We start from the raw sequence: 112,352 nt of genomic DNA, 5'->3' as shown, positions 1-112,352 counted from the left end.
CTCGATTGTCACGACTACGTCGTTGTGGCGAGCCTCTACAAGGTCGGCGATTTCTCGCGATGACATCGTGCGCGCCACGTTTTGCGATTGTGCAATTTCGTGGTGCGGTAATGGCGGGTTGACGCTATGGTGAGAACTAGGCATTATTCGCTCCAGAACTTAGCTGTATGTGCTGCACTGAAAACCACCCTGGCCGGTGGTTTTTTTGTGCCTGCGGTTTGTGTTTCCCATTACAGGTGCTCATGAGTCCCTCAGGGACTTATCAGCCCTCTTCCCTAGTGAACGGACATTGCTCCTGCTGGGAGGCGGCCTTGTCATTCGGTCTAGCGCGGCATCGATGATCTGCGCTGCCAGTTGTTCAGGTGTTATCCCTTTGCGCTCTGCAAGAATCTGCAGATCGCTGGCACCCCTCCCGTCCAACTGGATTTCCAGCTCTTTCTTTTCAGGCACAGGGCCTCCTCGGCCACTTCAGGCGACGTCAGTCTTCGCGTTAAGCTCTTCCATCATCTGGTTCAGGCCGCGCTCGAGGATTTCACGAGCAAGGACGGCTTTCTGCGTGCGCTGGAAACGGGCCATGGCAGTGAGAAGGTCGTCGGCGGCTTCATCCAAGCGGACCTTTGTAGGTCTGTCATGCATGTGGCTCGGGTGAAAGTGCATTGCTTGCTCCTTGTGGCTGATGAAGTTGGTTAAGCGGCAGTTAAAGGTTGTTTTTCAGGCGGAAATACATCGTCAAGCACGCACTTCGCGCCAAGAGAGTTAAGGGCTACGACAATCAGCCGGGCCTCGCTCAGGCCGGGGCTGCGTAGGCCGGACTCGTAGTTGGCGAGGCGAGATTGATTCCAGTCGAGCGCCCGACGTAGCGCCGCCTGGGTTATCCCGGCCTTCTCTCGGATCGTTCGGACTTGGTTCATTTCGGTTCCTCCTCAATTGCACGAAGGATAAACACGCATCGTGTTAAAGGCAAACACAAAAAGTGAGAGATGGGTATTTCATAGCGTGATTAAAATCCCCTGCATGAATGAATCTCTAGGACAAAGGCTTCAGCGTCTTCGCTTGGCCGCAGGAAAATCCCAGGCAGCCTTCGCAAAGCTATGCGGGTGGGAGTCTCAATCTCGGATAGGCAACTACGAATCCGGGGCTAGAGAACCCACGCTTGGCGATATTGAGTTGATGGCAAAAGCTCTGGGCGTTCCATATGGCGTGCTGCTACTTGGCGATAGCTTTTTTGATGCTCAAGGGGGCTGGCGTGAACCTTCCAACGTGGCCGAGATTCCTCAGCCTGAGCGCATGTATCGCTATCCAATCGTGAGCTGGGTCACCGCTGGCAATTGGTCGGAAGCGGTTCAGCCTTTCCCGGATGGCTTTTCGGATCGGTATGACGTTTCCGACTACAAAGCTAAAGGCCCGGCTTTTTGGCTGGAGGTAAAAGGCGACTCTATGACGTCCCCGACCGCCCCCTCAATTCCTGAAGGCTCACAGATATTGGTGGACACCGAGGCCGAGGTGCGCCCTGGAAAGCTTGTAATTGCAAAGCTCGCCGACAGCGATAAGGCGACATTCAAGAAGTTGGTAGAGGACGGCGGCGTAAAGTATCTGAAGCCGTTGAACCCGGCGTATCCAACCATCCAGTGCGGCGAAGACTGCCGGATTATCGGCGTTGTAGTCAGGTCGTTGACGAAGTTTGCGTGACGGAAAGACAGCTACCAAGGAATGGATCATGAAAGTCAGAATGTTCGCAACTTTAGCAACGGTAGTCATGCCTGTGATTGCCGCTGAAGCCCCGCTGAATGTGCCATCAGACACGAAGGCCAGCTATTTCGTCCTGGAGCGCGACACCAAGGGCAATGAGCGCAAGATCATCACTAAGCGAGTCGGGCCAAGCGGCACCAGCTACTCGCAACGATTGGTCAACTGCCCTGCCCACACAGCAAAATATCTGGGCGATGGCGATACGCTGGATGCAATGAGAGCGTCCAAGCCGGACGCTAATATGGGGCCAATCGTTCAGGGTTCGATTACTTTTTACGTTGCTGAAGCAGCGTGCAGGTGAGCCAGGTCATCTGGCGTGGCGGGGATTTTTAGGCAGGCCTCAGTGATCTGAAATGCGCGAAAGACTTGAGGTCAGCCTTGACCAACACATGGGGGCTCAATGGCTGAAGGCAGGTCGACCAGTTTGCCTTCCCATGACAAAGCGTTCTTGATGTTTCTGGTGATCTCGTAGCGCCTGGCGTCCAGGCTCTCGCCAGAGTCCAGAATTTTTTCGATGTATTCGAGCGACTTGAAAACTCGCTCTTTAGGAGTGAGATCGCACATGGCTGAGCGTCCTGCTGTAAAGGTTGGAGACTGGATCTGGATCGGCCAGACGCCTTGCGTCGTGGCTATGGTGCACCAAGATACGACGATATGTGACCTGATGGTCGTTTCACACCCCGAGAAGCCAACGAACAGTGATGTGATCTGGGGTGGTAGCGCCTGGCAGTTCGCACCGGGGGATTTCGGCGGGTACGCCGACCGTAACCATCGCCTTTCAGAGTTCGTGGCCAAGCTCAAGCGCGGGCCGCACTGGAAGCCATAGCTCATGCAGCAGAACCTGCCGTATGACGGATACCAGAAGCGGCACAAGGCAATCATGGAGCAGTAAGGAGGCAAGGCATTCTATTTATTCAAGCTGATTTACCTTGCCGCTAGCCAGCAATACAGGTGCGCGCACCCCATAAAACTCAGTAAACATTAAGGGTTTAGCGATGTCCGAAGAAAATGAGAGCGAAGGCGAAAGCATAGTCCTAAGCCGAATGAAGTCGATAACTTTCAGCCAGCTTGATAGTTTTTATGATGAAAAAGGTACTAAAAACGCTTGCGGAAATTGTGGATCTCGCAGGTGGAGGCATGTAGGCGACGATGATGGTCCAGCCCTGCTTAAGTTGTTGGCCTATAACCGCGATGGGGCATTTTCTCTTGCGTTTGCAATTAACTGCGAGGAATGCGGAAACATGCGGCTCACAAATGGAGGAACTGTTTTCGATTCGATCTACCCCGAGGAAAGTGAATGAGCTCAAGAGACGGGAGGCCCTCATTATTTGGTATACCCGGGGGCAAAGGTGACAAGGGCGCCGGTTCGGGTAATACTGGGGGCGGCCCACCTCCGGGAGACGAGAAAATGGAAGCGCGAGTAGCTGCACTCGAAAAATCGAATCTGGAGATCCGCGAAAAGCTTGTTCGGGTAGAGAGCAAGCTCGAGGGAATTGAGAAAAGCATGGCCACCAAAACGGACATAGCGGATCTCAAAACTGCAATTGCGGAAGGCTTTACCAGCCAGACCAAATGGTTTATCAGCACTGCCATTGCGCTGGCAGTTATCGCCTTCACGGCGGCAAAATTCATACATTGATTATTTTTCCAGTCAAACACCCGGCCCCGCGCCGGGTTTTTCGTATCCGCCCCTCCCTCCTTTATCGACCTGCGCATTCTGCGTTGACCTGCTGATTCTCTAGCGGCCTGCATAGCTGACCTGGCCCGCCATTGAGCGGGCTTTTTTGTGGGTGCCAGAAAATAAATCACATTTTGTGTTGACCAAATAAACACAATACGTGATAGTTCACCCATCGAGACGCCACAGCGCCTCAGGCCCTCAAAAGCCCCGCTCTTTAAAAACCAAGACCGCCAAGCCTGCAGGCATAGCAGGCCACTATCCCAGCAGGGCTCTAGTGCGATCAGGTGTGCCGTGACAGAAGCGGCATTCAAGCGGCGCGCATGCCTCGACAGATGCAGGAAGCGCGATACCGGGTGAGCGACCGGGGCCTGAGAGAGAAAGATTTCACTGATGCATCTTGGCGACAGGATGCATTGGGAAATCACACAGGAGTCACAGCATGAACGAGACAAGCAAAACCCCGGCAACGGAATTTGATCATCGAAAGTACAAGTGAATCATCGCCCTGGAGGGCAAGACGATGCGACCAGTAATGACGATGAAGCCCATTCGCGACTCTCTGGGTCGACTGATGGATGAAAAGCAGGATGCCGGAGCGGGCAAGTTCCATGGCTGGGGCGTTGAGTACGAAGAGTTCGAGAATGGCCCCGGCAACTACACCGTGGCGATTGTCGAGATGCCAGACGGCTCGATTCAGACGCTGATGCCGTTCTTGATTCGCTTCCTGGACGGCGAGGGCGCCAAAGCGAACACCCCATCAATCAGAACTCTTTGAACAATCAGCGCCAGCGACAACCTGTCGTTAACTGCCCGATGCCCTGCTCCACATCGCAGGCCGTATCGGGGTGTGATCTGAATACGCAGGCTGATGCGTTGATAGCGGCTACAGCAGCCCCAGTTGCTTGGGAAACTCTTGAAAAGACGCCGTTTAAAAGTCTGCAAAGCAACCAGACTAAAAAGTCGGAGATCAGCGCCGGCTAGATCACACCACCGATGCGGATGATTTCAAGCCGTTAAGTCGGCCCCCTGCATCACCCCATTCAATAGGTGGCCACTGCCTTCCCAGTGAGCGATCAATGGAGGATGCAGCCATGCATAAGTAACCGATCGTCGCTGAGCGACAGCATGACCAGCCGCTACAGCGCTGGGCGCTTTGACCGACGACAGAATATCGGTCACGGAGTGCGCTGGTGTGCCGCCAGCCCCGTTAGCGGGAATCGACCCTACGGTCGGTCATTGGCATTGACGCCGGAGACGTAACCGGCAGCGCAGGCGAATCCGGGACCGCAAGGTCAGTCCAGATGCATCTCGGGAAGCGCCGAGCGCCTGCATCCCCCTTCCCTTCAATTTCAATTTAGACCGCATCGGCGGGCACCAGGCCTGCGCTAACGGCGCGCAGGCGGTTGGTCGCCCTCGCTGGTGTCCGGCCGATTCGGTCCAGAGGATCAAATCATCATGAGCGAGCTCGGATATTGCGAGGGAGATACCTGCGGCCGGAATGGCTGTAAGGGTCTTGTCGAATCGCACGAAGCTGAGAACTGTAGTTGCCACATAAGCGCGCCATGCAGTGCCTGCACCGCGCCGCGCGGTTACTGCGGCGCTTGCGGCTGGGAAGAGCCGGAAGATCCAGCACCTGAGCCTGGGCCAATGAGCCAGAAAGAGCAGGATTACTGGAAAGCGCAGCGCGAGGAATGGGATCGCCTTAGAAGCTTGCCACTCGATAACACAAAAGTCAGTTGGCGCGATGCGCCGCACACTAACTCCTCGATGATCAAGGAAGGCGTCTACCCGCTTCAACTGAGCAGTGCCGAAGTTGAGCGCGAAGTGCGCGGAACGTTCGGCGGCCGCTTCCTGCAATTCGGCGACGGCAAATTCAAATACGTCGCGTACACAGACTGAGCCCTGGAGGCGATCATGTCCCGCCATGCCACGGCAAAGCGCTTCATTGAGCGCGCAATTGCTGAATATCCCAATGCCCCCTGCCCCAACATGACTGCCGCCGCCTTTCAGATGGCCGTGGAGCTGTCATACGCCCAAGGCGATATCAGCGACTCAGAACATACAGCCTATACAGCTCAGTACCAAAACATGTTTGGCATACAGCCCATCCGGAGAAGCGCATGAGTGATCTTGAGCACTACCAAGATAGCTACCAGGGCATGCAGTCAGTTCGTCGGGCAGAACAGCGTTTTGACCAGCACGGGAACCCAGTCCGCCCCACTGAGGACTTTTGCCATAACTACGACACGCCAGCCGATATCCAGGCAAGGCACAAAAAGGAAGCGGCGTATCGAAAAGGCTTGGCGATTCGGATCGGCGCTGCAATCGCAAAGATGGAAAAAATCTGCCCGCCAAAAGAAACGGAGGTACAGCATGACCACGCCGCTCGTAGCGTCGATCATTGATGAACAGGTTGCCGAAGCGACCGAAGCTCTTCCATGTGATCGGATCCTGCTTCTCTTCAAGGGGGCGACCATGCAGGCGGCTCAGCAGGCCGCTGCCAGATCATTCATAGAAAACCCAGATGCATGGAGCTGCCGAGCCTGCATATGCGGCGAGTGGACTGTCGGTTACGAGGTGAGAGCATGACTCGCCACCAACGCGCCCGCCGAATCGCCTACTGGCGAGGATCGGCAATTGTCCTGCTCATCGCAGTCGTCTGGATGCTGGTCAGCGCCTACGCATCGCACCTTACTCAGTAACTCCCACTCTCATTAAATCGCAGCGCCCCGGCCCGGAGCGCGAGGAATTGTCATGCCCGCAAATACTAAGCAAGCACAGGTAGAAGAATCACTCAAGATCAACGAAGGAACCTTTGTGCAGGACTCGGCGGAACCTTCGGTAGCAATCACCGACATCGCCGAATACAGGCCGCACGAGGAGCAGATTGTTCGCTTGGAGACCACCTACGCAAAGCTGGTCGTTGACTGCTCTACCAGCGAAGGTTTGGCGAACGCAAAGGAAGTCCGCGTCGATATCCGAGACGTGCGCTACGCCTTGGCAAATACCACCAAGACGGCGCTGATTCCCTATCAGCAGAAGGTCAAGGACGCCCAGGCTCGCGTCAACCAGGTTAAGGAGTTCGGCGAAGCACTTAAGGAGCGAGTCTTAGCGATCGAGACGCCTGTCGATGAGGCTATTAAGGCTGAAGAGAAGCGTGTTGCGGACGCCAAAGCCGAACGTGAGCGAATTGAGGCTGAACGCATCGAGGCCATTCGAGCAAAGATTACCCGGTTCAGCTCTGTAGCTGCTGCGTACGCAAGTCGCAGCGCCACAGACGTTGCAACCATCCTGCAAAGCGTCAAGGAGTCGGTGATTCTGCCCGAAGAATATGCCGAGTTTGAAGCTGAAGGCACGATCGCTCGCGATAACGCCATTGAACAGCTGGAGACGCTACACAAATCCGCCATTGAGCGCGAAGAGGCCGCAGCCAAGCTGCAGGCCCAACAGAAGGAACTCGACCAACTGCGCGAGAAGCAACGTATCGCCGACGCTGAAGCTGAGGAGCTGCGCAGACAACGCGCTGAAGAAGACCGCAAGCGGCTGAAGCAGCAACAGGATGAGCTGGACCAGCAGCGTCGCGATATGGAGGCGCAGCAACGTCAGCAGCGCGAGCAGCAGGAAGAACAGCAGCGCATTCAGCGCGAACGAGACGCCCAGTATCAGCGGGACCAGGAAGAACTTGCTCGTCTGCGTGCGCAAGCTTCAGCGCCGGCAACAGTGACTGCAGCGCCTCCTGCTCCGGTGGCAGAGAAGGTCGATGTCGCAACTGTCGGTGGGCATGCGATCGCCGCCGAGCCCGACGATGTGACAACGACCGCGCCACCAGTTGAGGACATTGTGGAGGTAGTAGCCCTGGGCTTCGACGTGGACCTCGACACCGCTCGCGCCTGGCTCCGCGCCATCCGCTTCTAACTCCCTTTCCATCTGAAGGCCGACCGCCCCCGCGCCGGCCACGGAGAGCGCAATGAACGATACAGACCCCCCAACGCAATCCAGCGTTGCGACCTACCACGATCCATCGCATAACGCGGCAGCACTGATCCTTGACCCAGGAACTATGCGCTCGATGACGGATTTAGCCTTGATGATGTCAAAAGGCGCTACCACGGTCCCCAAGCATTTGAAGGGAAATCAGGCCGACTGCATGGCGGTGGTTCTGCAAGCAATGCAGTGGCAGATGAACCCCTTCGCCGTTGCGCAGAAGACGTTCATCGTAAACGGCGGAGCATTGAGCTACGAGGCGCAGTTGATCAACGCGGTGATCACCTCGAAGGCTCCGGTCAAAGGTCGATTGAACTTCGAGTGGTTCGGTGCCTGGGAAAACGTCATCGGGAAGATGCGTGAGGTCATCAGCAAAACCAAGAAGGACGAGGACACAGGCGAACCCAAGAAATACCGCGTCCCGGCCTGGAGCTTTGACGATGAGAAGGGTCTTGGGGTCAAGGTGTGGGCGACCTTCAAGGGCGAAGACGAGCCGCGCAGCTTGGAGCTATTGCTCTCTCAAGTACGCACGCGCAACTCCACACTCTGGGCGGAAGACCCCAAACAGCAAATTGCCTACCTGGTGACTAAAAAGTGGGCGCGTCTGTTTTGCCCTGACGTGATCCTCGGCGTTTACACGCCAGACGAGTTCGAGGACTCGTACGGAGGCGAAATCGACATCACCCCGGCTCAGCAGGCTGCAAACACAGCCGCCTCTGCGGGCGTGCCATTCGGACCCAAATCTCCATCACCAGAAATTGACGGTGTGTTCGCTGATCTTTTGATTGTCGCGAAACGGCAAGAGATCGACGCCTATGCAGCCGCGTGGGCTGCACTCAAGCCAAAGCAGCGAGCTGCGATCGGTCTGGAGTGCCACGAAGCACTGAAAAGTATGGCAGCGACTGTCGATGGAGACTTCATCGATATGACTGGCCCCAAAGATGACCAGGCTCAGGCCGAGGAAGCGACGCAGTGAGAACGGAACTCCAAGGTACCGAAAAATGGCATGCCGATCGCTCTGGCCGCGTGACGGCCAGTCGGTTCAAGGATGTCGTGGCGTGGGGTAAGCCTGACAAAAACGGGAAGCGCGAACCTCTTGGCGCGCGTACGTCCTATATGCGTGAGCTCTGCTTTGAAAGGCTCGCGAAAAAGTCCAAGCACCTCGTCAGCAGCGCTTCTATGAAGTGGGGGCACACGGAGGAACAAAAGGCGCAGGACGCCTACGAGATGCTGACAGGCAACATCGTCGTGCCTTCCGAATTCATTGTGCATCCAAAGTATGACTGGCTCGGTTGTTCGCCCGACGGCCTCATCAATGACGACGGCGGCACGGAATCAAAATGCCCTTTCAACGAGGCCATCCACGTCAAAACCTGGCTTGAGGGAATGCCCGAGGAGCATATGCCGCAAGTCCAAGGTTGCATGCTCGTTACGGGGCGGAAGTGGTGGGACTTCCTGTCATTCGATTCACGTCAGGATGAAGAGTGTCAGCTGTACGTTGAGACGATTTATCGAGACGAAAAATACATCGCCAACCTGCTTATCGAGCTGGTCCAGTTCAACCTTGAGCTAAATCGAATGGTTGATGAAGTCGCGGACAAGGCTCGGGCACAAGCACATCGACTGGGAGCAGCTTAATGATCAGCCTCGAACTCAGCAGCATCCAACACAACCGGGTCGAGTCGGCCCGCCTCGCCCAGGCCATGGCGGAATACGAGAGTCGTGGCGGCAACATCACCCAAGGCTCTTGCTTCACCGGCAAGCCAGTCCCGCCCAAGCGACGGGACTGGGTAGACCCTGAAACGGTGCTCAAGCGCAAACCTAGGCCGATGTCGCTCGCTGAACGCCAACGGCTCCGGCAAATGGCGGAGGCGATATGAGCAAGCGCAAACCCTGTAACCGTAGAGCTCAGATCGAGCGCAGTCTTCGCGCTCTGCTGGGCACCAATCATGCCTCCGTTATCAGCATCGAACCCAGTGACCTGCAGATCATGATCAACTGGAAGAGCGGTAAGCAGATCACGTCGCGGCAGGTAGCCAGCGCTCTCTGCGATATCTCGCACCGCTGGACGATGCACATCGCTGGGATCTGTGTTCAGAAAGACGGTGCCCATTACATCAAGATGACGGCCTTCACGCCTGACGGCATTCATCGGGTGGAAAAGCTGTCGGACGTCGTCGAGCACTTCTATGAGGAAGTGAAGGCCGAATGCAACGCGAACCACCTGGTGGGAATGGGCTGGCTGGCAGTGCCTGGCACAGTCGAGGTGAGCGAAAGGCAGGTCGCTGCCCTGCTCTCTTCAATTGGAGCCTGGAACCAAGTCAAGGTCGCAGCATGAAGCGCATCAACAACAGAGTGCGACAGCGCCGAAAGCAGTTGCACATCAAAATCCCTCCAAGCGGTTATGCGGAGTTGTGTAATGCCTGCGGATCAAAAAGCGAGGTCAGCCAAAGCTGCCGCCAAGCGCGCCAAATATGCAGAGAAGGAGTTGCGGCACCGGGTTCGACCAGGCATTGAGCAGGCCATCGGGCGAATCAGTGCTCGTGCTGACAAGATGGAGACCAGCGAAATGCTTCAGATCGCGGTCATGAAGATGGATCTGATGAGTGACGAGGAGCTTTCGGTGTTTCTGAAATATCCGCGCCACGAAATCATAGTTAGTGAATCTGTGGCGCGAATGATATGCGTCGCCGGACAGAAGAAAGCCGCGCAAATATATGATGATGAGTAGCCATCCGCCTCGGAATCGCTCCGACATCGTTTAGGCTATTTAGGTAGCATGCCACTGTCTTTCAGATAATCTAATTTTTCTCTATAAGGCATATCATCGAACAGTTTAAAAGAGTTCATGAGCACCCTCAACCCCCTGCCTTCATTACTTATTGCATATAGAGCAGCACACTCAATCTCTGCTGGGGTCAAGAGAGACTTCGTGATCATCAAGTAGCTCTGCTTCAGACTGGGACTATCCAAGTCAAAGGTATCAATATGCGATAGCAACTGAGAAAGAATTTTAAAGCATCTAGCCGGCCCGCCCTCCACTTTGGGTAAAAACTGGCTATTCAGATGATGTTCAACTGTTGGCTTGATTTGACTGGACCTAATACTCGGCGCACCTCTACTCAAAGCATCCCAATCTATCTGATCCACATTAGTGGACTCAGATATGTTCGCCAGAACCGAAACGCCAACAACTCGACCTCCATCTGGGCCTGTTACTTCTAGACCTTCCACGCTTTTAGAGTAAATTTGCAATAACCCAAAAAACACTGACTCAAAACTTTGCTGTTTAAATATCTTAGTTTGCTCTTGCTGTATACTCAAAGCAGATTGCGCCTCAGCCCGCGCAGACTTTAGCTCTTCAGACTGGAACCTGAGCCCTCTGACTACCGCGACCAACGCCAGAAAGCTTAAAATAGGATTCAGAACACCTCCAAAATAATCACCAAATTGTCCCCAGTGTTCTTGTCCACCCAGACCCTTCGCGTAAAAATTTGATGGATATGATGCGAGCACTAACGTGATCACAATTACCGCATACGCTACCAAGTATTTATTCAGAGAAGGAATCAGACTAACCCCCTTTTTAGCTCGTACCATCAGTACTTTGATCAAGTCCCACCCCCGTTAGGTTTTATTTCATCTTCCGTAATACCCCAACTCAAACCAAATAGCCACTATGTCGCATCCTGTCACGGAGGGCGGCGCATGCATGGAGGCACCCATGGCGAAGTTCTACTACCAGATAAAAGGGCGTCTACCAGCCAAAAGCGAGTACAGCACGTCGGAATGGACCTGGCCTCCGGTGTTCAGCGGCCAAGTTGAAGCCGAAGACAGGAAAGCGGCGCGGACAGCGGTTGAAGGTCTGTACGAGCGCAAGTTTCCGATGGCTGTAAAGCTCAAGGATATCGACGCGCACGATTATTTGCTGCACATCCAGCCGCTTGAGGATACCGACACTTACCTGCTGTCGCGCTTCGAGGATAAGGCCTGCAAGGAATGCGGTGCGGTGTTCAAGCTGATCGACAAGTACAACGACCCGTACACAGAGACGAAGAGCCACGACTACTGCACTGAAGCCTGCCTGGCTGCAGCGAAACACCGTGACCTTTCCGAATTCCGACTCGCCAGCGAAGGCCGGTCACCGCCGGTGATCTACCAGGTTCGCCAGAAGTCGACCGGCATGGTCTATGTAGGGCAAACCACTCAACCGTTCACACTTCGTTGGTGGCAGCACTTGAGCAATCCAACGGGATGCAAATTTCACGCAGCGCTTAAAAGCACTGAAATAACTGACTGGGATTTCGGTGTTCTTGAAGTGATCAATTATCCAGAGGGCTGCACCGATCGGGCGGCCTACATCACCCGGCGCGAAGGCCACTGGATTGAGGCTCTCTCAGCGGTAGACGCCGGATTCAACACGGTTCGTCCAGTGGCGACGGCCAACCCGGCACAGCCAGCATATCCCCTCACCTGAACACCATCCCTAATTCAACGATAACGCTCCCTCCGGCGAGGGCGGCGCTCACCTGAGGTAATTCAAATGCCCGTACTTCACAGCGTAATTCACAAGATCGACAAGAAGCCTGACGGCAGTCCGGCTGTTCTATTTCTCGGCAATGCTGAGCAGGTCGATAGCCAGGCGCGTGATGATCTGATGTATCAGTTCAACGAAAGCTACAACGCCACCGCTGGTAAGGGCTGGGGATTATTTCACCCCGAGTCAGGTGCCTATCCACTGAGCGGCTGGCTCGGCAAATACTTGGGTGACGGGATCAACTTTCTGGAGTTCAGCACTACCGCTGTAGAGCATCTGGTCAAGCTGATGGAAGAGTCGAACCTGACAACCGGCGGACACGTCCTCTTCTGCCACTACCTGCAAGGCATGACCGATTACCTGGTCATTGCTTTGGTGCAGGAAACGGAAGCAGTGACCATGACCGAAGAACTGGCTCTCATGACAGTCAAGCGCCTGGATCTGGACCACATTCGACTGGCTGCGCGAATCAACCTCAGCGAATGGAAGAACAACCCAGCATCCCGCCAGTACATCTCGTTTCTGAAAGGCAAGCAGGGTCGCAAGGTCAGCGATTATTTCCGCGACTTCATCGGTTGCCAGGAGGGTGTGGACGGACCCGGCGAAACCCGCACCCTGCTCAAGGCCTTCAGCGACTTCGTGGAAAGCGAAGACCTGCCGGAAGAGTCGGCCCGGGAGAAAACCAAGGCTCTGGTGGATTACGCCAGCAGTCAGGCCAAGCTGGGCGAGCCGATTGGCCTGGAAGAGTTGTCCGAGCTTATCGACGAAGACCGCCCGCGTGCGTTCTACGATCACATCCGCAACAAGGATTACGGCCTGTCGCCGGAGATCCCCGCCGACAAACGCACCCTGAACCAGTTCCGGCGCTTCACAGGTCGCGCAGAGGGCCTGTCGATCAGCTTCGAGGCGCACCTGCTGGGTGACAAGATCGAGTTCGACAAAGCCGGAAGCACGCTGACTCTGCGAGGCCTTCCGACCTCGCTCATTGATCAGCTAAAGCGCGCAACGGTCTGATAGAGAGGAGAAACGCCATGGACCTGTTTTACCTGCAGGACAGCCGCAACCATGCCTATGTCGGCGACGGCCTGTCGTTCTGGGCCAAGGACGGAAAAGGCTACACCACCAATCTTGACCAGGCCGAGCTGTACACCCAAGAGCAGGCAGCCAGTCACCGCGATACGGACATTCCGTGGCCGAAGAATTACATCGACCAACGGGCTCATATTGGCGTTGATCACCAGTACATCAGCGAGGAAGCTGCCCTGCCCAAGCTGGTCGAAGGCTGCCTGTGCGCGCTTCAGGTCCCGAAGAAGTGGAATGGCAACGACATTCTGTTTGCCCGGTGGCCGATTGGTGAAACTGACCGGTTTGAGCGAGCGCACCGCCTGACACTGGAAAATGCTCTGGCGATTGGTGATGACGATCTGGTGATCTGGCCTGTTGATTACCTCTTGATGCACGCCCGGCGCGTTGTTCATCGCCAAGATGTCGATCTGAAAGAGGCGCTGAGCGGCACTGGGGTCAATCTACCAAAGCCCAAGCGCCCGCGCATGATGATGTTCAACTGCCACGGATGCGGGCGCTTTGTCAGTGATGAAGGTCGGTTCATATCCGATTGCCGGAACTGCGGCGCCGACAATCGGCCATAGCAACTTAAGCTCGGGAGATCAATCGCATCAGACTGAGTGATCAAGCGACCCTGAAGTTGATGACACCGGATACGAAGGGCAAGAAACGCGCATGCAACAGCGGAAATATTAGCCCCCTATAGCAACAAGTGCTCGTACTTAGTGGGGAGCAATGAAACCTCGCCCCAGCCTAGGCTGGCCAATGCAAGTCCGATACCATTTTCTCTTACGGACCCATAGGCAATAACGATACGACCCACGCTTTCACGGGCAAGACCTCTTTCATTGCCTTCTGCAACAGTAAACTTCAGTACAAAGTCCTTGAAGCTACAGTTATTCGGAGTTTCCAAATAAACAAACCTGGCATTGTTTGGGCCGCCCCTCCCAAAATCAGTAACTCCGACTACTTTTCCGTACAAGAGCATTGGACCCGAGCCTTTCTTTAGCTCGGGGTGGATACCCACAAGCAGGTCCATTAATTGGACAGCATGCTGGCTGTTAGGTAGAAAGTAGTATTTGTAGTAATTTTCATCGAATTTTCTGCAAAGCCCTGCAACCGTAGATATCTTGCTCGGCAAGTTGAAGCTCTCGCCACGATGCCTGCTGATCGGAACGTCTGCTGGCTCGCCATTAATATCTTCTACGGGAGTTTCGTTGTAAACATCGGGATTCTTAGAGGGCGCTACTGGCCGTTCCTGCATGAAACCTTCAATAATTACCATGTCGCCATTCAAGATTGCTTGCTTCGCATCTTCCTCTGTGTCGTATCGTTTGCCTTGAGCGGGCTTGGTTCTCAAACCGCAATCTGTCTTTATATTTTTTCGATGACCATAAAATGCGCTCCTTCCGCGCTTGTTAGCGTCGTCGCGATCTGGAGATCTATATAAAGGGCAGCAGCACTCTGGGCAGAATATCTTTCCGCGATAATCTGGCTCGTACTCAGATACCAGTTTGCGCTGAGCGGTGCTTTTCAAAACAGATTTATCTCCATCTCCCCATGCCCAGGAGGGGCTATAGAGAGCATGTTTTATACGATTCGCTTCACCTTTAGCCGCCGACATTTTCACTCCTTCGAGACGGTTTGATACACGCCCAACTTCATACCCCACTTCCCCTCATCACGCCAGCCCGGCAATGCCGAAGGCTGCCTGGAGTTCTTATGCAATCGATCATCTATGCGGGAATGCGCAACGGTGAGCGCGACCAGAAAATTCTGGAAGCCCTCACGTTCAAGCATGTCAAAGAGGTAGCGATAGAGTTCAAGCTGGCACCCTCAACAATCAGATCCATCGCGAAGCGGATCGAAAGCGTTGCGGTTTATGACCTTAATCTGCTGGGGGGGGGGGGTAGCCCGATCCGTATCGGAAAGGTTGCCGCTGACTCGTTCCGGAAGGCCGCTCTCGGCGCGTACCGGAACTTTCATGGCACGTTTCGCAATCTCGAACTGAGCTGCTGGAAGATCACGGACGGAGAAAATTCAGTAGATGTTGCTGAGCTTCGCCTTATCGACATAGGAGAAAAATCGCTTTAGCTCGGCATGTCGAAGATGAAGAAGTCTTTCAATCTTGCGCGCAAGCGCTTGGGCGTTTCCGCTGCGAAATAGAACCTCCAGGTGCCGTCGGCAAGCAGCTCCGAATCAACAAGATAGGTCCCCACTTCGTTTTCAGTCATACCTACAGCGCCTGCTATCTCCTTGTTTGTAGGTCTGCTGCTCATCGGTAAGCCTCCGTTGCCCGGCATAGCGCCGCACTTCAACCAATAGCCCACTTCAACGAATCACGCCACAGGCGAGGATCACTCATGACCGCATTTCAACGCCAACTCGCCAGCCAGCAAACACAAACCTTGGCACTTCCCTTCGAGCAAGAGCTCATCGTCGACTTGTTCGCCGGTGGAGGCGGTGCAAGCTCTGGTATCGCCCGGGCGTGGCGCGAGCCAGATGTAGCGGTAAACCACAACGAAATCGCCATCGCCGTGCACCGTGCCAACCACCCACAGACCCAGCACTATGTCGCTGACGTGTTTGAGGTTGACCCGCTTGTTGCTACGCGCGGCCTGCCGGTTGCGCTGCTCTGGGCATCGCCGGACTGCAAGCACTTCAGCAAGGCCAAGGGCGGAGCGCCGCGTGATCGCAAGGTGCGCGGACTTGCCTGGGTGGTTATACGCTGGCTGCATGCAACCCGCCCCCGCCTCATGCATCTGGAGAACGTGGAAGAGTTCTGCGACTGGGGACCGGTTGACGATGAAGGCCAGCCAATCAAGGCAGAGAGAGGTCGCACCTTCCGTGCTTTCATCTCGGCCATGAGCTCCGGCCTCGCTGAAAATCACCCAGATATGCCCGAGATCATGGCTGCAATCGGCGAGTTCGTGCCGGTCGAGGCCTTGGTGCGCGGGCTGGGCTACACAGTCGATTGGCGGGAGCGTGTGGCGGCCAACGCCGGCGCGCCAACGATCAGGAAGCGGCTGTATCTGATCGCACGCCGCGACGGCAAGCCTATCGTCTGGCCCGGCCCCGTTCTTCATAAGCAGCCGTCGGCCAAGCAGGAAGGCTGGCGCACATCGGCAGAGTGCATCGATTGGTCGAATTTGGGGCGCACGATCTTCCGCGCCAAACCGATGGCAAAAAATACTCTGCGCCGAGTAGCTAAGGGCCTCTGGCGTCACGTCCTGACCAGCCCCAAGCCATTCATCGTGCCAATGCGTGGAACGTCGGCAGCGCACACGAGCACTCATGGCGTAGACGAACCCCTCTCGACCGTCAGTGCCGGCGGCAATCATCACGACTTAGTGCAGCCTGTAGTCACACCATTCCTCACGGAGTGCGCCAACGGCTCATCACAGCGAAACTTCGATATCCAAGAGCCGCTCCGCACCCAAGTAGCACAGGTTAAAGGCGGTCATTTCGCCGTCGTGGCTGGGCACCTGACTCATCTTACGCACCATGCCGTCTCGGCTGCATTCATCGAACAGGCCAACGGCGGATTTTACGACGGCGACGGACGGCCAGCCGACGCACCGCTTTCGACTATCTGCCAGTCCGGTGCGAACCAGCGACTGGTGAACGCCTACCTGGTCAAGTACTACGGCAACGAGAAGGATGGAGTATCGCTGCGTGAACCCATGCACACACTGCCTACAAAGGACCGGGTGGCCGTAATCGAGGTTGAGCGAGTGTTGAACACACTGACCTCGGAGCAGCTTGAAGGTGCCCAGCGTTGCGCAGCATTCATGCATGAGCACCTGCCGGAGCATTTCAAGGAGAAAGCTGATCTGGTGATGCTCGACGGCTACGTACTTGTCGACATAACCCTGCGCATGCTCAAGCCGCCAGAGCTGAAAAAGGCTCAGGGCTTCAGCCACGAATACATCATAGACCGAGGCTTCTTCGTTGATCCGGAAACGGGCATTGGCGAATGGAGGGATATCAACATCACCGACCAAGTGAAGCTGATCGGAAACAGCGTTTCACCATACGAAGCCTATGAGCTGGTAAAGGCCAACGCAGCAGACCTCATCGATCTCTATCGGCGACTTGCCGCCTAACCCCATTCAGCCGGGCACGCCCCGGCAAGGAACCCTCATGTCAAAAATCTACTTGTCAGGCCCAATGACAGGCCTGCCAGACCTTAACTTCCCGGCATTCAACGCTGAGTCCGCACGCCTTCGAGGCCTGGGTTTTGATGTCGCAAACCCTGCGGAGTTGAACCCTGAAGGTGCGTCGTGGGGCGACTGCATGCGCAAAGATATCGTTGCGCTCATGAGCTGCGACACTGTCGCGACGCTGCCCGGCTGGGAGCACTCGAAAGGCGCGAGGCTTGAAGTTCTGATCGGCGAGCGGCTGGAGATGACTGTCGTAAAGGCTCAGGACCTTGTTCCTCCGCCAGCAATTCTATCTGTAGGCCAAGCGCCAGCCGTCGGCGGTGAGCTTGAGCGCCTTTCGATCAATTGGGGCGAGCAGCACGTCGAGAAAGACCGCTTTGGCCTTTACGTGACCTTCCACAGCACATACCGACTCCAGGCCGATCTGCAATCCGAACGACAGTTACGCCGTGATCATGCCGCCCGTATTCACGAACTGAGCGATGAAGTCAAAGACCTCAAGGGCGAGGTCGAGAGGCTCAAAAATGAGCTTGGCGTAGCGAAAGGTGAGTACGACCGCTCAGTCAACCGTCGAACTCTGGCCGACGGCCGGAGCGCCGAGCTTGAGAGGCTATTGCGCATTTACAGCGCTCGCGGCCTTTCGCCTGTACTGACCGAAGGCGAGCTGGAGCACATCGACGCAGTACTGGGCGAGGGTAAAGAGCATGGGTAATCACGAACTGAAACCGTGCCCGTTTTGCGGGGAGATTCCGATCATCACTAAGCATTTCCGAGAAGAGGCTTATAATTTCATGCACCGCTGCGCTGTGCTCGGCCCTGTGAGCTGGGATTTCCGCATTGACAGGCAGAGTCATATCGATAAGTGGAACTCACGCGCCGCCCTCGCTGCGCCTGTGCAGAGCGAGCGGGAGCCTTTATACCAAATCAGCGATGGCGTGAACGGCTGGAGGGATGTTGAGCGCCTTCGGTATGAGGCGTGCTGTCTTGACCCAGAGCAGTACGAGTGCCGTATCGTTTATCCCGCCGAGCCTGTGCAGGTAGCGAGGATGCCGAATATTTCAAGGTTCGACCTTGAGACCCCTGACGGGCCGGAGCGCTTCCTGAAAAATCTGTTCAAGGTCTGCATCGGGCGAAGCGACTTCGATGCTTACATCCATGCCGACCTCGCAAGTGACTTCGCCTATGCGCTGTCGAAATGGATTGCCCAGATCTGCGCGCAGCAGGCAGAGGCGAAGTCATGAGCCTCCCTCCGGTCACTCTCCCCATGTGGGTCGTCGACCAGCTTCGCGAGTCGCTGGCTTTGACGCCTGGAACATGGACTGAGCTTGAAGCCTGCGTTACCCGCGCCATCGAGCAGTCGGCCGAGCAGCGCAGCGCCCAACAGGAAAAGCTGGAGGCTGCCCGGTACCGGCATCTGCGTGATGCCTGCGGCGATCTTAGGATCGTCAGTTTCTCCGCCGAATCCGAAGACAGCGCAATCAAGACCGGCGACGAAGCTGACGCTGCGATTGATGCAGAGCTGAAGTAACCCCTCTCCCCTCTATTGATGCTGCCGCGATTTGGCGGCAAGGATTCCCCATGACCGAACGTACACCGATCAAGACGGAGGCCGAACTGTGCGCGGCATTCATCCAGTCGATGAACAAGCTGGCTGGCTGGACCTGCTATCCCGAAGCAGCGGGCTTCGACATTCTCGCAGTCCACGAAAACGGCCGGCAGGTCGGCGTCGAGGCAAAGATGACCCTTAACGCCAAGGTGGCAGATCAGATCCTGCCGAGGGATTACGAGACCTTCTACGGCAAGCCAGGGCCTGACCACCGCATCGTGATCGCAGGGAAAAGCAGCGATGCCAGTTACGGCATTGCCAGAATGCTGAGCCTGTTGGGCGTGCAAGTTCTCCTGCCGCGCTGGATGCGTCACGACAAAGATCATTGGAGCTGGGGCTTTGAGCTGCGGTGCGAAGAGAGTCGCAGTGGGTGGGCATTCTTCGCCAACGATGAATACTTGCACCTGTTTGATTGGAATCCGGCTGAACGGTGCCGAGTGCCGCTCGCAGTGGGAACTCATCAAGCTGGGGTTCCATCACCCATCAGCCTTACCCCATGGAAAGAAGGTGCATTGCGGGTAATCGCACTGATGCGCAAGCAGGGGTACATCGCTGCAAAGCAGATCCAGGAACTGGGCATCAGCCCGACCGCCTGGACGCGCCCGAGTGGCGACAAGCCGGGATGGCTGGCCCGGGGCGAAGTGCGTGGTACCTGGATAGAGACTGAGCACATGCCGCCATTCGATAAGCAGCATCCTGAGGCATACGCCATCGTTGCCGCTGAGGCCGACGCCAAAACCGAACTGCAATCTCAATCTCAGTTGGAGCTCACAGCATGACCCGTATCGCCCTCTGTTTGATGCTGCTGGCCACCAGCGCCAGCGCAGCCCCTACCTCGGCACCGGCCCAGCGCGAAAACGTGATCGAAATCGAGCGCGACTCACAGCGCGGCGTGACGTGCTACATCCTGAACGGCGTCGGCATCAGTTGCGTGCCGGACAGCCAGCTCAAGCCCGAACCAAAGGCCAAACAGACCCAGGCGCAGGACATGCGCGTTGATGAGAGGTATTCGATGTGAGCGATATGATCGAAGTCCGGGCACGGGAACTGACCGGGCATGCGCTCGACTACTGCACTCTGGTAGTGAGCGGCAAGCAAGCCAGAATGACTGCTTCAGGGGTTCGCGTGGCGCTGGGCGGCAGCGTGTTTCAGCGATTCAGCCCAACCACGGACAGCCTGTTGGCCAGCGAGCAAATCGTAACCTATAAGGTGCGCTTCGATGTCGACGCTCGCGGCTCGGAGTTCGCGGCCCGGGTTGGTGACGTTGTTTGCAGCGGCTCCACTATCGATATCGCCGCGTGCCGGGCAATCGTGGCTTCAAGGCTCGGAGAATGCTTCGGCATTCCGCGAGAGCTTATGCCATGAGGCTGATCCCGCAAACCGGCTGGCTCCGCCGCCAGCTCGAATCCGCTTTAATCCTGCTCGCCGCCTGGATACTGGGCGGTCGCAATGTCGCCCGCTCCGGGGTCGTCTCCCGATCCGACAACAACGAAATGTTCGAGATGGACTTCGAGCTTCGCGAGATCGCCCGGCGCATCCGCAAGCAGTACCAGTAACCCACCCCTTTCAACTCAGCCTGCAGCAGCGGGCATGGAGAGCTATTGCCATGACGAAACACAGGTACACGCCCGGGCCTTGGATCCATAAAGGCCCAGACCACTTTCGTGACTACAACATCCTGCACCAGGGCGACGCACTAGCCGTCGCGGCAGTGGTATCGAACATGCGGCCGAGCTACGAAATCAAGGCCAACGCAAAGCTGATCGCTGCTGCGCCGGAGCTACTGGAAGCAGCCATTGCCGTTCTCGCCGATCTCAGCGAGCGAATTGATGCTGCAGTTGCCGAGCGCCGTCCAAGCCCGGTGTTCGCCGGTATCGCCGCCCTGCATGACGCAGTCAACAAGGCGACCGCATAACCCATCCCCATCTATGCCGCCGCGAGCGGATCACCAAATCAATCCAGAGGCAGCTATGGGCGCACAAAAACCGCAGCCTCGCTTTCTGCGCGCAGGCGAAGCACCAGAATATTTAAGTATGAGCCTTCCTCTTTTCAATGAAATTGTCAGACCTTTCGTGAACGAGTTTCCCATTGGGGAGCGTGGAATTGGCTTTGACAGGCATGAACTGGACGAATGGGCTTCGTCATACGTTGCTGCCAAGGCAATTGATAAAAAGGGCGCAAGGGCGCAACAATTGTCCCGCAGCGAGCGCCAGAATGGAGCAAAACAATGGCGCGAAAAACGATCACAGGTCTCTCCCAGAGGGGCGGCCTCTGGCATATCGACAAAAAAATCAACGGCGAAAGACTTTACGAATCTACTGGAACAGCTGTCAGACAGGAGGCAGAGCGCTACCTGATTCACAGGCTTGAGCAGATCCGGCAGCAGAAGGTATATGGCGTGCGCCAGGTTAGGACTTGGCGCGATGCGGCAATGAGGTTCCTGGTTGAAATCAAGGACCAGCCATCTTTCAAGCTGTCCGCGCACCATCTGTCTCAGCTTGATCCGTTCATAGGTGACATGCCACTGACGCATATTGATGACCAGGCGCTGGAGCCTTTCATCAAGGATCGCCAGGCTACCAAGCGACTTCCGAACGGAAAGATTCAAAAGGGGGTTAGCAACCGAACGGTTAACATCTCAATTGAGAGGGTGATCCGGGTTTTATCTTTGTGCGCAAGAAAGTGGCGCGATGATGAGCGACGGCCTTGGCTGGATAGCGTGCCGATGCTAACGAAGCTGGAAGAGAAGCGGTCGAGTCGAAAGCCATATCCTATGTCGTGGGAGGAACAATCGATTCTTTTCGGGGAGTTGCCAGCGCACCTGCAGACGATGGCTTTGTTCAAGGTGAACACAGGCTGCCGCGAGCAGGAGGTCTGCAAATTGAGGTGGGATTGGGAGATTTCGGTGCCGGAACTTGGTGCCAGCGTTTTCCTGATTCCTGCCGACTTCGGCGGGCGACATGAAAACTCTGGCGTGAAAAATGGCGATGACAGACTTGTGGTGCTGAATACCGTTGCGAAATCGATCATCGACAAGCAGCGTGGCGTCAGCAAGGAATGGGTTTTCCCTTACAACGGGACGGCCCTGCACCGGATGAACGACTCGGCCTGGAAGAAAGCGCGGGTGCGCGCGGCGAAACTCTGGCAGGAGGAATATCTTCGCCCCGCCCACCCTGGCTATCTGTCGATCAGGATTCACGACTTGAAACACACGTTTGGCCGTCGCCTTCGAGCGGCAAACGTCACAGAGGAAGACCGCAAGGCTTTGCTCGGGCACAAGAACGGCAGCATTACCAGTCATTACTCGGGCGCTGAGCTCGGACATCTGATTGAAGCTGCGAACATGGTATCAGCAACCGACTCACGCGGACCGGTTCTGACGATATTGAAGAGGAAGCAGGCGTGAAAAATCGACGAGTCACGCAAAAGTCACGCACATGAAAAAGGCCAATGCTGTGAACATTGGCCTAAGTCATTGAAAAATATGGTCGGGACGGAGTGATTCGAACACTCGACCCCTAGCACCCCATGCTAGTGCGCTACCGGACTGCGCTACGCCCCGACTAGGCGTGAAACTGTTTCGCAACTTGCGAAAGCGATGAGGAATATACCCTAAGCTTTTGAATTATGGAAGTATCTTGCTCATTCGTCATGCACGGAGAATGACCAGTACATCTTCCAGTTCGGCAATCATCTGCCGGATCATCTGCTTGTCAGGCTTGGTATCGTCCTTCGCTTCGCCACTTGAAAGACGCAACCGGGCTCCACCGATGGTGAAGCCCTGGTCGTAGAGCAGAGCGCGGATCTGACGGATCATCAGCACGTCCAGTCGCTGATAATACCGACGGTTTCCGCGTCGCTTGACGGGGTTGAGTTGAGGAAACTCCTGCTCCCAATAGCGCAGAACGTGCGGTTTTACCGCGCAGAGCTCGCTGACTTCACCAATGGTGAAGTAGCGTTTGCCCGGGATAGGCGGTAGCTCGTCGTTATGACTTGGTTCCAGCATAAGCCTCAACTCGGGCCTTCAACTTCTGCCCTGGACGAAAGGTGACCACACGGCGAGCAGTGATCGGAATCTCCTCGCCGGTCTTTGGATTTCTACCAGGCCGCTGGCGTTTGTCGCGCAGATCGAAATTGCCGAATCCTGACAATTTCACCTGCTCGTTGTCTTCCAGAGCGTGCCTGATTTCCTCAAAGAACAGCTCAACCAATTCCTTGGCTTCTCGTTTATTCAGGCCCAGCTCTTCGTACAGACGTTCGGCCATCTCAGCTTTCGTCAGAGCCCCCATACGCTACTTCCTTAACGTGACGTTTAACCGTTCCTCAAGTGAATTGAGGATAGCAAGTGTCGTTGCGTTTACCTCATCGTCATTAAGAGTGCGCGATGGATGCTGCCAGGTCAAGCCAACTGCAAGGCTTTTTCTATGCGGATCAATGCCTTTACCCTGATAAACGTCAAATAGCCTGAGGTCTGTGAGCCATTCGCCTGCATTTTCACGAATAACGTCAAGAACTGCGCTTGCATTGACGTCCCGATCAGCCAGCAGAGCCAGGTCGCGACGCACTTCCGGGAAGCGGGAAAGCTCGTGGAATTTCGGCAGACGACCTGTGGAAACTTCGCCCAGAACCAGTTCGAAGACGAACACTGGGCGATCAAGGCCCAGGGTTTTTGCCAGTTCCGGATGAATGGCACCCAGGAAACCGACTTCACGACCATCGCGCTCGATGCGAGCGGTCTGGCCAGGGTGCAAGGCTGGGTGCTGACCCGCAGAGAAGGTGAACTCACCCAATGCGCCGGCAAAACCAAGCACTGCTTCCACGTCCGCTTTCACGTCGAAGAAATCGACCGCATCACGACCTTGCGCCCAACCCTCAGGCAGACGGCTGCCGCAGACCACACCGGCAAGCATCGGCTCTTGCTTGAGGCCATCAAGCTGGCCGACGAAACGCAGACCGCTTTCGAACATGCGAACGCGATCCTGCTGACGATTGAGGTTGTGTTGCAGAGCCTTGACCAGGCCCGGCCACAGGGAAGAACGCATGGCCGCCATGTCATTGGAGATCGGGTTGGCCAGCAGCAGCGGTTCTACGCCCGGGCTGAACAGCTCGAAAGCCTTCGGATCGATGAAGCTGTAAGTGATGGCTTCCTGATAACCGCGAGCAACCAGCAGACGACGCAGCTCTGGCAGATCGCCACGCGCTTCGGCCTTGGCTTGAGGTGCCAGACGGGCTTGCGGGTAACGAACCGGCAGATGGTTGTAACCGTACAGACGCGCCAGCTCTTCGATCAGGTCGACTTCCAGACTGATGTCGAAGCGATGACTTGGCACTTCAACGCGCCACTGACCAGCGGACTCGTTGCTCAGTTTCAAGCCCAGAGCCGTCAGCAGACGCTCGATTTCGGCGTTTTCAATAACCAGACCGAGCATTTGCTCGACACGGCTTGCACGCAGGGTAACCGAAGCAATCGAAGGCAGGTGCTGTTCGCTGACTGCTTCAATGATCGAACCAGCTTCACCACCGGTAATTTCCAGCAGCAGGCCAGTGGCGCGCTCCATGGCTTCACGGGCAAGCTGCCAGTCCACGCCACGCTCGTAACGGTGCGAAGCATCGGTGTGCAGGCCGTAGGAGCGGGCCTTGCCAGCCACCGAGATGGTGTCGAAGAAAGCGCTTTCCAGGAAAATATCCCGGGTCTTGGTAGTCACACCACTGTGCTCGCCACCCATGATGCCAGCGATGGCCAGAGCACGCTGGTGGTCGGCAATGACCAGAGTGTCGGCGCGCAGGCTGACTTCCTGACCGTCTAGCAGGACAAGCTTCTCGCCCTCCTCGGCCATGCGCACACGAATCCCGCCATTGATTTCGGCCAGATCGAATGCATGCAGCGGCTGACCCAACTCAAGCATCACGTAGTTGGTGATATCGACAACTGCATCGATGCTGCGCACGTCCGAACGACGCAGGCGCTCCACCATCCACAGCGGTGTAGGACGCGACAGGTCAACGTTACGGATCACTCGGCCCAGGTAGCGCGGGCAGGCAGCAGGTGCCAGCAACTCGACAGGACGAACTTCGTCATGCACGACAGCTACAGGCGCTACTTGCGGACGAGTGACCTCGGCGGCATACAGCGCGCCGACTTCACGCGCCAGACCGGCAACCGACAGGCAGTCGCCACGGTTCGGCGTCAGGTCGACTTCGATGCTGGCATCGTCCAGCTCCAGGTAAACGCGAATGTCCTGACCCACTGGCGCATCGGCAGCCAGTTCCATCAGACCATCGTTGGCCTCGCCCAGTTGCAGCTCGGCAGCGGAACACAGCATGCCGTTGGACTCGACGCCGCGCAGCTTGGCCTTCTTGATCTTGAAGTCGCCGGGAAGCTCGGCACCGATCATTGCGAAAGGAATCTTCAGACCCGGACGCACGTTTGGCGCGCCACAGACGACCTGCAATGTTTCGCTGCCATTGCTGACCTGACAGACGCGCAGCTTGTCAGCATCAGGGTGTTGCTCGGTGCTCAGGACTTCGCCTACGACTACACCCGTGAAGATGCCGGCGGCCAGCGTGACGCTGTCAACCTCAAGACCGGCCATCGACAGACGGGCAACCAGCTCGTCACGGGAAACCTGCGGGCTTACCCAGCCACGCAACCATTGTTCACTGAATTTCATCCTGCTCTCCTAATAGATTCGTTACGGGCATGCGTTCTAGCGAAATTGCGCCAGGAACCGCAGGTCGTTGTCGAAGAACAGGCGCAAGTCATTGACGCCGTAACGCAGCATTGCCAGACGCTCGACACCCATGCCGAAAGCAAAGCCCTGGAACTCTTCAGGGTCGATGCCGGACATGCGCAGCACGTTGGGGTGAACCATTCCGCAACCCATGACTTCCAGCCAGCCGGTCTGCTTGCAGACGCGGCAGCCTTTGCCGCTGCACATCACGCACTCCATATCGACTTCAGCAGAAGGCTCGGTGAACGGGAAGAAAGAAGGACGGAAACGTACCGCCAGTTCCTTCTCGAAGAACACGCGCAGGAACTCTTCGATGGTGCCTTTCAGATCCGCGAAGTTGATATCGCGGTCGACCAGCAGGCCTTCGATCTGGTGGAACATCGGCGAGTGAGTAATATCCGAGTCACAGCGGTATACACGACCCGGGCATACGATGCGGATCGGCGGCTGTTGCGATTCCATGGTCCGCACCTGCACCGGCGAGGTGTGGGTACGAAGCAGCATGTTCGCATTGAAATAGAAGGTGTCATGCATCGCCCGCGCCGGGTGGTGGCCAGGGATGTTGAGCGCCTCGAAGTTATGGTAATCGTCTTCGACCTCAGGGCCTTCGGCAATGCCGTAGCCGATGTGGGTGAAGAATTGTTCGATACGTTCCAGAGTCCGGGTGATCGGGTGCAGACCACCGGAGGTCTGACCGCGTCCCGGCAAGGTCACGTCAATGCACTCGGCCGCGAGCCTGGCAGTCAGTTCTGCCTGCTCAAACGACGCCTTGCGGGCATTGAGAACCTCTGTGACACGCTCCTTGGCAACGTTGATCAGGGCGCCGACTTGCGGACGCTCTTCAGCAGGCAGGTTCCCCAGGGTCTTCATCACCTGAGTCAACTCGCCTTTCTTGCCGAGGTAGTGAACCCGGATTTGCTCCAGGGCATTGATATCTTCGGCGCTTTGCACAGCCTCAAGAGCTTGCGAGACCAGCGCGTCCAGGTTTTCCATGTACAGACTCCAGATACGAAATAGGGGAAGAGCCAAAGGCTCTTCCCCTATTTATGACGTTCAAAACCGGTTCCGGAACCCGGAACCGGTGATTGTCGGGGACTTAGGCCAAAGTGGCTTTAGCTTTCTCGACAATCGCAGCAAACGCCGCTTTTTCGTTCACTGCCAGATCAGCCAGAACCTTACGGTCGATCTCGATAGACGCCTTTTTCAGGCCAGCGATCAAACGGCTGTAAGACAGACCGTTGGTACGAGCACCAGCGTTGATACGAGCGATCCACAGAGCGCGGAACTGACGTTTTTTCTGACGACGGTCACGGTAGGCGTATTGGCCTGCCTTGATTACCGCTTGCTTGGCAACACGGAATACGCGTGAACGCGCGCCGTAGTAGCCTTTAGCAAGTTTCAGAATTTTTTTGTGACGCTTACGGGCAATGACGCCACGCTTTACACGAGCCATGAGTAACTTCCTCTATTCTTGATCAAAATTAACGAAGGCGCAGCATGCGCTCGACTTTTGCCACGTCAGACGGATGCAGCAAGCTGCTACCGCGCAGTTGACGCTTACGCTTGGTCGACATTTTGGTCAGGATGTGGCTCTTGAAAGCGTGTTTGTGCTTGATGCCGTTCGCAGTTTTCAAAAACCGCTTAGCTGCACCACTTTTAGTCTTCATCTTTGGCATGTTCGGATACTCCGCATTCAGTTGATAAACATAACCGCAAGGCCTGCCGTGCCCTGGTGGTTACTTCTTCTTTTTCGGGGCGATGACCATGATCAGCTGGCGTCCTTCCATCTTAGGATGCTGTTCGACGGAACCGTATTCGAGCAAGTCAGCTTCAACCCGCTTCAACAATTCCATACCCAGCTCCTGGTGGGCCATCTCACGACCGCGGAATCTCAACGATACCTTGGCCCTGTCCCCGTCACTCAGGAAACGTACCAGGTTGCGTAGTTTTACCTGGTAATCCCCTTCCTCCGTCCCTGGACGAAACTTGATTTCTTTAACCTGGATCTGCTTCTGGTTTTTCTTCGCTGCAGCAATCTGCTTCTTCTTCTCGAAGATCGATTTGCCGTAGTCCATGACACGGCAGACCGGAGGTACTGCGTCGGCAGAAATCTCTACCAGATCCAGCTTCGCCTCTTCGGCTATACGAAGCGCTTCATCAATCGAGACGATGCCAATCTGCTCGCCGTCAGCGCCAATTAACCGAACCTCGCGGGCCGAGATATTCTCATTGATCGGGGCCTTGGGTGCAGCTCGTTTATCTTGTCTCATTTCACGCTTAATAATAATTACTCCGAATCTTGGCGACCACGCCGGGAAACCGCTTGTGCGAGGAATTCAGCGAATTGGGCGACCGGCATTGAACCGAGGTCAGCGCCTTCGCGTGTACGCACAGCGACAGTTTGCGTTTCAACTTCCCGATCTCCAATCACGAGGAGATAAGGGACCTTGAGCAAAGTATGCTCGCGGATTTTAAAGCCGATCTTTTCATTTCTCAAGTCAGACTTGGCACGAAATCCGCTTTGAGCCAGAGTTTTTTCGACTTCAAGAGCAAAATCTGCCTGTTTATCAGTGATATTCATGATCACTGCCTGCGTCGGAGCAAGCCAGGCCGGGAACGCGCCTTCATAATGCTCGATCAGAATACCGATGAAACGCTCGAAGGATCCGAGGATGGCACGGTGCAACATGACCGGATGCTTGCGACCGTTGTCTTCCGAAACGTATTCGGCGCTCAGACGGATCGGCAGGTTGAAATCGAGCTGCAGGGTACCACACTGCCAGACACGACCAAGGCAATCCTTCAGGGAAAACTCGATTTTCGGACCATAGAAAGCGCCCTCGCCCGGTTGCAGATCGTAAGGCAGACCAGCGCTGTCCAGCGCAGACGCCAGTGCCGACTCGGCACGATCCCACAATTCGTCGGAACCCACGCGCTTTTCAGGGCGGGTCGACAGCTTGAGCTCGATGTCCTTGAAACCGAAATCGGCATACACATCCAGGGTCAGCTTGATGAAAGCGGCCGACTCGGACTGCATTTGCTCTTCTGTGCAGAAAATGTGCGCATCGTCCTGAGTGAAACCACGCACGCGCATGATGCCGTGCAGAGCACCCGACGGCTCGTTACGGTGGCAGGCACCGAACTCGGCCAGACGCAGCGGTAGTTCACGGTAGCTTTTCAGGCCCTGATTGAACACCTGCACGTGGCACGGGCAGTTCATCGGCTTGATGGCGTAGTCGCGACTCTCGGACTCGGTGGTGAACATGTTGTCGGCGTAGTTGGCCCAGTGCCCGGATTTCTCCCAGAGCGAGCGGTCGACCACCTGGGGAGTCTTGATTTCCAGATAGCCGTTCTCGCGCTGCACTTTGCGCATGTACTGCTCAAGCACCTGATACAGGGTCCAGCCCTGCGGATGCCAGAACACCATGCCCGGCGCTTCTTCCTGGGTATGGAACAACCCCAGGCGCTTGCCGATCTTGCGATGGTCACGCTTTTCAGCTTCTTCGATGCGCTGGATATAAGCAGCCAGTTGCTTCTTGTCCGCCCAGGCGGTGCCGTAGACGCGCTGCAACTGCTCGTTCTTGGCATCGCCACGCCAGTAGGCGCCGGACAGCTTGGTCAGCTTGAAAGACTTGAGGAAGCGGGTGTTCGGCACGTGCGGACCGCGGCACATGTCGACGTATTCTTCGTGATAGTACAGGCCCATGGCCTGCTGATCGGGCATGTCCTCGACCAGACGCAGCTTGTAGTCTTCGTGGCGCGAAGTGAACACTTCGATCACTTCTGCACGCGGCGTCACTTTCTTGATGACGTCGTAATCTTTCTCGATCAGTTGCTGCATGCGCTGCTCGATGGCAGCCATGTCGTCAGGCGTGAACGGACGCTCGTAGGCGATATCGTAATAAAAGCCGTCGTCGATGACCGGACCGATAACCATTTTGGCGGTCGGGTACAGTTGCTTGACGGCATGCCCGACAAGGTGAGCGCAGGAGTGGCGGATGATTTCCAGTCCTTCCTGATCCTTGGGGGTGATGATCTGCAGGCTGGCATCGCCTTCGATGAGGTCGCAGGCGTCGACGAGCTTGCCATCGACTTTACCGGCCACGGTGGCCTTGGCCAGACCGGCACCAATGGAAAGTGCGACATCGGCTACGGAAACCGGATGATCGAATGAACGTTGACTGCCGTCGGGAAGAGTAATGGTGGGCATGGCGCCTCCTCTCCTAGTGGTGACCCCTACCAAAGGTCACGTGGGTTGGGATGAGCCAGTACGTGATTCGGTGGTATGCCTGCCTCACAGTGGCAGGAGCCTTTCAGGCCAACCTTCAACCGAACCAGATGACTGGATTGTGCGAAAAAAACCTGCATGTGCCGCGCCGATGGCCATTGAGCCACGGGGCAAAGAATCTACAGGACGCGCATCCTAGCACAGCCACATCGATTCACACGCACAACCTGCCCGATGAGTATGGAAATAGAGCGTTTTGGCATATCGCCTGAACTGGAGCCGCTCAAGACCGTCTGAATGAATCGGGTTCCTGTATGACTCTTCCAGTAAAGGAGAACACCATGAAGCGCTTTCACCTTATGCCTGCCCTGCTTGCCTGTGCCGCCCTTGCCGGCCCGCTGACCGCTCAGGCGGCCATGGACAGCACGACTCGCTCTGCCTTCACTCAAGAATGTGTCAATGCTGCAAAACAGCACAACCTGGACGACAAGACGGCCAAGGCCCATTGCGATTGCGGCGCAAAACAGGTCGACAGTCATTTCTCGGACAAGGAAATCGCCAGCCTCAGCGCCGACGCCTCTCAAAACCCGGCCCTGGCTTCGAAACTGCAAAAACTGGTCGCTGAAAACTGCAGTGCAGCAAAAAAATAATTTCCCACGGTGCCTGAAGCGAACCACTCTCAAGGATTGTCGAAGGCACTGAAGAATATGCCCGAAAGCCCCGTAAAACGTGGCTTTCGGCGCAGCAGAAAGACCTCCTCCATCGCACCACCTGTCATGTTACTTTTGCACAACGGTAATATGACGCCCTGCATCTACTCGATTTTGATTCAAAGTTCCTACCTAAAGGGCTCTCTTTTCTTACATTTCGACTATTATGGCTCGGTGTGCCCAGTTGGCCTGAGCAGCACGTTCTACTGAAAAACTATGTTCTTGGAGATACACCATGTCTAATCGCCAAACCGGCACCGTAAAATGGTTCAACGATGAAAAAGGCTTCGGCTTTATCACTCCACAAGGTGGCGGTGACGACCTGTTCGTTCACTTCAAAGCAATCCAGAGCGACGGTTTCAAAAGCCTGAAAGAAGGCCAGACCGTTTCTTTCGTTGCTGCCAAAGGCCAGAAAGGCATGCAAGCAGAAGAAGTCACTGTGGTCTGATCCACCTGACTTGAAAAAAACCCGTCTCAATGGACGGGTTTTTTTATGAAAAGGGGAAATGCAGGCATCAACCGCAGTTGACGCGAATCACCTTGCCACTGGCATCCGCATTGATATTCACACGGTCGGAGCGATACTCCAGCGTGACCATATCGTTGGGACCCAGAATCCGGGCTTCATTCGAGCCCGATTGAGTACGCACCTGAGCCAGCAATGCAGCCGAAGCCTGCTGACCCACCGCCGACTGGGCCTGAGCCGCATCGCAGCGACCATGCCCTGCATGAGAAGCGGGCGCCTGAGCAGTTTCAGGAGACGATCCCGGTGTGGAACTGCACCCTGCCATCAACGCTGCCAAAGCGACAAAACCCAATGTTGCAAATTTGCGGGGCATACACCCTCCTCTTCCAATGAACATGTTCAGACCCTGTGCGACCGCATCCAGGCGCATTGGTTGCAGACACAGGCCCACACGCCGCAAAAGTCTGCCCCAGAGAACGAGTACATGCGCAGCCAAAAATCGTCACAAAACGTTTATTCGCATAGGCTATCGATAAACCGACATGATGCCTAAGTAGAAGTATCACCCTGTGCGTGGAATGATCTACTGCACACGACGTCCAGGCATTCGGCAACGCTCAGGATGATGCGCTGCTTTCACACAAAAAGAGACAGACATGACAATCATATCCATCGATGCGGATATCAAGGCCAAATGGCCTCAGGGACATTGCTCGCACAGCCCGGGCACGGCAGAAGAGCTTACGATCATTGCAGTCGACCTGCTGGTCAAGGAACTGGGCACCGAAGGTGCCCGAACCTTTCTCAGCCAGGTGCTGAGCAGGTACTCCCCGGCGGAGCTACCTGCCTGAAGCACAAGGACTCACTTCAAACGGGCCAACCGGCTGGTCAGCAGATCGAAGAAGCCCTGAGCGTCGCCATTCTCGACCCAGAACACGTTCTGTGGCTGCTTGAGCGTGCCGTACCAGTCAGCAACGGTCTGACCAAAGCCGATGCCATCGCGGCTATCGATGGCCAGGGTGATCTGCCGGCCTGAAAACAGCTCCGGCTGAAGCAGCCAGGCAATCACGCTCGCATCATGGACAGGCCCGCCGGGCAGGCCGTAATGCTCCATATCCAGCTTGACGTACTCATCGAGAATGCCACCGACCAGCTTGCCAGCCTGATTGCCCAGTGCGGCGATCTTCTGCAGACGCTGCTCGCTGGTCAGGATCTTGTGGGTCACGTCCAGCGGCACATAGGTCAGCTTGACACCACTGGCCAGGACGATCTGCGCCGCATGAGGGTCGGCGAACAGGTTGAACTCGGCAGTCGGCGTGATGTTGCCGCCATTGAAGTGCGCGCCGCCCATGACCACGACTTCCTTGATACCCTGAGTGATTTCAGGCGCCTGAACCAGTGCCAGCGCCAGATTGGTCTGTGGACCGAGCATGGCAATGGTGATGCTGTGCGGCTCGGCTTTTTTCAGAGTGTCGATCAGGTAATTGACGGCGTTACCTTCGGCCAGCCCCTTTGCAGGCTCGTGGATCGGCACACCCGGCAACCCTTCCTGGCCATGCACGTTTTCGGCATAGATCGGCGTACGTACCAGAGGCTTTGGCGCACCGGCATAGACCGGAACTTCCTCGCGCCCTGCCCACTCGCGGGCAAGCCTTGCATTACGCGAGGTTTTGTCCAGACGCACATTGCCTGCCACCGTGGTGATCGCCAGCACGTTCAGTTCTTCAGGAGAGGCCAGCGCCAGCAGCAATGCGACCACATCGTCGGCGCCCGGATCGGTGTCGATGATCAAGTTGCGCTTTTCAGCCGCCTGGGCGGCACTCATACCGAGAATGGACAAAAGCGATAGGCTCCACAGTAGTTGCCTGGAAAATTTCAATATCTGCATGATTTACTCCCTGTTAAAGACTTCCTTAGGTTTTGTACGAAAAGTCGGCGAGCGAAGGTCAGGCAAGGCAAAAACAGGCGAGGAAGCGGAGTTTACGTGCTGTAAATGAGCATTCCGAGCCTGTTTTTAACGCAGCATCACCGAGCGCAGCCACTTTTCGTGCAAAGCCTAGAAAACTACGCCAGCCACCAGAGCCACATTGCTATACGGCTGGCATTCCCCGCTACGCACGATAGCCTTGGCGCTGCGGCTCAAGACTTTCAACTCTTCATGACTCACCCAGCGCTGCTGGCCCAGTTGTTCATCAAGCGCCAGGGCCTCGATCACTCGCAGCCCAGGCGGCTGTACGTTCACCATCTCGCTGGCCAGCACATGGCTTTCGACCTGCATTTCCGACAGCACGACATCCAGCACACTGGCGAAATCCGGCACGCCCTGGGTCAACGCCAGGTCGATCAATTCGACGCCTGCTGGCACGGGCATGCCGGCGTCGACGATCATGAGGATATCGCCGTGCCCCAGTGAAGCAATCACACGGGACAAGGCAATATTGAGAAGCGGTGTCTTTTTCATGAGGCTTTGAATTCCTGCACTTCATCGAATGTCGGTATCGAAGGCTGCGCACCGGCACGGGTAACAGACAGTGCCGCCGCAACCTGGGCAAAACGGATCGCTTCGGACTCACTCTTGCCTTGCGAAAGAGCCGAGGCAAAACCGCCGACAAAGGTATCACCTGCCGCGGTCGTATCAACAGCCTTCACCGGCTGCGCTGGCACGTGCTCAAAACCCTGAGCATTGGCCAGCAGGCTGCCCTGCTCTCCCAAAGTAATGATGACATTACGAGCCCCGGCCGCCAGCAGCGCTTTCGCTGCCTCCTGTGCCGACACAGGCGAATCCACCACGATTCCTGTCAGCGCCTGCGCCTCGCTTTCATTGGGAATCAGATAATCAATCAACCCGTACCACTCTGGCGGCAAGGGCGCGGCAGCAGGCGCCGGGTTGAGAATGACGGTCTTGCCCAGTTCACGGGCACGGGACAAGGTGTGGTGGACCGTTTCCATCGGCACTTCGAGCTGGCATATGACCACTTCGGCAGCGGCCAGCAGCGTATCGAACACTCCGATCAATGAAGGCGTCAGTTGGCCATTGCCACCAGCAACGATGATGATCGCGTTCTGGCTGTTGTCATCCACCACAATCGAGGCAATACCGGTGGATACACCGGACACCGACGTGACTGCGCGACAATCGATACCTTCTGCCAGCAACGCGCCGCGCAACTGTTCGCCATAGGCATCTTCACCCACGCATCCGATCATCGCCACGCTGCCACCCAGGCGAGCAGCCGCCACGGCCTGATTGGCGCCCTTGCCGCCGGGCACGGTCATGAAGGTTTCTCCGGCAAGGGTTTCACCGGGTCGCGGCAAACGCTGGGCGCGAATCACCAGGTCCATGTTGAGACTGCCAACTATCACTATTTTTGCTTGCATGGCTCATTCGCTCGGCGCTGTATTTCAGCGCAACTCATTGAAGGCATTGTTCGGCGGCGCAGTGGATTCACGCACCACGACACTGGGAGTTACAAGGCGTCTGCCGGGCAATTCGGTCGAGGCTCCGACAATCCTGGACAACAGCATTTCTGCTGCCGTTTCCCCCAGTTGCATGATCGACTGGCCGACGGTGGTCAACGCGGGATAGACATAGCGACTCATCTGGATATCGTCGAAACCGATCACAGACAGCTCACGGGGAACCGGGATATTGCGCTCGGCCGCCGCTCGCAGTACGCCAATGGCAATCACGTCGTTGCCAGCAAAAATGGCGGTAGGTCGATGGCCAGCCAACAGACCGACCGCCGCCTCATGACCGGCAGAGCTGGTGAAATCACTGCGGACCACCCATTCAGGCACGACCTCGACACCGGCCTCCTGCATCGCACGCCGATAACCGACAAAACGCATATCGGCCACCACCGTATTGTCCGGCCCGCCAATGCAGGCAATATCGCGATGCCCCAGATCGAGCAGGTGACGGGTCGCCAGGTAGGCGCCGTGCTCGTGATCGATACGTACCATGTCGGCATCGATGCCCTCAAGCTCGCGGTCGACAATCACCAGGGGCGTGCGCACCTCTGCCAGACCACCCGCGATACTGACATCACCGCCCACCGAGGACACGATCAGGCCGTCGACGCGCTTCTCCAGCAGCACGCGCAAGTAGTTGCGCTGCTTTTCCGGATTGTCGTCAGAGTTGCAGAGGATCACGCAAAAGCCGTTACGCTCGCAATGATCCTCGATCCCTCGCGCCAGTTCGGCGAAGTAAGGGTTGATACCGTTGGGAATCAACAGCCCGATCGTCGAAGTGGTCTTGGCCTTGAGCGAACGGGCAACGGCGCTGGGCACATAATCGAGTTGGGCAATGGCCGCCTCGACCTTGATCCGGACCGGATCACTCACCGGGCGGGTCTTGTTCAGCACATGGGACACCGTGGTGTAGGAAATCCCTGCCAGCGCCGCGACGTCTTTGATGGTTGCCATATCAGCCCTGCCGCCGTGCCCGGTGGCTACGATAGGTATCCAGGACCACCGCGATCACGATCACGGCACCGGTGATGATGCGTTTGGTGGGTTCCGATGCACCGATCTGCGCAAGACCTGCTGCCAGCACGGAAATGATCAGCACGCCAAAGAAAGTGCTGATGATCGAGCCGCGCCCACCCATGAGGCTGGTTCCACCAATCACCACCGCCGCGATGACTTGCAGTTCCAGGCCCGCACCGGCATTGGGATCAGCCGCTTCCAGTCGGGATATCTGGAACAGCGCCGCCACACCGGCCAGCAGGCCCATCAGCGAAAACACCAGAATCTTGTAAGGCTTGGGATTGATCCCCGCCAGACGCACGGCTTCTTCGTTGGTGCCGATCCCGATCAGGTAACGACCGAATACCGTGCGCGTCAGTACTGCCTGTGCAATGAAGATCACCAGCAGTGCGATCACGAACGAGGGAGAAATCCCGAAGGCCAGCGGGTTGGACAACCAGGCGAAGGAGTCACCGATGTAGGCCGTGCGCGAGTCCGTCATCTGATACGCAACGCCACGCGCCATTTCCAGCACGCCCAACGACACGATAAAGGACGGGATTCGCCATGCGACGGTGATCGAGCCGGTAATGGTGCCCGCCAGGGTTGCGCAAGCGATGCCCAGCAAGGCCGCGGGAAATACGCTCCAGCCCCAGCCCAGAATGGCAACACTCACCGCCGATGCAGCCAGTGCCAGAACCGAACCCACCGAGAGGTCAATACCACCGATGATCAGCACCAGCGTCATGCCCACCGCCAGCACCATCAGGTCCGGAATCTGGTTGGCCAGGGTGCTGAAGGTCTGGTACGACAGGAAGTGATCGCTCAGTAGCGAGAACAGTACAATCATCGCCAGCAAGGCGCCCGCCAGCCCGAGGTAAGTGCCGAGGCCGAAATAATTCCGGGCCGCTGAAGGCTTCGTCTGGGAAACAGGGTTATTCATGAGTCATTCCTGGGCGCCGCTTCGCTAAGCAACGCATCACGTTTTTGATAGCCGGCAAAAGCAGCGGCGAGCAGTTGATCCTGAGTCCAGTTGTCGCGCTCGAAGGTATCGATCAGGCGACCTGCCGACAGCACGCCAATGCGGTCACAGATCAACATGAGTTCGCGCAGATCGCTGGACACCACCACCAGCGCTCGTCCCTGGCGAGTCAGTTCGCCCAATAGCGCGTAGATGTCGAACTTGGCTCCCACATCGATACCGCGGGTGGGCTCGTCGAACAGCATTACCGGGCAGTCACGCTCCAGCCAGCGACCGATCACCACCTTCTGCTGATTACCGCCGGAAAGTTCCGAGACCAGTTGTGCCGGGCTGGAGCTGCGGATACGCATGGCTGCGACCTGCCGCTGCGCCAATGCCAGTTCATCGCGGGCACTGACTACGCCCCCCCGGGAAATAGCCGGCATATTGCCCAGCGCGACATTGGCGCTGATGGACTGCGACATCAGCAGACCTTCGCCCTTGCGATCTTCAGTGATCAACGCAATGCCATGCTCAACCGCATCGGCAGGCGAGCGAATGGTCGCTTCGCGCAGTGGCTGACCGATTTCGATGCTGCCGGTATCGGCCTTGTCGGCACCGTAGATCAGACGCAAAAGCTCGGTTCGCCCCGCACCGATCAGGCCGGAAATACCGAAGATCTCGCCACGGCGTACCTGAAACGAAACGTCCTTTACCTTATCTGAGCGCCCCAGCCCCTTGACCGACAGCGCGACCTCACCAATCTGTCGAGACCCCATGTCGATGTGCTCGCCCAGCTCTCGCCCGACCATCAGCGTGACCAGTTGCTCGCTGTCATAGCGGGCAATCGGATCCACGCAGACCAGCTTGCCGTCACGCAGCACTGCAATGCGCTGGGCGACTCTGGCCAGTTCCTCAAGACGGTGGGAGATATAAATGATCGAGACGCCACGCGCCTGCAAGCGGCTGACCTGCTCGAACAGCATCTCGACTTCTCGAGATGTGAGCATCGCGGTCGGCTCATCGAGAATCAGCACATGACAATCGCCGGTCAGGTTACGGGCGATTTCAACCATCTGCTGATGGCCGATACCCAGATCACCGACCAGCGTGTCCGGGTCGATGGCTTCCAGCCCGACTTGAGCCATGGCCTTGATAGCGTTTTCGCGCAGGACCTTGCGGTCGATCCAGCCCAGGCGCCGCGGCATGTCATCCAGAAACAGGTTTTCAGCCACCGTCAGGGTCGGCAGCAGGTTCAACTCCTGCATGACCATGCGCACGCCCAGCTTTTCAGCCTGTGTGCGGTTTGCCGGTTGATAAGGCTGGCCCTGGAAAGACATCACACCGGCATCCGGCACGACCAGCCCGCCGATGATCTTTGACAAAGTGCTTTTGCCTGCGCCGTTTTCGCCGGTCAAGGCCAGCACTTCGCCGCGCATCAGCGTCAGCTCGATATCGGCAAGCACCGGTTGGGCGTAGGTCTTGCCAATTCCACCGATGGACAGAACAGCATCCTGGACAGGTGCTGACATAAGATTCTCCCGACGCCTGCCCGGTTCGGGCAGGCGCCATTACCAGACAGGAATCAGGGTTTGGTGACGAGTTCGACAGGGGTTTCGATCACGCCATTGACGCTATCGACCGGCTGTTTCTTGACCAGTTTCAAGGCCGCTTCAATACCGAAAACCGCCTGTTTGGCAGCGAACTGGTCAGCGGTGGCCAGCACTCGACCATCCTTGAGCATCGGCTTGATAGCGTTGATGTTGTCGTAGCCGACCACAGCGACCTTGCCCGCCTTGCCTGCCGCACGAACCGCCGATACCGCGCCCAGCGCCATGCTGTCGTTACCTGCCAACAACGCCTTGAGGTTCGGATACTCGTTGAGCATGGCCGAAGCAACAGCGTTGCCCTTGTCGATTTCCCAGTTACCGGACTGCACGGAAACAATCTTCAATTGCGCCGCTTCCATGGCGTCCTTGAAGCCGGCTGTACGCTGCTGGGCATTGGTGGTGGTCGGCACACCTTCAATGATGCCGACTTCATCGCCTGCCTTCAGATCCTTGGCCAGGTACTCACCCACCAGACGAGCGCCCTTGCGGTTATCCGGGCCTACAAAAGGCACTTCGATGTTTTTGCTTTTCAGCACAGAAGCATCCAGCTGGTTATCAATGTTGATGACCTGGATACCGGCATCCATCGCCTTCTTGATCACCGGCACCAGCGCCTTGGAATCGGCAGGCGCGATGACCAGTGCATCGACTCGGGAGACGATCATCTGCTCGACGATACGGATCTGGCTGGCTGTGTCGGACTCATCCTTGATGCCGTTGGAAACCAGGTCGAAGTCGCTGGAATGCTCTTTCTGGTAGGCCTTGGCGCCATCTTCCATGGTCCGGAAGAACTCGTTGGCCAGTGATTTCATGACCAGAGCGACCTTGGGCTTTTCAGCATCTTGAGCGTGGACGAACGAGAGGGGCGTGACTGCCGTGGCGGCAGAGAGAATAGCGGCAGCGAGAAGACGTCCAGCGAATGGCAGCTTCATGAGTTCATCTCCGATGTTGTGATTATTTTTCGGGCGAACGACGCAGGATCGAACAGTGGGCTCGATACGCAAACGTTTGCGAGTGAGAACTATGAAGAAAGCTTGCTGCTTTTGTCAATTAACATAAAGCCAGCTGACAGCACTGCTGACCGGGAGAAAATGCCATCGCAAGAAAGGAAATAAGACAGAAAAATCAACAGGCAGCGTTATATCCCCAAACCCAAGTACCTTATCCTACATAAGGGTTGCGAAAGATCCGACAGTGAAATACTGTATGCCCGTACAGCAACCCAAGGGATCTTTTTTCGTGGCAAGACAAAGCGCAGCAGTGACCCCCTCCCTTCCCGGTTCCTACGAACGCCTTGGCATCCGGGTTCAGAAAATCATCAACTCGCCTACCGCTCAAAAAGCCAAAGCCGCCTTGATATTCCGCCTGCCTGACGAGACGGAAGACGACTGGGCCCAGTTGCTGGAAGAAATAGCCGAGAACGATAACGTCACCCTCGCCTGGCGCGATGACGGCGGCGTGCAAATTTTCTGGACATTGCCGAAGGAAGACTGACGGCATGATGGTTCGATTTTCTGCCCTGCTCTGCACCACCCTGTTCCTCATTGTTCCACTGACCGTACAAGCCGATGCTCCGCGAACCTTCAGCGAGGCGAAGAAAATCGCCTGGGGCCTCTATGCACCTCAAGCAACCGAGTTTTATTGCGGGTGCAAATACACCGGCAAGCAGGTCGATCTTGCTGGCTGTGGTTATGTGCCACGCAAGAACGCCAACCGCGCCAAACGCATCGAGTGGGAACATATCGTGCCCGCCTGGCAGATTGGCCACCAACGCCAGTGCTGGCAGGATGGCGGTCGAAAAAACTGCGCAAAGAATGATGACATCTATAAACGTGCCGAAGCCGACTTGCACAATCTGGTGCCGAGCATCGGAGAGGTAAACGGTGATCGGAGCAACTTCAGTTTTGGCTGGCTGCCCGAGCAGAAAGGCCAATACGGTTCCTGCCTGACGCAAGTGGATTTCAAGGCAAAAAAGGTCATGCCACGCCCTTCGATCCGCGGAATGATCGCGCGCACTTACTTCTACATGAGCAAGCAGTACAACTTGCGGCTGTCACGTCAGGATCAGCAGCTCTATCAGGCCTGGAACAAGACTTATCCGGTTCAGGAGTGGGAGCGTCAGCGCAATCAGCGGGTTGCCTGCGTCATGGGCCGTGGTAACGAGTTCGTGGGGCCGGTAAATCTCAAATCCTGTAGCTGAGTCACCTTTTAACATCCGTTTGATCAGTTTTCGATGAGCAATCCACGCATCTGGATAAGGCCCTTGGCCACTCATCGGACAACTGCTCACCTGGATCCAAAACCCTGTAATTTCCCTCTTCGTGTCCTGCTTGACCCACGACAGTATCTGCCCCAAAGCACTGTAAATACGGGCAGCCTACCGGGCAGGATGCTAGAGACCGCAGTCCGATCAGAACCGTCTGAATTACTTGCAACCCTGTATCGATCTCGAAATGAAGTAGCAATGCCACGTGCATGAGGCACGCCCCAGCTACCTGTACTCCCACGTACTCATTTTCAGATGGCGTAGCCCTTACGCCCAACAGGCAGGCATGAATGACAACTCAAACGGAATTTGAAATTCATTATCAGTTCAAGGGCGAAGCTCGCCACTTTCTGCATCAAGCCCTGCTTCTGAGTCAAAGCGACGCCCTTCATATCGCCACGCTGCATGCCGGAGTCGGAACTGTCAGTGACAATGTATCCGCGGGCCCCATACGTCTGGCGATCTTGCAGGCGCAGGGCTTTGGTGTGACGCAGGTGCATTGGAAGAAGTGCACTGCAAATATCTGAGCCTTTCTGAAAATGAAACCGGCCCCTCAAGGGCCGGCTTCATCAATGCGGTCAGATCGGGGCGTATTCGCCCGTGCCATCAGGCCAGGGTGTCAACAGCTCGAACCCCGTCTGGGTCACGGCAACCATATGCTCCCACTGGGCGGACAATGAGAGGTCGCGTGTCAGCACTGTCCAGCCATCGGCCAGGGCCTTGGTTTCCGGCCTGCCGGCGTTGATCATCGGCTCGATGGTAAACACCATTCCCGGCTTGAGCTTGAGGCCCTTGCCAGCAGTGCCGTAGTGCAGAACCTGTGGCTCTTCGTGGTAAGTGCGACCGATGCCATGCCCGCAATACTCGCGCACGACACTGAAGCCTTCGCGGTGTGCAACCGTCTGGATAGCGTGGCCAATATCACCCAGCGTGGCCCCCGGACGTACGGCATGGATACCGGCACGTGTGGCTTCATAAGTGGTCTCGACCAGCCGTTTGGCCAGCGGACTGACGTCACCCACCAGGTACATGCGACTGGTGTCGCCATACCAGCCATCCTTGATGACCGCGACATCGATATTGACGATATCGCCGTCCTTGAGAATGTCCGTCGGCGAAGGAATGCCATGGCAGACCACAGCATTGGGAGAAATGCAGGTGGTCTTGGTGAAACCGTGATAGCCCACGTTCGCCGGGATGACTTTGAGTTCTTTAACGATATATTCGTTGCAGATGTCATCCAGAGCTTCGGTGCTGACACCGGCCTTCACATGCGGCGCAATCATGGCCAATACTTCTGCAGCCATCCGGCCCGCAATGCGCAACTGGACCAGATCCTGTTCGGTCTTGAGCGTGATACCGCGACTCATGAGGCCACCCGCACAACCGACGAGATATCGGATGCCTGGGCAGTCAGCACGGCGCCGCCCGCATCTTCGGCACGAATCAGCATCTGACAGATTTCGCTGTAGTTGAGTGTCGGATGAAGCTCGGCAAGCATGCCAATGCGCATCCAGTGCTCAGCCTGGGCGTTGATGGAACGGCTCAAGGCCACGCTGGCCGAGCGCAGATTGGCGTGCATGTGTTCAGAAATCTTTACCAGCCCCATGGCTCACCTCATATGGAATATACGAATCATATATGTTTCGTATATCAGCAAGCAAGCAGGAGGCTGGAAACACCGACATCAGGCGACAGCGGCTGCACGACACTCGTCGTCATAGAGGGGTTCAGTAAGTGTCATCGAGGCTTGTGGCTCATCAAAATTGAATTGACGCAGGGCAGTTGCCAGAGCAAGAAAATCTTCGCGCTGCATCTCGTTGACCAGGATGGCGCAGTGGTGAGTGATCGAACCTTGCAATGCATTCAGGGACATGACAACCTCGTTACCAGATACTGTTCTTATATACAGTATTCATTGAGCAGACCCCGCACAAGCCCGCTCGCGACGAATGGTCATTCGATGCCTCCCGCAATCACGACATGGCCAGTGCCTCCAGGCGCTCCCAGTCGCTCACCTCGATATCGATTCCATCGGCCAGCGACCGGGCGCGCAACGCATAGCGGCGATCACCGGGAATACGCTCCTGCCCTGCCCCCTGCATCTGTCTGACAAGCTCTTCGCTGCGCTGTGCAAATTGCTGGCCGCTGCCGCCTCTGTCCGGGTCGATGACGATAAGCAGTTGTCCGGTCCAGGGCGTCTGGGCGCCGGGGTGTTTCGACCAGTCGAATTCGAACGAAAAATTCCCGCCAGTCAGCCCGGCAGCCAGCAGCTCCACCATCATGGACAGTGCCGAGCCCTTGTAGCCACCAAACGGCAACAGTGCCCCGCCATCGAGAATGGCCTTGGGGTCTTCGGTGGGCTGTCCATTACGATCCACGCCCATGCCTGCTGGCAGCATTCGCCCTTCCCGTGCAGCGATCTGCACATCGCCATGGGCGATGGCGCTGGTCGCAAGATCGAACACCACCGGTTCACCCCCGGCACGGGGCGCTGCAAAGGCAATCGGGTTGGTGCCAAACAGCGGCTGTTGCGCGCCGTGGGGCACGACGCAGGTCATGCTGTTGACCACACTCAGCGCCACGAAGCCTTGTTGGGCAAAGGGTTCGACATCCGGCCATAGCGCCGCGAAATGATGGGAATTACGGATGGCCAGAATCGCGATCCCCGCACTCCTGACCTTTTCAATCAGCAATGAACGGGCGGCCTCCATAGCCGGCTGGGCAAAGCCGTTGGCAGCATCGACCCTGACGAAGGCCCCGGCAACATCTTCGACCACAGGCACCGCCTGGCCATCGACCCAGCCACTGGCCAGGGACGACAGGTAGCCTGGAATGCGAAAGATGCCGTGGCTGTGAGAGCCATCGCGCTGTGCGCTGGCGCAGTTTTCGGCCAGTACGCGAGCGGTCTGCGGCGAAGCACCATGGGCCAGAAATATCTGCTGAAGCAGATCGGCCAACTGCTGATACGAAACGGTTCTGAACTGCTCATTATCACGAGTTGCGGACATCCAGAGCTCCGGCGTCAAGGTTGAAAAAGCAAGTATCGGCGCATCTGAAAATATCGCTGCGTCCTTCGAAAAAAACGTCCAGACAGTATTTTTCACATCAATGAGAGCCGATCACATTCACGATGAAATACTCCTCTGCCTGATACTCAATAGCCATACATTGTTCTCTCCAGTAGATATCAGGAGGTAGAATGCCCCACAGTAAAGACCGGAGAGCCAATGAGCGCCCCCAACCTCAGCGAAGCAGAATATGACGCAATAACCGATGCCGCCGCGCATTGGTGCATGCGCCTGCATGCCGATGACTGCACGGATGCGGAGCGAAAGGTTTTCAATCAGTGGCTCAATGCTCATCCACAGCATGCGATCGAATACGAAGCAATGCTGGAGATATGGGATATTTCCGAGCAGGTCACGCCCGTCAATCCGGCCCCGGTTATCGAACTCAAGCCGCAAGCACCCAAGGCTCCCTCCTACCGAAAACGCTCACGCCGTCACTACGCCGTTGCTGCCACACTTGCTGCCCTGGCGATTCCTCTGGCAGGCATTATCGGCTGGAATCAAGGCTGGATTCCCAACGCTTACGACACCTACGAAACCCTGGACGCCACTCGGGTGGTCACCATGGCCGACGGCAGCCGCGTTGAGCTGAATCTGGGCACGCAACTGACTTACGCCAATTACAAGGATCGGCGCAGCGTCACCCTGAAAAAGGGCGAGGCGTTCTTTGAAGTCAGCCATGACAGCACTCACCCGTTCGTGGTCAGGGCCGGTCAGGGCAGCGTCAAGGTGACGGGTACCCGCTTCAATGTCTGGATGTATCAGGAACAGGTGCGGGTCATGCTGGTCGACGGTTCGGTGCAGGTCTGCAGCGACCGTTCGCAGCCAGGAGCCGGTTATCGTCTGGAGCCAGGCATGCAGGCCAGTTACAAGCCTGGAGACTTCCAGCCGAAAATCAGTGAAACCCAAAGCGGCGACACCAGCCTTGCCTGGCGCAATGGCAAGCTGATCTTCAATGACCTGCCACTGAGCCAGGCATTGCCCTTGATCAACCGCTACCTCCAGACGCCGATCCTGCTGGCGGATAACGCCACGGGCGCCATTCGCCTGGGCGGCAGCTACAACACTCAGGACATGTCGAACCTGCTGACCTCCCTGCCCAAAGTGTTGCCGGTATTCGTCACCCGCAATCAGGAAGGCAATCCCGTCCTCAACAAGCGCTCTTCGGCAACGCCCAAAGGCTGATCCTCTTATTGCCGCACTATTTCCTTTGCGACAAATGCAAATGCGAAGCGTTTTCACAGATTTTTGAATAATACCCCGGTATGATCCGGGTGTTCGCGCTGCTTTTTATCGCCCGGAAAACGGCCGTCCTCCTGGCAAAATCACATTTTTATATTTTTTTTGCGTTCAAAGATGAGTTTTTCAGGCGTTCGTTCGTCATTAGTAATGAGTTTCGTTCACAGAACCCAATGAGCCGTATCTGAAAAAGCCTGAAAAGGAGTTTGCATGTTCAATCGTCAAGGAATTACAACCCGCACGATGCTCCGGCAGACGGCCCTTTCTGCCCAGGCAGAATCGCCCGCCGCAGAAACCGATCGCCCCGGCAACGAACATATAAGACTGCTGCTGAAAAGTTTTGGTCTGCGCACCAGCCTCGTCAGGCTGAAGGTTCTGGATGCGCTGCTGGCTGCCAATGATGAAGGCCAGACCCTGGGAGTACGGGGTGTACACAGCCAGTTGCTGCGACTCGATGTGCCATTGTCTTTTCTCAGTGTCCGCGAGGTGCTCAAGCGCCTGTGCGATGAAGGCGTGATCAACCTCAACGCCGACAAGACCTACAGCCTGCACCCTCGCGCCTGGGAATGGCTGAGCGAATCGAACAAGGATTGACCCCCTTCGATGCGAAGATGCAGGGCAGCGAATCTCAGCGCTTGACCTTGCGTCGCATGATGCCGTTCAGAACGACCACGATCACGGCCACGCTGATGGCAATGTACTGGAAGGTCTTCTCACTCAGCACACCCGTGTTCTGCAGGTGTGACAGCCCCAGCATGATCGCCATGACGGACAGGATGATCAGAATGGAGTAAATCAAGCGTTGCTTGTTGGTCATAACGGTTTCCTGAGTTCTCTGGACAGCATTGGCTCTGCGCAAATGCCCGCACATGGTACGCCGATGCGCCGTTTCTGGCACGGCTCCCCCGCCTCATCGCCAGCCTCTTTGGCAGGCATCGCGTGCAATTGAACCTTGCCCTGTGAATCACGCATGGTTTAATGCCGCCCTTCAAAGTCGTTTATCGACTGTTCATGACTTGCCAAGGAGTTTCAACATGCCCCATGAAGGCAGCCTGCTACAGGCCGCAGTCGTGTTCCTGCTCGCCGCCGTATTGACTGTTCCGCTGGCCAAGCGCCTGCAACTGGGCGCCGTGCTGGGCTATTTATTCGCAGGGGTCATCATCGGCCCTTCAGTACTCAAACTGATCGATAACCCGGAAAGCGTCAGCCATATCTCGGAACTCGGGGTGGTGTTGCTGCTGTTCATCATCGGCCTGGAGCTGTCCCCAAAACGTTTATGGGTGATGCGCAAGGCAGTCTTTGGTGTCGGCATGGCGCAAGTGCTGCTGTCCGGTCTGGTGATTGGCTGTGTTGCCCTGCTGGCCTTCGAGCAACCCCTGAATACAGCTGTGGTGCTGGGTCTGGGTCTCGCATTGTCTTCCACCGCTTTCGGCCTGCAAAGCCTGGCCGAGCGCAAGGAGCTGAACAGCCCCCACGGACGCCTGGCGTTTGCCATTCTGCTGTTTCAGGACATCGCTGCCATCCCGCTGATTGCCATGGTTCCGTTGCTGGCCGGCACCAGCCACGAGCAAGAACTCAGTTCCCATGAAAGCCTGCTCCACAGCCTGCAAGTGCTGGGCAGCATCGCGATTGTGGTGGTCGGCGGCCGCTACCTGCTGCGCCCGGTGTTTCGCATCGTGGCCAAGACCAAAATTCAGGAAGTGTCCACAGCCACCGCACTGCTGGTGGTCATGGGGACAGCCTGGTTGATGGAGCTGGTGGGCGTGTCCATGGCACTGGGCGCATTCCTGGCCGGCCTGCTGCTGGCCGACTCCGAATACCGGCACGAACTCGAAGCGCAGATCGAGCCTTTCAAAGGCCTGTTGCTGGGGCTGTTTTTCATCAGCGTCGGGATGGGGGCCAATATCAGCCTGCTGTTCAGTTCACCGGTAGTTGTGCTGGGGCTGACCTTTCTGCTGATTGCCCTGAAGTTTCCGCTGCTGTTTTTCATCGGGCGTCTGGCAGGCGGGCTGAGTAAACAGAATGCCCTGAGTCTGGGACTGGTGCTGGCCGCAGGGGGTGAGTTCGCTTTCGTTGTCTTCAAGATCGGCAACCAGCAAGGCCTGTTCGAGCCCGAGCTGTACGACATTCTGATCCTGGCCATTACTCTCTCGATGGCCATGACGCCGCTGCTGTTCATGGCCATGGCCCGCTGGATCAAGCCCAGGGTCAAGCCTGTCGAGGTGCCGGACGAGTACCGCGATATCAATACCGACAGCCCTCGCGTGGTGATTGCCGGCATGGGCCGTATGGGCCAGATCGTGGCGCGTATTCTGCGGGCGCAGAATATCCCTTTCGTGGCGCTGGATACCGCGGTGGAATCCATCGAGTTCTCGCGCAGCTTCGGCAATGTGCCGGTGTTCTATGGCGACCCGCTGAAGCCGGAAATCCTGCGGGCGGCCAAGGTTCATGAGGCCGAGTTCTTTATCATCGCCACCGATGATCCCGACACCAATATCAAGACCGCCGAACTGATCCGCAAGTTGTACCCGGACATGAAGATCATCGCCCGCGCCCGTAACCGCCAGCACGTCCATCGCCTGATCGACGTGGGAGCCCAGGCGGTACGTGAAACGTTCTATTCCAGTCTGGAAATGAGCCGTCAGACCTTGCTGGGCCTCGGTTTGAGCCAGGCCCAGGCCGATGCGCGAATCAGCCGCTTCAAGCGTCACGACGAACAGGTGCTGGCTGCCCAGCATCTGGTGTATGACGACGAAGCCAAGCTTCTGCAAACCGCCCGGGAAGCCAGAAAGGAACTGGCGCAGTTGTTCGAGGCGGATCGTCAGGAAGAGGAATCGGGGAAGTCCTGATTCGCGACTGAAGTCGCTCCTACGGTTTGTGGGAGCGAGCTTATTCGCGAAAACCTACTCGGCATACGGGCTGTCCCAATACCGCTTGTGCATGCCGAGTTTTTTCTTCAGGCCTTTGGGCAAACGCTTTTCCTGTTTGCTCAATTTGTAGGCCAGCAGCTTGAGGGCGTTGCGTACGAAAGACAGTGGCCACAGCAGAAAGCGACGCTTGCCCAGAAAGGCCAGCTCTGATTTCACGTAGCGCATCCCCTCGCCCGCAATGCCGCCAAAGGTTTCGTAGATCCAGGATTCCCGAGACTGGAACACGCCGATATCGAAGTAACGACAAAACTCTTCGCGCAGGCTGTAGTTGTGGGAATGTCTGCACACCGCCGAACCTTCGTAAGCGATTTTCCAGCCGTCGAGCAGCATCCTGGCCGTGACGTACATGTCTTCGGAGAGGATCACATGCCGCGGGAAGCCTCCCGTCGCCAGTAACGCCTCACGCCGATACGCTGCGAAGGAGTTCGACATGAACGGTGTCTTGATGCCGAGCGTTGCAGCATCTTCAAGGGTCTTGATCCGGGAAGTCGGCGGGTAATTGAATAGCCGCGCATGCTGCGCCAGCAGGTTGGCATCCTTGTGGGGCAACTGCCGCCCGCATACTGCGCCTACCTTGGGATCGGCAAACGGCAGCAGGATATTGGCAATGGCGTCGACGTCCTCCACATAGGCATCCTGGGTCATGTAGACGTAGACGTCGTAGTCGGGGTATCGCTCGACCATCATCTGCCGGGTGCCGCCGTGGTTGAAGTCCTTGCTGTCGATACGGATCACATTGGCACAGCGTGACTGTGCCAGTTCCAGGGTGCCATCCGACGAGCTGGAATCAACGATCAGGGTGTCGAAAGTCGAGGTCTGGGTCGCCAGAGAATCCAGCAGGCGATCCAGATCCTTGCGCCCGTTGTAGGTCGGAATGACACAAGCCACTCTCAAAGACGGCATAACAATACTCCAGAGCAAATTCCTGATGCCCAATCTGTCAGCGTGTTTGAGGGTAGCTCATGCCTCGCCGGACGACCATTTGAATGCAATCAACCCAGCACTTCACTCAGGGGAATGAAATTGACCCAGTCACCCTCAGCAACAGTGGTGCCTTCGCGAACCTCGATCAACCCGTCCGCCCAAGCCGCACTGCGCAGCACGCCAGAGCTTTGATTGCTGTAGGCGACGGCACGACCTTGCTCCAGACGCCCGCGCAGGTATTCGCGACGATTGCCCGCCTTGCGCCAGACGAACCCGGCCGGGACGGGAAACTGCATGGGCGTGACATCTGCAACGCCCTGACAGCGGAGCAGATAGGCGCGAGCCAGCAACGCAAAGGTGACCAGCGTGGACGCCGGATTACCCGGCAGGCCGATCACCGGCACGCCACGGAAATGGCCGAAAGTCAGCGGTTTGCCCGGCTTGATGGCCAGCTTCCAGAGCGACAGTTCGCCCTCTTCGCGCAGCGCATGGCCCAGGAAATCCGCTTCGCCTACGGATACGCCGCCCGTGGACAGGATCAGGTCGACCTCGTTGAGCCCCGCCAATGCGGCACGGGTCTTTTCCAGATCGTCCGGCAGGATTCCCGCATCCAGCACTTCGCACTCAAGACGCTTCAACCAGCTGCACAGCAGCACGCGGTTACTGTTGTAGATCTGCCCTGGCCCCAATGGCTGACCGGGTTCGATCAATTCATCGCCGGTGGACAGCACGGCAACCCGGACACGGCGAATGACATCCAGCTCAGCCAGCCCCAAAGACGCCGCGAGCCCCAGCTCGATAGGTCCCAACTTAGTCCCGGCTGCCAACACCTTATCGCCGACTGTGGTTTCCTGACCTTGAGGACGGATGTTCTGCCCCGGCTTGAGCGGCTCGGTAAAACGCACGCGCTGGTCCTGCAGGACTTCGGCGTTTTCCTGCATCTCGACGCAATCGGCACCTTCCGGCATGGGAGCGCCTGTGAAAATCCGTGCACACGTGCCGACTGCCAGCGGCTCGGGAGCCTGCCCGGCGAAGATTCTCTGGCTTACGGGCAGCGGCTCGCCGGTCCAGTCCGCCAGACGCAAGGCGTAACCGTCCATGGCGCTGTTGGGCCAGGGCGGCAGGTCGAGGGTGGAAATCAGATCCACCGCCAATACACGTCCCTGGGCTTCGGCCAGAGGAACCCGTTCACGCTCGGTAATGGGCGAGGCTTCGGCCATTTCCAGCAGGCGTGCAATGGCTTGTTCGACAGGCATCAGGGCCTGAGGCGCGTTCATGCCCGCTCAACCACGGGTGGCGCAGGGTTCTGCCTGCTTGAGGTGCGGCACGAAATTGCACGGGCGGAAACGCGAATCCAGCTGTTGAGACAGAATCCCGTCCCAGGCCGTACGCACCGCGTTGGTGGAGCCCGGCAGGCAGCAGACCAGCGTACCGTTGGACAGACCGGCCAGCGCGCGGGACTGAATGGTCGAGGTGCCGATATCCGGTACGGAAATCTGCCGGAACAGCTCGCCGAAACCATCGACCTGCTTGTCCAGCAGGCAGCTCACGGCTTCCGGGGTGCTGTCACGTCCGGTAAAGCCTGTGCCGCCGGTGATCAGCACCACCTGAACCTGTTCATCGGCAATCCAGGTCGCAACCTGGGCGCGGATCTTGTACAGGTCATCCTTGAGCAGGACGCGCTCTATCAGGCCGTGACCGGCTTCAGTCAGGCGATCGACGAACATCTGCCCCGAGGTATCGTTTTCAAAGGTCCGGGTATCGCTGACGGTCAGGACGGCGATATTCAGGGGTACAAAAGGTGTGTCAGCCTTGGCTTTCATGGCCTCGATCCGGTTGTTAAGGAAACAGGCCGGTGTTATATCACAGCACTCCTTTTGACTGCCCGGTGAGTCTTTGATGAATGTTGGCGTCACATTGCCGAACTGCTCGATCCTGCTGCTGGCCGGAGGTCAGGGGCAACGCATGGGCGGGCGTGACAAAGGCCTTGTGCATTGGCAAGGCGAGCCGCTGATTCAGCACCTGCATCGCCTGACACGTCCCTTGACCGATGACCTGATCATTTCCTGCAATCGCAACCTGGAGCGTTACGCCGCTTACGCCGATCAACTGGTTCAGGACGATAACACTGACTTCTCGGGGCCACTGGCCGGCATCCGCGCCGCCCTGCCCCGTGCCCGGCATGGATACTTGCTGGTGCTGCCTTGCGACGCACCGCTGATCGATAACGCCTTGCTGCAAGGGCTGCGAAATACGGCACTTGAACACCCGAACCACCCAGTCATGGTCCGCGAAGGCGAATACTGGCAACCGTTGCTCTGCATCATCCCGACCGCCCATGCCGCGGCTCTGGAAGATGCGTGGCAGAGCGGTGAACGCAGCCCGCGACGGGCCATGGCGCACCTGCAACCTGTGGCCTTGCAACTGGAGACTGGCGACCCGCGGCTTGCCAACCTGAATACTCCCCAATTGCTGAGTCAGATCAATGAACAGGCTCAATAAACTTTTCATGGAACTTGCAGAGGGTGTATACGTCTGAGAGTCATTAACCAAGAGTCCATCCGGAGACACTGTCATGAAACAACGCACTCTTCCTGCCGCCTTTTTGCTGGCACTGGGTATTGCTTCCCTCGCAGGCTGCGCATCGCCAACTGTAATCACTCTGAATGATGGCCGTGAAATCCAGTCCGTGGACACACCTCACTACGATGAAGATTCGGGCTTCTACGAGTTCAAGCAACTCGATGGCAAGCAGACCCGCATCAACAAGGATCAGGTACGTACCGTCAAGGATCTGTAATCCGGACGTGATGTAGAAAAAACCCGCCAGTCGTATTGATGGCGGGTTTTTTACTGGCTCCAATAATGCAACACCATTCCCGTAGGACTAATGCTGATCAGTTAAGCCAAGGCCCCTCCCACGGATTTTGCGCCCAGCCACCTATACGTGCTTACCAATCAAGCTTCAGCAGGCTCTCGAACTGGCGTGGTTCCCCGCTCACCGGGTCGATGAAACGCAGCCCCTGGGCCAGCAGTTTCAAGGGCCGGTCGTAATCATCGACCGCATCCTTGATGACATCGGGATAGAACGGGTCATTGCAGATCGCCGCGCCCAGCGCCGCCATGTGCACGCGCAACTGATGCTTCTTGCCGGTCACCGGATACAGCCCGTAGCGCCACAACTCCCCGTTGCGTTCACAGACTTCAATTCGAGTCTCGGTATTACTGGCACCCGGCCCTTCCTGCATGCGGAAAAACGGTTCGCCATCCACCAGCCGGCTTTCATGCACACGAGGAAACTCGAGTCCGGGCAGCGCAGGTGCGATGGCCTCATAGCGTTTGTCGATCTTTCGGGTGGGAAACAGCGCCTGATAAGCCGAGCGGCTTTGCTTATTGGCCGAAAACAGCACCAGCCCCGCGGTATGCCGGTCGATGCGGTGCAGCGGAACCAGATCCGGGTTATCCAGCCGATGAATCAGACGCCGCAGCAGGGTTTGCTCGACATATTCGCCAGCAGGCGTAACCGGTAGAAAATGGGGTTTGTCGGCCACCACCAAATGCTCATCGGCATACAGAATCGTTTCCACGACCGGGATCGGCGTTTCGTTCGGGACTTCGCGAAAATAGTGAATCTTCAGGCCTTCCCGATAAGCCAGATCGGGGGAGACAGGCATGCCGTTGCCATCCAGCACCCTGCCACGGGCGATGCGGTCCAGCCACTGCTCACGGCTGATGGCCGTGAATCGCGCGCACAGGCAGTCGAGTACCGTCGTCCAGGGGCCAGGCGGCAGATAAAGAGTACTGGCTTGGTTATGGGCGGCAACAAAAACGGACTCGGACATGCGCAGATCTGACACTCGTGAAGATGCAGGAACAACGGGACGTGCATTATCCCTCAAGGGCTTGATCCTCGCTATGCGGGCGATAACCGCACCAAATCCCTGCAAGGCCCGAGATAGAACCTGCAGCACTTTGAACCATCTGGTACATTTTGCCAAAAATGTTTGCCCGACACCGGGCAGTGACGCCAGAACAAGAGACAGAAAGTCATGACCCAGATTGAAAAACCGTCCATTCTCGCTGGCCTGATCGGCTCAGGTATCCAGGCCTCACGAACCCCGTCGATGCATGAACATGAAGGCGATGCCCAGGGTTTGCGCTATCTGTATCGGCTGATCGATATCGACGCCCTCAAACTGGATCTCCATGCACTGCCACGTTTGCTGGAAGGTGCCCAGAACAGCGGCTTCACGGGCCTGAACATCACCTTCCCCTGCAAACAGGCTGTCATTCCTTTGCTGGACGAACTGTCCGACGAAGCTCGCGGCATTGGCGCGGTCAACACCGTGGTGTTCAAGGATGGCAAGCGCATCGGCCATAACACCGATTGCCTGGGCTTTGCCGAAGGGTTGCAGCGCGGTCTGGCTGAGGCACCGCGTCAGCATGTGGTGCAGATGGGCGCGGGAGGTGCGGGTGCAGCCGTGGCCCATGCGCTGCTCAGTGCCGGCGTGCAGCTTTTGAGCGTTTTCGAGGTGGAGCCCGAGCGCGCCCGTGGCCTGGTCGATAACCTCAATGCTTATTTCGGCGCAGGCCGGGCTCAGGTGGGCCTTGATCTGCCTGGCGCAATGGCCGAAGCCGACGGGCTGGTCAACACCACGCCCGTGGGCATGGCCAAATTGCCGGGCACGCCGCTGCCGGTGGAACTGCTGCGCCCCGAACTCTGGGTCGCGGAAATCATTTACTTCCCGCTGGAAACCGAACTGCTCAAGCACGCCCGCGCACTGGGTTGCCGCACCCTCGACGGCTCGACCATGGCCGTGTTTCAGGCGGTGAAGGCATTCGAGCTGTTCAGTGGTCGCCCTGCCGATGCAGAGCGCATGATGGACCACTTCCACAGCCTGTAAGACTCAACGCTTGAGGTAACTCAGGACAGCGTCGCAAATCATGGTCTTGTGACGCTTCTTGACCTCATCGCTCCACAGTTCGATCTGGAAAATCTCGCTGAACGTGTGGCGGTTGGAAATGCGATAGAAGCAGAACGAGCTGATCATCAGGTGCAGGTCCACCGGATGGACACCTTCGCGGAACAGTCCCATGGACTCGCCGCGTCGCAGAATATCGTCCAGCGCCCGAATGATGTTCTGGCTCTTGGCCTGAATCGAGTCGGACTGTTTGACGTTCTCGCCGTTGTGGATGTTTTCGATGCAGACGATCCGCACGAAATCGACATTGCGGTCATGGTGATCGAAGGTGAATTCCACGACTCGATGGATGGCTTCCACCGGCTCAAGCTCGCCCAGGTTCAACTGGCTTTCGGTGGTGCGAATATCGCCGTAGAGCTTCTCCAGCACTTCAACGTACAGTTGCTCCTTGCTACCGAAGTAGTAATAGATCATCCGTTTCGACGTCTTGGTGCGCTCGGCGATTGCATCGACCCGTGCGCCGGTCAACCCGTAGGCAACGAACTCGACGATTGCCGCCTGAAGGATATCCTCGCGGGTCTTTTCCGGATTGTTCTTGCGGCTCTTGCGCAGCGCATCGACGGGCTCGACGGCAGCGGAGTCGGCAGTTTTTTTCATTATTCGCTCACGACCACGGTTGAATTCCGGATTATGAAGCGCGTAATGGATCGAGGGAAGCTGCGCAGCACTCCTGCACTGCGCAGCCCGACATCAAACGTCAGAGACGTGCCTGACGCGCCGCCACGTTACGGGCCTTGGCCATGGCCGCCAGACGCACCGGAACGTTGGCCGCGCCATAACCGACGTAATCGTTCTTGCGTTGCAGAATCTCGAAGAAGAAACGCCCGTCGAAGGCATCGGTGTAGACATGGAACAGTTCGCCGCCCTGGGCATCACGGTCGTACAGCACGTTGTAATACGCCAGTTCGCTGAGGAATTCGTCATCGAAGTCGAAGCGTGCGGCCAGGTCGTCGTAATAGTTGAGCGGGATATCCAGTAACGGGACGCCTGCCTCCTTGGCGCGACGGACTTCAGCAAAAATGTCTTCGCACGAGAATGCAATATGATGCACGCCGGAGCCACGATAACTCGACAGGGCATGGGATATCGCCGTGTTGCGGTTTTCCGAAATGTTCAAAGGCAGACGGATCGTGCTGCACCGGCTGCGCAACGCACGGCTTTTGACCAGCCCGTAAGGGTCAGGCAGCACCACTTCGTCATCGGCCTCGAAATCCAGCAGGCTCTTGTAGAACAGCACCCAACTGTCGAGGCTGTCTGCCGGCAGCGCCATGGCCATGTGGTCAATGCGCTGCAGGCCGCCCTGATCCCTGGTCTTGGGGTCAACGACAAAGTCGATGTCGTAGATCGACTGGCCAGGCTCTGCGCCCTGGACCAGATAGATCAGGCTGCCATCGGGCGCACGCACCGAAGGAATTTCACGCTCGTTCGGCCCGACCAGCCCGCGATAGGGCTGGCCCTTGAACGCACGCGCCCGCTCCAGCGCCCTGGTGCCGTCATCCACTCGCAAGGCAGTGGCGCACAACGAAGGGCCATGGGCCTCGAAAAAGCTGTGGGCAAAGGAATAAGGTTCGGCATTGAGCACAATCTTGATATCGCCCTGCCCCAACAGGCTCACCGCCTTGGAGCGATGCTGCCCCAGACGAGCGAAACCGAGGCGTTCGAGCCAGCCGGACAACCGTGCGCCCTGAGTCTCGTCAACCGCGAACTCGAGGAACTCGACGCCACTATAGGTGCTGGCAGGCGGCGGGTTGAACAGGATTTCGGAAGCCACCGGCTCAGCCTCACGGGCCAGAAGTTCGCGGGTTTTCTCTTCCAGATAGAGCAATGAGCGGAAACCATCGGCGGCGTTGGCACGAGTTGGTGCAGCCCGAAAACCATCATTGAAGACTTCCAGCGACAGAGGCCCGGTGTAACCACTGCGCAGGATCGGCGCCAGAAAGCCTGGCAGGTCGAATTCGCCCTGCCCGGGGAAGCAGCGAAAATGCCGACTCCACTCCAGCACGTCCATGGCCAGGATCGGCGCATCGGCCATTTGCACGAAAAAGATCTTGTCGCCGGGAATCTGTGCGATGGCCGATGGATCGCCCTTGAGCGACAGGGTGTGGAAACTGTCGAGCAGTACGCCCAAGGCCGGGTGATCAACCTGACGCACCAGATTCCAGACCTGTTGCCAGGTATTCACATGACGCCCCCAGGCCAGGGCTTCGTAGCCCACCCGCAGGTTACGGGCACCGGCGCGCTCGGCCAGCAGGCTCAGGTCATCGAGAAGGATATTTTCATCGCCCACCGAGTCGGCGGCGGCATTGCTGCAGACCAGTACCAGATCGGTGCCCAGTTCCTGCATCAGGTCGAACTTGCGTTCGGCACGATCGACATTACGCTGAAGCCGGTCACGGCGGCAGCCTTCAAAATCACGAAACGGCTGGAACAGAGTGATGGCGATACCCAGGTCGGCGCAGATCTGCCTGACGTTGCGCGGGCTGCCGTCGTAATACAAAAGGTCGTTCTCGAAGATTTCTACCCCGTCGAAACCGGCTGCAGCAACGGCTTCGAGCTTTTCAGGCAGAGTACCGCTCAGGGATACGGTGGCAATAGAACGCTGCATGCTTTGAGCTCCTGGATGAGCACAACCTCTTCGGGTCGTGACTGGATAGCACCGTATTCTCGGCCTGAATCGGCCTCATTACAGGGGTGCGAGTAAAGTATTTCCCTGTCAAAATGCCAGATCAACAGAAAGTGTACGAACCGGTTAGTTTTGCGTTCGATTATCGAACAGAAGCCATTTTCCTCGATTGACGCTGTTTCGCTCAGTCCTCACCATCTGCCACACATTGCAGGATCATCGCGTGTCCGTTTTCCGCTTTACGGCAACAAACCCATAACAATTTCAAAAACAGGAATATTGCTCATGTCCACTCTCCTTGCGCCGTCCGCTATCACCTCGATACGCCCTGACCGGTCACTGGACCGACGATATCTGTCGGTCGTTCCTACGATCCGATCCATCGACGCCTGAATCAACCCAGCGCACTCGAAGGGTTCAACCTGTAAGATGCTGGCCCGTTAAATCGTCCAGAAGATGCCCGTGCGCAAATTGCCACTGGCATAGCGATTCGACGACGTCACTTTTTTACAGGTACAGCACCTGAGTCGAGTGGACTTCTCAAGTCCGACTGTAGCGAACTGCACAGTCTTGGAACGGATGGTTAGAACATCATGATCAACACCCAAACCAACCCAGCCGCCCGGGCTGCCCGGGCAGGCATCGGCGAAAAGATTCGTGGCGCCATGGCCGTGGGCAAGACCCGCTGGGGCATGCTTGCCCTGGTGTTCTTTGCAACCACCCTGAACTACATCGACCGTGCAGCACTCGGTGTCATGCAGCCGATCCTGGCCAAGGAAATGAGCTGGACGGCGATGGACTACGCCAACATCAACTTCTGGTTCCAGGTCGGTTATGCGGTGGGCTTCATACTGCAAGGCCGGTTCATTGACCGGGTTGGCGTCAAGCGTGCTTTCTTCCTGGCCGTGCTGCTCTGGAGCCTGGCCACCGGCGCCCACGGTCTGGCGACATCCGCTGTCGGCTTCATGATCTGCCGCTTCATTCTGGGCCTGACCGAAGCCGCCAACTACCCGGCCTGTGTAAAGACCACACGCCTGTGGTTCCCGGCAGGTGAACGCGCAGTGGCCACCGGCATCTTCAACGCCGGGACCAACGTCGGCGCCATGCTGACCCCTGCCCTGCTGCCATTGATCCTGACCATCTGGGGCTGGCAGGCCGCGTTCATGGCCATGGGCTCGCTCGGTCTGTTCTGGGTCATCATCTGGCGCCTGAAGTATTACAACCCCGAAGAACACCCGACCCTGCGCAAGAGTGAACTGGACTACATCAACCAGGAAGTCGAGCCAGAGCCGGTCAAGGTGCCTTTCTCACATATCCTGAAGATGCGCGGCACCTGGGCGTTCGCCGTGGCCTATTCCCTGACCGCTCCAGTGTTCTGGTTCTACCTGTACTGGCTGCCGCCCTTTCTCAATCAGCAATACAACCTGGGCATCAGCGTCACGCAAATGGGTATCCCGCTGATCCTGATCTGGCTGACCGCCGACGTGGGCAGCATTGGTGGCGGCATCCTGTCCTCATGGCTGATTGGTCGCGGTGTACGGGCAACCACGGCTCGGCTGATCTCGATGCTGATCTTCGCCATCACCATCTGCAGCGTGATCTTTGCCGCCAATGCCAGCGGATTGTGGGTTGCCGTACTGGCCATTTCGGTAGCGGTGGGTGCGCATCAGGCCTGGACGGCGAATATCTGGAGTCTGGTAATGGACTACACGCCCAAGCACATGATGAGCACCGTCTTCGGCTTCGGCGGGATGTGTGCGGCCATCGGCGGGATGTTCATGACCCAGTTGGTCGGCGCAGTACTGACGGCCACCAATAACAACTACAGCGTGCTGTTCACCATGATCCCGGCGATGTACTTCATTGCCCTGACCTGGATGTTCTTCATGGCACCACGCAAAGTGCCGAAGATCAGCGAGTAATAGAACTCAAACGCAACATCCGTAGGAGCGAATTTATTCGCGAGACGCCCGTACATCCGAAAAGAATGTATTGCAGCCAATGACGTCTCGCGGATAAATCCGCTCCTACTCACCCTTTACTGCGCTGCTGCCAAGCCGCAGCAAGCCCGCTCAGGCAGATGATCACGATGCCGACCTGGGCGATGGGTGACGGCATATGGTCGAAGACCATGAACCCCAGAAAGCCCGCAAAGACAATCTGACAGTAACTGAACGGCGCCAGGATAGCCGGCGCGGTGAAACGGAATGCCTGGGTCAGCAGCAAATGAGCGGACATCCCGCACGCCCCCAACGCCAATAGAAACGGCCAGTGCTTGAGCTCAGGCGTCTGCCAGAAAAACGGCACCAGTGCGCTCATCAGCAAGGTATTGAACAGACCGGCAAAGAAGTTGCTGGTGGTCGGGCTGTCGTACGGGCTGACCAGACGGGTCAGCAGTTGATAGATCGCAAAGCACAAGGCCGAAGACAGCGGCAGCAGAATCGCCGGAGTAAAGAGTTCACCGCCCGGGTGAATGATCACGATCACCCCCGAAAACCCCACCACCACCGCCAGCCATTGGCCCCGCGTGACTCGCTCCTTCAATAACGGCACCGACAAGGCCGTGACCAGCAACGGCGCAAGAAAGTTGACCGCTGTGGCTTCAGCCTGAGGGATGAACATCAGGCTGCTGGTAAACAACAGGCTGGTACCCAGCAGGGCCAGCGCACGCAAGACCTGAAAACCCGGTCGTTTGGTGCGCAATACCCGCAACCCCGCCGACGGCATGAAAATGAACGCCATGAGCAGCGTATGAACCAGATAGCGCGCCCAGACCACCAGAATGACCGGATAGAAGCCGGAAAGATATTTGGAGAGTGTGTCATGGCTGGCGAACAGAAAGGTCGCCAGCAGGATCAGGCCAATTCCCTTGAGGGGTTGATTGACACCGGATAGCGGCGTGCTGGTAGTGCTCATCGGGCTTCCTTGTTCTGGCATGCAACTGAAGAATATTCACGCGCCTCGCCCAGCGGGGCCGCAATCATTTTTGAGTGAGCATCGCAGGCAGTAATCGGGACGTCTCGTTAAAATGTTCCAACCAGTTAATTTTTGGTCGATAATCGCACGAAATAGCATTTTTCCAATTGCAGACGCTTCTTTGGTCTTTACTATCAGAGCCAGTTGTACTGCCCACAAATAATGATAAGAAGGCTCCTACCTCATGCGCTTGAAATCCAACTGCAAAATCCTTTGCGGCTTTTCTGCGGCTATCACAGCCAGTCTCACTCCCACCTTCAGTCAGGCGGCAGGCTTCGTCGATGACGCCAAGGTGGGCTTGAACCTACGCAACTTCTTTATCAACCGCAACTTCGTCGACCCTGACAACGCCCAGAACGGTGCTCAGGAATGGACCCAGAACTTCATTCTCGACGCCCGCTCCGGCTTCACCCAGGGCACCGTCGGCTTTGGTGTCGATGTGCTGGGGCTCTACTCCCTCAAGCTTGACGGCGGTAAAGGTTCCGGCGGTACACAACTGCTGCCGATACATGGTGACGGACGCCCCGCCGATGATTTCGGACGACTGGGCGTTGCGGCCAAGGCGCGCTTTTCCAAGACCGAGCTGAAAGTCGGCGAATGGATGCCGGTGCTGCCCATCCTGCGCTCCGACGATGGCCGCTCGCTGCCACAGACCTTCCGTGGCGGACAGATCACCTCGAAGGAAATCGACGGCCTGACACTCTACGGCGGCCAGTTCCGCGCCAACAGCCCGCGTAACGATGCAAGTATGGAAGACATGTCGATGCAGGGTCGCGGGGCATTTACCTCCGACCGGTTCAACTTCGGCGGTGGCGAATACACCTTCAATGAAAAACGCACACTGGTCGGCCTCTGGTATGCCCAGCTCGAAGATATCTACCAGCAGCAGTACCTGAATGTGGTCCACAGCCAGCCGCTGGGACAATGGGTGCTGGGGGCCAACCTTGGTTTCTTCAACGGCAAGGATGACGGCCAGTCACTGGCCGGCGACATGGACAACAAGACCTGGTCGGCCATGCTCTCGGCCCGCTACGGCGGCAACACGTTCTACCTCGGCCTGCAGAAAGTCAGCGGCGACAGCGCCTGGATGCGGGTCAATGGCACCAGTGGCGGCACCCTGGCCAACGACAGCTACAACTCCAGCTTCGAAAACGCCAAGGAACGTTCCTGGCAGTTGCGCCATGACTACGACTTCGCCGCACTCGGCGTGCCCGGCCTGACCCTGATGAACCGCTACATCAGTGGCGAAAACGTACACACAGGCACCATCACCAATGGCGAAGAATGGGCCCGGGAATCGGAGCTGGCTTATGTCATCCAGAGTGGCTCGTTCAAGAACCTGTCCGTCAAATGGCGCAACTCCAGCATGCGCCGCGATTACAGCACCAACCAGTTCGACGAGAACCGCCTGATCGTCAGCTATCCGTTGTCGCTGCTCTGAAAGCCAAAAGCCGCCAGGGAAAACCCTGGCGGCCTTTTCATGCACCGACTTCCTGAGCCCGCCATCACTCCTTGTTCAACGACTCCACGCCCATCTCGTCCCACACCTCTTCAGCCAGATGGAAAGTCGCATTGGCAGCCGGAATCCCGCAATAGATCGCGCTCTGCATCAGCACTTCCTTGATCTCGTCACGGGTCACGCCATTGTTTTTGGCGGCCCTCAGATGCAGACGCAATTCCCCTTCGCGATTCATGCCGATCAGCATGGCGATGGTAATCAGGCTGCGGGTATGACGTGGCAGGCCGGGGCGCGTCCAGATATCGCCCCAGGCATGGCGGGTGATCATTTCCTGGAACTCTTCGTTGAACGGCGTCAGTTTTTTCAGGCTGTTATCGACATGGGTATCGCCAAGTACCGCACGACGAACCTGCATGCCGGCCTGATAGCGTTCTTCTTCGTTCATTGCTTGATCCTTGTATGTTCGGCCACGGCACGTTCGACCCAGAGTCGGGCCTGACCAAGGTAATGAGCCGGGTCGAGCAAGCGATCCAGCTCTTGGGATGACAATTGGGCAGTGACTTGAGGATCCTCGCCCAGCACCTGACGCAGATGCGCGCCTTGCTGCACCGCTCGTCGGCAGTTCTGTTCAACCAGATGATGCGCAGCGTCTCGTCCGATGCGTCGGGAAAGCTCGATGCTGACGGCTTCGGCCAGCACCAGCCCACGGGTGGAGTCCAGATTCACCAGCATCCGCGACTCATCGACTTCCAGCCCAGGCACAACCTGCAAGGCCTGCTGCAACGAGCCGGACACCAGGCAGCAGAGTTCCGGCAGGGTTTCCCATTCCGCATGCCACAGGCCCAGGCTGCGCTCGTGCTCCTGAGGCATGGCTGCAAACAGGGTGGCGACCAGCCCCGGCGCGCGAGTTGCCGCGCCGATCATCACCGCTGCGCCCACCGGATTTCGTTTGTGGGGCATGGTCGAAGAACCGCCCTTGCCTGCTGCCGCGGGCTCGAACACTTCGCCTACTTCGGTCTGCATCAACAGGCTGATATCCCGGCCCATCTTGCCCAGGCTGCCCGCGATCATGCCCAACAGGCTGGCGAACTCCACCAGCCGGTCACGCTGGGTATGCCAGGGCTGATCGGGCACGCTCAACTGCAACTCGCCCGCCAGCGCCTCGGCCACCGCAAAAGCCTGATCACCCAAGGCCGCCAGACTGCCGGAGGCGCCACCGAATTGCAGGCACAGCAAGCGTGGCCTGATTTCGTCCAGACGCTGGCGATGGCGGGTTACCGCTCCCAGCCAGCCAGCGATTTTCATGCCCAGCGTCACTGGCGTCGCCTGTTGCAGCCAGGTGCGGCCGGCCAGTGGCGTCTGCGAATGACGCTGGGCCTGCACGACAAGGGCGTCGGCCAGCTCTTGCAGATCGCGCTCCAGCAGTTCGATGGCACGACGCACTTGCAGGATAAGCCCGCTGTCCATGACATCCTGACTGGTAGCGCCCATATGCACGTAACGTTCGGCTTCAGGGTTACGCTGGGCAATCTGCTTGCCCAGCGCCTTGACCAGCGGAATCGCCGAGTTGCCCGCATTACCGATTGCAACGGCCAGGGCATCGAAATCGAACAGCTCGGCGCGGCAGCTTTCATTGATATCCGCCACGACTTCACCGGGAATCAGGCCAACCCGCGCCTGAGCCCTGGCCAGTGCGGCCTCGAAATCCAGCATGCCCTGCACTCGCCCGGCATCGCAGAACACCTCGCGCATTTGGGGCTGAGTGAAATAGGCATCGAAAAGTTGATTGCTCGGTCTGTTCACATCACCGCTCCAGATAAAAGTCAGGTGGCATCCGCATGGCTGACCCAACCCTTGATCAATACTGCCAATGCGGCCAGGGCTGCGGGAATCACCAGGGCGGTCAGGACCTGCTCGAAACTCCACCCCAGTCCAAGCAAGGTAGCACCGGCCCAGGCACCGAGAATCGCGCCAAAGCGACCGATGCCCAGCATCCACGAAACACCCGTGGCACGCCCCTGGGTCGGATAGAACCGGGCCGCCAGCGAAGGCATCGCCGATTGCGCACCATTGATGCACATGCCTGCCATGAGAACGAGGGTCGCCAGCAGCGCAACATTGTGCAGGCTCTGCCCGACCAGCCAGGCGAAGACACCGGCCAGCGCATAGGCCACGCCAATCACTTTATGCGGATTGAAACGGTCCATGGCCCAACCGACACCCACGGCACTGAGCACACCGCCAAACTGGAACAAGGCACCGATGAACGCCGACTGCTCCATGCTCGCGCCGCTGTCACGCATAAGGGTCGGCAACCAACTGGTCAGCAGATAAACGATCACCAGGCCCATGAAATAGGTCAGCCACAACAGCAAGGTTCCGGTGCTGTAAGTGCCGGAAAAAATCACCTTCAGTACATTGCGGCTGCTGACGGTCTTTTGCTCCGGGACGCTGAAATCCCCGGCGGTCGCTACCTCAGACGGCGCAATGGGCGCCAGTACCTTGCGAATCCGCTCTGCACCGCGATTGCGCACCACCAGAAAACGCGCCGACTCCGGCAGCCAGACCATCAGCACCACTGCCAGCAGCAACGGCAGGATACCGCCGAGCATCAGCAGGCTGTGCCAGCCCAGGCTGGGGATCATTTTTGCCGAAACAAAACCGCCGCACGCCATGCCCAGATTGAACCCACAGAACATGCTGGTGACCAGCAAGGACTTGAGGCGCTCGGGCGTGTATTCGGACAGCAGCGTGGTGGCGTTGGGCATTGCTGCACCGAGCCCCAGGCCGGTCAGCAGACGCAGCACCAGCAACTGGTCGATATTGGTGCTGTAGGCCGAAGCCAGGCTGAACAAGCCAAACACAAACACTGCGACCACCAGCACCACTTTGCGACCAAAGCGGTCGGCCAGCGGCCCGGAGCCCAGTGCGCCGAAGACCATGCCGATCAGGGCAGCGCTCATCACCGGCCCAAGGCTGGCACGGTCAATGCCCCAGTCCTGACTCAACGCGGGGGCAATAAACCCCATGGCTGCGGTATCCAGCCCATCGAGAAAGACGATCAGAAAGCACAACGCAACAATCCGCCATTGATAACGGGACAGCGGCTGGCTGTTGATGAAGAGCTGCACGTCGAGCGTGCCCGTGGCGGGCTCGCGAGCTGAAAGCGTCATGGATGTTTCCTTTTATTTTTATAAGGTCGCCAGCCAATGCTGGCGCCATGCAACGCACGCAATGACGACTTGTTAAAAGTCGAAAAACACCGTCTCGTTCTCGCCCTGAATCCAGATGTCGAAGCGGTAGGCCAATTGACCATCGACGCTGCAACGCCGTGCAATCAGAGTTTCGCGACGTGGCGGCTGCTCGATCAGGTTCAGCACCGGATCGACCGCATTGGCCTGAGGCTCATCGTCGAAATACAGCCGCGTCTGCAAGTGGATATTGATCCCCCGGGCAAACAGCGACACGTTGATATGGGCCGCCATCGGCACTCCTGCAGCGTTGTTCACGACACCCGGCTTGATGGTCTTGAGCGTCCACAGGCCATCATCCCCTGTCGCGGTGCGACCAAAGCCATTGAACGGTTTTTCAGCCCCGTAGACGCTGTCATAGACGCCATTGTGGTCGGCCTGCCAGAACTCCAGAAACGCATCGCGAATCAGATGGCCATTACCGTCATAGACATTGCCCAGCAACAGGATGTGCTCACCCGGCGCACCGGGCTTGGCCATCTCGTTCCAGATTTCCAGCTCGCGGGTAGGGTTACCGGCTATTTCCAGCGCAAGACCGATATGCACGTAGGGACCAGCGGTTTGCGAAGGTGTTTCCTGCAACAGTTGAACGGGCATGTCGAAACCTCCTCAGCAGTTTTCAAAGTGAGTCTTGCGCTGGCCGCGCAGAACGATATCGAAGCGATAAGCCAGACAATCCATGGGATTGCCCATACCAAGGTCAAGCCTGGCGATCAGGCTCTGGACCGCATCAGGGTTGGCAATCGCCTTGACGATCGGGCAGATCGGAATCAACGGATCGCCCTCGAAATACAGTTGCGTGATCAGGCGCGTGGCAATCGACGGGCCGCTGACCGACACATGGACGTGCGCAGGACGCCAGTCGTTGGGGCCGTTGCGCCATGGGTACGGGCCGGGCTTGACGGTGCGGAAGCTGTAGTTGCCTTCGCTGTCGGTGAGGGTTCGTCCGACACCGCCGAAATTGGGGTCGATGGGGGCCAGATAACTGTCGCGCTTGTGGCGATAGCGGCCACCGGCGTTGGCTTGCCAGATCTCCACCAGCGTGTGTGGAACCGGCTTGCCGTACTGATCGCAGACCCGGCCGGCAAGGATGATCCGTTCACCGATCGGCAGGCCGCCATGGTTGAAATTGAGCAGCAGATCGTTGTCATGCTGACCGAACTTCAGGTGTGAAAAGTCCGGCCCGCTGGCTTCGGAAACCGATTGTGGGATGCTGACCAGCGCCTGGCGCGGGGAGCGCAGGATTGAGGTCTTGTAATCAGGTGTCAGTGCTTTGGGATGCCAGTTGCGATCCCGAATGACGAAACGGCTATTGTCCGCGACAGACATGGCGTTCTCCTTGTTCTTTTTATGGAGAGCACAAGTATCGATCACTTGCGCTGCAGGCTGCGGCGAAGTGTCGCGCGGGAGAACCCAGGTCGAAAATTGAAAAAAACCGCATCATCCATAACCAAATGGTTATGTGTAGTACCCTTCACGATACGCTTCACCCACGCCACGCAACTCGTCCACACACCATTGTGCAGCCCGTGACAAGGGCAAGGCCGGGTTACTGCACAGGCCCACTGAACCGCCAGGCTCGCGAATTCCCATGTCCAGCTCCACCAATGTGCCGCTTTGCAGTTCCTGAAGCACGGCATCCAGCGGCGCAATCCAGATCGCGTTGCTGCACTGCACATAACGCCGGCTCAAAGTCAGGGACAGGGTTTCCAGACGCTGGCGTGGCGGCTGAATGCCGTATTGCACGAACAGGCTGTCGGCGAATTTGCGGATGGTGGTGCCGGCCAGCGGCAGGACCAGCGGGAAACTTTCCAGGCTTTCGCGCTTGAGAGGTGCAGCCAGCAAGGGGTGATCATTGCGAACCACCAGCGTCATCGACTCGTTGTACAGATGCTCGAAGGTCAGACCCTGAATCTGCGGGCTATCGGTCATGCGCCCCACGACCAGGTCCAGCTCGCCGACCCGAAGCTGCGACAACAGATAGGCGCTGGGGCCGGTCATCACGCTGACAACCAGAGCCGGATGCCGCTCGTGCAGCCTGCTGATCACCTCAGGCACCAAAAGGCTTTCAGCGGTGGACAACACACCCAGCCGCGCCGTGACCGTTTCATGCTCCCCCGAACGCAGGCTGCTGACACCTTCGCGCAACGCCTGCACGCTCGGCCCGGCAAAGCGCATGAACGCCACACCGGCTTCAGTCAGTGCAGCACCGCTCTTGCTGCGCACGAACAGCGTGGTTTCCAGCAGGGCTTCCAGTTCCTTGAGGCTTTTGGACAGCGCCGGCTGGCTGATCGCCAAGGCATCGCAGGCCCGAGCCAGACTGCCCTGGCGCGCCACTTCAAGAAAGCACACCAGATGACGAAACTTGATTCGGGTATCGATATTCAACGCGCGCCGGGCCTTTTATGAGAGGTAAAGCAGTTCAATGACTCAGAAAAAAAGCGACCTGCTCACTGTCAAAGGGCCAATCCAGCTCGGCACCGGTATCGATGCGTCGCAACACGGGAATCCGCAGGCCATAGTCTTCAAAAAAAGCTTCGTTGTCGGCGATATCCACCAGTTCGACCAGCAGACCATGCTCGACCAGAGGCAGCAGAATCCCCTCGGCGACCTCACAGAGATGACAGCCCAAGGTACCGAACAATTGGCATTCGGGTGGCATGAAACGCATCCTCCGAGACAGTAGGCTAACCATTCTAGGACGGTTGATGCGTCAGCGCGAGTGCGTCAAACAGGCTGGGCCGGTCAGCGGACATGAGGTTCTAGGAGCCCACCAGGCGCGCGTCATTCCTGAAGCGCCGCTTGCTGAACTCGTTGGCACGATCGAGCACCGGCTTCTCGAAACAGCGGTAGCCTACCCAGCCGTAACACACCACGGCAGCCATCATCAGCGACGCAAAGAACAGGTTGTCCAGATAGCTCTCGGGCCACGCGCCAGCCAGATGCCAGACCCGACCTATTACACCCAGCACCAGCAGATGCGACAGATAGACCGTGTAGGACATGTCGCCCACGGCAACCAGAAACCCTGGCATGGCGATCCTTTTACGCCTCTCCAGCAACACAAGGCTCAACACCAGTGCGCCGAATGCCGACCCCACGGCCAGCATGCGCAGCAAGCCCTGGCTGTCGTGAAGACGATAGATACCAATCAAGGGCATACTCAACAGCGCAATAACCAGCAGCCCCCAGACCGTCGACGTCGGTACCCGAGCGCTGTGTGGCCCATAGAAGAACAGCGCCAGGGCCACGCCAATGATGAACTCCAGTGAATAGGGATGCAGGATGATCTTCAGCGCCGATGAATAGTCCTGCCAGTTCTCCAGGCTGTTGAACACCACGATGACCAGGGCCCAGCCCCCAAGCAGCAACGGCAGGCTACGCTCACGAAACCACAGGAAAGTGGAAAACATCAGGTAGAACCACAGCTCGAACAGCAGCGACCAGGCCACCATCACCAGCAGGACTTTATCGTTGGGCAACAGCAGGAAGGACATCAGCAGATTGGAGGAGCCATGGCCGCTGTTGACCATACCGGGCATGGCCAGATACACCCCAAGCGTGATGAAGAAATACAGCCAGTAGGTCGGGTAGATTCGCGAAACACGGTTGAACAAAAAGCGCTGCGCCTCGATACCGTTCTGGAAGCGCCCGCGACTGACAATCACCATCACGAAGCCGCTGATCACAAAGAACAGATCGACACCCAACTGAAAGAAATCGAGAAAAGGCGGCAGAAGAATATCGCCGCCGGAAAATTTTTCCTCCAATGACATCATGTGGAACAGCACGACGCCCAACACCGCCACGCCCCTGAGCCCTTGCAGGGAATACAGCCGCTCCATGCCTTTCTCCATTACTGACCGCCGCTGCTCCATGGCAACGCAGTACCCGATGACCGAGCCCCACAATTGGATACAGAGCATAGCCAAGCGTGGAAATTATGAAACCCCGGGCTCCTGCCTTTCAGCTTCACCTTCATGGAAGCAGTCCGACACGGGCAAGGCACAATCACGCAAAATCTTCGACAATGCATTACCTTTATCCAGATGAGTTGCATCGACCCTTGCTGGCATCCTTGTGGCAGAACACGCCAAATTAGCGCGCTCGCCTGCGATGACGCACCAATATAAGCCACACGCTGCTGCACCGGGACTGGCCGCGGCAATTGAAATGAACCTTCGCGAATACGCTGCACTCGAAACATCCATACGCCACCTGACGGAGAAAACCATGGCTCGCCAAACAGCACAAAATGCTCAAGATATATTGATGGCCGATTTTCAGACCCTGGTCGCCGACACCGAAAAACTGCTCGAACATACCGCCACTCTGGCTGGCGACCAGGCAGACGAATTGCGCAGCCAGATCCACGAAAGCCTGTTGCGCGCCCGTGAAACCCTGAAACTGACCGAAGAATCCCTGCGCGAGCGCGGTCAGGCGGCGGTCATCGCCACTGAAGACTATGTCCAGAACAATCCATGGCAATCGGTAGGTATCGCTGCCGGTGTCGGGTTCATTCTGGGCCTGCTGGCAACGAGGCGTTGATCCCATGAGCCTCGGAACTGAATCAGGGTCGCCCAAGGCGGACCAGGGCTCTTCACCGCGGCGCCTGGGCGCTGCATTTCTCGGTTTGCTGCACAGCCATGTCGAACTGTTCGGGATCGAGTTGCAGGAACAGAAAGCCCGCACTTTGAGCCTGTTGTTGTTCGCAGGACTGGCGCTGGTATTCGCCCTGCTGCTGTTGACCGGATTGTCGGCACTGCTCCTGATCATTCTGTGGGACAGCTATCGCCTGGCCGGCATCATTGGCCTGTGCTCGTTCTATTTCCTGGCGGCAGTGTTCTGTGCATTGCGCTTGAAAGAAGCAATCTTTGATGAGTCTTCGCCTTTCAGCGCGACCCTAGAAGAACTGGCCAACGACCGTGAGCGACTGATGCCATGAATGAACCGAAGTCGCACAGCGGCAACACACGGCGCGAACTGCGCAAGGCGCTGATTCGCCTGCGCATGGAAATGCATCGCCAGGAAATACGTCACGAGTCCGCTCACCTGCTGCAACCCCTGCAACGAATGCGCGGCCTGAAAAACGACTGGCAAGGCGCCCTGGGCATCAAGCATGCGCCCTTGTGGGGAGTCGGTGCCGTCGCTCTGCTGGGTTTCTTCAGCGGCCGGGGCGCCAAGAACCGCCAGGCCAGCACCATTGGCCGCCTGGTGAAGCTGGGCGTCACCCTGCTGCCCTTGCTCAAGGTTGCCCTGCAAAACCGTACGGACAAGCGCTGACCTCTGCTTGGCTGCATTCTTGCAACATGTGTAACAAGTGCCCGCCCCGGAGTCGATCCGTGGCGGGTCTTGGTGCTGTGCAAGTAAGGAGAACTATGTGAAAGGGCAACCCCTTGCCTGCTTTCAGCCATTCATCGATACCGCTACCGGACGCATTGCCGGTGTTGAAGCTCTGGGAAGAATTCGTAAGGAAAACGGCCAGCTGGAATCGGTCGGACCGCTGTTCTCTGACCCGAAAGTGCCTGCTGCCGATCTGCGCCGCCTTGACCGGCTGATCCGGGACAACGCCCTTAGCCGTCTGCATGAAGCGCCCGATGACTGGTTTCTGAGCCTGAATATCTCGCCCCGCTGGATCAGCCGTCTTCGACCCGGACAAGCCCTCCCCAGCCTCGAGCAGTTGCATCGACACAACGTTCCTGCCGAGCGCATCGTGTTTGAAATAACCGAACTGGGCGGTGACAGTCAGTGCCTGACCGATGTCGTCGCACGCTATCGCGAGGCCGGCGCCCGGATCGCCATTGACGACTTCGGTGCCGGGTACTCGCAACTGGACCGCGTCCTGTCGCTGCAGCCGGACATTCTCAAACTCGACATGCGCCTGTTCCAGGCCGCAGCGCGGGGTGGCCCGAGCAGTGATGTGGTCAAGGCGCTGGCCCTGATGGCAGAAAAGACCGGTTGCTGGATCATTGCCGAAGGCGTGGAAACCGAGGCCGAACTGAATTTCGCCCTGGAATGCGGCTCCCGCTATGTGCAGGGTTATCTGTTCGCCAGGGGTGAGCTGGACTTTTTTGCCGCCGACACCTTCGTCACACATTTTGCCGAACTGCGAGACCGTTACGTCCTGCAGAAGGTCGCAGAACGTGCCCGGCTGATGGTACTGCGCCAGCAACTGACGCAACTGATGCATCTGCTGCAACGCTGGGCCGAAAACAGGCTGCCGGTCAGCGAGTTGCCGCAGGTACAAGACTACCCGTGGCTGCTGCGTTTCTATCAATGCGACCGGCATGGCACTCAACTCACGCCAAACCTGGAATGGCTCAAGGGTGCCTGGCACGCCGACGCCCGCTATCTGGGGCATAACTGGTCCTGGCGGCCTTACTTCTATCACCTTCTGGCCGAAGGCTGGGACGAGCGCAGGCTGACCCTGTCCAACACCTACCGAGATGCCACCAGCAACCAGTATTGCCTGACTGCCGGGCAGTTCTTCGATAATGGCAACCGCCTTCTGCTGATCGATATCGATGCCGCCGGGCTGTGACAGGCCTTGCGGTCCTGCGGCCGAACCGGGAAGCTAGACGGACTCGAAAACAACGGAGTGAACGCCTTGGATTGGCAGACCCTGCTTAACCGCGAACGACTCGGCAAGCCGCTGCATAGCCCTGAAGAACTGGGCCGCAGCCCTTTCCACAAAGACCATGACCGCATCATCTTCTCGGGCGCCTTCCGGCGTCTGGGGCGCAAGACACAAGTCCACCCGGTTTCCAGCAACGACCATATCCATACGCGCCTGACCCACTCGCTGGAAGTCAGTTGCGTCGGACGCTCTCTGGGCATGCGCGTCGGCGAAACCCTGCGCAGCGCCCTGCCCGACTGGTGCGACCCCAGCGATCTGGGCATGGTGGTGCAATCGGCCTGCCTGGCCCACGACATCGGCAACCCGCCGTTCGGCCACTCCGGTGAGGACGCGATCCGCAACTGGTTCAATCAGGCTGCCCGGCGTGGCTGGCTCGATGCGATGAGTGAAACCGAGCGCAACGATTTCCTCAACTTCGAAGGCAACGCTCAGGGTTTTCGCGTCCTGACCCAGCTGGAATATCACCAGTTCGACGGCGGCACCCGCCTGACCTACGCCACTCTGGGGACTTACCTCAAATACCCGTGGACAGCCCGGCATGCCGATTCTCTGGGTTACAAGAAGCACAAGTTCGGCTGCTACCAGAGCGAGCTGCCGATCCTTGAGCAGATCGCCCATAAACTGGGCCTGCCGCAACTCGAAGATCAGCGCTGGGCGCGCCATCCGCTGGTGTACCTGATGGAAGCCGCCGATGACATCTGCTACGCCCTGATCGATCTGGAGGACGGCCTGGAAATGGACTTGCTGGACTACGCCGAGGTGGAGTCGCTGCTGCTGGGCCTGGTGGGCGACGATCTGCCCGAAACCTATCGCCAGCTAGGCCCGGGCGACTCGCGCCGACGTAAACTGGCCATTCTGCGCGGCAAGGCTATCGAGCACCTGACCAATGCTGCCGCCCGCGCCTTCGTCGAACAGCAGGACGCCCTGCTGGCGGGCACGCTTCCCGGCGATCTGGTGGAACACATGCATGGTCCGGCCAAGCGCTGCGTGCTGAATGCCAAGGACATGGCGCGCAAGAAGATCTTCCAGGACAAGCGCAAGACCCTGCATGAAATCGGTGCCTACACCACGCTGGAAATCCTGCTCAATGCGTTCTGTGGTGCTGCTGTCGAACAGTTCGGAGGACGTGCCCCTTCGTTCAAGAACCGGCGCATCCTTGACCTGCTGGGTAACAACGCACCCGATCCCAAGGCGCCCTTGCACAGCTCGTTTCTGCGCATGATCGACTTCATTGCCGGCATGACCGACAGCTACGCCACCGAAATGGCCAGGGAAATGACTGGCCGCTCCGGGCAGATATAGCACCCGTCGGCCGGACACGCTTGCCTCATGTGCCCGGCCAGACCATCTCATGCACAACAACTTCAGAAAAGGCCTACACACAGGCCAAAAACGTCCTATCGCCACCCCTTCGCAGCACCCTCAATAATCCAGCCACTTTAACTGCCGAACTGGCAAGCGCCAGCAAGGCACTCTGCCGCCTTGCCGGAAACCTCATGTTTAAAAACGACTTGCGAATCCTGCTGGTAGAGGATCACCCTTTTCAACTGATCGCCACCCAGATCCTGCTGAACAATCAAGGCTACTTCCTGCTGACTCCAGCCCTGAACGCCCTCGAAGCCATGGCCGCCATGGAGCGCAGTGTGCAACCCTACGACCTGATCCTGTGTGACCAGTGTCTGCCCGAGCAAATGGGCTTCGACCTGATCGATCAGGCCTATAAACAGGGCTTCATCCGGCATGCCATCGTCCTCAGCGGCCTTGACCCGTCGCACCTGCATGAACTGGAGCAGCAAGCCCTTGTACGCGGAATCCCGCTTCTGGGCTGCCTGAGCAAACCCCTGCATGGCCCTGACCTTTCCCGCCTGCTGGGCAAGCTGCCTGCCAGAAGCTGATTTCAAGCACGCCCCTCCATACCCTATTCCAGGAGCGATCAGACTGGCGTTACGCCAGCGAATGCACTTTTACACTGTAGGCCGCTTACGATTGTGTTGAAGGGTAATTCCGAAACGCGATAAACAACATGAAACCCAATAACTAATCTGCACACTGGAACATATTGAATTTTTTAAAAACTTAAATCCTTGCGTGGGCTTTTACGTACTCCAATACTCTAATTACTGTAGGAACTTTCCTATATACGCCTGCCGGGCGGGTCCATTCATGTGCCTGCCCGAACATCTGAGCTAAGGTGCGCGCTTTCTTCGCTGCTTGTATGGATTGAATTATGAACTCAGTTTTTATCATCGACGATCACCCCGTTATTCGCCTGGCCGTCAGGATGCTGTTGGAAAACGAAAACTATGAAGTGGTCGGCGAAACAGATAATGGTGTGGATGCCATGCAGATGGTCCGCGAATGCATGCCTGACCTGATCATCCTTGACATCAGCATCCCCAAGCTCGATGGCCTGGAAGTCCTGGCCCGGTTCAACAGCATGGGACTGTCATCAAAGATTCTGGTGCTGACCTCGCAAACCCCGAACATATTTGCCATCCGCTGCATGCAATCCGGAGCGGCCGGCTATGTCTGCAAACAGGAAGACCTGAGCGAACTGCTGAGTTCTGTCAAAGCGGTATTATCCGGCTACAATTACTTCCCCAGTCAGGCACTGACTCCGGCCGTTCGCGAAGATGGGCAGCCCAGCGAAATAGAACTATTCAAGCTGGTGAATGATCGCGAATTGATGGTATTGCAATTATTTGCCCAGGGCCGTTCCAACAAGGAAATAGCCAAGGGCATGTTCCTCAGCAACAAGACCGTCAGTACTTACAAGACGCGACTCATGCAAAAGCTGAAAACCAGGACCTTGGTAGAACTTATCGAGATGGCAAAACGCAACGCGCTAGTGTGAGAACCCGGATGCCCAAGCGCTTGAAAAACTTTCTGATACTGGCAACGAGCCTATGCCTGGGCTGGGGTACATACACCAACCTTGAGGCAGCAGATCACTACACGCTGCTCGGCCGCTCAAACCCGGCTCACATGGATGTGAAGCTAGACGCCGCCCAGTGGCAATGGGTGCGCAGCAAGCGTGAACTGGTCCTCGGCACATCGGCGCCGGATTACCCGCCCTTCGACATCACCATTTCCGGCAATGATTACGAAGGCATCACGGCCGATTACGCCAGCATCATCTCCAGGGCACTGGACCTCCCCCTCAAGGTCCAGCGTTTCGAAAACCGCGAAGCCGCGATGAACGCCCTCATAACCGGCCAGATAGACCTGCTGGGCAGCGCCAATGGCTTTGAGGCCATGGACCGCAGCATCAAGCTGTCAACACCCTACGCCGTGGACCAACCCGTCCTGCTGGTGCGCACCGGCGATACCCGCTCACTGACCGATGGCCTCAAGGGCATGCGCCTTAGCATGGTCTATCACTATCTGCCCCTGGCCGATGTCCAGGCGCTCTACCCCGAAGCCATTCTGCAGACCTACCCCTCTTTTCAGAACGCCATCAATGCCGTGGCCTTCAATCAGGCCGATGTCTTCCTCGGCGACACCATTTCCACGCAATACATCATCAACAAGGGCTATCTGAACAATGTGAAAATGGCCAGTTTCGGCAAGCACGAAGCCAACGGCTTCAGCTTTGCCACAAGCCATGAAAACACGCAGTTGCTGGACATCGTCAACCAGACACTCAAGGCCATCCCGGTGGATGAGCGCATCGACATCTCCAAACGCTGGGGCGCTGGCAGCGACATGCTGCTGACCGACCAGAAGCTGCAACTGACACAACGGGAGGAGCGCTGGATTACCCGGCATCCGACAGTACGGGTCGTAGTCAACGAAACCTATGCACCCTTGACCTTTTACGATGCCAACGGCAATTTCCGTGGCATCACTGCCGACCTGCTTGAGCTGATACGCCTGCGAACCGGCCTGCGATTCGAGGTCATACGGGCATCCAGCTCAAGCGACATGATGAATCAGGTTGCTCAGGGCCAGGCCGACATGATCGGTGCCATGGTGTCGAGTGATGAGCGTGGAGACCGGTTCAGCTTCAGCCGCCCCTACATCGACAACTCCTTTGTCCTGATCACCCGCAAGGGTGAAAAAGCCCCGACTTATCTGGAACAGATGGACAACCTGAATATCGCAGTCATCCAGGGCAGCCCGATACTGCAATGGCTACGACGCGAACACCCCGATATCGTCATCGTGGAAATCGACAATCCGTTCCAGGCGCTGGACATGCTGGCCACAGGCAAGGTGGAAGGCGCAGTCACATCCCTGCTCAGCGCCAATTACTTCCTGTCTTCCGGCGTCTTCGAGGGACAACTGCAGATTACCGCCACCGTTGGCGAGGACCCTGCCCTGATCTCGATGGCCACCTCACGTAACGCACGGGAACTGAGCTCGATTCTCGACAAGGCACTAGCGAGTATTGCGCCACAGGACCTGGCAATCATCAATAATCGCTGGCGCTCGTATACCCCTGTCGGTGGCAACTGGCACAACTACCAGCGCCTCATCTATCAGATCCTGGCCGGTGCAGGCCTGCTTCTGCTCGGTCTGCTGGTCTGGAATGCCTACATGCGCCGCCAGATAAAACAGCGCGAAACGGCAGAGCGGGCACTGGGCGATCAGCTTGAATTCATGAGCGCGCTGGTCAACGGCACGCCGCACCCGATCTACGTGCGTGACCGGGAAGGCCTGCTGCGCATGTGCAACGACAGCTACCTCGCTGTTTTCGAAGCCCATCGTGAAGACATCATTGGCAAAAGCGCTACCGAAGGCGTACTGAGCAACGCATACGAGGCCAGCGAGTACGCCGCCGACTACGAGCACGTCATGGCCAGCGGCACGCCCCTGATTCTCGACCGGACACTGCATATCGGCGAACGCCAACTGACCATCTACCACTGGATCCTGCCGTTTCGCGACTCCCTGGCACACGTGCAAGGCATCATCGGCGGATGGATCGATATCAGCGAACGTCGACAATTGATCGAAGAACTGCAGTCGGCCAAGGAACAGGCCGACGATGCCAACCGGGCAAAGAGTACCTTTCTCGCAACCATGAGCCACGAAATACGCACGCCCATGAACGCTGTCATCGGCATGCTGGAGCTGGCCCTGAAACGTGCCGACCAGGGTGTTCTGGAACGTTCCGCCATCGAAGTCGCCTACAGTTCGGCCAAGGACATGCTGGATCTCATCGGCGACATCCTCGATATCGCCCGCATCGAATCCGGACGCCTGACCCTGAGCCCCGAGCGAGCCAATCTGCGGCAACTGGTGGAGTCTGTCACCCGGGTATTCGAGAGTCTGGCCCGGCAGAAAAACCTGATCCTGGTGCTGGAGCTCGACAGCCGGACCAACACCGATGTCCTGATCGACCCGCTGCGCTTCAAGCAGATCCTGTCCAACCTGATCAGCAACGCGATCAAGTTCACCCAGCAGGGCCAGGTCAGCGTCACCCTGCAGGCAGCAAACGGCTCCAGCCATCAGCAAATGCACCTGAGCGTGACCGTGCAGGACAGCGGGATCGGCATCAGCGCCGAAGATCAGCGTCGTCTGTTCGAGCCTTTTGCCCAGGCCGATAATCAGGCACGCATGGCGCGTACCGGTGCCGGACTGGGGCTGGTGATCTGCCGCAGCCTCTGCCAGATGATGGGCGGCACCCTGACCCTGAATAGCGAGCCGGGCCGGGGAACCCAGGTTCACATGACCCTGGAGCTGACCACTCTGGAACCGCTGGCCATCGCCACACCTGTTCAAGAAGACTCACTGCCTCCCGGCACGCCCTTGAACATCCTGATCGTCGATGATCATCCCGCCAACCGCTTGCTGCTTTGTCAGCAACTGGGTTTTCTTGGCCATCGTTGTGAAATGGCCGAACAGGGAGCCCAGGGGCTCGAGCGCTGGCGGGCCGAACCGTTCGATCTGGTGGTAGCCGACTGCAATATGCCGGTCATGAATGGCTATGACCTCACCCGCGCCATCAGAGCCCATGAACACAGCGAAAACCTTGCCCCCTGTATCATCTGGGGCTTCACCGCCAATGCCTTGCCCGAGGAAATCCAGCGTTGCCTTGAAGCAGGCATGGACGACTGCCTGTTCAAGCCCATCGGCCTGACGACCCTCAGCGAGCGACTGGCCAGGATCCCCGTACGCTCTGCACCTGCCACCCCCTTCAACCTGAACAGTCTCAGCAACCTGACCGCAGGCCGGACAGAAATGATGCAGCGCCTGCTCACGCAACTGCTGCACAGCAGCCAGGAGGACCGCAAGGCCCTGGGTGACCTGATGACCCGTGGAAACCACAAAAACATTGGCGAAATGGCTCATCGCATCAAGGGTGCAGCACGAATCATTGGCGCATCGCGGGTGATCGAAAGCTGCGAGGCCCTTGAGCATGCCTGCTCGCCGGGTGCGGAACCCCATGTCCTGGAGGACTGTTACAGGGAACTGAACGCCGCCATGCTTGATCTCGAAAAGGCGCTGATCAGCCAGCAGCCAGAAGACCCAGAGCAAGAAGAGAAAGGGAAGCAACAGTGAAACAGGCACCGTCACCGCTTAACTGGTAGACTGCGCCCCGAAATTACCTAAGAGGATCGCTTCATGGCCACTAACCGCTCCCGTCGTCTGCGCAAAAAGCTCTGTGTGGACGAGTTCCAGGAATTGGGCTTCGAGCTCAATCTGGAATTCAAAGAAGATCTGGATGACGAGGCTGTTGATGCCTTCCTGGACGCTTTCCTGACAGAAGCCATGGACGCGAACGGTCTGGACTACGTTGGTGGCGATGACTACGGCCTGGTTTGCCTGGCTGATCGCGGTTCGGTCACCGAAGAGCAACGCGCTGCTGTAGAAGCATGGCTCAAAGGCCGCAGCGAAGTGGTCAAGGTTGAAGTCAGCCCGTTGCTGGACGCCTGGTATCCAGAAAAGCCGATCAATCCGGCTGCATGATCCAGATGCAGACGGTGTGAACACCGCTCTGTGACGTTCAAACAAATGCCCCGACTTGTCGGGGCATTTGTTTTTCCGGGACACAAAGAAGGCTTTCACAACCGTCCACTGACTTTTTGCCTACAACAAAAAAATCCTGTTACAACCCCATGCAACACCCACGCAGGCCCGGCTTCGGGCATAATGCCGTTCTGTTACAGCGCTGGCCTTGTGTTATTACCGTTCGGCCTCAGGCGTCTATCATTGTTACCGAGGGAATTCATCCATGCCCTCTTTTTGTTCCCCTTCTTTGCTGTAGGGTTTTTTTGATGATCAAATCTTTGCGTCCACTGCTTCTCGCCTCTTTTCTCCTGCCTCTGGCACTTCCTGTACATGCAGCCGTCATCAATACCACTCTTCCCCCCAAGGTCCAGCAAGCCCTCAAGGCCAGCAAGCTCAACGACAATGCATTGTCGGTAGTGATGCTGCCGCTTAACGGTCCTGGCACCCCGACAGTCTTCAATGCCGATGTTTCCGTGAACCCGGCATCGACCATGAAGCTGATCACCACCTATGCCGCGCTGGAAATCCTCGGCCCGACTCACCAGTGGCGAACCGAATTCTTCACAGACGGCACCCTGAGCAATGGCGTTCTGCAAGGCAACCTGTACCTCAAGGGCGGCGGCGATCCCAAGCTCAACATGGAAAAGCTCTGGTTGCTGATGCGTGACCTGCGCGCCAATGGCGTACAGCAGGTGACGGGCGATCTGGTGCTGGACCGCAGTCATTTCGTGCAGCCACAGTTGCCCGAGTTCAATGATGACGGCAATGACGATAACAAGCCGTTTCTGGTCAAGCCCGACTCGCTGATGGTCAACCTCAAGGCCTTGCGCTTCGTCACCCGTAACGATGACGGCAAGATCCGCATTTCTGTCGAGCCGCCCATTGCAAGCATTCGTGTCGACAACCAGGTCAAAGCGCTGGCGTCCAGGCAATGCACTGGCGATGTACGCTACAACCCGGTGCCACAACCTGATGGCAGCGTCAATGTGACGGTCAGTGGTCAGTTGGGCAATGGTTGTAACTCCCAGACCTACCTTTCGCTGCTCGACCACCCGACCTACGCTGCTGGTGCGGTACGGGCCATCTGGCAGGAACTGGGCGGCAGCATCCTGGGCAAGGACCGTGTCGATGTCGTGCCGGGCAACGCCAAGCTGTTGGCCAAGGCTTTCTCGCCGGACGTGGTTGAAGTGATCCGCGACATCAACAAATACAGCAACAACACCATGGCTCAACAACTGTTCCTGAGCCTGGGACAAGAGTTTCGCAATGATGCAGACGGCGATGACGCAAAAGCCGCGCAGCGGGTGATCCGTCAATGGCTGGCGAAAAAAGGCATCACCGCACCGCATCTGGTCATGGAAAACGGCTCGGGCCTGTCCCGTGCCGAGCGCGTCAGCGCCCGTGAAATGGCAATCATCCTGCAGGCCGCATGGCGCAGCCCGTACGCTGCCGAGTTCATGAGTTCAATGCCTCTGGTGGGCATGGACGGCACCATGCGCAAGCGCCTGAAACGCACGCCACTTCTGGGCGAAGCCCACATCAAGACCGGCACGCTGAATACCGTGCGGGCCATTGCCGGTTTCAGCCGTGACAGCAATGGCAATACCTGGGCGGTGGTGGCGATTCTCAACGACCCACGTCCGTTTGGTGCGTCATCGATTCTGGACGAGGTGCTGGTGGATCTGTATCGCCAACCGAAACTTAACAACAGCACGGTTTCCATCCTGCAGCCCTGAGTTGCCACGTTACCGGCAGGAGCAATTCATTCGCGAGACGTCATTGGAGGCGATACATTTTCCTCGGATGTACGAGCCCTTCGCGAATGAATTCGCACCCACAGATTTGTGACATTCGCGAAACAACTCGCGGATAAATCCCCACGGTTTTGTGTGGCCCTTAGTCGAGCTCCTGCTCGACCCGGTCCCTGCCCGCCTGCTTGGCAGCATAAACCCCCGAGTCAGCCCTCAACAGCAGCGCATCCACGCTCTCTCCGGGCCGCCAACTGGCGATACCGAAACTGGCAGTGACCTGCCCGACCGTATCCAGCGGCTGGCTGCGCAAGGCCTCGCGCAAACCGAGAGCCAGTTGGTAGGCTTGCGGTGCCTGAGCCCCAGGGCACAACACGACGAACTCTTCCCCGCCGATACGGCAAAACACATCATCACAGCGCAGCCGCTGGCTGATCTTTTTGGAAATGGCCTGAAGCACCGAGTCGCCGACCGCATGCCCGTACTTGTCGTTGAAGCGCTTGAAGTGGTCGATATCCAGCATGATGACCGACAAGTAACCGCCGTGCCGATTGATGCGCGCCAGTTCGGACTGCAACCTGTCCTGAAAGTAACGACGGTTATAGGCACCGGTCAGTACGTCAGTCACCGACAGTGCCCGCAACTCCTGCTCGACCCGTTTGAGATCGGAGATATCCGAGATGAATCCATGCCAGAGCACGCAGCCACCGGGCAGACACTCCAGCGTGGCGGCACCTCGCACCCAGCGCAGCCCCTTGCGTGGCAGCTCGATGCGATACTCCTCGCTCCAGGGCGAGGACTGCTCGGCACTGATACGGATTGAATCGCGCAAACGCATGATATCGGCAGGATGCGTACGCCTGAGCAGAACCTCGGCATCCTTGAGCAACTCTTCTTCGGTCAGCTCAAAGAGCTCGCACATGCCGACACTGGCGTAGGTGAAACGTGAGCTGCCATCGGCATCCTGGCGATACTGATATATACCGCCCGGCACCTGAGAGCTGAGTTTCTTCAGCAACTGGTCACGTGCCTCAAGCGCCTCGTAGACACGCTTGTGCTCGGTGATATCGAGGCAGACAGCCAGGTAACCGATCCATTGCTCCTGATCGTCTCGCACCGCCGTGATCAGCATGTTCACCACCAGCGTGCTGCCATCGCGTCGCAGGAAGGTCCACTCCCGGGAAGGATGGCTACCCTCTTGCGTGGCATCGACGAACATGGCCTGGGCAGCGGTAATCGGGCGTCCATGAAGCTCACTCAACCCCTTGGCATGAGCTTCGAGTTCCGACAACCGATGCAGATCCTTGAGCCTGAATGTGCCAAGCACTTCTTCATCCGTGTAGCCCAGCATTTTCTGCGCACCGACGTTGAAGGTCGTGATGACGCCGTTGAGATCAGTGGCAATGATCGCCACTTCAGTCGCGGAGTTGAGCACATTACGCAGTTGTCCGTGGGTCACGCGCAATTGCTGCTCGCGCTGACGCAACTCGCGGGTCCGCTGCTCAACCATGTGCAAGGCTCGCTGGCGCTGGCTGACAAGGCTGTAAAGCAAGGCACTGAGCATCAGGCTCAGGAGACCACCCAGCAATGCCAGGCTGCCGGCCATCGGCGGACTGCTCAGCATGAAGGCGTCAGTGGGACGAACCTCAAGCAAATAATCACGATCGCCCATGCTCAGCAGAGTGCTGAGATGCAAATCACTCTCGGCCGCCACACCTGCGGAACGGTACAGCAGATCGGGCTCACCGGCCGAGCTCAAGTCGAGCATGCTCATGGCCAGATTGTCCTGACTGGGCAACCCCTCGTTCATCATTTGATCGAGGCTGATGATTGCCATGACAAAGCCGCGCAAGACCGGAGTGGGAGCATCAATGGCGGCAACCGGCGAATACACGGGCGCCATCAGTAACACCCCCCGGGTATCGGTCTTGCTCAGACTGACCAGATCCACCCGCGGTGTCGCCACGATGCTGCCACGCAGGCGGGAACGCTCAATGGACAAGTGCCGGATCTGCTCGGAGTTCACATCGAAGCCCAGAGGCGGAGGTTTTTTACTGAGGGTCTGGATAAACACGACAGGAAAGTATTCGTCGCGCACTTCGGCTGTTTTCAGCACGCCATTCCCGTCGAGCTCTCGTATGGCGAAATCCTTGACTCCAGCCTGACGGACACTTTCTTCAAAGGTCGCACGCTGAACCTGGGTGACGTGAGGCGTCCATGTGTAAGCCTGGGTGCCTACCAGCATAGGGCCGACAAAACCCTCGTACTGGGTGCGAGTGATTTCTTCGGAATAGAGAAAGAAGCGGCGCAGGGTATCGAGTCTTTTGACCTGACCATCCAGCCGCTCCTGGATACGGCTGAAACGCTCACCTGCCAGAAGGTCGAAACGCTGGCGTAACTGGCGTTGATACAGCTCCAGGTTCGCCAGTGCCAGCATCACGGTAAGTGCGGCGCCGGCGGCAAAAGCCAGCGCCGCAACCAACCATGCAGAGGCCTGTTCACTGATGAATCCCAGAATTCTGGGCCGGAACTGTTTCGCCGCCATACTTAGAACCCGTGACGCTGGCCATTATTCTCTTATAGCTATTCGCTAGTAATTTGCCTAGCCCGAATAAAGAGAATCAGTTCACGCGCGTCGTGATCTTCCAGGCACGGTGGATCTTGCTGTTGCGCGCAAAATCCTGATCAATGGTCTGGGCGGTGATTTCTTCGACCGCATAGCGCTGGGCAAGATTCTCGTCCAGCACAAACTTGCGGAAGTTGTTCGAGAAATACAGCACGCCACCCGGTGCCAGACGCGCCATGGCCAGATCGATCAACTCGACCTGATCGCGCTGCACATCGAAGATCCCTTCCATGCGCTTGGAGTTCGAGAACGTTGGCGGATCGATGAAGATCAGGTCGTACTCTTCACGGCATGCCTGCAGCCAGGCCATCACATCGCCCTGCTCCAGACGGTTCTTGTCGGAGAAACCATTGAGCGACAGATTACGCCGCGCCCAGTCCAGGTAGGTCTTGGAAAGGTCGACACTGGTCGTACTGCGCGCCCCGCCCTTGGCAGCGTGAACGCTGGCCGTGGCCGTGTAGGAAAACAGGTTGAGGAAGCGTTTGCCCGCAGCCTCGCGCTGAATGCGCATACGCATCGGTCGATGATCGAGAAACAGACCGGTATCCAGATAATCGGTCAGGTTCACCAGCAGCTTGACTCCGCCTTCGCTGACTTCCTGGAACTGGCCCTGAGCACTTTGACGCTCATACTGTTTGGTGCCGCTCTGGCGCTCGCGGCGCTTGATCACCACGCGGCTCTTGTCGATGTTCAAGGCCTGAGGAATCGCAGCCAGTGCATCGAACAGACGTGCCGAGGCTTTTTCCGGGTCGACGGATTTAGGCGCAGCATATTCCTGAACATGAACCCAGTCATGGTACAGATCGATGGCCAGGGAATATTCGGGCATGTCGGCGTCGTACACGCGATAGCAGTCGATGCCTTCGCGGCGCACCCATTTGCTCATCTGCTTGAGGTTCTTTTGCAGACGATTGGCGAACATCTGCCCGCCTTCGCTCAAGCGTGCCTGTTCGACCACAACCGGAGCCGGCTTGATTGGATTGCCATTCTTGTTGAGCTTTCTTTCGACCGGCTCTTCAACCTGTGTCTCGCGCTCGATCTGGCGCTGCTCGGGCGTACGCCGCTCGCCGGTGACGAACTGATCCGGCAGGACCTTGATGAGCAACAGCTTGCAAGGCAAAGCGCCGTTCCAGAAGGAATACTGCTTGTGGCTGCGAATCCCCATACGCTTGCCCAGATCCGGCGCGCCGGTGAACACCGCCGCTTCCCAGTTGAGACACGCCTGACGCAGGCGCTCACCCAGGTTCTGATAGAGGTACAGCAGGCTCGCCTCGTCGCCCAGACGCTCACCGTAGGGAGGGTTACAGATCACCAGGCCTTTCTGGTTCTGATCCGGACGCGGCTCGAAAGTCGCCACTTCGCCCTGATAGACCTTGATCCAGTCGCTCAAGCCTGCCCGCTCGATGTTGTTGCGGCCCGGCTGGATGAGACGCGGATCGGCTTCATAGCCACGAATCCACAACGGTGGCCTGGCAAGGCCTGCCTGAGCACGCGCCAGGGCTTCATCGTGCAGCTTGCGCCACAGCGCAGGGACGTGGCCGAGCCAGGCCGAGAACCCCCAACGCTCGCGCTTGAGGTTAGGTGCGATATCGGCGGCGATCATGCCGGCTTCCACCAGGAAAGTGCCGACACCGCACATGGGGTCAGCCAGAGCGCCACCTTCGGCAGCGATACGCGGCCAGCCGGAGCGGATGAGAATCGCCGCTGCCAGGTTTTCCTTGAGCGGCGCGGCGCCCTGCTGCAGGCGATAACCACGTTGGTGCAGGCTGTGGCCGGACAGATCCAGGGACAGGATTGCCTCGCCACGGTCCAGACGCAGGTGCACCCGCAGGTCAGGATTGATCTTGTCCACTGAAGGACGCAGGCCATCGGAAGTGCGCAGCTTGTCGACAATCGCGTCCTTGACCTTCAACGCACCGAAATGGGTGTTGTCGATGCCCGAACCATGACCGCTGAATTCCACAGCCACAGTGCCATCGGCTTCCAGATGATCCTGCCAGTCGACATGCAGTACGCCTTCGTAAAGGTCGTCGGCGTTTTTCATCGGAAAACGCTTGAGTACCAGCAGCACCCGGTTCGCCAGACGCGACCACAGGCACAGCCGATAGGCGGTTTCCATGTCGGCCGTACCACGGATGGCTGAGGTGTGTTCGCGTGTTTCCTGAAGGCCAAGCGTGGTGGCTTCCTCGGCAAGCAGGCCTTCGAGGCCTTTGGGGCAAGTGAGGAAAAGTTCGTAGCGATCCGACATGAGTATTCCAGGGCCTGAGCCGTCAGCGGCGGGCAACGCATTGCCCGACCAGATTTAAAACAGACGTCTTTCATGGAGAGCGTCTGCGTGGCACATGATGTGTGCCGATCCACCGTATGAACCTGTCATGTCATTACGGCAGTCTTGTAACGATGAAAAAGTGAATATTGGACCCTACGACGTAGGTAATAATAAAGTCACATCGCGACCCTTCGTCGAATTTCCACTGAATGCATTAAGCCATTACTCGCATTTGCGAGCCCGTCTCACTACTGCCTGAAACCCGCGACTCAGCAGGGTTAGGACAAGAATCAAATTTGAAACACCTTCTCGCTTATCGCTCGACAGACCTAAATGTGACGTGCTTATGACAAAACGATCATTCACACCGTCTCAAGCTTTGGTTAGAACTCAACACAGGTCATCACTGCAACGGTAATGACACTAAGGCCCGCGACGCCGGCAGCGGGCACCAACGGCAGAAAATTCTGCCCGACCTCGACAGAGGTCTTCAGGGATATAACAGTCAACAGACGAGGGCAATACCCTATGAGAAGACTTAAGCGTGATCCGTTGGAAAGAGCATTTTTGCGCGGATATCAATACGGCGTTACAGGTAAATCCCGTGAGCTTTGCCCTTTTACTCTACCGTCAGTACGCCAGGCATGGATCAATGGTTGGCGAGAAGGACGTGGCGACAACTGGGACGGTATGACCGGCACTGCGGGAATCCACAGACTCAACGAACTTCACGCGGTCGGATAGGTAACCTCCGGCCAGTCCATCAAACTTTCTACTGACTTTTACACCCATACCATGCACGCCCCATCCGGGCGGCGGGCTTCGGCCCAGGGGCTCCTCAAGGAGCCCCTTTTTTTCGCCCTGCAATCAGCTACGAGGCATGGCTGCAATCGCATCCACCGATTCGCGGATAAGCGCCGGGCCCTTGTAGATGAACCCCGAATACACCTGCACCAGACTCGCACCGGCAGCGATTTTCTCGGCGGCGTGCCGGCCTTCGGTGATACCACCTGCCGCAATGATCGGCATACGCCCTGCCAGCTCGCCAGCCAGCACCTTGACGGTATGGGTGCTTTTTTCCCGAACAGGCGCACCGGAAAGACCGCCAGCTTCATCTGCATGGGCCAGACCTTCGACGCCTTCGCGGCTGAGCGTGGTGTTGGTGGCGATGACCGCATCCATACCGGACTCGATCAGGGCCGTGGCGACCAGCACGGTTTCTTCATCGGTCATGTCAGGCGCGATCTTGATCGCCAGCGGCACACGCCTGCCATGCAATTGCGTCAGTTCCTGCTGACGCAGGCTCAACGCCTCCAGCAATTGCTTGAGGGAGTCTCCAAACTGCAGGCTGCGAAGGCCTGGAGTATTGGGCGAGCTGACATTGACGGTGACATAACTGGCATGGGCATAGACCTTGTTCAGGCAGATCAGGTAGTCATCGACAGCGCGTTCCACAGGCGTATCGAAGTTCTTGCCGATATTGATACCCAGGATGCCCTTGTATTTCGCGGCCTGAACCCGGGAGACGAGGTTATCCACGCCCAGGTTGTTGAAACCCATGCGATTGATGATGGCTTCGGCATCGGGCAGGCGGAAAATACGCGGCTTGGGGTTGCCCGGCTGCGGACGCGGCGTCACGGTGCCGATCTCGACAAAGCCAAAACCCAGCTGCGCAAAACCGTCGATGGCCGCACCGTTCTTGTCCAGCCCGGCTGCCAGCCCTACCGGATTCGGAAACTCCAGCCCCATGACCGTGACCGGCAACTTCGCAGGCGCCTTGCTCAACAGGCCATTGAGGCCCAGCCGACCACCGGCACCGATCAAGTCCAGCGACAGGTCATGGGAGGTTTCCGGGGAAAGTTTGAAGAGTAACTGGCGGGCCAGGTTATACATGGGCGGGCAAGGCTCGTGGGAAGCTGAATTCAGGGCGCGATTATAGACATGTGCCGCCCCCGGCGCGAGGCAAGCTTGCATTTCGTGCTTTTGCGCCCTCCATCTGTGCGCAACGCTTCACGGCAGTGCACAAACAGCCACGGCATCCACCTCAATGCCCCGCAGACAGGCTTGCCTGCAACTTGGCACAACCGCTGCATGAGCGCCTTCATGTAATTCACAAGACTGCACCCCTCAACGACGAGGGCTGCTTTTCCCGAGAGAACGGGACCGGACAAAGGCGTCCTCGTCAGGTAACTGGCGAGACGCCTTTTTTGTTTGCGCAGAATTTATCGAGCACGGCCCTGCCGTGACCTCGGAGGCGACATGGCGAAACTCAGACTGGTAATGATCGGCAATGGAATGGCCGGGGTTCGCACCCTTGAAGAACTGTTGAAGCTGAACGAAGACCTCTACGAAATCACCATCTTCGGCGCCGAACCGCACCCCAACTACAACCGGATACTGCTGTCGCCGGTACTGGCCGGCGAGCAGACCTTCGATGACATCGTGCTCAACGACCTGAATTGGTACAAGGAACACAATATCCAGTTGCTGCTCAACCGTCGGGTAGTAAAAATCGACCGCTTCCGGCGCATCGTCACGGCCGAGGATGGCACCCAGGCCCCTTATGACCGCTTGCTGATCGCCACCGGCTCACGCCCGTTCGTGCTGCCAGTCCCCGGCAATACCCTCAAAGGCGTGATCGGCTACCGCGACATCGCCGATACCCGACTGATGATCGATACAGCAACCACTCACCGACGTGCCGTGGTCATCGGTGGCGGCCTGCTGGGACTGGAAGCGGCCAATGGCCTCAAGATGCGTGGCATGGACGTGACGGTGATCCACAACGGCAAATGGCTGCTGGAGCGGCAACTGGACAAGACCAGCGGCCAGATGCTGCAAGCGGCACTGGAGCGGCGCGGCCTGGCGTTTCGTCTCAACGAGCAGACCGAGGCCTTTCTCGGCGATGAGCAGGGTCAGGTTCAAGCCGTGCAATTCAAGGGCGGTGCGGTGATTGATGCCGATCTGGTGGTCATGGCCGCAGGCATTCGCCCCAACATGGAACTGGCCGCACAATCAGGCCTGCCCTGCGACCGGGGCATTCTGGTCAACGACACCCTGCAGACCTACGACCCACGGGTCTATGCCATCGGCGAATGCGCCAGCCATCGCGGTATCGCCTATGGTTTGGTTGCACCACTGTTCGAGCAAGCCCGAGTCTGTGCCAATCACCTTGCTCAGTTGGGTTTCGCCCGCTATCCGGGCTCGGTGAGCTCGACCAAACTCAAGGTCACCGGTATCGACCTGTTCTCTGCCGGCGACTTTCTGGGGGGCGAAGGCACCGAAAGCATCACCCTCTGCGACCCTTTGGGCGGCGTCTACAAAAAACTGGTCATCAAGAATGACGTGCTGGTCGGCGCCTGCCTGTATGGCGATACCGCCGACGGCAGCTGGTACCTGCAACAGATCCGGGAAAACCGCGGGATCGATACCATCCGCAATCACTTGATGTTCGGCGAACAGACTACCGACGAGGCGGCATGCGCATGATGGAAGCCCCGACCCAGACCACACAGATCACCGCATCCACCTGCTGCTACTGCGGCGTTGGCTGCGGCGTGCTGATCGAACATGACGGACAGAACATTCTCGGAGTCAGTGGCGACCCGCAACATCCGGCCAACTTCGGCAAGCTGTGCAGCAAAGGCTCGACCCTGCACTTGACCGGCGACCTGTCGGCACGGGCGCTTCATCCTCAACTGCGCCTGAGCAAAAGCCTGGCCCGCAGCAACACCGACTGGGATACGGCTCTGGAACATGCCGCGAATGTCTTCGCCGATACCATCAAGGAGCACGGCCCCGACAGTGTGGCGTTCTATATTTCGGGGCAATTGCTGACCGAGGATTACTACGCCTTCAACAAGCTGGCCCGGGCACTGGTGGGCACCAATAACATCGACAGTAATTCCCGGCTCTGCATGTCTTCGGCCGTGGTGGGCTACAAGCGCAGCCTGGGCGCCGATGCACCGCCGTGCAGTTACGAAGACATCGAGCTGAGCGATTGCGTGATGATTGTCGGCAGCAACATGGCCTACGCCCACCCGGTCCTGTTCCGACGACTGGAAGAAGCCAGGAACCGTCGGCCCGAGATGAAAATCATCGTGATAGACCCCAGGCGCACAGATACCTGCGAACTGGCGGACTTGCACCTGGCCATTCAGCCAGGCACTGACGTTGCGCTGTTTCACGGCATCCTTAATCTGCTGATTAACGAAGGTTTCACCGATCACGGCTTCATCAACGCCCACACCCAAGGCTATGCAGAACTGGAAAACCTGGTTCGGGATTACCCACCAGAGACCGTCGCCGAAACCTGCGGTATCTCCATAGAAGACCTGCGCGCCTGCGCCCGCTGGATTGGCCAGGCTCCTGGCTTCCTGTCGCTCTGGTGCATGGGGTTGAACCAGTCCACAGCCGGCAGCGCCAAGAACAGCGCGCTGATCAACCTGCATCTGGCCACCGGCCAGATCGGCCGCCCCGGCGCAGGCCCCTTCTCGCTCACCGGCCAGCCCAACGCCATGGGCGGCCGTGAAACCGGCAGCCTGTCCAACCTGTTGCCAGGCCATCGTGAAGCCGCCAATGCCGAGCATCGCGCCGAAGTCGCCGAATATTGGGGGGTCGATACGCTGCCAGCCACCCCTGGCCTGCCTGCCATAGATCTGTTCGAGCAACTGCGCACAGGCAAGGTCAAAGCGCTATGGATCGCCTGCACCAACCCGGCCCAATCGCTGCCCGATCAGCAAAGGATCAAAGAGGCTCTGAGTACATGTCCGTTCGTGGTATTGCAGGAAGCTTTCCAGACCACTGAAACCGCACGTTTCGCCGACCTGCTGCTGCCCGCCGCCAGTTGGGGAGAAAAGGAAGGCACCGTCACCAACTCGGAACGACGCATCTCCAACGTGCGCAAGGCCATTCCCGCTCCAGGCCTGGCACGCCCCGACTGGGCAATCACCGTGGATTTCGCGCAACGCCTGGAACGCAGGCTGCGACCCGGCACTCCTGCCCTCTTCGACTTCACCAGCCATGATCAGCTATTCGATGAGTACAAGGTTCTGACACAGGGCCGCGATCTGGATATGTCCGGCATCGACCGCGACCTCATCGACCGCCTCGGCCCACAGCAATGGCCTTTCCCACAAGGCGCTCGCGAGGGTACCGCCCGCCTCTACAGTGACGGTGTATTCCCGACGACTTCGGGTCGGGCGCAGTTTGTCTGCGATGCTTATGTCGCCGCCAAAGAGCTGCCCGATGCGCAGTATCCACTGACGCTCAATACCGGCCGATTGCGCGATCAATGGCACGGCATGAGCCGTACCGGCACGGCCGCCCGCCTGTTTGGCCATGTCAGCGAAGCCATGCTGGGCCTGCACCCGCAAGAAATGCAACGCTATGGGCTGGAATCAGGTGACCTGGTTCATCTGCATAGCCGTCGTGGCGATCTGGTGGTGCCCGTCAGCAGCGATGACGGCGTTCGTCCGGGTCAGGCATTCCTGCCCATGCATTGGGGCGACCGGTTTCTCAAGGGCGGCATCAACGTACTGACTCAACCCGCCTTTGACCCGCTGTCCAGGCAACCGGAACTCAAACATTCCGGGGTACGCCTCGAGAAAGCAGACTTGCCCTGGCAATTCTTCGCCTTGATCGAAGGTGATGTGCAAAGCCACCTGACGGCGCTTCGCCCGCTGTTTGACACATTTGCCTATGTCAGCCTGGGACTGATCGGTCGCGAGCGCCCTGCACTCGTGATAAGGGCAGCCAATCTCCAGGCACCTGAGCATTCGCTGCTGGAAGATATTGATCGCCTGCTGGGCCTCGATGAAGGTCCGGTCATGGCCTACGACGATCCCAAACGTGCCATCGGCAAGCGGATCCGCCTCGATGACGGACACATCACCGCCTTGCGCCTGGCAGGAGAAACCCTCGCTCAGCACTGGCTGCAGAATCTTTGGCTACAAGGTCGGGTAGACGAGCAACTGCGCCGCTGGATGCTGGCTCCGATCAGCACGGAACCAGGCAAAAATGCCTCTCAGGCCCGCGACAGGATCCTCTGCAACTGCAAGAACGTCAGTCAGAGTGCAATCATGAAAGGAATAGACAACGGTCTGGATTTGAACCAGCTTAAAACACAGCTCGGTTGCGCAACCCAGTGCGGCTCATGTGTGCCGGAAATAAAAAGGCTGATAAGCGCTGTGGTACTGACGGATTGAATATCGGTTCATCAAATCGCAGGCAAAGAAAAGCCCGGCATAAGCCGGGCTTCTCATTCAAAGCAGGCTAATTACTTAGCTTGTGCTTCAACTTCAGCTTCTACGCGACGGTTTACTGCGCGGCCAGCTTCAGTTGCGTTGTCAGCAACTGGACGGGTTTCGCCGTAACCAACCGAGTTTACGCGGTTAGCGCCAACACCGTACTGGTTGACCAGAACTTGTTTAACGGCGCTAGCGCGACGCTCGGACAGTTTCTGGTTGTAAGCGTCAGGACCGACGGAGTCAGTGTGACCTTCAACAGTGGTGGTGGTTTGTGGGTACTGTTGCATGAAGTCAGCGAGGTTTTTGATGTCGCCGTAGCTGTTAGGCTTGACCACAGCTTTGTCGAAGTCGAACTTGACGTCCAGCTCAACACGAACCACTTCAGCAACTGCCGGGCAGCCATCAGCGTCAACAGTTACGTTGGCTGGGGTGTTAGGGCACTTGTCGACGTTGTCGCACACGCCGTCGTTGTCGCTGTCGGAGCAGACTTCAGCAACTGGAGCAGCTACTGGAGCAGCTTCGGTTTTCTTGCTGCCGCCACCGAAGTTTACGCCGATACCGACGCTAGGAGCCCACTCGGTCTCGCCTTGGTCGATGTTGTACTGAGCTTCAACGCCAGCACGAGCATAGAAGTTGTCGGTGAAGTACAGCTTGGCACCGCCGCCAACGTTGGCGAAGGTGGAACCGTTACGACCACCGCGGTTAGTCTGACCGATGCTCTGATCGGAGAAACCTGCAGACACGTACGGACGCAGCATGTCGCCTGGGTTGTTGAAGTGGTACAGAGCGTCCAGGGCAGTGTTGGAGCCCTTGATGTTCTTGCCATCGTCGCCACGAGCGTTGTGAACTTCGTCGTAGCCCAGACGCAGTTCAACGTCGTCAGTCAGGAAGTAACCGATCGAACCGCCGAACAGGTTGCCGTCGTTTTTGAAGTCGCGAGAGCTGTCAAAGTATTGCTTCTTGGCGAAGCCCTCGATCTCGACTGCGCCTTGGCCTTGCGCCAGCACGCCGAACGAAGTCGCGGCAACGATAGTACCAATGGCCAAGCCCAAGGTGTTTTTCAGTTTCATCCGTTAAATCCCCATCTGGTGATTGTAAAGCAGCCCCATGACAACTGGGGCAATTCGTCGGCAAGTCTAGCAGACCCTGCCAGTTCTTTAGAGATATTTGCTCCGAGTTAAGTTTCGGTGATGCCCGCAAATTTCTCACGTAATTTATCTAATGCCCGCTTATAGCGCATTTTCGTTGCGCTTAAGCCCATGTGCATGATGTCTGCAATCTCCTGGAATTCAAGTTCTGCGACAAAACGCAGCACCAGAATCTCCCGATCGATCGGGTTCACATGCACAAGCCAGCGATCAAGTCCGCCCCTTTCTTCAGGTTTGGGCGTCTTTTCTTCAGACGCCTCCTCAAGCGGGTCCAGACTCAAAGCGTCCATCAAGCGACGCTTTCGCCGTTCCTTTCTGTACTGAGTGATGCACTCGTTGTAGGTGATGCTGTAGAGCCAGGTTTTGAACTTCGATTTTCCTTCGAAATTCTTCAATCCATACAAGACCTTAAGCATCACTTCCTGACAGACATCATCAGCATCGCGATCGTTCCCTAAATAACGTGCACAGACGTTAAAAAGTGTTCTCTGGTAACGACGCATTAACTCTTCGTAGGCCCGAGTCACGTTGAAAAGCTCGACGTGAGCGCGCGCGACCAGCTCCTCATCTGAGAGCTCGCGTGGGTCGTAGCGCGTCGAAAGCGGTAAGGGTTTATTCAAAACGAGTCGTGCCGACAGTCAGTTCAATGTCCGCCAATGCCCGGATTCCGGCAATTTGGGGCGGCATAGATTAGCAGATTCGCCGCTTAACGGCTGCTTACTCTCTGCTCAAGGAGAATTTTGTTGGAAAAAGAAACCAACTCCCCTTCGTCTGTCAGCAGTGTAGTCTTGACCGTACCGATTTCCTCGATTTGCCCCTCTATATCGCCCACCTGCAAATGCTGGCCGACCTGATAAAGCTCTCTGACATAAATCCCCGCCAGAATCTGACCTGCAATTTCACGACTTCCCAGCCCCAGCGCCAAGGCAACGGCCAGGCCGACGGTCAGGAGGCCAATCACGATAACGTGATTGAGCAGATCTGTCTTCACTTCAAGCTGGCTGATTGCCACCGAAATACTGATGATGATCACCAGCCCCTGGGCAATTCGCCCGAGACCGGGCGCATAATCGACCCCGACGCCCTCGGCAGCCCCACGCACCAGCCCGTTGACCAGTTGCGCCAGCAATACACCCACCAGCAGCACCAGCGCCGCACCAAACACCTTGGGCAGGTACAACGCCAGCATGTCCAGTGTCGCCGATACACGCTGCAGACCAAGGGACTCGGCCGCCGATACCAGGAAGATCAGCAGGACGAACCAGTAGACGATCTTGCCGATCAGGGTGGAAATAGGCACTTTCACGCCGGCACGGCTGATCAGCTTGGTCAGCCCGGTGCCGCCCATGAGGCGATCCAGGCCCAGCTTGGCCAGCAATTTCGATAACAGTGCATCGAGCAGTTTTGCGACCACGAAACCCAGCAGCACCACCACAAGGGCGCCGAACAGGTTAGGGATGAAGTTTGCGACTTTGGTCCACAATGCAGTCATTGCAGCAACCAGACTCTGGGTCCAGAGATCCAATTCCATGTTCAATCAGCCTTATCGACAGGACGGGCAGTAGGTTGGGTTCGACGGGAAACAGGAGAAACGTGTGCTGAACCGTTATTGAGGGCAATCATCATCGCCTGGGACCAGCGCCCAAGCAGCCCGAACAGCACACCGGCACCTACCTGGCGGTTGGCGGTTTTCAGGACACGGCCCAGGCAAGCGTCGTCATCCCGGCTGGAGGATGACGATTTGAGCATGTCACGCAAAGATTCTTCAAAGGGATCGTGCATCAGGCACCTCACGCAATGTCAGTGAGAGACGTGACCATTTTCAGGCGAGTCACACATCGCACTGAAATTTTATTTGTCACAACCAGCGCAAACGCCTGAACAACCACCACTGCCCCACCGCTACCAGGACAATCAATACGCACGCCAGCAGAAAACCGTAAGGATTGTCGGAGCCGGGAATACCGCCGACGTTGATCCCCAGCAGCCCGGTCAGAAAACTCATGGGCAGAAAAATACCGGTGATGATCCCGAAACGGTACATGGTGTGATCCATGCGCTCACGCAGACGCCGGTCTTCGGACTCCAGCAGCAGCCCCACGCGCTCGCGGGTCAGTTCAAGTTCTTCCAGATAACGGGTCAGGCTGTTGTTAAGCTCGTTCCAGTAATCGGCGTCGTCATCCACGAACCAGCTCAGCTTGATACGCGACAACTGGCCGAAGATATCCCGCTGAGGCGCCAGAAAACGGCGCAGGCCCGCTGCCCGTCGACGAATCTGCAGCAACTTGCTGTGCTCTGGACTGTAACGCTCGTCGGCATCGGTCTTTTCTTCCTCGTCATCCACCGACTCGGTCAGGTCGCCGAGCAGATCCTGGACCTTTTCGGTCAGGTACTGGGCCAGATAAAGCATCAGCTCCGAGGCCGTCCTTGGCCCCTTGCCCTCGCTCAACTGCTCGATCAGCTCTTCGGTCGCCCGCAAAGGCCGCAGGCGCAAGGAAATCACTCGCTGGGCAGCAGCGAAAATGCGTACCGACACCATGTCTTCCGGCTCGGCACCGGGATTGAGGTTCACGCCACGCAGGAACAGCAAAAGCTCCTGATCCGGCAAGGGCAGCAAACGCGGGCGGGTATTTTCTTCAAGCAGCAGCGTGCAGGCAAACTCGCTCAAGCCACTGGAATTGCGCAACCACGAATGAGTCTGCGGGTGGCTGCGATCCCAATGCAGCCACAGGCTTTCGTGGGGCTGCATCTGAAGATCATCGAGTTCGGTTCGAGCAATGAAACGCGCTCCACCCTGACCATCCAATACGAGGGCATGAACCAACCCCCACTGCGCGTTTGCTTCATCGAACATTCTTGCTTCGCTTATTCCGGCATTGTCAGAGGAGACGGAGAAATGATCACACCATTATTATCGGCATACAGGTACTCACCCGGCCGAAAGGTGATACCGGCAAAGGTCACGGGGACATTCAAGTCGCCGATACCACGTTTGTCGGTCTTTTTCGGGTGGCTGGCCAGCGCCTGCACGCCCAGATCGGTTTGCGCGATGACATCGACATCGCGAATGCAGCCATAGATCAGCAGACCTTCCCAGCCGCTTTTCGCAGCCTTGTCCGCCAGCAGATCACCCAGCAGCGCGCAACGCAGAGAGCCACCACCATCGACGACCAGCACCTTGCCCTTGCCATCGAGTGCTACCTGGTCCTTGACCAGTGAATTATCTTCAAAGCATTTGATGGTCACGATCTCGCCACCAAAGGAGTCACGGCCGCCGAAACTGCTGAACATGGGTTCTACGACTTGCACCAGCTCCGGATAGGCATCGCACAAGTCGGGGGTCGAATAATGCATGGCTAACTCCTGTCAGTGAGAGATGGGTTGCTCAGGGCAGCATAGTGGCTTTGACCTCAACTTTCGCCCCGACTCTCATACAAACACAAAACCAGACTATTGCCCTACCGCTTCCTGCAGCCCGGGACTCTCGTCAGTCGCAGAGCGCTCCTGCAACCAGCCGAGTACTCGCGGCCAGACCTGCTGCTGCGCGCCCTTACTGACCAGCATCCGCACATGGTCGAAATCTTCGTTGAAGCCATGCTCGCGACCCAGGCACAGGAACTCCCGCTGTTGCGAGCCAAACTGGTCGAACAACATCTGACAGGCCCAGACCGGGTCCTGATGATCGCCCACCGCAGCCACTGCCAGAATCGGCACTTCGACGCTGGCCAGCCCGGTCCACCAGTTGCTGTCACGATCACCGAAACGCCCGAACAGGCCGTGCCAGCGCATGCTTTCCAGAACAACGCCAATCGGCTCGTCTTCCGGTCCACGCTTGAGGCGCGGCCCGGAAATATGCTCGAAAGGCTTGAGCAGCAGACGCCCGGTCCACTGCACTGGCGGAATCTTCAATGGCCAATAGGTGCGACTGATCTGGCTGCCAAACAACGCAGCCGACGCCGCCCCCTCAGGACCGAGATATTGACCACCCAGCGCCGCCGCCAGCGTGGTGCCGCCCAAGGAGTGGCCGATCCAGTGCGGCACCTGCCCGTTCTGTTCGCGAACGAACGCGGCAATGGCCGGCAGATCGTAGCGGGCATAATCTGCCACACGATTGCGGCGATAGTCCTGATTGCGGGCCGAAAGCCCATGACCGCGCATCTCGGCAATCCACACATCGTAACCGGCGCGTGCCAGGAACGGCCCAAGGCCGATTCCCTTGGGGGAATACCAGAAACGGCGATTGGAAAAGCTGCCATGCAACAGAATGACGGGCACACCGCGCACATCGGGCTGATCCACCAGACCGAGACGGGTAACAGCCAGCTCGACACTGGAGTCAGGGCTGTTGGCAGGCTTCAAGCGATAGACGTCCTCAACCAGATCGCCACGACGCTCGGCACTGATCAAGGCAACGGGAAAAAGATTGCTGCTGCTTTGCATATAGCTCTTTATCTAAGGTTCAAAGGCATCGGGTCGCCTCTGACAGACTGTTGAAACCACGGGCCATGAAAAAGGGCGGTTTCCGAAAAAACCGCCCTTTCTGGAAACGCCTGAAACCCTAGACGATTCAAGACGCTATTGCATCACATCAGGCAGGAGCCTGCCCCTCTGCGAGGAAGAACCAGGTTTCCAGCACAGAGTCAGGGTTCAGCGAAACGCTTTCGATGCCCTGCTCCATCAGCCAGCGAGCCAGATCCGGGTGATCCGAAGGCCCTTGACCGCAAATACCGATGTATTTACCCGCCTTGTTACAGGCCTGGATGGCATTGGACAGCAGCTTCTTGACCGCAGGGTTACGCTCATCGAACAGGTGCGCAATGACACCCGAATCGCGGTCCAGGCCCAGCGTCAACTGGGTCAGGTCGTTGGAGCCGATGGAGAAACCGTCGAAGTGCTCCAGGAACTCTTCGGCCAGAATCGCGTTGGAAGGCAGTTCGCACATCATGATGATGCGCAGACCGTTTTCGCCACGCTTGAGACCATTGGCCGCCAGCAGCTCGATGACCTGACTCGCCTCGCCCAGGGTACGCACGAATGGCACCATGATTTCGACGTTGGTCAGGCCCATGTCCTCGCGCACACGCTTGAGGGCACGGCATTCAAGCTCGAAGCAGTCGCGGAAGTTCTCGCTGATGTAACGCGAAGCGCCACGGAAACCCAGCATCGGGTTTTCTTCTTCCGGCTCGTACAGCTTGCCGCCGATCAGGTTGGCGTATTCGTTGGACTTGAAGTCCGACAGACGCACGATGACCTTCTTCGGCGTGAACGCTGCGGCCAGGGTGCTGATGCCTTCGACCAGCTTGTCGACATAGAAATCCACCGGATTGCTGTAACCGGCAATACGCTTGTCGACGCTGTCCTTGATCTCTGGCGGCAGGCCGGCGTAGTTGAGTAACGCCTTGGGATGCACGCCGATCATGCGGTTGATGATGAACTCCAGGCGCGCCAGACCGACACCGGCATTGGGCAACTGGGCGAAGTCGAACGCGCGATCGGGGTTGCCGACGTTCATCATGATCTTGAACGGCAGCTCAGGCATGGCATCGACCGAGTTGGTCTTGATGTCGAAGCCCAGTTCACCTTCGAAGATGTAACCGGTATCGCCTTCGGCGCAGGAGACGGTGACGCCCTGCCCGTCCTGCAGCAGTTGAGTGGCATTGCCGCAACCCACAACAGCCGGAATACCCAGCTCGCGAGCGATGATCGCAGCGTGACAGGTACGGCCACCACGGTTGGTGACAATGGCGCTGGCACGCTTCATGACCGGCTCCCAGTCCGGGTCGGTCATGTCGGATACCAGAACGTCGCCAGCCTGGACCTTGTCCATCTCGGACACGTCCTTGATGATCCGCACCTTGCCCGCGCCGATGCGCTGACCGATGGCACGGCCCTCGACCAGCACATTACCGGTTTCCTTGAGCAGGTAACGCTCCATGACATTGGCCGCGGAGCGGCTTTTCACGGTTTCAGGACGCGCCTGAACGATATAGAGCTTGCCGTCGTCGCCATCTTTGGCCCACTCGATGTCCATCGGAGCCTTGTAGTGCTTCTCGATGATCATCGCCTGCTTGGCCAGTTCGCTGACCTCGGCATCGGTCAGGCAGAAACGGGCACGTTCGGCAGCGTCGACATCGACGGTTTTCACCGAGCGACCGGCCTTGGCCTCGTCGCCGTAGATCATCTTGATGGCCTTGCTGCCCAGGTTACGGCGCAGGATAGCCGGGCGACCGGCCGTCAGGGTGTCCTTGTGGACATAGAATTCATCCGGGTTGACCGCGCCCTGCACCACGGTTTCGCCCAGACCGTAGGCGCCGGTGATGAACACCACGTCACGGAAGCCCGACTCGGTGTCGAGGGTGAACATCACCCCGGCAGTACCGGTCTCGGAGCGGACCATGCGCTGAACGCCTGCCGAAAGAGCCACCAGCTTGTGGTCGAAGCCCTGATGCACACGGTAGGAAATGGCGCGGTCATTGAAGAGCGAAGCAAAGACTTCCTTGGCCGCACGAATGACGTTATCGACACCACGGATATTGAGGAAGGTTTCCTGCTGACCTGCAAAGGAGGCATCGGGCAAGTCTTCTGCCGTTGCCGAAGAACGCACAGCCACTGCCAGGTTCGGGTTGCCTTCCGACAAGGCGGCGAAAGCCGTACGAATCTCGGCATTGAGTTTCTCGGGGAACTCGGCCTCCATGATCCACTGACGAATCTGTGCGCCGGTTCTGGCCAGGGCATTGACGTCGTCGACATCCAGAGCGTCCAGGGCTGCATGGATCTGATCGTTCAGACCGCTCTGCTCAAGGAAATCACGGTAGGCCTGGGCTGTCGTAGCGAAACCACCGGGCACCGAAACACCAGCGCCTGCCAGGTTGCTGATCATTTCGCCGAGGGATGCGTTCTTGCCTCCCACGTGCTCCACATCATGGACGCCGAGCTTATCGAGGGAAACTACGTACTCTACCAAGGTGATCTCTCCACTAACTGTGTTTGTTGTTGGGAAAAGCTCATGTGCCCGAGCCACGCGCGGTGTGACAGCGGGCATTTTCTGGACTGACTTGAAGCAGCAACCTTGAAAAAAGGTGAGAATGCAGGCCATCAGGGCCGGCAAGCGCGCCTATGATATCCAAGAATCGTCACCAGCTTAAGGCCAAGGGCGCAAATGAAACGATCCGCTTTCTTCATCTCGGACGGCACGGGCATCACCGCCGAAACGTTGGGCCAGAGCCTGCTGGCACAATTTGAAAACATTACGTTCAACAAGTTCACGCGCCCCTATATCGACAGCGTCGAGAAGGCGCGGGCGATGGTACAACAAATCAACAATGCCGCCGACAGGGACGAGGTGCGACCGATCATCTTCGATACCATCGTCAACCAGGAGATTCGCGAGATTCTGGCGACCTCCAACGGCTTCATGATCGACATTTTCTCGACCTTCCTTGCGCCGCTGGAGCAAGAGCTTAGTTCACACTCTTCCTACTCGGTGGGCAAATCGCATTCCATCGGTCACAACTCCAATTACATGGAGCGCATCGAGGCCGTGAACTTCGCCCTGGACAACGACGACGGGGCACGTACGCACTATTACGACAAGGCAGACATTATCCTGGTGGGCGTCTCGCGCTGCGGCAAAACCCCGACCTGCCTGTACATGGCCATGCAGTTCGGTATCCGCGCCGCCAATTACCCCCTGACAGAAGACGACATGGAGCGCCTGCAACTGCCCGAAGCTCTCAAGGCCCACCGCAGCAAGTTGTTCGGCCTGACCATCGACCCGGACCGCCTGACGGCAATCCGTCATGAGCGCAAGCCCAATAGTCGCTACTCCAGCTATGCCCAGTGCGAGTTCGAAGTGCGGGAAGTGGAAAGCCTGTTCCGCCGGGAAAACATCCCGAACATCAATTCCACGCATTTCTCTGTGGAAGAGATTTCAGCCAAGGTGCTGGTGGAAAAAGGGGTGGAACGACGCTTCAAATAACCCCTGAGGATCACTTTGTGGGAGGCAGCTTTTTTTTCGCCAGCAAGCTGCCTCCCACAAGTGTTGTTTATGCCTTAACTGATCGGCACTCGCACCCAACCCTCCATCAATACTCTGGCGCTGCGGCTCATGATGGCTTTGGTCACTTTCCATTCGCCCTCTTCCTGCTGCGCCTGGGCACCGACGCGCAAGGTGCCGGACGGGTGTCCGAACGTCACGGCCTCGCGTTCGCCTCCACCTGCTGCAAGATTGACCAGCGTGCCCGGAATCGCCGCAGCGGTGCCGATAGCCACGGCGGCTGTGCCCATCATGGCGTGATGCAGCTTGCCCATGGAAACAGCCCGCACCAGAAGGTCGATATCCTCTCTGTTGACCGGCTTGCCACTGGACGACAGATAGTCCGCAGGCCCGGCAACGAAGGCCACCTTGGGGGTGTGCTGACGCAGCGCAGGATCGTCGATGCTCTTGATCAGCCCCATGCGCAATGCGCCGTGAGCCCGAATGCTTTCCAGTTTCGCCAGCGCCTGAGCGTCGCCATTGATATCGCCCTGCAACTCGGTGCCGGTATAGCCGATATCAGCGGCATTGACGAAGACCGTGGGGATACCGGCGTTGATCATGGTCGCCTTGAGCGTGCCGATACCCGGCACCTGCAGCTCATCAACGAGGTTGCCGGTGGGAAACATCGAACCGCCCGCGCCCTCTTCATCCGCAGCGGGGTTCAAGAACTCCAGCTGCACTTCGGCGGCCGGGAAAGTCACGCCATCGAGTTCGAAGTCGCCGGTTTCCTGCACCTCACCGCCGGTAATAGGCACATGGGCAATGATGGTCTTGCCGATATTGGCCTGCCAGATCCGCACCACCGCAACGCCGTCGTGGGGAATGCGAGCGCTGTCCACCAGCCCCTGACTGATGGCAAACGAGCCGACGGCAGCCGAGAGGTTGCCGCAGTTGCCGCTCCAGTCGACAAAAGGCTTGTCGATGGACACCTGACCGAACAGGTAATCGACATCGTGATCGGCTTTGCTGCTGCGCGACAGAATCACGGTCTTGCTGGTACTGGACGTCGCACCGCCCATGCCATCGATCTGTTTTTCGTAAGGATCGGGGCTGCCGATGACCCGCAGCAACAGCGCATCGCGGGCAGCACCCGGAACCTGCGCAGCTTCGGGCAGGTCCTGCAGATTGAAGAACACACCTTTGCTGGTACCACCACGCATGTAAGTGGCCGGAATTCGGATCTGGGATTTGTGGGGCATGGAAACCTCAAGTGCATAGTAGGAATTTATTCACGAAAGGCCATCTGAAGAAAATGTATGGCCTTCAATGACGTCTCGCGGATGAATCCGCTCCTACAGAGTGGTGTTTGACTCCAGAAAATCCTGGGCGAATCGTTGCAGTACACCGCCCGCTTCATAGATAGACACCTCTTCGGCGGTATCCAGACGACAGGTCACCGGCACTTCCAGGCGCTCGCCGTTCTTGCGCTGGATCACCAGCGTCAGGCTTGCACGTGGCGTACGGTTGCCGATCACGTCGAAGGTTTCAGTGCCGTCAATCCCCAGCGTCAGGCGATTGGTGCCTGCCTGGAACTCCAGCGGCAAGACGCCCATGCCCACCAGATTGGTGCGGTGGATACGCTCGAAACCTTCGGCGGCAATGGCTTCGACACCCGCCAGACGCACCCCTTTGGCCGCCCAGTCCCGTGACGAGCCCTGCCCGTAGTCAGCACCAGCGATGATGATCAGCGGCTGCTTGCGCTCCATGTAGGTTTCGATGGCTTCCCACATGCGGATGACCTTGCCTTCAGGCTCGATTCGGGTCAGCGAGCCTTTCTTGACCTTGCCGTCCACTACCGCCATTTCATTGAGCAATTGCGGGTTGGCGAAGGTGGCGCGCTGTGCGGTCAGGTGATCGCCGCGATGGGTTGCGTAGGAGTTGAAGTCCTCTTCCGGCAGGCCCATTTTCGCCAAATACTCGCCCGCCGCGCTGTCGAGCAGAATCGCGTTGGAAGGCGACAAGTGATCAGTGGTGATGTTGTCCGGCAGCACCGCCAGCGGACGCATGCCCTTGAGCGTGCGCTCGCCGGCCAGCGCGCCTTCCCAATACGGCGGACGCCGGATGTAAGTGCTCATCGGGCGCCAGTCATACAGCGGCTCGACTTTCGGGCCGTTATCTTCTTCGATGGCAAACATCGGGATATAGACCTGCCGGAACTGCTCCGGCTTGACGGACGTCTTGACCACTGCATCGATTTCCTCATCGCTGGGCCAGATATCCTTGAGGCGGATTTCCTTGCCGTCGGCAATGCCCAGCACATCGTTTTCGATATCGAAACGAATGGTGCCAGCAATGGCATACGCCACCACCAACGGCGGCGAAGCCAGAAACGCCTGTCGGGCATACGGATGGATACGCCCGTCGAAGTTGCGATTGCCGGACAACACTGCCGTGGCATACAGATCGCGCTCGATGATTTCCTGCTGAATCTTCGGCTCCAGCGCGCCGGACATGCCATTGCAAGTGGTGCAGGCAAAGGCCACAACCCCAAAGCCCAGTTGCTCAAGCTCCGACGTCAGCCCGGCCTCATCCAGATACAACGCAACCGTTCTGGAACCGGGTGCCAGCGACGATTTCACCCAGGGCTTGCGACTCAGACCAAGGCGATTGGCGTTGCGCGCCAGCAAACCGGCGGCGATCACGTTGCGCGGGTTGCTGGTGTTGGTGCAACTGGTGATGGCGGCGATTATCACCGCACCGTCCGGCATCTGGCCCGGCACGTCCTGCCACTGCCCGGCGATGCCTTTGGCTGCAAGGTCCGTGGTGGCGACACGAGCATGAGGGTTGGATGGCCCGGCCATGTTACGAACCACGCTGGACAGGTCGAAGCTCAAGACTCGCTCGTATTCCACCTGCTGCAAGCTGTCGGACCACAATCCCGTGTGCCTGGCATACAACTCCACCAGACGCACTTGCTCATCCTCGCGCCCGGTCAGGCGCAGGTAATCGATGGTTTGCTGGTCGATGGAAAACATCGCGGCAGTAGCGCCGTACTCGGGCGCCATGTTGGAAATCGTCGCCCGGTCCCCAAGGGTAAGGCTCGATGCGCCCTCGCCGTAAAACTCCAGATAGGCACCGACGACTTTTTGCTTGCGCAGGTATTCAGTCAGGGCCAGTACCACGTCAGTGGCAGTAATGCCGGGCTCACGGCGACCGGTCAGCTCGACGCCGACGATATCCGGCAGGCGCATCCAGGACGCGCGCCCGAGCATGACGTTTTCCGCTTCCAGACCACCGACACCAATGGCGATTACGCCCAGCGCATCCACATGGGGCGTGTGGCTGTCAGTGCCCACCAGGGTGTCGGGAAACGCCACGCCTTCGCGGACCTGCACCACCGGCGACATTTTCTCCAGGTTGATCTGGTGCATGATGCCATTGCCCGGCGGGATCACCTCGACGTTCTTGAAAGCCTTTTTGGTCCAGTCGATAAAGTGAAAGCGGTCCTCGTTGCGACGATCCTCGATGGCCCGATTCTTCTCGAAAGCCTGCGGGTCGTTGCCACCACATTCCACAGCCAGCGAGTGGTCGACGATCAACTGCACCGGCACCACCGGGTTGACCAGCGCGGGGTCGCCGCCCTGGGAAGCAATGGCATCGCGTAAACCGGCCAAGTCCACCAGCGCGGTCTGCCCCAGAATGTCATGGCACACAACCCGCGCCGGAAACCATGGAAAATCCAGGTCGCGCTTGCGCTCCACAAGCTGGCTCAGGGAAGCCTTCAGCGTGGCCGGATCACAGCGGCGCACCAGATTTTCAGCCAGTACACGCGAGGTGTAAGGCAACAGGTCGTAAGCACCCGGCTTGATGGCTTCGATGGCCCCACGGGCATCGAAGTAATCCAGCGAGGTTCCGGGAAGCGGCTTGCGGTATTCAGAGTTCATGGCACGGGGACTCGATCACGGAGTTTGGGAGTAGAGAGGGGAACTCATGGGCGGCTCCCCTTCTCTCTTCAGCGCTGTTCGATGGGCACGAACGTGCGCTGTTCGACGCCGACATACTCGGCGCTCGGGCGGATGATGCGGTTATTGGCGCGCTGCTCAAAAACGTGAGCAGCCCAGCCGGTCAGGCGCGAACAGACGAAGATCGGCGTGAACAACTTGGTGGGAATACCCATGAAGTGATACGCCGAGGCATGGTAGAAGTCCGCATTGGGAAACAGCTTCTTCTGCTCCCACATGGTCTTGTCGATGGCCTCGGAAACCGGGAACAGCACGGTATCGCCCACTTCGTCCGCGAGCTTTTTCGACCAGCCCTTGATGACCTCGTTGCGCGGGTCGGACTCTTTGTAGATCGCATGGCCGAAGCCCATGATCTTTTCCTTGCGCTCCAGCATCCCAAGGGTGCCCTTGGTGGCTTCTTCGGCTGAAGCAAAGCGCTGGATCATTTCCATGGCCGCTTCGTTGGCACCGCCATGCAGCGGGCCGCGCAAGGTGCCGATGGCCGCCGTGACGCAGGAATACAAATCCGACAGGGTTGAAGCGCAGACACGAGCGGTAAAGGTCGAGGCGTTGAATTCATGCTCGGCGTAGAGAATCAGCGAGACATCCATCACCTTGCGATGCAGCTCGCTGGGAGACTTGTCGAGCAGCAGGTGCAGGAAGTGGCCTCCGATTGAGGTTTCATCGGTCACGCAATCGATGCGTTTGCCATCATGGGTGAAGCGATACCAGTAGCACATGATTGCCGGGAAAGCCGCCAGCAGCCGGTCAGTCGCATCACGCTGCTGCTCGAAACTCAGCTCAGGCTCAAGAGTGCCAAGCATCGAAGCGCCAGTACGCATGACATCCATCGGATGGGTGTCGGCAGGAATGCGCTCCAGCACTTCTTTCAGTGCCTGTGGCAGGTCCCGCAGGCTCTTGAGGCGGTCCAGATAGGCGGTCAGTTGTGCCTGGGTCGGCAATTCGCCGTAGAGCAACAGGTAGGCGACTTCTTCAAAACGGGCCTCGGCGGCCAGCTCACGAACGTCATAGCCGCGATAGGTCAGGCCCGCACCCGCGAGGCCGACAGTGGACAGGGCAGTCTGGCCGGCAACCTGACCCCGCAGGCCGGCACCGCTCAATACTTTTGCTTCAGCCATTGCATTCTCCAGTTCTTGAAATTGTCGGGAATTGGCGATTCATTTTCTTCGCGGATGTTCCACATCACCCCTTCTTCTGAGCAAACAGCGCATCCAGCTTCTGCTCGAAGGTGTGATAGTCGATGGCGTCATACAACTCCATGCGTGTCTGCATGGTGTCGACCACATTCTTTTGCGTGCCATCACGGCGAATGGCGCCATAGACGTTTTCCGCCGCCTTGTTCATGGCGCGGAATGCCGATAAAGGATAGAGCACCAGCGAAACGTCAGCGGCGCGCAGCTCATCGACGGTAAACAGCGGCGTGGCACCGAACTCGGTGATATTGGCCAGAATCGGCACGCCCACGCGGTTGGCGAACTGCTTGTACATCGCAAGTTCGGTAATGGCTTCGGGGAACACCATATCGGCCCCCGCTTCGATACAGGCAGCCGCACGCTCCAGCGCCGACTCCAGGCCTTCCACCGCCAGCGCATCGGTGCGCGCCATGATCACGAAACTGCTATCGGTCCGCGCATCCACCGCCGCCTTGATACGGTCGACCATTTCCTGCTGCGAGACGATTTCCTTGTTGGGACGGTGCCCGCAACGCTTGGCACCCACCTGATCCTCGATATGAATGGCTCCCGCGCCTGCCTTGATCATCGACCTGACCGTGCGTGCCACATTGAACGCCGAAGAGCCAAAACCGGTGTCCACATCCACCAGCAATGGCAGGTCGCAGACATCGGTAATGCGCCGCACATCGGTCAACACGTCATCCAGCCCGGTGATGCCCAGGTCTGGAATCCCCAGGGAGCCAGCGGCCACTCCGCCGCCCGACAGATAGATGGCCTTGAACCCGGCACGCTTGGCCAGCAGCGCATGGTTGGCATTGATCGCCCCCACCACCTGCAGCGGCTGCTCACTGGCAACGGCATCACGGAAACGCTGGCCGGGAGTTTTATTGTCGTGACTCATTTCTCACCTCGGTCGGGAGCCGCCTGATAATGGCGCTCGATGTTGCGTCTGGAAGCGCCGATATGGCGGCGCATCAATAACTCGGCCAGCTCGCCATCGCGCTCGGCAATGGCGTCCAGAATGCGATGGTGTTCGGCAAAGGCCTGGCGCGGACGGTTGGGGGTGGTGGAAAACTGGATGCGGTACATGCGCACCAATTGATACAGCTCGCCACAGAGCATCTGGCTGAGGGTCTTGTTGCCGCTGCCCTGAATGATCCGGTAATGGAAGTCGAAATCCCCTTCCTGCTGGTAGTAACCCACACCCGCCTGAAACGCGGCGTCTCGCTCATGGGTATCGAGCACCTTGCGTAACTCGTCGATCTGTTCGGCGGTCATGCGCTCGGCTGCCAAGCGACAGGCCATGCCCTCAAGGGATTCACGAATTTCGTACAGCTCGATGAGTTCGGCATGGCTGAGGGACACGACCCGCGCCCCGACATGCGGGACCCGCACCAGCAATCGCTGGCCTTCCAGACGGTGAATGGCTTCACGCAGCGGCCCGCGACTGATGCCGTAGGTGCGGGCCAGTTCCGGCTCGGAAATCTTGCTGCCGGGGGCGATCTCGCCCTTGACGATGGCTGCCTGAATGCGCCTGAAGACGTTTTCGGAAAGGGTTTCCGAATCCTCGATAGCGGCCGAGGAGGTTTCGACTGCATCCAACATATTGTCGACACCTTTAAAATCTTATGGCGGTAAATCTAGTAAATACGACACATCTCGTCAAAACAATTCTCATGATTGTCGACAATCTTCCAACAACCCTAAGAATATCCCTTCACGCACTGCCCAAGCCGCAGGCAGGGATAACTGGCATCACAAAACCTTCATGCTAGAATGGCGACCGCATCTGCCCAGTGCAGCTCTTCAAAGGACACGGCCTCCCAGCACGCCAGACTGAAAAACCTGCGCTGCGGCCCTGAAGTTTTCCGCCTGTTGCGCAAGGACCTATGAGACTCGAAACCCTCACCACGTTGCTCTGTCTGCTGTTTCTTCCTGCCCTGTGCGCTGCCGCCAACAAGACCGTCTACGGCCTGAACGAATACGCCAGACTCACCAACATTGACCTTGAGGTCGCCGCCAAACTCGACACCGGCGCAAAGACCGCATCGCTGAGTGCGCGTGATATCAAACACTTCAAGCGCAACGGCGAGAACTGGGTCAGGTTCTATCTGGCCATCGATAACAGCCACGCCCACCCCATCGAACAGCCCCTGACGCGCATCAGCCAGATCAAGCGGCGAGCCGACGATGTCGACCCGGACGACGAGAAAAAGTACAGCGCACGCCCGGTGATCAACCTCGATATCTGCATGGGTGAAGTTTTACGCACCATAGAAGTGAACTTGACCGACCGAAGTGCTTTCCAATACCCGCTTTTGATTGGCTCCGATGCACTCAAACACTTCGATGCGCTGGTCGATCCAAGTCTCAAATTTGTGGCGGGCAAGCCCGCCTGTGCCTCCGTCGTTCAAAACGCAGAGTAAATACATGCGCTCTCTTACACTCCATCTGAAAATCCTGATCACGCTCCTGGTGACACTCGGCATCACGATCACGGCCTATCAGATTGTCATCCTCGGCATCCCGCTGACCGAGGACGAGACCGACAACCTGTGGAATATCGACGCCAAGGTAGAATTCCAGGCCAACAGTAAAGAGTCGATCAAGATCCAGATGTTCGTCCCGCCTTTGACCACGGACTACATCAGCCTCAACGAAAGCTTCATCTCCAATAATTACGGCGTCAGCGTCAATCGCGTCGACGGCAACCGCAAAGTCACCTGGTCCTCACGCCGCGCCAATGGTAACCAGACGCTGTATTACCGGCTGGTACTGACCAAGCGCTACGGCGCAGACAAGCCCAAGAGCAAAGGCCCGATCTTTCGCGACAGCATCCCGGTAGAAGGTGCCGAAAAAATCGCCGCCGAAGCCTTGCTTGCCCCTATTCGCCGCCACTCCGCCGATGTCGAAACCTTCATCAGCGAAGCCATCAAGCGCGTCAATAACCTCAAGGACGACAACGCCAGGCTGCTGCTGGCGGGAGACACTTCAGCCGTCAAGAAAGCCCAGATCACCGAGCTTCTACTGTCCATGGCTCACGTACCGATGGAGAAGGTGCATACCATCCGCCTGATCACCGACCAGCCACAGACACCCGAGCTGTGGCTGCGCAGTTTCAATGGCAAGGAATGGCTGTATTTCAACCCGGACACCGGCGAAGCCGGTCTGCCGGATGACAGGCTGCTGTGGTGGACGGGCGACGAGAACCTGATCAACATCGATGGCGGCAGAAAGGCCACGGTCAGTTTCACCCTCAACAACAGCGAAATGAACGCCATGCGGCTGGCCAAGCTGACCGACGAAAGCACCGACACGGACTTTCTGTCCTACTCGCTGTACGGCCTGCCCCTGCAAACCCAGCAGACGTTCATGATCATGGTGATGATCCCGATTGGCGTGCTGGTGATCCTGATCCTGCGCAACCTCATCGGCCTGCAGACTCTGGGCACGTTCACTCCGGTGCTGATCGCCCTGGCCTTCAGAGAAACCCAACTGGGCTTTGGTATCGCGCTGTTTACCGTGATCACGGCACTGGGCCTGTCACTGCGCTCCTACCTTGAACACCTGAAACTGCAAATGCTGCCGCGCCTGTCGGTGGTGCTGACTTTCGTTGTTGTACTGATCGCGGCCATCAGCCTGTTCAGCCACAAGCTGGGCCTGGAGCGCGGCTTGTCGGTGGCGTTGTTCCCGATGGTGATTCTGACCATGACCATTGAGCGCCTGTCGATCACCTGGGAAGAGCGCGGTGGCGGCCATGCCATGAAAGTGGCCATCGGCACCCTGTTCGCGGCCTCTCTGGCGCACCTGATCATGAGCGTGCCGGAGCTGACCTACTTCGTCTTCACCTTCCCGGCCGTGTTGCTGATTCTGGTCGGCTTCATGCTGGCGATGGGCAGATACCGTGGCTATCGCCTGACCGAACTGCTGCGCTTCAAGGCCTTTCTCAAAGCAGAAGACGCCAAATGATCGGTTTGTGGAAGACCTGGAAGGCCCTGGAAGCCAAGGGCATCATGGGCATCAACCGGCGTAATGCCGACTACGTGCTCAAGTACAACAAGCGCAGCCTGTACCCGATTGTCGATGACAAGATCATCACCAAGGAACGGGCCATGCAGGCGGGTATCCAGGTCCCGGAAATGTACGGCATCATTTCCACGGAAAAGGAAATCGACCGGCTCGACGACATCCTCGGCAAGCACACCGACTTCGTCATCAAGCCCGCCCAAGGCGCTGGCGGCGACGGGATTCTGGTGGTGGCCGACCGTTTCGAGGGGCATTACAAGACGGTTTCCGGGCGCATCATTACCCACTCGGACATCGAGCATCAGGTGTCCAGCATCCTGACCGGGCTGTATTCACTGGGCGGGCATCGGGACCGGGCACTGATCGAGTACCGGGTCATTCCGGACCAGATCTTCAAGAGCATCAGCTACGAAGGCGTGCCCGATATCCGCATCATCGTGCTGATGGGCTACCCGGTCATGGCCATGTTGCGCCTGCCGACCCGCCAGTCCGGCGGCAAGGCCAACCTGCACCAGGGTGCCATCGGTGTCGGCGTGGGCCTGGCCAGCGGCGTGACCCTTGAAGGCACCTGGCTCAACAGCATCATCAACAAACACCCCGACACCACCAACCCTGTGGACGGCGTGCAACTACCCTACTGGAACGGCTTCATGAAACTCGCCGCCGAGTGCTACGAGCTGTGTGGCCTGGGCTATATCGGCGTCGACATGGTACTGGACCAGGAAAAAGGCCCGCTGATCCTTGAGCTCAACGCCCGCCCCGGCCTGAATATCCAGATCGCCAACAACTGCGGGCTGACTCACCGGACCCAGGCGGTTGAGGCGCGCCTGGAAGAGCTGGCACGCCAAGGCGTCAAGGAGACGCCTGAGCAGCGGGTGGCGTTTGTGCAGGAGGTGTTTGGGTAGAGGGTCAAGTGGCCTCGTCAACCCCCGTATTGAATATTAAGCACGGGCGCACCATTGCTTTTCAATACCCAAACAAAGCCTTACAGAAACAGCAGACTGGATCGACTCCCATCATGTAGTAAGTGCTCTCAAAAAGGTTGATTCAGATCCTCTAAGATGTTGAGGCGTAACAGATGCGAGAAAATCTTGAGCAGCAAACCTATCCAAAGGCAACGGATCAGAACGAAGAGTGCTAACAGCATCCTGAACCTCTGCAAAAAAATTGTTCTCATAAGCCGGAAAGGCCCCTCCCCTGAGATTAAGCTCCGTAACAGCGTCTAATGTCTCAAGTGCTTTAGCATTCTGCCCATTGATAAAGGACACCGCGCCTGAAAGTAAACTCACAACACCTAACCCTGCCGAAACATACCCAAGAATCTCACCGGCACCAGAATCAGGAGCAGCAACCAAAGCCACGCCACTGGCAACCCCCGTCACTCCCGATGCAATTCCAGCCGCAACCGATACCTGCATGGACGCACTCAACGCCGCCCAACCGGCAGCCACACCAGGACCTGCCGCAGCCGTCCCCGCGCCCAATGTGGCAACACTGGCAACAATGCCCACAATCGAAAGCCCAATCCCGATGACCGGTATCAACCACTTCGGCAAATGCCCGTCCGGATCCAGATAATTGACCGGGTCCCCCAGGCAATACGCATAAGGATTCATCCCTCCCCGATCAAACGGGCTCAGGCTATCCGGGCTATGAAACCGCATCAGCACCGGGTTGTAGGCGCGATATCCCTTACCCAGTAGATACCAGCCGGTGGATGGCTCACGCAGCTCGCCATTGAAGGCGCAATGGCTGTCCGCTCCCTGTTTGTCGCTACGATGACCGTAAACGCTGTATCCGGCAGACGTTACGCTGCCTGCATCGACCTCAGCCATTACCGTCTTTTTTGCATCGGTCGCCAGCAGTAAAGTCGCGGTACTTGCCCCGCCCTGCCGCTCGGCCAGCAAAGTATCGGCATTCCCGATAAAGGTTCGCTGCTGTGCACCTTGTAGCTGATTGGCCAGTTGCCCTTCCCGGTAGAAACGCTGTTCATGAGCACCCGCTTCGCTGGAGCGGGTCAGGCTGTCCTGCGCGTCATAGCCATAATCCACCACGGCAGACCCATCGTTGGCAGAAACGGCCAGTAAACGGCTCAACGCATCGTACTCAAGAGAGCGCCCGGCTTCGTCGAGCGCCAGGTTGCCGTTATCGTCGTAATCCAGCTCGATACTGGCAGGGTAATCGGCATGACTGTTACGCACGGCGCTGAGCTGGGTCGGGTCCTGACCCGTGTATTCGTGTCTGGCCGTATTGCTGCCACCCGCGAAAACCGTCTCGACGCCCTGGATATTATCGAGCGCATCGAACGTGAACGTCTGGCTCTGGATCTGTTTGCCCTGAGGGTCCACCGGCGCATCAGGGCCGGAAGCGGTGTACAGCTCCAGTCGCCCCCTGGCATCGTAAGCGAAGGTTTCATCACGCAGTACCGTACTGCCCTCTTTCAAGGTGCGCTGCTTCAGGTGATCGGCCGCATCATAGCCCTGAACCAATTGCTGTATCGTTCCTCCCGGCAGAGTAAAACTGCGCAAGACCTCACGGCCTGCATCGTCGTACTCCAGGCTGATACTCAGGCTCTGGCCGCTGTCCAACGTTGTGATGCTGTCGAGCAGACCCTGGGCGTTATAGCCGAAAGTCGAAACCAGCGAGCCGGCACCGAGTTGTTCGAGTCGACCGCTGGCGTCATAGCCATAGGTCTGGGTCTGGCCAAGTACATCGGTATATCCGAGCAACAGCCCCTTGAAGCTGTAGCGGTACTGCATGACATAGGCCTCGCCGCCCTGAATTCGGCGCTCCTCCTTGAGCTCGCCATTGCTGTAGTATTCGCGCTCCAGCTCCTGATCCTGCTCCTTACTGCTGCGCAGACGGGCACTTTGCAGGTCGTAGGTGTAATCGGCCGTGCTGCTCAAGGTCTTGCGCTGAATGGGCTGTTCACCCAGTTGAGGCTGGTAGACATAGTCGATTGCCTCGCCACCTGGCGTATAGACCTTGCCGGGCTGCAACTGACCGCCGGAATACTCGAACCGGCTGACCCGGCCACCAATGGTGGAGTCGGTCAAGCGCTTCAAACCATCAAATGTCTGTTCGCCTACTACCACGCCATCGACAGCAATCGATACAGGCAAGTCCTCGCGACTGTGCAAGGCGTAAATCCGTTCTACCTGAGCCTTGTCAGGCAGTTGATTGATATGCAGGCGGTCAAAAGCGTCATAGCTGGATTCCCGGTAATTGCGCAACGCATCGAATTGTCCGAAGGTTCGTCCAAGGCCATCGTAAACCGTGGTTTCGAGGCTGAGACGCGACCCATCCAGCGCCAGCCGCTCAATCGAGTCGGGCTTGTCGAACAGATTGTTAACAGTGACGGTCTTGCCCATCCCTGCCTGCCACTCGGTGGTGGTGCGCTTGATGGGGTCCTGAACCTTGTGCCGCTCGATTGCATCCGGGCCCGTCACACTGCGCTGTTCACCCCAGTCGTCGTATTGATAGGTGCTGGTCAGGGGCAGTTCACGCAGTTGCGGCTCCGGTTCATCCTCGACGTCGACCAGCAGCCAGTCGCTTTCAGTATCCTCGACCAACAGTCCCCGTGTGTCATACAGCGCACTGTAGGTCTGGAAATACTCGGCAGGCTTGTTTTCATCGGCCCCTTGCCGCAACTCCTTCACCACCCGGTTCATGCCATCGAGCAAGGTGCGGGTCTTGACTCCCTTGACGTTGGTGGCTTCCTGTTCGGCCTGCTGACCGTCCACGGCACTGAGCACATAGCCGTAATGACGCGAAGCTTCATAGGGCGTGCCAGGGGCTACGGTTTCCTCGATGACCCGGCCCAGTGCGTCGTAGCGGTA

At 57.7% G+C, this 112,352-nt stretch carries 119 protein-coding genes, 1 tRNA gene and 1 pseudogene (1 of these 121 running past the window's edge); 60 read left to right on the top strand and 61 right to left on the bottom strand.

Translation table 11 applies throughout. From position 1 onward, the window contains the following. The 3 genes from K5D32_RS02575 to K5D32_RS02565 form a co-directional block, all read right to left on the bottom strand. Positions 1-144: the beginning of a phage antirepressor KilAC domain-containing protein gene (locus K5D32_RS02575; protein WP_221599138.1), read on the bottom strand. It extends 654 nt beyond the left edge of the window; only the first 144 of its 798 coding nucleotides appear in the window; it begins with the start codon at positions 142-144; the stop codon falls past the left edge of the window. 324 nt (positions 145-468) lie between these two features. Then, positions 469-657 (bottom strand): hypothetical protein, encoded by a 189-nt coding sequence (locus K5D32_RS02570; RefSeq protein ID WP_221599137.1) that lies wholly within the window; start codon positions 655-657, stop codon positions 469-471. A gap of 29 nt (positions 658-686) precedes the next feature. Then, complete coding sequence (locus K5D32_RS02565; protein ID WP_221599136.1) at positions 687-911, bottom strand: helix-turn-helix transcriptional regulator; 225 nt, start codon at positions 909-911, stop codon at positions 687-689. 40 nt (positions 912-951) lie between these two features. Between K5D32_RS02565 and K5D32_RS02560 the strand changes: the two genes are divergently transcribed. Both K5D32_RS02560 and K5D32_RS02555 read left to right on the top strand, forming a co-directional pair. Next, positions 952-1,689, top strand: coding sequence for a LexA family transcriptional regulator (locus K5D32_RS02560; RefSeq protein WP_221599135.1), 738 nt, complete (start codon positions 952-954; stop codon positions 1,687-1,689). A gap of 28 nt (positions 1,690-1,717) precedes the next feature. Then, complete coding sequence (locus tag K5D32_RS02555) at positions 1,718-2,050, top strand: hypothetical protein (RefSeq protein WP_221599134.1); 333 nt, start codon at positions 1,718-1,720, stop codon at positions 2,048-2,050. Positions 2,051-2,121: 71 nt separating this feature from the next. On the opposite strand, the gene K5D32_RS02550 is transcribed toward K5D32_RS02555, so the two are convergent. Continuing rightward, on the bottom strand, positions 2,122-2,313 hold the full coding sequence (locus tag K5D32_RS02550) for a hypothetical protein (protein WP_221599133.1): 192 nt from the start codon (positions 2,311-2,313) through the stop codon (positions 2,122-2,124). Positions 2,314-2,413: 100 nt separating this feature from the next. Between K5D32_RS02550 and K5D32_RS02545 the strand changes: the two genes are divergently transcribed. From K5D32_RS02545 to K5D32_RS02485, 13 genes are all read left to right on the top strand, one after another. Then, a complete protein-coding gene (locus tag K5D32_RS02545; protein ID WP_221599132.1) occupies positions 2,414-2,575 on the top strand; it encodes a hypothetical protein in 162 nt (53 codons plus the stop codon). A 169-nt stretch (positions 2,576-2,744) separates the two neighbouring features. Next, on the top strand, positions 2,745-3,050 hold the full coding sequence (locus K5D32_RS02540) for a hypothetical protein (RefSeq protein WP_221599131.1): 306 nt from the start codon (positions 2,745-2,747) through the stop codon (positions 3,048-3,050). A gap of 107 nt (positions 3,051-3,157) precedes the next feature. Then, positions 3,158-3,388, top strand: coding sequence for a hypothetical protein (locus K5D32_RS02535; protein WP_221599130.1), 231 nt, complete (start codon positions 3,158-3,160; stop codon positions 3,386-3,388). Positions 3,389-3,950: 562 nt separating this feature from the next. After that, positions 3,951-4,205 (top strand): hypothetical protein, encoded by a 255-nt coding sequence (locus K5D32_RS02530; protein ID WP_221599129.1) that lies wholly within the window; start codon positions 3,951-3,953, stop codon positions 4,203-4,205. Positions 4,206-5,077: 872 nt separating this feature from the next. Then, positions 5,078-5,329, top strand: a complete 252-nt coding sequence (locus K5D32_RS02525; RefSeq protein ID WP_221599128.1) for a hypothetical protein — start codon at positions 5,078-5,080, stop codon at positions 5,327-5,329. Positions 5,330-5,344: 15 nt separating this feature from the next. Continuing rightward, the gene (locus K5D32_RS02520; protein ID WP_221599127.1) at positions 5,345-5,554 is read left to right on the top strand and encodes a hypothetical protein; all 210 of its coding nucleotides are present in this window, start codon (positions 5,345-5,347) and stop codon (positions 5,552-5,554) included. Continuing rightward, positions 5,551-5,835 (top strand): hypothetical protein, encoded by a 285-nt coding sequence (locus K5D32_RS02515; protein ID WP_221599126.1) that lies wholly within the window; start codon positions 5,551-5,553, stop codon positions 5,833-5,835. Before K5D32_RS02520 ends, K5D32_RS02515 begins: the two co-directional genes overlap by 4 nt. Positions 5,836-6,184: 349 nt before the next feature. Continuing rightward, positions 6,185-7,345, top strand: coding sequence for a hypothetical protein (locus tag K5D32_RS02510; protein ID WP_260407128.1), 1,161 nt, complete (start codon positions 6,185-6,187; stop codon positions 7,343-7,345). A 52-nt stretch (positions 7,346-7,397) separates the two neighbouring features. After that, the gene (locus tag K5D32_RS02505) at positions 7,398-8,390 is read left to right on the top strand and encodes a RecT family recombinase (protein WP_221599125.1); all 993 of its coding nucleotides are present in this window, start codon (positions 7,398-7,400) and stop codon (positions 8,388-8,390) included. Beyond that, positions 8,387-9,052 (top strand): lambda exonuclease family protein, encoded by a 666-nt coding sequence (locus K5D32_RS02500; RefSeq protein WP_201019127.1) that lies wholly within the window; start codon positions 8,387-8,389, stop codon positions 9,050-9,052. The genes K5D32_RS02505 and K5D32_RS02500 overlap by 4 nt, the downstream gene beginning before the upstream one ends. Continuing rightward, a complete protein-coding gene (locus tag K5D32_RS02495) occupies positions 9,052-9,294 on the top strand; it encodes a hypothetical protein (RefSeq protein WP_221599124.1) in 243 nt (80 codons plus the stop codon). The genes K5D32_RS02500 and K5D32_RS02495 overlap by 1 nt, the downstream gene beginning before the upstream one ends. Continuing rightward, positions 9,291-9,752 (top strand): hypothetical protein, encoded by a 462-nt coding sequence (locus K5D32_RS02490; protein ID WP_221599123.1) that lies wholly within the window; start codon positions 9,291-9,293, stop codon positions 9,750-9,752. The genes K5D32_RS02495 and K5D32_RS02490 overlap by 4 nt, the downstream gene beginning before the upstream one ends. 81 nt (positions 9,753-9,833) lie before the next feature. After that, positions 9,834-10,145: a hypothetical protein gene (locus tag K5D32_RS02485; RefSeq protein WP_221599122.1), complete on the top strand. Its 312-nt coding sequence runs from the start codon at positions 9,834-9,836 to the stop codon at positions 10,143-10,145. Positions 10,146-10,180: 35 nt separating this feature from the next. On the opposite strand, the gene K5D32_RS02480 is transcribed toward K5D32_RS02485, so the two are convergent. Beyond that, on the bottom strand, positions 10,181-11,029 hold the full coding sequence (locus K5D32_RS02480; protein ID WP_221599121.1) for a putative phage abortive infection protein: 849 nt from the start codon (positions 11,027-11,029) through the stop codon (positions 10,181-10,183). Positions 11,030-11,138: 109 nt separating this feature from the next. On the opposite strand from K5D32_RS02480, the gene K5D32_RS02475 reads away from it, so the two are divergent. The 3 genes from K5D32_RS02475 (at position 11,139) to K5D32_RS02465 (ending at position 13,600) form a co-directional block, all read left to right on the top strand. Further along, positions 11,139-11,891: a GIY-YIG nuclease family protein gene (locus tag K5D32_RS02475; protein ID WP_221599120.1), complete on the top strand. Its 753-nt coding sequence runs from the start codon at positions 11,139-11,141 to the stop codon at positions 11,889-11,891. A gap of 66 nt (positions 11,892-11,957) precedes the next feature. Further along, on the top strand, positions 11,958-12,965 hold the full coding sequence (yejK, locus tag K5D32_RS02470; RefSeq protein WP_221599119.1) for a nucleoid-associated protein YejK: 1,008 nt from the start codon (positions 11,958-11,960) through the stop codon (positions 12,963-12,965). A 17-nt stretch (positions 12,966-12,982) separates the two neighbouring features. Further along, positions 12,983-13,600: a hypothetical protein gene (locus K5D32_RS02465; RefSeq protein ID WP_221599118.1), complete on the top strand. Its 618-nt coding sequence runs from the start codon at positions 12,983-12,985 to the stop codon at positions 13,598-13,600. A 116-nt stretch (positions 13,601-13,716) separates the two neighbouring features. Here the strand turns inward: K5D32_RS02465 and K5D32_RS02460 are convergent, their stop codons facing one another. Then, entirely contained in the window at positions 13,717-14,640 is a 924-nt protein-coding gene (locus K5D32_RS02460) for a hypothetical protein (RefSeq protein ID WP_221599117.1), read from the bottom strand. A 98-nt stretch (positions 14,641-14,738) separates the two neighbouring features. Between K5D32_RS02460 and K5D32_RS02455 the strand changes: the two genes are divergently transcribed. Next, positions 14,739-15,110: a hypothetical protein gene (locus K5D32_RS02455; RefSeq protein WP_221599116.1), complete on the top strand. Its 372-nt coding sequence runs from the start codon at positions 14,739-14,741 to the stop codon at positions 15,108-15,110. Here K5D32_RS02455 and K5D32_RS02450 read toward each other — a convergent pair. Beyond that, positions 15,107-15,295 carry a hypothetical protein gene (locus K5D32_RS02450; RefSeq protein WP_221599115.1) on the bottom strand — a complete coding sequence of 63 codons (189 nt, stop codon included), beginning with the start codon at positions 15,293-15,295 and terminating at the stop codon, positions 15,107-15,109. The genes K5D32_RS02455 and K5D32_RS02450 overlap by 4 nt on opposite strands. An 84-nt stretch (positions 15,296-15,379) precedes the next feature. Here K5D32_RS02450 and K5D32_RS02445 point away from each other — a divergent pair, with 84 nt between their 5' ends. The 10 genes from K5D32_RS02445 (at position 15,380) to K5D32_RS02400 (ending at position 22,191) form a co-directional block, all read left to right on the top strand. Continuing rightward, complete coding sequence (locus tag K5D32_RS02445; RefSeq protein ID WP_221599114.1) at positions 15,380-17,122, top strand: DNA cytosine methyltransferase; 1,743 nt, start codon at positions 15,380-15,382, stop codon at positions 17,120-17,122. A 37-nt stretch (positions 17,123-17,159) separates the two neighbouring features. After that, the gene (locus tag K5D32_RS02440; protein ID WP_221599113.1) at positions 17,160-17,891 is read left to right on the top strand and encodes a DUF4406 domain-containing protein; all 732 of its coding nucleotides are present in this window, start codon (positions 17,160-17,162) and stop codon (positions 17,889-17,891) included. Next, entirely contained in the window at positions 17,884-18,420 is a 537-nt protein-coding gene (locus K5D32_RS02435) for a Lar family restriction alleviation protein (RefSeq protein WP_221599112.1), read from the top strand. The genes K5D32_RS02440 and K5D32_RS02435 overlap by 8 nt, the downstream gene beginning before the upstream one ends. Beyond that, positions 18,417-18,707 (top strand): hypothetical protein, encoded by a 291-nt coding sequence (locus K5D32_RS02430; protein ID WP_221599111.1) that lies wholly within the window; start codon positions 18,417-18,419, stop codon positions 18,705-18,707. The genes K5D32_RS02435 and K5D32_RS02430 overlap by 4 nt, the downstream gene beginning before the upstream one ends. Before the next feature lie 50 nt (positions 18,708-18,757). Further along, positions 18,758-19,564 (top strand): hypothetical protein, encoded by an 807-nt coding sequence (locus K5D32_RS02425; protein WP_221599110.1) that lies wholly within the window; start codon positions 18,758-18,760, stop codon positions 19,562-19,564. Next, the gene (locus K5D32_RS02420) at positions 19,561-19,803 is read left to right on the top strand and encodes a hypothetical protein (RefSeq protein WP_221599109.1); all 243 of its coding nucleotides are present in this window, start codon (positions 19,561-19,563) and stop codon (positions 19,801-19,803) included. The genes K5D32_RS02425 and K5D32_RS02420 overlap by 4 nt, the downstream gene beginning before the upstream one ends. Then, a complete protein-coding gene (locus K5D32_RS02415) occupies positions 19,800-20,150 on the top strand; it encodes a hypothetical protein (protein WP_221599108.1) in 351 nt (116 codons plus the stop codon). Before K5D32_RS02420 ends, K5D32_RS02415 begins: the two co-directional genes overlap by 4 nt. Beyond that, positions 20,147-20,341, top strand: a complete 195-nt coding sequence (locus K5D32_RS02410) for a hypothetical protein (RefSeq protein WP_221599107.1) — start codon at positions 20,147-20,149, stop codon at positions 20,339-20,341. Before K5D32_RS02415 ends, K5D32_RS02410 begins: the two co-directional genes overlap by 4 nt. Before the next feature lie 50 nt (positions 20,342-20,391). After that, a complete protein-coding gene (locus tag K5D32_RS02405; protein ID WP_221599106.1) occupies positions 20,392-20,700 on the top strand; it encodes a hypothetical protein in 309 nt (102 codons plus the stop codon). A gap of 312 nt (positions 20,701-21,012) precedes the next feature. Next, positions 21,013-22,191 carry a tyrosine-type recombinase/integrase gene (locus K5D32_RS02400; protein WP_221599105.1) on the top strand — a complete coding sequence of 393 codons (1,179 nt, stop codon included), beginning with the start codon at positions 21,013-21,015 and terminating at the stop codon, positions 22,189-22,191. A gap of 79 nt (positions 22,192-22,270) precedes the next feature. Here the strand turns inward: K5D32_RS02400 and K5D32_RS02395 are convergent. The 9 genes from K5D32_RS02395 to thrS form a co-directional block, all read right to left on the bottom strand. Beyond that, positions 22,271-22,347, bottom strand: a tRNA-Pro gene (locus tag K5D32_RS02395). An 87-nt stretch (positions 22,348-22,434) separates the two neighbouring features. Next, positions 22,435-22,791 (bottom strand): MerR family transcriptional regulator, encoded by a 357-nt coding sequence (locus K5D32_RS02390; protein ID WP_221555551.1) that lies wholly within the window; start codon positions 22,789-22,791, stop codon positions 22,435-22,437. Continuing rightward, complete coding sequence (gene ihfA / locus K5D32_RS02385; RefSeq protein WP_002553164.1) at positions 22,772-23,074, bottom strand: integration host factor subunit alpha; 303 nt, start codon at positions 23,072-23,074, stop codon at positions 22,772-22,774. The genes K5D32_RS02390 and ihfA overlap by 20 nt, the downstream gene beginning before the upstream one ends. Before the next feature lie 3 nt (positions 23,075-23,077). Beyond that, on the bottom strand, positions 23,078-25,456 hold the full coding sequence (gene pheT / locus K5D32_RS02380; protein ID WP_221599104.1) for a phenylalanine--tRNA ligase subunit beta: 2,379 nt from the start codon (positions 25,454-25,456) through the stop codon (positions 23,078-23,080). A gap of 36 nt (positions 25,457-25,492) precedes the next feature. Beyond that, positions 25,493-26,509, bottom strand: coding sequence for a phenylalanine--tRNA ligase subunit alpha (gene pheS, locus K5D32_RS02375; protein WP_024685429.1), 1,017 nt, complete (start codon positions 26,507-26,509; stop codon positions 25,493-25,495). A gap of 103 nt (positions 26,510-26,612) precedes the next feature. Next, entirely contained in the window at positions 26,613-26,969 is a 357-nt protein-coding gene (gene rplT, locus K5D32_RS02370) for a 50S ribosomal protein L20 (protein WP_016963673.1), read from the bottom strand. Between the two features lie 28 nt (positions 26,970-26,997). Then, positions 26,998-27,192 carry a 50S ribosomal protein L35 gene (gene rpmI / locus K5D32_RS02365; RefSeq protein ID WP_002553160.1) on the bottom strand — a complete coding sequence of 65 codons (195 nt, stop codon included), beginning with the start codon at positions 27,190-27,192 and terminating at the stop codon, positions 26,998-27,000. 60 nt (positions 27,193-27,252) lie between these two features. Then, positions 27,253-27,804 (bottom strand): translation initiation factor IF-3, encoded by a 552-nt coding sequence (gene infC, locus K5D32_RS02360; RefSeq protein ID WP_170929410.1) that lies wholly within the window; start codon positions 27,802-27,804, stop codon positions 27,253-27,255. After that, positions 27,804-29,726: a threonine--tRNA ligase gene (gene thrS, locus K5D32_RS02355; RefSeq protein WP_221575867.1), complete on the bottom strand. Its 1,923-nt coding sequence runs from the start codon at positions 29,724-29,726 to the stop codon at positions 27,804-27,806. The genes infC and thrS overlap by 1 nt, the downstream gene beginning before the upstream one ends. A gap of 359 nt (positions 29,727-30,085) precedes the next feature. On the opposite strand from thrS, the gene K5D32_RS02350 reads away from it, so the two are divergent. Continuing rightward, complete coding sequence (locus K5D32_RS02350; protein ID WP_221575868.1) at positions 30,086-30,394, top strand: hypothetical protein; 309 nt, start codon at positions 30,086-30,088, stop codon at positions 30,392-30,394. A 295-nt stretch (positions 30,395-30,689) separates the two neighbouring features. Next, positions 30,690-30,902 (top strand): cold-shock protein, encoded by a 213-nt coding sequence (locus K5D32_RS02345; RefSeq protein ID WP_024685433.1) that lies wholly within the window; start codon positions 30,690-30,692, stop codon positions 30,900-30,902. Positions 30,903-30,969: 67 nt separating this feature from the next. Here the strand turns inward: K5D32_RS02345 and K5D32_RS02340 are convergent, their stop codons facing one another. Then, positions 30,970-31,293, bottom strand: a complete 324-nt coding sequence (locus K5D32_RS02340; protein ID WP_221599103.1) for an I78 family peptidase inhibitor — start codon at positions 31,291-31,293, stop codon at positions 30,970-30,972. A 283-nt stretch (positions 31,294-31,576) separates the two neighbouring features. Here K5D32_RS02340 and K5D32_RS02335 point away from each other — a divergent pair, with 283 nt between their 5' ends. Beyond that, the gene (locus K5D32_RS02335) at positions 31,577-31,771 is read left to right on the top strand and encodes a hypothetical protein (protein ID WP_025260463.1); all 195 of its coding nucleotides are present in this window, start codon (positions 31,577-31,579) and stop codon (positions 31,769-31,771) included. Positions 31,772-31,782: 11 nt separating this feature from the next. Here K5D32_RS02335 and K5D32_RS02330 read toward each other — a convergent pair whose 3' ends face one another. The 7 genes from K5D32_RS02330 to K5D32_RS02300 all read right to left on the bottom strand — a co-directional run bounded on the left by K5D32_RS02330 (position 31,783) and on the right by K5D32_RS02300 (position 38,890). Beyond that, positions 31,783-32,808, bottom strand: coding sequence for a nucleoside hydrolase (locus tag K5D32_RS02330; protein WP_221599102.1), 1,026 nt, complete (start codon positions 32,806-32,808; stop codon positions 31,783-31,785). Positions 32,809-32,976: 168 nt separating this feature from the next. Further along, positions 32,977-33,381: a D-ribose pyranase gene (gene rbsD / locus K5D32_RS02325; protein ID WP_025260465.1), complete on the bottom strand. Its 405-nt coding sequence runs from the start codon at positions 33,379-33,381 to the stop codon at positions 32,977-32,979. Beyond that, positions 33,378-34,298 carry a ribokinase gene (gene rbsK, locus K5D32_RS02320; protein WP_221599101.1) on the bottom strand — a complete coding sequence of 307 codons (921 nt, stop codon included), beginning with the start codon at positions 34,296-34,298 and terminating at the stop codon, positions 33,378-33,380. The genes rbsD and rbsK overlap by 4 nt, the downstream gene beginning before the upstream one ends. A 24-nt stretch (positions 34,299-34,322) precedes the next feature. Next, positions 34,323-35,345, bottom strand: a complete 1,023-nt coding sequence (locus tag K5D32_RS02315; RefSeq protein WP_221599100.1) for a LacI family DNA-binding transcriptional regulator — start codon at positions 35,343-35,345, stop codon at positions 34,323-34,325. A 1-nt stretch (position 35,346) separates the two neighbouring features. Beyond that, entirely contained in the window at positions 35,347-36,330 is a 984-nt protein-coding gene (locus K5D32_RS02310; protein ID WP_221593001.1) for an ABC transporter permease, read from the bottom strand. Beyond that, positions 36,327-37,880 carry a sugar ABC transporter ATP-binding protein gene (locus tag K5D32_RS02305; RefSeq protein ID WP_221599099.1) on the bottom strand — a complete coding sequence of 518 codons (1,554 nt, stop codon included), beginning with the start codon at positions 37,878-37,880 and terminating at the stop codon, positions 36,327-36,329. The genes K5D32_RS02310 and K5D32_RS02305 overlap by 4 nt, the downstream gene beginning before the upstream one ends. A gap of 53 nt (positions 37,881-37,933) precedes the next feature. After that, positions 37,934-38,890: a sugar ABC transporter substrate-binding protein gene (locus K5D32_RS02300; RefSeq protein ID WP_221575873.1), complete on the bottom strand. Its 957-nt coding sequence runs from the start codon at positions 38,888-38,890 to the stop codon at positions 37,934-37,936. A 274-nt stretch (positions 38,891-39,164) separates the two neighbouring features. Here K5D32_RS02300 and K5D32_RS02295 point away from each other — a divergent pair, with 274 nt between their 5' ends. The 3 genes from K5D32_RS02295 to K5D32_RS02285 all read left to right on the top strand — a co-directional run bounded on the left by K5D32_RS02295 (position 39,165) and on the right by K5D32_RS02285 (position 40,751). Beyond that, a complete protein-coding gene (locus K5D32_RS02295; RefSeq protein ID WP_260407127.1) occupies positions 39,165-39,452 on the top strand; it encodes a DUF1654 domain-containing protein in 288 nt (95 codons plus the stop codon). Positions 39,453-39,459: 7 nt separating this feature from the next. After that, the gene (locus tag K5D32_RS02290) at positions 39,460-40,158 is read left to right on the top strand and encodes an endonuclease (RefSeq protein ID WP_374107884.1); all 699 of its coding nucleotides are present in this window, start codon (positions 39,460-39,462) and stop codon (positions 40,156-40,158) included. Positions 40,159-40,514: 356 nt separating this feature from the next. Then, entirely contained in the window at positions 40,515-40,751 is a 237-nt protein-coding gene (locus K5D32_RS02285; RefSeq protein WP_200992005.1) for a DUF6555 family protein, read from the top strand. Positions 40,752-40,802: 51 nt separating this feature from the next. Here K5D32_RS02285 and map read toward each other — a convergent pair whose 3' ends face one another. The 4 genes from map to K5D32_RS02265 form a co-directional block, all read right to left on the bottom strand. Beyond that, entirely contained in the window at positions 40,803-41,594 is a 792-nt protein-coding gene (map, locus tag K5D32_RS02280; RefSeq protein ID WP_221575876.1) for a type I methionyl aminopeptidase, read from the bottom strand. After that, the gene (locus tag K5D32_RS02275) at positions 41,591-41,833 is read right to left on the bottom strand and encodes a ParD-like family protein (protein WP_221575877.1); all 243 of its coding nucleotides are present in this window, start codon (positions 41,831-41,833) and stop codon (positions 41,591-41,593) included. Before K5D32_RS02275 ends, map begins: the two co-directional genes overlap by 4 nt. Positions 41,834-41,911: 78 nt before the next feature. Continuing rightward, a complete protein-coding gene (locus K5D32_RS02270; RefSeq protein ID WP_221575878.1) occupies positions 41,912-42,100 on the bottom strand; it encodes a hypothetical protein in 189 nt (62 codons plus the stop codon). Positions 42,101-42,200: 100 nt separating this feature from the next. Continuing rightward, positions 42,201-43,235 carry an Ldh family oxidoreductase gene (locus K5D32_RS02265; protein ID WP_221599098.1) on the bottom strand — a complete coding sequence of 345 codons (1,035 nt, stop codon included), beginning with the start codon at positions 43,233-43,235 and terminating at the stop codon, positions 42,201-42,203. Between the two features lie 219 nt (positions 43,236-43,454). Here K5D32_RS02265 and K5D32_RS02260 point away from each other — a divergent pair, with 219 nt between their 5' ends. Together K5D32_RS02260 and K5D32_RS02255 are read left to right on the top strand one after the other, a co-directional pair. Next, entirely contained in the window at positions 43,455-44,480 is a 1,026-nt protein-coding gene (locus K5D32_RS02260) for a FecR family protein (RefSeq protein WP_221575880.1), read from the top strand. Positions 44,481-44,744: 264 nt separating this feature from the next. Then, on the top strand, positions 44,745-45,128 hold the full coding sequence (locus K5D32_RS02255; RefSeq protein ID WP_198725060.1) for a Fe2+/Zn2+ uptake regulation protein: 384 nt from the start codon (positions 44,745-44,747) through the stop codon (positions 45,126-45,128). Between the two features lie 34 nt (positions 45,129-45,162). On the opposite strand, the gene K5D32_RS02250 is transcribed toward K5D32_RS02255, so the two are convergent. Beyond that, entirely contained in the window at positions 45,163-45,351 is a 189-nt protein-coding gene (locus K5D32_RS02250; RefSeq protein WP_025260512.1) for a hypothetical protein, read from the bottom strand. Between the two features lie 217 nt (positions 45,352-45,568). On the opposite strand from K5D32_RS02250, the gene K5D32_RS02245 reads away from it, so the two are divergent. Further along, positions 45,569-47,383 (top strand): monovalent cation:proton antiporter-2 (CPA2) family protein, encoded by a 1,815-nt coding sequence (locus tag K5D32_RS02245; RefSeq protein ID WP_221575881.1) that lies wholly within the window; start codon positions 45,569-45,571, stop codon positions 47,381-47,383. 54 nt (positions 47,384-47,437) lie between these two features. Here the strand turns inward: K5D32_RS02245 and K5D32_RS02240 are convergent, their stop codons facing one another. The 3 genes from K5D32_RS02240 to moaB all read right to left on the bottom strand — a co-directional run bounded on the left by K5D32_RS02240 (position 47,438) and on the right by moaB (position 50,211). Then, complete coding sequence (locus K5D32_RS02240) at positions 47,438-48,367, bottom strand: glycosyltransferase family 2 protein (protein ID WP_221599097.1); 930 nt, start codon at positions 48,365-48,367, stop codon at positions 47,438-47,440. An 89-nt stretch (positions 48,368-48,456) separates the two neighbouring features. After that, entirely contained in the window at positions 48,457-49,665 is a 1,209-nt protein-coding gene (gene glp / locus K5D32_RS02235) for a gephyrin-like molybdotransferase Glp (RefSeq protein ID WP_221599096.1), read from the bottom strand. Between the two features lie 6 nt (positions 49,666-49,671). Then, complete coding sequence (gene moaB, locus K5D32_RS02230) at positions 49,672-50,211, bottom strand: molybdenum cofactor biosynthesis protein B (RefSeq protein WP_025260516.1); 540 nt, start codon at positions 50,209-50,211, stop codon at positions 49,672-49,674. A gap of 76 nt (positions 50,212-50,287) precedes the next feature. On the opposite strand from moaB, the gene mobA reads away from it, so the two are divergent. Together mobA and K5D32_RS02220 are read left to right on the top strand one after the other, a co-directional pair. Next, positions 50,288-50,890 carry a molybdenum cofactor guanylyltransferase MobA gene (mobA, locus tag K5D32_RS02225; protein WP_221599095.1) on the top strand — a complete coding sequence of 201 codons (603 nt, stop codon included), beginning with the start codon at positions 50,288-50,290 and terminating at the stop codon, positions 50,888-50,890. A gap of 73 nt (positions 50,891-50,963) precedes the next feature. Next, a complete protein-coding gene (locus K5D32_RS02220; protein ID WP_025260518.1) occupies positions 50,964-51,188 on the top strand; it encodes a YgdI/YgdR family lipoprotein in 225 nt (74 codons plus the stop codon). A gap of 151 nt (positions 51,189-51,339) precedes the next feature. On the opposite strand, the gene K5D32_RS02215 is transcribed toward K5D32_RS02220, so the two are convergent. Next, entirely contained in the window at positions 51,340-52,230 is an 891-nt protein-coding gene (locus K5D32_RS02215; protein ID WP_221575885.1) for a pseudouridine synthase, read from the bottom strand. A 207-nt stretch (positions 52,231-52,437) separates the two neighbouring features. Here K5D32_RS02215 and K5D32_RS02210 point away from each other — a divergent pair, with 207 nt between their 5' ends. After that, the gene (locus K5D32_RS02210; RefSeq protein ID WP_221599094.1) at positions 52,438-53,292 is read left to right on the top strand and encodes a shikimate dehydrogenase; all 855 of its coding nucleotides are present in this window, start codon (positions 52,438-52,440) and stop codon (positions 53,290-53,292) included. Between the two features lie 3 nt (positions 53,293-53,295). Here the strand turns inward: K5D32_RS02210 and K5D32_RS02205 are convergent, their stop codons facing one another. Together K5D32_RS02205 and quiC are read right to left on the bottom strand one after the other, a co-directional pair. Further along, positions 53,296-53,967: a TetR family transcriptional regulator gene (locus K5D32_RS02205; RefSeq protein ID WP_200991995.1), complete on the bottom strand. Its 672-nt coding sequence runs from the start codon at positions 53,965-53,967 to the stop codon at positions 53,296-53,298. A gap of 100 nt (positions 53,968-54,067) precedes the next feature. Next, positions 54,068-55,975 carry a 3-dehydroshikimate dehydratase QuiC gene (gene quiC, locus K5D32_RS02200; protein WP_221575887.1) on the bottom strand — a complete coding sequence of 636 codons (1,908 nt, stop codon included), beginning with the start codon at positions 55,973-55,975 and terminating at the stop codon, positions 54,068-54,070. A 611-nt stretch (positions 55,976-56,586) separates the two neighbouring features. Between quiC and K5D32_RS02195 the strand changes: the two genes are divergently transcribed. Beyond that, a complete protein-coding gene (locus K5D32_RS02195; protein ID WP_221575888.1) occupies positions 56,587-57,915 on the top strand; it encodes an MFS transporter in 1,329 nt (442 codons plus the stop codon). Positions 57,916-58,024: 109 nt separating this feature from the next. Here K5D32_RS02195 and K5D32_RS02190 read toward each other — a convergent pair whose 3' ends face one another. After that, positions 58,025-58,909, bottom strand: coding sequence for a DMT family transporter (locus K5D32_RS02190; RefSeq protein WP_221599093.1), 885 nt, complete (start codon positions 58,907-58,909; stop codon positions 58,025-58,027). 244 nt (positions 58,910-59,153) lie between these two features. Between K5D32_RS02190 and K5D32_RS02185 the strand changes: the two genes are divergently transcribed. Next, the gene (locus tag K5D32_RS02185; protein WP_221575890.1) at positions 59,154-60,410 is read left to right on the top strand and encodes an OprD family porin; all 1,257 of its coding nucleotides are present in this window, start codon (positions 59,154-59,156) and stop codon (positions 60,408-60,410) included. Positions 60,411-60,474: 64 nt separating this feature from the next. Here K5D32_RS02185 and pcaC read toward each other — a convergent pair whose 3' ends face one another. The 8 genes from pcaC to K5D32_RS02145 form a co-directional block, all read right to left on the bottom strand. Further along, a complete protein-coding gene (gene pcaC, locus K5D32_RS02180) occupies positions 60,475-60,873 on the bottom strand; it encodes a 4-carboxymuconolactone decarboxylase (protein WP_221594599.1) in 399 nt (132 codons plus the stop codon). Then, on the bottom strand, positions 60,870-62,231 hold the full coding sequence (locus tag K5D32_RS02175) for a 3-carboxy-cis,cis-muconate cycloisomerase (protein ID WP_221599092.1): 1,362 nt from the start codon (positions 62,229-62,231) through the stop codon (positions 60,870-60,872). Before K5D32_RS02175 ends, pcaC begins: the two co-directional genes overlap by 4 nt. Before the next feature lie 20 nt (positions 62,232-62,251). Beyond that, positions 62,252-63,601, bottom strand: a complete 1,350-nt coding sequence (locus K5D32_RS02170; protein WP_221599091.1) for an MFS transporter — start codon at positions 63,599-63,601, stop codon at positions 62,252-62,254. 72 nt (positions 63,602-63,673) lie between these two features. Continuing rightward, positions 63,674-64,276 (bottom strand): protocatechuate 3,4-dioxygenase subunit alpha, encoded by a 603-nt coding sequence (pcaG, locus tag K5D32_RS02165; RefSeq protein ID WP_221575894.1) that lies wholly within the window; start codon positions 64,274-64,276, stop codon positions 63,674-63,676. A 12-nt stretch (positions 64,277-64,288) separates the two neighbouring features. After that, positions 64,289-65,008, bottom strand: a complete 720-nt coding sequence (gene pcaH, locus K5D32_RS02160) for a protocatechuate 3,4-dioxygenase subunit beta (protein WP_221575895.1) — start codon at positions 65,006-65,008, stop codon at positions 64,289-64,291. Positions 65,009-65,137: 129 nt separating this feature from the next. Then, positions 65,138-66,067, bottom strand: a complete 930-nt coding sequence (gene pcaQ, locus K5D32_RS02155; RefSeq protein WP_221599090.1) for a pca operon transcription factor PcaQ — start codon at positions 66,065-66,067, stop codon at positions 65,138-65,140. Between the two features lie 34 nt (positions 66,068-66,101). Next, a complete protein-coding gene (locus K5D32_RS02150; protein WP_025260532.1) occupies positions 66,102-66,341 on the bottom strand; it encodes a glutaredoxin family protein in 240 nt (79 codons plus the stop codon). Positions 66,342-66,441: 100 nt separating this feature from the next. Then, positions 66,442-67,524 carry an acyltransferase gene (locus K5D32_RS02145; RefSeq protein WP_221599089.1) on the bottom strand — a complete coding sequence of 361 codons (1,083 nt, stop codon included), beginning with the start codon at positions 67,522-67,524 and terminating at the stop codon, positions 66,442-66,444. Positions 67,525-67,912: 388 nt separating this feature from the next. Between K5D32_RS02145 and K5D32_RS02140 the strand changes: the two genes are divergently transcribed. The 10 genes from K5D32_RS02140 to dacB all read left to right on the top strand — a co-directional run bounded on the left by K5D32_RS02140 (position 67,913) and on the right by dacB (position 79,009). Next, positions 67,913-68,227 carry a YqjD family protein gene (locus K5D32_RS02140; protein ID WP_025260534.1) on the top strand — a complete coding sequence of 105 codons (315 nt, stop codon included), beginning with the start codon at positions 67,913-67,915 and terminating at the stop codon, positions 68,225-68,227. Positions 68,228-68,231: 4 nt separating this feature from the next. Further along, positions 68,232-68,624, top strand: a complete 393-nt coding sequence (locus tag K5D32_RS02135; RefSeq protein ID WP_025260535.1) for a phage holin family protein — start codon at positions 68,232-68,234, stop codon at positions 68,622-68,624. Continuing rightward, the gene (locus K5D32_RS02130; RefSeq protein ID WP_025260536.1) at positions 68,621-68,962 is read left to right on the top strand and encodes a hypothetical protein; all 342 of its coding nucleotides are present in this window, start codon (positions 68,621-68,623) and stop codon (positions 68,960-68,962) included. The genes K5D32_RS02135 and K5D32_RS02130 overlap by 4 nt, the downstream gene beginning before the upstream one ends. Before the next feature lie 97 nt (positions 68,963-69,059). After that, entirely contained in the window at positions 69,060-70,220 is a 1,161-nt protein-coding gene (locus K5D32_RS02125; protein WP_221575898.1) for an EAL domain-containing protein, read from the top strand. Between the two features lie 66 nt (positions 70,221-70,286). Further along, a complete protein-coding gene (locus K5D32_RS02120; protein WP_025260538.1) occupies positions 70,287-71,618 on the top strand; it encodes a deoxyguanosinetriphosphate triphosphohydrolase in 1,332 nt (443 codons plus the stop codon). 194 nt (positions 71,619-71,812) lie between these two features. Then, positions 71,813-72,211, top strand: coding sequence for a response regulator (locus K5D32_RS02115; protein WP_221575899.1), 399 nt, complete (start codon positions 71,813-71,815; stop codon positions 72,209-72,211). Positions 72,212-72,543: 332 nt separating this feature from the next. Then, on the top strand, positions 72,544-73,170 hold the full coding sequence (locus K5D32_RS02110) for a response regulator transcription factor (RefSeq protein WP_025260540.1): 627 nt from the start codon (positions 72,544-72,546) through the stop codon (positions 73,168-73,170). 8 nt (positions 73,171-73,178) lie between these two features. Then, positions 73,179-76,823 (top strand): transporter substrate-binding domain-containing protein, encoded by a 3,645-nt coding sequence (locus K5D32_RS02105; RefSeq protein WP_221599088.1) that lies wholly within the window; start codon positions 73,179-73,181, stop codon positions 76,821-76,823. Positions 76,824-76,886: 63 nt separating this feature from the next. Next, positions 76,887-77,231, top strand: coding sequence for a YggL family protein (locus K5D32_RS02100; RefSeq protein WP_025260541.1), 345 nt, complete (start codon positions 76,887-76,889; stop codon positions 77,229-77,231). A gap of 308 nt (positions 77,232-77,539) precedes the next feature. Then, positions 77,540-79,009 carry a D-alanyl-D-alanine carboxypeptidase/D-alanyl-D-alanine-endopeptidase gene (gene dacB / locus K5D32_RS02095; protein WP_025260542.1) on the top strand — a complete coding sequence of 490 codons (1,470 nt, stop codon included), beginning with the start codon at positions 77,540-77,542 and terminating at the stop codon, positions 79,007-79,009. Between the two features lie 160 nt (positions 79,010-79,169). Here dacB and K5D32_RS02090 read toward each other — a convergent pair whose 3' ends face one another. After that, complete coding sequence (locus K5D32_RS02090) at positions 79,170-81,566, bottom strand: diguanylate cyclase (RefSeq protein WP_221599087.1); 2,397 nt, start codon at positions 81,564-81,566, stop codon at positions 79,170-79,172. A 76-nt stretch (positions 81,567-81,642) separates the two neighbouring features. Beyond that, positions 81,643-83,895 carry a bifunctional 23S rRNA (guanine(2069)-N(7))-methyltransferase RlmK/23S rRNA (guanine(2445)-N(2))-methyltransferase RlmL gene (gene rlmKL / locus K5D32_RS02085; protein WP_221575902.1) on the bottom strand — a complete coding sequence of 751 codons (2,253 nt, stop codon included), beginning with the start codon at positions 83,893-83,895 and terminating at the stop codon, positions 81,643-81,645. A 549-nt stretch (positions 83,896-84,444) separates the two neighbouring features. Between rlmKL and rmf the strand changes: the two genes are divergently transcribed. After that, positions 84,445-84,660 (top strand): ribosome modulation factor, encoded by a 216-nt coding sequence (gene rmf, locus K5D32_RS02080; protein ID WP_074569014.1) that lies wholly within the window; start codon positions 84,445-84,447, stop codon positions 84,658-84,660. Positions 84,661-84,783: 123 nt separating this feature from the next. On the opposite strand, the gene K5D32_RS02075 is transcribed toward rmf, so the two are convergent. Then, positions 84,784-85,809: a quinone-dependent dihydroorotate dehydrogenase gene (locus K5D32_RS02075; protein ID WP_221575903.1), complete on the bottom strand. Its 1,026-nt coding sequence runs from the start codon at positions 85,807-85,809 to the stop codon at positions 84,784-84,786. A gap of 366 nt (positions 85,810-86,175) precedes the next feature. Between K5D32_RS02075 and K5D32_RS02070 the strand changes: the two are divergent. Together K5D32_RS02070 and K5D32_RS02065 are read left to right on the top strand one after the other, a co-directional pair. Further along, positions 86,176-87,375 (top strand): annotated as a pseudogene (locus K5D32_RS02070) (NAD(P)/FAD-dependent oxidoreductase); the annotation flags it as partial. Between the two features lie 26 nt (positions 87,376-87,401). Next, entirely contained in the window at positions 87,402-90,122 is a 2,721-nt protein-coding gene (locus tag K5D32_RS02065; protein ID WP_260407124.1) for a nitrate reductase, read from the top strand. 71 nt (positions 90,123-90,193) lie between these two features. Here K5D32_RS02065 and K5D32_RS02060 read toward each other — a convergent pair whose 3' ends face one another. From K5D32_RS02060 to ppsA, 8 genes are all read right to left on the bottom strand, one after another. Further along, positions 90,194-91,234, bottom strand: coding sequence for an OmpA family protein (locus K5D32_RS02060; protein ID WP_025260548.1), 1,041 nt, complete (start codon positions 91,232-91,234; stop codon positions 90,194-90,196). A 107-nt stretch (positions 91,235-91,341) separates the two neighbouring features. Further along, a complete protein-coding gene (gene sigX / locus K5D32_RS02055) occupies positions 91,342-91,932 on the bottom strand; it encodes an RNA polymerase sigma factor SigX (RefSeq protein ID WP_025260549.1) in 591 nt (196 codons plus the stop codon). An 86-nt stretch (positions 91,933-92,018) separates the two neighbouring features. Further along, on the bottom strand, positions 92,019-92,843 hold the full coding sequence (locus K5D32_RS02050) for a mechanosensitive ion channel family protein (RefSeq protein WP_025260550.1): 825 nt from the start codon (positions 92,841-92,843) through the stop codon (positions 92,019-92,021). 2 nt (positions 92,844-92,845) lie between these two features. Continuing rightward, positions 92,846-93,094, bottom strand: a complete 249-nt coding sequence (locus K5D32_RS02045; RefSeq protein ID WP_025260551.1) for a hypothetical protein — start codon at positions 93,092-93,094, stop codon at positions 92,846-92,848. Positions 93,095-93,170: 76 nt separating this feature from the next. Then, complete coding sequence (locus tag K5D32_RS02040; protein ID WP_221599084.1) at positions 93,171-94,166, bottom strand: zinc transporter ZntB; 996 nt, start codon at positions 94,164-94,166, stop codon at positions 93,171-93,173. An 11-nt stretch (positions 94,167-94,177) separates the two neighbouring features. Continuing rightward, complete coding sequence (rraA, locus tag K5D32_RS02035; protein ID WP_198725096.1) at positions 94,178-94,666, bottom strand: ribonuclease E activity regulator RraA; 489 nt, start codon at positions 94,664-94,666, stop codon at positions 94,178-94,180. A 96-nt stretch (positions 94,667-94,762) separates the two neighbouring features. Continuing rightward, complete coding sequence (locus K5D32_RS02030) at positions 94,763-95,752, bottom strand: alpha/beta fold hydrolase (protein WP_221599083.1); 990 nt, start codon at positions 95,750-95,752, stop codon at positions 94,763-94,765. Between the two features lie 148 nt (positions 95,753-95,900). Further along, positions 95,901-98,276 (bottom strand): phosphoenolpyruvate synthase, encoded by a 2,376-nt coding sequence (ppsA, locus tag K5D32_RS02025; protein WP_221594585.1) that lies wholly within the window; start codon positions 98,274-98,276, stop codon positions 95,901-95,903. 195 nt (positions 98,277-98,471) lie between these two features. Here ppsA and K5D32_RS02020 point away from each other — a divergent pair, with 195 nt between their 5' ends. Beyond that, positions 98,472-99,290 carry a pyruvate, water dikinase regulatory protein gene (locus tag K5D32_RS02020; RefSeq protein WP_025260556.1) on the top strand — a complete coding sequence of 273 codons (819 nt, stop codon included), beginning with the start codon at positions 98,472-98,474 and terminating at the stop codon, positions 99,288-99,290. 74 nt (positions 99,291-99,364) lie between these two features. Here K5D32_RS02020 and prpF read toward each other — a convergent pair whose 3' ends face one another. From prpF to K5D32_RS01995, 5 genes are all read right to left on the bottom strand, one after another. Beyond that, positions 99,365-100,549, bottom strand: coding sequence for a 2-methylaconitate cis-trans isomerase PrpF (prpF, locus tag K5D32_RS02015; RefSeq protein ID WP_221594584.1), 1,185 nt, complete (start codon positions 100,547-100,549; stop codon positions 99,365-99,367). A gap of 93 nt (positions 100,550-100,642) precedes the next feature. Continuing rightward, on the bottom strand, positions 100,643-103,234 hold the full coding sequence (acnD, locus tag K5D32_RS02010) for a Fe/S-dependent 2-methylisocitrate dehydratase AcnD (RefSeq protein WP_221575911.1): 2,592 nt from the start codon (positions 103,232-103,234) through the stop codon (positions 100,643-100,645). Between the two features lie 68 nt (positions 103,235-103,302). Next, entirely contained in the window at positions 103,303-104,430 is a 1,128-nt protein-coding gene (prpC, locus tag K5D32_RS02005) for a 2-methylcitrate synthase (protein WP_221575912.1), read from the bottom strand. A 64-nt stretch (positions 104,431-104,494) separates the two neighbouring features. Further along, positions 104,495-105,388, bottom strand: coding sequence for a methylisocitrate lyase (gene prpB, locus K5D32_RS02000; protein ID WP_221575913.1), 894 nt, complete (start codon positions 105,386-105,388; stop codon positions 104,495-104,497). Then, positions 105,385-106,092 (bottom strand): GntR family transcriptional regulator, encoded by a 708-nt coding sequence (locus K5D32_RS01995; protein ID WP_221575914.1) that lies wholly within the window; start codon positions 106,090-106,092, stop codon positions 105,385-105,387. The genes prpB and K5D32_RS01995 overlap by 4 nt, the downstream gene beginning before the upstream one ends. A gap of 284 nt (positions 106,093-106,376) precedes the next feature. Here K5D32_RS01995 and K5D32_RS01990 point away from each other — a divergent pair, with 284 nt between their 5' ends. From K5D32_RS01990 to K5D32_RS01980, 3 genes are read left to right on the top strand one after another with little or no spacing between them, the layout of a single operon-like run. After that, positions 106,377-106,913, top strand: a complete 537-nt coding sequence (locus tag K5D32_RS01990; protein ID WP_025260562.1) for an ATP-dependent zinc protease — start codon at positions 106,377-106,379, stop codon at positions 106,911-106,913. Positions 106,914-106,917: 4 nt separating this feature from the next. After that, on the top strand, positions 106,918-108,456 hold the full coding sequence (locus K5D32_RS01985) for an inactive transglutaminase family protein (RefSeq protein WP_221575915.1): 1,539 nt from the start codon (positions 106,918-106,920) through the stop codon (positions 108,454-108,456). After that, positions 108,456-109,418: an alpha-L-glutamate ligase-like protein gene (locus K5D32_RS01980; RefSeq protein ID WP_221576004.1), complete on the top strand. Its 963-nt coding sequence runs from the start codon at positions 108,456-108,458 to the stop codon at positions 109,416-109,418. The genes K5D32_RS01985 and K5D32_RS01980 overlap by 1 nt, the downstream gene beginning before the upstream one ends. 111 nt (positions 109,419-109,529) lie before the next feature. On the opposite strand, the gene K5D32_RS01975 is transcribed toward K5D32_RS01980, so the two are convergent. Beyond that, on the bottom strand, positions 109,530-112,352 hold a 2,823-nt coding region (locus K5D32_RS01975), incomplete at its 5' end, for an RHS repeat-associated core domain-containing protein (protein ID WP_311775762.1).

Origin of the sequence: Pseudomonas cichorii, from assembly GCF_019719005.1 — a bacterium.
Lineage (GTDB): Bacteria > Pseudomonadota > Gammaproteobacteria > Pseudomonadales > Pseudomonadaceae > Aquipseudomonas > Aquipseudomonas cichorii_E.
The sequence above is the reverse complement of the archived record's forward strand: the minus strand, read 5'-3'. Positions and strand labels throughout refer to the sequence as shown.

Bases quoted from the DNA above. Each gene is read 5' to 3' on its own strand.
- quiC (WP_221575887.1), bottom strand. From the start codon at position 55,975: ATGCAGCGTTCTATTGCCACCGTATCCCTGAGCGGTACTCTGCCTGAA.
- rlmKL (WP_221575902.1), bottom strand. From the start codon at position 83,895: ATGTCGGATCGCTACGAACTTTTCCTCACTTGCCCCAAAGGCCTCGAA.
- K5D32_RS02540 (WP_221599131.1), top strand. From the start codon at position 2,745: ATGTCCGAAGAAAATGAGAGCGAAGGCGAAAGCATAGTCCTAAGCCGA.
- rmf (WP_074569014.1), top strand. From the start codon at position 84,445: ATGAGAAGACTTAAGCGTGATCCGTTGGAAAGAGCATTTTTGCGCGGA.
- K5D32_RS02330 (WP_221599102.1), bottom strand. From the start codon at position 32,808: ATGCAGATATTGAAATTTTCCAGGCAACTACTGTGGAGCCTATCGCTT.
- thrS (WP_221575867.1), bottom strand. From the start codon at position 29,726: ATGCCCACCATTACTCTTCCCGACGGCAGTCAACGTTCATTCGATCAT.
- K5D32_RS02390 (WP_221555551.1), bottom strand. From the start codon at position 22,791: ATGCTGGAACCAAGTCATAACGACGAGCTACCGCCTATCCCGGGCAAA.
- map (WP_221575876.1), bottom strand. From the start codon at position 41,594: ATGAGTCGCGGTATCACGCTCAAGACCGAACAGGATCTGGTCCAGTTG.
- K5D32_RS02345 (WP_024685433.1), top strand. From the start codon at position 30,690: ATGTCTAATCGCCAAACCGGCACCGTAAAATGGTTCAACGATGAAAAA.
- K5D32_RS02535 (WP_221599130.1), top strand. From the start codon at position 3,158: ATGGAAGCGCGAGTAGCTGCACTCGAAAAATCGAATCTGGAGATCCGC.
- K5D32_RS02400 (WP_221599105.1), top strand. From the start codon at position 21,013: ATGGCGCGAAAAACGATCACAGGTCTCTCCCAGAGGGGCGGCCTCTGG.
- K5D32_RS02255 (WP_198725060.1), top strand. From the start codon at position 44,745: ATGTTCAATCGTCAAGGAATTACAACCCGCACGATGCTCCGGCAGACG.
- K5D32_RS02290 (WP_374107884.1), top strand. From the start codon at position 39,460: ATGGTTCGATTTTCTGCCCTGCTCTGCACCACCCTGTTCCTCATTGTT.
- K5D32_RS02135 (WP_025260535.1), top strand. From the start codon at position 68,232: ATGAGCCTCGGAACTGAATCAGGGTCGCCCAAGGCGGACCAGGGCTCT.
- ihfA (WP_002553164.1), bottom strand. From the start codon at position 23,074: ATGGGGGCTCTGACGAAAGCTGAGATGGCCGAACGTCTGTACGAAGAG.
- K5D32_RS02140 (WP_025260534.1), top strand. From the start codon at position 67,913: ATGGCTCGCCAAACAGCACAAAATGCTCAAGATATATTGATGGCCGAT.
- K5D32_RS02145 (WP_221599089.1), bottom strand. From the start codon at position 67,524: ATGGAGCGGCTGTATTCCCTGCAAGGGCTCAGGGGCGTGGCGGTGTTG.
- K5D32_RS02335 (WP_025260463.1), top strand. From the start codon at position 31,577: ATGACAATCATATCCATCGATGCGGATATCAAGGCCAAATGGCCTCAG.
- K5D32_RS02040 (WP_221599084.1), bottom strand. From the start codon at position 94,166: ATGTTCGATGAAGCAAACGCGCAGTGGGGGTTGGTTCATGCCCTCGTA.
- K5D32_RS02520 (WP_221599127.1), top strand. From the start codon at position 5,345: ATGTCCCGCCATGCCACGGCAAAGCGCTTCATTGAGCGCGCAATTGCT.
- K5D32_RS02565 (WP_221599136.1), bottom strand. From the start codon at position 911: ATGAACCAAGTCCGAACGATCCGAGAGAAGGCCGGGATAACCCAGGCG.
- moaB (WP_025260516.1), bottom strand. From the start codon at position 50,211: ATGAAAGCCAAGGCTGACACACCTTTTGTACCCCTGAATATCGCCGTC.
- K5D32_RS02020 (WP_025260556.1), top strand. From the start codon at position 98,472: ATGAAACGATCCGCTTTCTTCATCTCGGACGGCACGGGCATCACCGCC.
- K5D32_RS02150 (WP_025260532.1), bottom strand. From the start codon at position 66,341: ATGCCACCCGAATGCCAATTGTTCGGTACCTTGGGCTGTCATCTCTGT.
- K5D32_RS02310 (WP_221593001.1), bottom strand. From the start codon at position 36,330: ATGAATAACCCTGTTTCCCAGACGAAGCCTTCAGCGGCCCGGAATTAT.
- rbsK (WP_221599101.1), bottom strand. From the start codon at position 34,298: ATGCAAGCAAAAATAGTGATAGTTGGCAGTCTCAACATGGACCTGGTG.
- K5D32_RS02545 (WP_221599132.1), top strand. From the start codon at position 2,414: ATGGTCGTTTCACACCCCGAGAAGCCAACGAACAGTGATGTGATCTGG.
- K5D32_RS02275 (WP_221575877.1), bottom strand. From the start codon at position 41,833: ATGGGGCTGGTAAAGATTTCTGAACACATGCACGCCAATCTGCGCTCG.
- K5D32_RS02115 (WP_221575899.1), top strand. From the start codon at position 71,813: ATGTTTAAAAACGACTTGCGAATCCTGCTGGTAGAGGATCACCCTTTT.
- rbsD (WP_025260465.1), bottom strand. From the start codon at position 33,381: ATGAAAAAGACACCGCTTCTCAATATTGCCTTGTCCCGTGTGATTGCT.
- prpF (WP_221594584.1), bottom strand. From the start codon at position 100,549: ATGCCCCACAAATCCCAGATCCGAATTCCGGCCACTTACATGCGTGGT.
- K5D32_RS02515 (WP_221599126.1), top strand. From the start codon at position 5,551: ATGAGTGATCTTGAGCACTACCAAGATAGCTACCAGGGCATGCAGTCA.
- K5D32_RS02075 (WP_221575903.1), bottom strand. From the start codon at position 85,809: ATGTATAACCTGGCCCGCCAGTTACTCTTCAAACTTTCCCCGGAAACC.
- K5D32_RS02185 (WP_221575890.1), top strand. From the start codon at position 59,154: ATGCGCTTGAAATCCAACTGCAAAATCCTTTGCGGCTTTTCTGCGGCT.
- K5D32_RS02205 (WP_200991995.1), bottom strand. From the start codon at position 53,967: ATGAAAAAAACTGCCGACTCCGCTGCCGTCGAGCCCGTCGATGCGCTG.
- K5D32_RS02495 (WP_221599124.1), top strand. From the start codon at position 9,052: ATGATCAGCCTCGAACTCAGCAGCATCCAACACAACCGGGTCGAGTCG.
- rplT (WP_016963673.1), bottom strand. From the start codon at position 26,969: ATGGCTCGTGTAAAGCGTGGCGTCATTGCCCGTAAGCGTCACAAAAAA.
- K5D32_RS02050 (WP_025260550.1), bottom strand. From the start codon at position 92,843: ATGGAATTGGATCTCTGGACCCAGAGTCTGGTTGCTGCAATGACTGCA.
- K5D32_RS02285 (WP_200992005.1), top strand. From the start codon at position 40,515: ATGACAACTCAAACGGAATTTGAAATTCATTATCAGTTCAAGGGCGAA.
- K5D32_RS02570 (WP_221599137.1), bottom strand. From the start codon at position 657: ATGCACTTTCACCCGAGCCACATGCATGACAGACCTACAAAGGTCCGC.
- K5D32_RS02435 (WP_221599112.1), top strand. From the start codon at position 17,884: ATGGGTAATCACGAACTGAAACCGTGCCCGTTTTGCGGGGAGATTCCG.
- K5D32_RS02090 (WP_221599087.1), bottom strand. From the start codon at position 81,566: ATGGCGGCGAAACAGTTCCGGCCCAGAATTCTGGGATTCATCAGTGAA.
- K5D32_RS02210 (WP_221599094.1), top strand. From the start codon at position 52,438: ATGACCCAGATTGAAAAACCGTCCATTCTCGCTGGCCTGATCGGCTCA.
- K5D32_RS02405 (WP_221599106.1), top strand. From the start codon at position 20,392: ATGACGAAACACAGGTACACGCCCGGGCCTTGGATCCATAAAGGCCCA.
- K5D32_RS02110 (WP_025260540.1), top strand. From the start codon at position 72,544: ATGAACTCAGTTTTTATCATCGACGATCACCCCGTTATTCGCCTGGCC.
- rpmI (WP_002553160.1), bottom strand. From the start codon at position 27,192: ATGCCAAAGATGAAGACTAAAAGTGGTGCAGCTAAGCGGTTTTTGAAA.
- K5D32_RS02030 (WP_221599083.1), bottom strand. From the start codon at position 95,752: ATGCAAAGCAGCAGCAATCTTTTTCCCGTTGCCTTGATCAGTGCCGAG.
- prpB (WP_221575913.1), bottom strand. From the start codon at position 105,388: ATGAGTCACGACAATAAAACTCCCGGCCAGCGTTTCCGTGATGCCGTT.
- K5D32_RS02105 (WP_221599088.1), top strand. From the start codon at position 73,179: ATGCCCAAGCGCTTGAAAAACTTTCTGATACTGGCAACGAGCCTATGC.
- K5D32_RS02525 (WP_221599128.1), top strand. From the start codon at position 5,078: ATGAGCCAGAAAGAGCAGGATTACTGGAAAGCGCAGCGCGAGGAATGG.
- K5D32_RS02445 (WP_221599114.1), top strand. From the start codon at position 15,380: ATGACCGCATTTCAACGCCAACTCGCCAGCCAGCAAACACAAACCTTG.
- K5D32_RS02195 (WP_221575888.1), top strand. From the start codon at position 56,587: ATGATCAACACCCAAACCAACCCAGCCGCCCGGGCTGCCCGGGCAGGC.
- pheT (WP_221599104.1), bottom strand. From the start codon at position 25,456: ATGAAATTCAGTGAACAATGGTTGCGTGGCTGGGTAAGCCCGCAGGTT.
- K5D32_RS02305 (WP_221599099.1), bottom strand. From the start codon at position 37,880: ATGTCAGCACCTGTCCAGGATGCTGTTCTGTCCATCGGTGGAATTGGC.
- K5D32_RS02250 (WP_025260512.1), bottom strand. From the start codon at position 45,351: ATGACCAACAAGCAACGCTTGATTTACTCCATTCTGATCATCCTGTCC.
- K5D32_RS02530 (WP_221599129.1), top strand. From the start codon at position 3,951: ATGCGACCAGTAATGACGATGAAGCCCATTCGCGACTCTCTGGGTCGA.
- K5D32_RS02430 (WP_221599111.1), top strand. From the start codon at position 18,417: ATGAGCCTCCCTCCGGTCACTCTCCCCATGTGGGTCGTCGACCAGCTT.
- K5D32_RS02045 (WP_025260551.1), bottom strand. From the start codon at position 93,094: ATGCACGATCCCTTTGAAGAATCTTTGCGTGACATGCTCAAATCGTCA.
- K5D32_RS02455 (WP_221599116.1), top strand. From the start codon at position 14,739: ATGCAATCGATCATCTATGCGGGAATGCGCAACGGTGAGCGCGACCAG.
- K5D32_RS02340 (WP_221599103.1), bottom strand. From the start codon at position 31,293: ATGCCCCGCAAATTTGCAACATTGGGTTTTGTCGCTTTGGCAGCGTTG.
- K5D32_RS02510 (WP_260407128.1), top strand. From the start codon at position 6,185: ATGCCCGCAAATACTAAGCAAGCACAGGTAGAAGAATCACTCAAGATC.
- K5D32_RS02245 (WP_221575881.1), top strand. From the start codon at position 45,569: ATGCCCCATGAAGGCAGCCTGCTACAGGCCGCAGTCGTGTTCCTGCTC.
- K5D32_RS02100 (WP_025260541.1), top strand. From the start codon at position 76,887: ATGGCCACTAACCGCTCCCGTCGTCTGCGCAAAAAGCTCTGTGTGGAC.
- K5D32_RS01985 (WP_221575915.1), top strand. From the start codon at position 106,918: ATGCGCTCTCTTACACTCCATCTGAAAATCCTGATCACGCTCCTGGTG.
- K5D32_RS02265 (WP_221599098.1), bottom strand. From the start codon at position 43,235: ATGTCCGCAACTCGTGATAATGAGCAGTTCAGAACCGTTTCGTATCAG.
- K5D32_RS02460 (WP_221599117.1), bottom strand. From the start codon at position 14,640: ATGTCGGCGGCTAAAGGTGAAGCGAATCGTATAAAACATGCTCTCTAT.
- K5D32_RS02490 (WP_221599123.1), top strand. From the start codon at position 9,291: ATGAGCAAGCGCAAACCCTGTAACCGTAGAGCTCAGATCGAGCGCAGT.
- K5D32_RS02220 (WP_025260518.1), top strand. From the start codon at position 50,964: ATGAAACAACGCACTCTTCCTGCCGCCTTTTTGCTGGCACTGGGTATT.
- K5D32_RS02505 (WP_221599125.1), top strand. From the start codon at position 7,398: ATGAACGATACAGACCCCCCAACGCAATCCAGCGTTGCGACCTACCAC.
- K5D32_RS02240 (WP_221599097.1), bottom strand. From the start codon at position 48,367: ATGCCGTCTTTGAGAGTGGCTTGTGTCATTCCGACCTACAACGGGCGC.
- K5D32_RS02170 (WP_221599091.1), bottom strand. From the start codon at position 63,601: ATGACGCTTTCAGCTCGCGAGCCCGCCACGGGCACGCTCGACGTGCAG.
- K5D32_RS02260 (WP_221575880.1), top strand. From the start codon at position 43,455: ATGAGCGCCCCCAACCTCAGCGAAGCAGAATATGACGCAATAACCGAT.
- K5D32_RS02450 (WP_221599115.1), bottom strand. From the start codon at position 15,295: ATGAGCAGCAGACCTACAAACAAGGAGATAGCAGGCGCTGTAGGTATG.
- acnD (WP_221575911.1), bottom strand. From the start codon at position 103,234: ATGAACTCTGAATACCGCAAGCCGCTTCCCGGAACCTCGCTGGATTAC.
- K5D32_RS02065 (WP_260407124.1), top strand. From the start codon at position 87,402: ATGATGGAAGCCCCGACCCAGACCACACAGATCACCGCATCCACCTGC.
- glp (WP_221599096.1), bottom strand. From the start codon at position 49,665: ATGAACGCGCCTCAGGCCCTGATGCCTGTCGAACAAGCCATTGCACGC.
- K5D32_RS02550 (WP_221599133.1), bottom strand. From the start codon at position 2,313: ATGTGCGATCTCACTCCTAAAGAGCGAGTTTTCAAGTCGCTCGAATAC.
- K5D32_RS02190 (WP_221599093.1), bottom strand. From the start codon at position 58,909: ATGAGCACTACCAGCACGCCGCTATCCGGTGTCAATCAACCCCTCAAG.
- K5D32_RS02440 (WP_221599113.1), top strand. From the start codon at position 17,160: ATGTCAAAAATCTACTTGTCAGGCCCAATGACAGGCCTGCCAGACCTT.
- K5D32_RS02060 (WP_025260548.1), bottom strand. From the start codon at position 91,234: ATGAAACTGAAAAACACCTTGGGCTTGGCCATTGGTACTATCGTTGCC.
- rraA (WP_198725096.1), bottom strand. From the start codon at position 94,666: ATGCATTATTCGACCCCCGACTTGTGCGATGCCTATCCGGAGCTGGTG.
- K5D32_RS02270 (WP_221575878.1), bottom strand. From the start codon at position 42,100: ATGTCCCTGAATGCATTGCAAGGTTCGATCACTCACCACTGCGCCATC.
- K5D32_RS02555 (WP_221599134.1), top strand. From the start codon at position 1,718: ATGAAAGTCAGAATGTTCGCAACTTTAGCAACGGTAGTCATGCCTGTG.
- pheS (WP_024685429.1), bottom strand. From the start codon at position 26,509: ATGGAAAACCTGGACGCGCTGGTCTCGCAAGCTCTTGAGGCTGTGCAA.
- K5D32_RS02465 (WP_221599118.1), top strand. From the start codon at position 12,983: ATGGACCTGTTTTACCTGCAGGACAGCCGCAACCATGCCTATGTCGGC.
- pcaH (WP_221575895.1), bottom strand. From the start codon at position 65,008: ATGTCTGTCGCGGACAATAGCCGTTTCGTCATTCGGGATCGCAACTGG.
- K5D32_RS02475 (WP_221599120.1), top strand. From the start codon at position 11,139: ATGGCGAAGTTCTACTACCAGATAAAAGGGCGTCTACCAGCCAAAAGC.
- yejK (WP_221599119.1), top strand. From the start codon at position 11,958: ATGCCCGTACTTCACAGCGTAATTCACAAGATCGACAAGAAGCCTGAC.
- K5D32_RS02300 (WP_221575873.1), bottom strand. From the start codon at position 38,890: ATGAAGCTGCCATTCGCTGGACGTCTTCTCGCTGCCGCTATTCTCTCT.
- K5D32_RS02420 (WP_221599109.1), top strand. From the start codon at position 19,561: ATGACCCGTATCGCCCTCTGTTTGATGCTGCTGGCCACCAGCGCCAGC.
- K5D32_RS02350 (WP_221575868.1), top strand. From the start codon at position 30,086: ATGAAGCGCTTTCACCTTATGCCTGCCCTGCTTGCCTGTGCCGCCCTT.
- K5D32_RS01995 (WP_221575914.1), bottom strand. From the start codon at position 106,092: ATGTTGGATGCAGTCGAAACCTCCTCGGCCGCTATCGAGGATTCGGAA.
- prpC (WP_221575912.1), bottom strand. From the start codon at position 104,430: ATGGCTGAAGCAAAAGTATTGAGCGGTGCCGGCCTGCGGGGTCAGGTT.
- K5D32_RS02485 (WP_221599122.1), top strand. From the start codon at position 9,834: ATGCCTGCGGATCAAAAAGCGAGGTCAGCCAAAGCTGCCGCCAAGCGC.
- K5D32_RS02410 (WP_221599107.1), top strand. From the start codon at position 20,147: ATGAGGCTGATCCCGCAAACCGGCTGGCTCCGCCGCCAGCTCGAATCC.
- dacB (WP_025260542.1), top strand. From the start codon at position 77,540: ATGATCAAATCTTTGCGTCCACTGCTTCTCGCCTCTTTTCTCCTGCCT.
- K5D32_RS02315 (WP_221599100.1), bottom strand. From the start codon at position 35,345: ATGGCAACCATCAAAGACGTCGCGGCGCTGGCAGGGATTTCCTACACC.
- K5D32_RS02295 (WP_260407127.1), top strand. From the start codon at position 39,165: ATGCCCGTACAGCAACCCAAGGGATCTTTTTTCGTGGCAAGACAAAGC.
- pcaC (WP_221594599.1), bottom strand. From the start codon at position 60,873: ATGAACGAAGAAGAACGCTATCAGGCCGGCATGCAGGTTCGTCGTGCG.
- K5D32_RS02130 (WP_025260536.1), top strand. From the start codon at position 68,621: ATGAATGAACCGAAGTCGCACAGCGGCAACACACGGCGCGAACTGCGC.
- mobA (WP_221599095.1), top strand. From the start codon at position 50,288: ATGAATGTTGGCGTCACATTGCCGAACTGCTCGATCCTGCTGCTGGCC.
- K5D32_RS02425 (WP_221599110.1), top strand. From the start codon at position 18,758: ATGACCGAACGTACACCGATCAAGACGGAGGCCGAACTGTGCGCGGCA.
- K5D32_RS01990 (WP_025260562.1), top strand. From the start codon at position 106,377: ATGAGACTCGAAACCCTCACCACGTTGCTCTGTCTGCTGTTTCTTCCT.
- pcaG (WP_221575894.1), bottom strand. From the start codon at position 64,276: ATGCCCGTTCAACTGTTGCAGGAAACACCTTCGCAAACCGCTGGTCCC.
- K5D32_RS02215 (WP_221575885.1), bottom strand. From the start codon at position 52,230: ATGTCCGAGTCCGTTTTTGTTGCCGCCCATAACCAAGCCAGTACTCTT.